Origin of the sequence: Tessaracoccus rhinocerotis (assembly GCF_007197885.1) — a bacterium.
GTDB lineage: Bacteria > Actinomycetota > Actinomycetes > Propionibacteriales > Propionibacteriaceae > Arachnia > Arachnia rhinocerotis.
This window is the reverse complement of sequence record NZ_VKKG01000003.1, coordinates 343000-437366: the sequence shown is the minus strand read 5'-3', so window position 1 is coordinate 437366 and position 94367 is coordinate 343000. Positions and strand designations below refer to the sequence as shown.

Annotated in this window: 85 protein-coding genes, 1 tRNA gene and 1 pseudogene (1 of these 87 running past the window's edge); 40 read left to right on the top strand and 47 right to left on the bottom strand. The window is 68.4% G+C overall.

Annotation, left to right across the window (positions count from 1 at the left end; translation table 11 throughout):
• Positions 1-349: 349 nt before the first annotated feature.
• From wecB to FOJ82_RS10050, 10 genes are all read right to left on the bottom strand, one after another.
• Positions 350-1480: a non-hydrolyzing UDP-N-acetylglucosamine 2-epimerase gene (gene wecB / locus FOJ82_RS10095; RefSeq protein WP_143938341.1), complete on the bottom strand. Its 1131-nt coding sequence runs from the start codon at positions 1478-1480 to the stop codon at positions 350-352.
• A 2-nt stretch (positions 1481-1482) separates the two neighbouring features.
• Positions 1483-2562 carry a polysaccharide biosynthesis C-terminal domain-containing protein gene (locus tag FOJ82_RS10090; RefSeq protein ID WP_143938340.1) on the bottom strand — a complete coding sequence of 360 codons (1080 nt, stop codon included), beginning with the start codon at positions 2560-2562 and terminating at the stop codon, positions 1483-1485.
• Positions 2563-2600: 38 nt separating this feature from the next.
• The gene (locus FOJ82_RS10085; protein ID WP_143938339.1) at positions 2601-3626 is read right to left on the bottom strand and encodes a polysaccharide biosynthesis protein; all 1026 of its coding nucleotides are present in this window, start codon (positions 3624-3626) and stop codon (positions 2601-2603) included.
• A complete protein-coding gene (locus tag FOJ82_RS10080; protein ID WP_143938338.1) occupies positions 3613-4866 on the bottom strand; it encodes a glycosyltransferase family 4 protein in 1254 nt (417 codons plus the stop codon). The genes FOJ82_RS10085 and FOJ82_RS10080 overlap by 14 nt, the downstream gene beginning before the upstream one ends.
• Complete coding sequence (locus FOJ82_RS10075; RefSeq protein WP_143938337.1) at positions 4863-5819, bottom strand: NAD-dependent epimerase/dehydratase family protein; 957 nt, start codon at positions 5817-5819, stop codon at positions 4863-4865. The genes FOJ82_RS10080 and FOJ82_RS10075 overlap by 4 nt, the downstream gene beginning before the upstream one ends.
• Positions 5816-6760 (bottom strand): MraY family glycosyltransferase, encoded by a 945-nt coding sequence (locus FOJ82_RS10070; protein WP_143938336.1) that lies wholly within the window; start codon positions 6758-6760, stop codon positions 5816-5818. Before FOJ82_RS10070 ends, FOJ82_RS10075 begins: the two co-directional genes overlap by 4 nt.
• 97 nt (positions 6761-6857) lie before the next feature.
• On the bottom strand, positions 6858-8690 hold the full coding sequence (locus FOJ82_RS10065) for a polysaccharide biosynthesis protein (protein ID WP_143938335.1): 1833 nt from the start codon (positions 8688-8690) through the stop codon (positions 6858-6860).
• Positions 8691-8948: 258 nt separating this feature from the next.
• Positions 8949-9485: a CBS domain-containing protein gene (locus FOJ82_RS10060; protein ID WP_143938334.1), complete on the bottom strand. Its 537-nt coding sequence runs from the start codon at positions 9483-9485 to the stop codon at positions 8949-8951.
• 371 nt (positions 9486-9856) lie between these two features.
• Positions 9857-10243 carry a PRC-barrel domain containing protein gene (locus FOJ82_RS10055; protein ID WP_143938333.1) on the bottom strand — a complete coding sequence of 129 codons (387 nt, stop codon included), beginning with the start codon at positions 10241-10243 and terminating at the stop codon, positions 9857-9859.
• Between the two features lie 50 nt (positions 10244-10293).
• The gene (locus FOJ82_RS10050) at positions 10294-10710 is read right to left on the bottom strand and encodes a CBS domain-containing protein (protein ID WP_143938332.1); all 417 of its coding nucleotides are present in this window, start codon (positions 10708-10710) and stop codon (positions 10294-10296) included.
• A gap of 268 nt (positions 10711-10978) precedes the next feature.
• On the opposite strand from FOJ82_RS10050, the gene FOJ82_RS10045 reads away from it, so the two are divergent.
• The 7 genes from FOJ82_RS10045 to FOJ82_RS10025 all read left to right on the top strand — a co-directional run bounded on the left by FOJ82_RS10045 (position 10979) and on the right by FOJ82_RS10025 (position 15717).
• Entirely contained in the window at positions 10979-11524 is a 546-nt protein-coding gene (locus FOJ82_RS10045) for a type 2 periplasmic-binding domain-containing protein (protein WP_143938331.1), read from the top strand.
• 5 nt (positions 11525-11529) lie between these two features.
• Positions 11530-12534, top strand: coding sequence for a carbohydrate ABC transporter permease (locus FOJ82_RS10040; RefSeq protein WP_246099840.1), 1005 nt, complete (start codon positions 11530-11532; stop codon positions 12532-12534).
• On the top strand, positions 12531-13001 hold the full coding sequence (locus FOJ82_RS16485; RefSeq protein ID WP_221933097.1) for a carbohydrate ABC transporter permease: 471 nt from the start codon (positions 12531-12533) through the stop codon (positions 12999-13001). Before FOJ82_RS10040 ends, FOJ82_RS16485 begins: the two co-directional genes overlap by 4 nt.
• Positions 13001-13387 carry a carbohydrate ABC transporter permease gene (locus FOJ82_RS16480; RefSeq protein ID WP_221933096.1) on the top strand — a complete coding sequence of 129 codons (387 nt, stop codon included), beginning with the start codon at positions 13001-13003 and terminating at the stop codon, positions 13385-13387. Before FOJ82_RS16485 ends, FOJ82_RS16480 begins: the two co-directional genes overlap by 1 nt.
• A 92-nt stretch (positions 13388-13479) precedes the next feature.
• Entirely contained in the window at positions 13480-13626 is a 147-nt protein-coding gene (locus tag FOJ82_RS16225) for a hypothetical protein (protein ID WP_185975720.1), read from the top strand.
• A gap of 95 nt (positions 13627-13721) precedes the next feature.
• Positions 13722-14966 (top strand): ATP-binding protein, encoded by a 1245-nt coding sequence (locus FOJ82_RS10030; protein ID WP_143938330.1) that lies wholly within the window; start codon positions 13722-13724, stop codon positions 14964-14966.
• Between the two features lie 10 nt (positions 14967-14976).
• Entirely contained in the window at positions 14977-15717 is a 741-nt protein-coding gene (locus tag FOJ82_RS10025; protein ID WP_143938329.1) for a fructosamine kinase family protein, read from the top strand.
• 4 nt (positions 15718-15721) lie between these two features.
• Here the strand turns inward: FOJ82_RS10025 and FOJ82_RS10020 are convergent, their stop codons facing one another.
• From FOJ82_RS10020 to FOJ82_RS10010, 3 genes are all read right to left on the bottom strand, one after another.
• Positions 15722-17404 carry a hypothetical protein gene (locus tag FOJ82_RS10020; protein WP_143938328.1) on the bottom strand — a complete coding sequence of 561 codons (1683 nt, stop codon included), beginning with the start codon at positions 17402-17404 and terminating at the stop codon, positions 15722-15724.
• Positions 17405-17626: 222 nt separating this feature from the next.
• Positions 17627-18562 (bottom strand): diacylglycerol/lipid kinase family protein, encoded by a 936-nt coding sequence (locus FOJ82_RS10015; RefSeq protein WP_143938327.1) that lies wholly within the window; start codon positions 18560-18562, stop codon positions 17627-17629.
• Positions 18563-18680: 118 nt separating this feature from the next.
• Complete coding sequence (locus tag FOJ82_RS10010) at positions 18681-20159, bottom strand: FAD-dependent oxidoreductase (RefSeq protein WP_143938326.1); 1479 nt, start codon at positions 20157-20159, stop codon at positions 18681-18683.
• A gap of 125 nt (positions 20160-20284) precedes the next feature.
• On the opposite strand from FOJ82_RS10010, the gene FOJ82_RS10005 reads away from it, so the two are divergent.
• The 5 genes from FOJ82_RS10005 to FOJ82_RS09985 all read left to right on the top strand — a co-directional run bounded on the left by FOJ82_RS10005 (position 20285) and on the right by FOJ82_RS09985 (position 25956).
• Positions 20285-21472, top strand: coding sequence for a zinc-dependent alcohol dehydrogenase (locus FOJ82_RS10005; RefSeq protein WP_143938325.1), 1188 nt, complete (start codon positions 20285-20287; stop codon positions 21470-21472).
• 58 nt (positions 21473-21530) lie between these two features.
• Positions 21531-22463 carry an SDR family oxidoreductase gene (locus tag FOJ82_RS10000; protein WP_143938324.1) on the top strand — a complete coding sequence of 311 codons (933 nt, stop codon included), beginning with the start codon at positions 21531-21533 and terminating at the stop codon, positions 22461-22463.
• A 309-nt stretch (positions 22464-22772) separates the two neighbouring features.
• Positions 22773-24140, top strand: a complete 1368-nt coding sequence (locus FOJ82_RS09995) for a leucine-rich repeat domain-containing protein (protein WP_143938323.1) — start codon at positions 22773-22775, stop codon at positions 24138-24140.
• A 128-nt stretch (positions 24141-24268) separates the two neighbouring features.
• Positions 24269-24967, top strand: a complete 699-nt coding sequence (locus FOJ82_RS09990; protein ID WP_143938322.1) for a transaldolase family protein — start codon at positions 24269-24271, stop codon at positions 24965-24967.
• A 251-nt stretch (positions 24968-25218) separates the two neighbouring features.
• Positions 25219-25956: a GAF and ANTAR domain-containing protein gene (locus FOJ82_RS09985; RefSeq protein ID WP_143938321.1), complete on the top strand. Its 738-nt coding sequence runs from the start codon at positions 25219-25221 to the stop codon at positions 25954-25956.
• Positions 25957-25958: 2 nt separating this feature from the next.
• Here FOJ82_RS09985 and FOJ82_RS09980 read toward each other — a convergent pair whose 3' ends face one another.
• Positions 25959-27149, bottom strand: a complete 1191-nt coding sequence (locus FOJ82_RS09980; RefSeq protein ID WP_143938320.1) for a glutamate--cysteine ligase — start codon at positions 27147-27149, stop codon at positions 25959-25961.
• A 199-nt stretch (positions 27150-27348) separates the two neighbouring features.
• Here FOJ82_RS09980 and FOJ82_RS09975 point away from each other — a divergent pair, with 199 nt between their 5' ends.
• On the top strand, positions 27349-28443 hold the full coding sequence (locus tag FOJ82_RS09975; protein WP_143938319.1) for a DUF4432 family protein: 1095 nt from the start codon (positions 27349-27351) through the stop codon (positions 28441-28443).
• 19 nt (positions 28444-28462) lie between these two features.
• On the opposite strand, the gene FOJ82_RS09970 is transcribed toward FOJ82_RS09975, so the two are convergent.
• The 13 genes from FOJ82_RS09970 to FOJ82_RS09910 form a co-directional block, all read right to left on the bottom strand.
• On the bottom strand, positions 28463-28822 hold the full coding sequence (locus FOJ82_RS09970) for a sensory rhodopsin transducer (RefSeq protein WP_143938318.1): 360 nt from the start codon (positions 28820-28822) through the stop codon (positions 28463-28465).
• The gene (locus tag FOJ82_RS09965; protein ID WP_143938317.1) at positions 28819-29730 is read right to left on the bottom strand and encodes a polysaccharide deacetylase family protein; all 912 of its coding nucleotides are present in this window, start codon (positions 29728-29730) and stop codon (positions 28819-28821) included. The genes FOJ82_RS09970 and FOJ82_RS09965 overlap by 4 nt, the downstream gene beginning before the upstream one ends.
• A gap of 303 nt (positions 29731-30033) precedes the next feature.
• Positions 30034-31020, bottom strand: coding sequence for a LacI family DNA-binding transcriptional regulator (locus FOJ82_RS09960; RefSeq protein ID WP_143938316.1), 987 nt, complete (start codon positions 31018-31020; stop codon positions 30034-30036).
• 102 nt (positions 31021-31122) lie between these two features.
• Complete coding sequence (locus tag FOJ82_RS09955) at positions 31123-32109, bottom strand: ABC transporter permease (RefSeq protein WP_143938315.1); 987 nt, start codon at positions 32107-32109, stop codon at positions 31123-31125.
• Positions 32106-33653, bottom strand: a complete 1548-nt coding sequence (locus tag FOJ82_RS09950) for a sugar ABC transporter ATP-binding protein (protein WP_143938314.1) — start codon at positions 33651-33653, stop codon at positions 32106-32108. Before FOJ82_RS09950 ends, FOJ82_RS09955 begins: the two co-directional genes overlap by 4 nt.
• A complete protein-coding gene (locus tag FOJ82_RS09945; RefSeq protein WP_143938313.1) occupies positions 33653-35785 on the bottom strand; it encodes a glycoside hydrolase family 20 zincin-like fold domain-containing protein in 2133 nt (710 codons plus the stop codon). Before FOJ82_RS09945 ends, FOJ82_RS09950 begins: the two co-directional genes overlap by 1 nt.
• Positions 35786-35863: 78 nt before the next feature.
• Positions 35864-36949: a sugar ABC transporter substrate-binding protein gene (locus FOJ82_RS09940; RefSeq protein WP_185975719.1), complete on the bottom strand. Its 1086-nt coding sequence runs from the start codon at positions 36947-36949 to the stop codon at positions 35864-35866.
• 193 nt (positions 36950-37142) lie between these two features.
• Entirely contained in the window at positions 37143-38312 is a 1170-nt protein-coding gene (locus FOJ82_RS09935; RefSeq protein WP_143938311.1) for a M24 family metallopeptidase, read from the bottom strand.
• Between the two features lie 468 nt (positions 38313-38780).
• Positions 38781-39401, bottom strand: a complete 621-nt coding sequence (locus tag FOJ82_RS09930; protein WP_143938310.1) for a response regulator — start codon at positions 39399-39401, stop codon at positions 38781-38783.
• Positions 39398-40642: a sensor histidine kinase gene (locus FOJ82_RS09925; RefSeq protein ID WP_246099831.1), complete on the bottom strand. Its 1245-nt coding sequence runs from the start codon at positions 40640-40642 to the stop codon at positions 39398-39400. The genes FOJ82_RS09930 and FOJ82_RS09925 overlap by 4 nt, the downstream gene beginning before the upstream one ends.
• Before the next feature lie 244 nt (positions 40643-40886).
• Complete coding sequence (locus FOJ82_RS09920; protein WP_143938308.1) at positions 40887-41330, bottom strand: DUF2871 domain-containing protein; 444 nt, start codon at positions 41328-41330, stop codon at positions 40887-40889.
• Positions 41331-41374: 44 nt separating this feature from the next.
• Positions 41375-43435: an MMPL family transporter gene (locus FOJ82_RS09915; RefSeq protein WP_221933095.1), complete on the bottom strand. Its 2061-nt coding sequence runs from the start codon at positions 43433-43435 to the stop codon at positions 41375-41377.
• A 129-nt stretch (positions 43436-43564) separates the two neighbouring features.
• A complete protein-coding gene (locus FOJ82_RS09910; protein ID WP_246099838.1) occupies positions 43565-44416 on the bottom strand; it encodes an HAD-IIA family hydrolase in 852 nt (283 codons plus the stop codon).
• A 90-nt stretch (positions 44417-44506) separates the two neighbouring features.
• On the opposite strand from FOJ82_RS09910, the gene FOJ82_RS09905 reads away from it, so the two are divergent.
• The 10 genes and pseudogenes from FOJ82_RS09905 to FOJ82_RS09860 all read left to right on the top strand — a co-directional run bounded on the left by FOJ82_RS09905 (position 44507) and on the right by FOJ82_RS09860 (position 55854).
• Positions 44507-45481 (top strand): class I SAM-dependent methyltransferase, encoded by a 975-nt coding sequence (locus tag FOJ82_RS09905; RefSeq protein ID WP_143938305.1) that lies wholly within the window; start codon positions 44507-44509, stop codon positions 45479-45481.
• Between the two features lie 2 nt (positions 45482-45483).
• Positions 45484-46263 carry an alpha/beta fold hydrolase gene (locus tag FOJ82_RS09900; protein WP_185975718.1) on the top strand — a complete coding sequence of 260 codons (780 nt, stop codon included), beginning with the start codon at positions 45484-45486 and terminating at the stop codon, positions 46261-46263.
• Complete coding sequence (locus FOJ82_RS09895) at positions 46260-47036, top strand: esterase/lipase family protein (RefSeq protein ID WP_143938303.1); 777 nt, start codon at positions 46260-46262, stop codon at positions 47034-47036. Before FOJ82_RS09900 ends, FOJ82_RS09895 begins: the two co-directional genes overlap by 4 nt.
• A gap of 556 nt (positions 47037-47592) precedes the next feature.
• Positions 47593-48461 (top strand): annotated as a pseudogene (locus FOJ82_RS17030) (S1C family serine protease).
• Between the two features lie 160 nt (positions 48462-48621).
• Positions 48622-49485, top strand: a complete 864-nt coding sequence (gene serB, locus FOJ82_RS09885; protein ID WP_246099828.1) for a phosphoserine phosphatase SerB — start codon at positions 48622-48624, stop codon at positions 49483-49485.
• A gap of 73 nt (positions 49486-49558) precedes the next feature.
• The gene (gene scpC, locus FOJ82_RS09880) at positions 49559-51073 is read left to right on the top strand and encodes a succinyl-CoA:acetate CoA-transferase ScpC (protein ID WP_143938302.1); all 1515 of its coding nucleotides are present in this window, start codon (positions 49559-49561) and stop codon (positions 51071-51073) included.
• Positions 51074-51113: 40 nt separating this feature from the next.
• The gene (locus FOJ82_RS09875) at positions 51114-52310 is read left to right on the top strand and encodes a M20 metallopeptidase family protein (RefSeq protein WP_143938301.1); all 1197 of its coding nucleotides are present in this window, start codon (positions 51114-51116) and stop codon (positions 52308-52310) included.
• Positions 52311-52655: 345 nt separating this feature from the next.
• Positions 52656-53549: a carbohydrate ABC transporter permease gene (locus FOJ82_RS09870; RefSeq protein WP_143938300.1), complete on the top strand. Its 894-nt coding sequence runs from the start codon at positions 52656-52658 to the stop codon at positions 53547-53549.
• Position 53550: 1 nt separating this feature from the next.
• Complete coding sequence (locus tag FOJ82_RS09865) at positions 53551-54447, top strand: carbohydrate ABC transporter permease (RefSeq protein WP_246099827.1); 897 nt, start codon at positions 53551-53553, stop codon at positions 54445-54447.
• Positions 54448-54489: 42 nt separating this feature from the next.
• Positions 54490-55854, top strand: coding sequence for an ABC transporter substrate-binding protein (locus tag FOJ82_RS09860; protein ID WP_143938299.1), 1365 nt, complete (start codon positions 54490-54492; stop codon positions 55852-55854).
• Positions 55855-55934: 80 nt separating this feature from the next.
• Here the strand turns inward: FOJ82_RS09860 and FOJ82_RS09855 are convergent, their stop codons facing one another.
• Complete coding sequence (locus tag FOJ82_RS09855) at positions 55935-56390, bottom strand: hypothetical protein (RefSeq protein ID WP_143938298.1); 456 nt, start codon at positions 56388-56390, stop codon at positions 55935-55937.
• Between the two features lie 262 nt (positions 56391-56652).
• Between FOJ82_RS09855 and FOJ82_RS09850 the strand changes: the two genes are divergently transcribed.
• Genes FOJ82_RS09850 through FOJ82_RS09840 form a run of 3 tightly spaced genes read left to right on the top strand, consistent with a single transcriptional unit; the run spans position 56653 to position 59234 of the window.
• Positions 56653-57294 (top strand): hypothetical protein, encoded by a 642-nt coding sequence (locus FOJ82_RS09850; protein ID WP_143938297.1) that lies wholly within the window; start codon positions 56653-56655, stop codon positions 57292-57294.
• A 15-nt stretch (positions 57295-57309) separates the two neighbouring features.
• Positions 57310-57861, top strand: a complete 552-nt coding sequence (locus FOJ82_RS09845) for a type II toxin-antitoxin system PemK/MazF family toxin (protein WP_143938296.1) — start codon at positions 57310-57312, stop codon at positions 57859-57861.
• 32 nt (positions 57862-57893) lie between these two features.
• Positions 57894-59234, top strand: a complete 1341-nt coding sequence (locus FOJ82_RS09840) for a hypothetical protein (RefSeq protein WP_143938295.1) — start codon at positions 57894-57896, stop codon at positions 59232-59234.
• Between the two features lies 1 nt (position 59235).
• Here the strand turns inward: FOJ82_RS09840 and FOJ82_RS16220 are convergent, their stop codons facing one another.
• The 4 genes from FOJ82_RS16220 to FOJ82_RS09820 form a co-directional block, all read right to left on the bottom strand.
• Positions 59236-59808, bottom strand: coding sequence for a hypothetical protein (locus FOJ82_RS16220; RefSeq protein WP_185975717.1), 573 nt, complete (start codon positions 59806-59808; stop codon positions 59236-59238).
• Complete coding sequence (locus tag FOJ82_RS09830; protein ID WP_143938294.1) at positions 59805-60362, bottom strand: hypothetical protein; 558 nt, start codon at positions 60360-60362, stop codon at positions 59805-59807. Before FOJ82_RS09830 ends, FOJ82_RS16220 begins: the two co-directional genes overlap by 4 nt.
• Positions 60359-60967, bottom strand: a complete 609-nt coding sequence (locus tag FOJ82_RS09825; RefSeq protein WP_143938293.1) for a hypothetical protein — start codon at positions 60965-60967, stop codon at positions 60359-60361. The genes FOJ82_RS09830 and FOJ82_RS09825 overlap by 4 nt, the downstream gene beginning before the upstream one ends.
• A gap of 51 nt (positions 60968-61018) precedes the next feature.
• Positions 61019-61092, bottom strand: a tRNA-Gly gene (locus FOJ82_RS09820).
• Positions 61093-61224: 132 nt separating this feature from the next.
• On the opposite strand from FOJ82_RS09820, the gene FOJ82_RS09815 reads away from it, so the two are divergent.
• From FOJ82_RS09815 to FOJ82_RS09800, 4 genes are all read left to right on the top strand, one after another.
• On the top strand, positions 61225-63945 hold the full coding sequence (locus FOJ82_RS09815; RefSeq protein ID WP_143938292.1) for an FAD-binding and (Fe-S)-binding domain-containing protein: 2721 nt from the start codon (positions 61225-61227) through the stop codon (positions 63943-63945).
• Between the two features lie 62 nt (positions 63946-64007).
• Entirely contained in the window at positions 64008-64694 is a 687-nt protein-coding gene (locus FOJ82_RS09810) for a DUF1707 SHOCT-like domain-containing protein (RefSeq protein WP_185975716.1), read from the top strand.
• Positions 64694-65191: a PH domain-containing protein gene (locus tag FOJ82_RS09805; protein ID WP_143938290.1), complete on the top strand. Its 498-nt coding sequence runs from the start codon at positions 64694-64696 to the stop codon at positions 65189-65191. The genes FOJ82_RS09810 and FOJ82_RS09805 overlap by 1 nt, the downstream gene beginning before the upstream one ends.
• Positions 65191-66819, top strand: a complete 1629-nt coding sequence (locus FOJ82_RS09800; RefSeq protein WP_143938289.1) for a PH domain-containing protein — start codon at positions 65191-65193, stop codon at positions 66817-66819. Before FOJ82_RS09805 ends, FOJ82_RS09800 begins: the two co-directional genes overlap by 1 nt.
• A 127-nt stretch (positions 66820-66946) precedes the next feature.
• On the opposite strand, the gene FOJ82_RS09795 is transcribed toward FOJ82_RS09800, so the two are convergent.
• Entirely contained in the window at positions 66947-67852 is a 906-nt protein-coding gene (locus tag FOJ82_RS09795; RefSeq protein WP_143938288.1) for an endonuclease domain-containing protein, read from the bottom strand.
• 181 nt (positions 67853-68033) lie between these two features.
• Between FOJ82_RS09795 and FOJ82_RS09790 the strand changes: the two genes are divergently transcribed.
• Both FOJ82_RS09790 and ppgK read left to right on the top strand, forming a co-directional pair.
• Entirely contained in the window at positions 68034-68477 is a 444-nt protein-coding gene (locus FOJ82_RS09790) for a VOC family protein (protein WP_143938287.1), read from the top strand.
• A gap of 55 nt (positions 68478-68532) precedes the next feature.
• Positions 68533-69408, top strand: coding sequence for a polyphosphate--glucose phosphotransferase (gene ppgK / locus FOJ82_RS09785; protein WP_281279937.1), 876 nt, complete (start codon positions 68533-68535; stop codon positions 69406-69408).
• A 33-nt stretch (positions 69409-69441) separates the two neighbouring features.
• On the opposite strand, the gene FOJ82_RS09780 is transcribed toward ppgK, so the two are convergent.
• Positions 69442-69732, bottom strand: a complete 291-nt coding sequence (locus FOJ82_RS09780; RefSeq protein WP_143938285.1) for a DUF4287 domain-containing protein — start codon at positions 69730-69732, stop codon at positions 69442-69444.
• 66 nt (positions 69733-69798) lie between these two features.
• Positions 69799-71433: an arginine--tRNA ligase gene (gene argS, locus FOJ82_RS09775; RefSeq protein WP_143938284.1), complete on the bottom strand. Its 1635-nt coding sequence runs from the start codon at positions 71431-71433 to the stop codon at positions 69799-69801.
• A 151-nt stretch (positions 71434-71584) separates the two neighbouring features.
• Here argS and pflB point away from each other — a divergent pair, with 151 nt between their 5' ends.
• Positions 71585-73864, top strand: a complete 2280-nt coding sequence (gene pflB, locus FOJ82_RS09770) for a formate C-acetyltransferase (protein WP_425472495.1) — start codon at positions 71585-71587, stop codon at positions 73862-73864.
• On the top strand, positions 73864-74736 hold the full coding sequence (gene pflA, locus FOJ82_RS09765) for a pyruvate formate-lyase-activating protein (protein ID WP_143938282.1): 873 nt from the start codon (positions 73864-73866) through the stop codon (positions 74734-74736). Before pflB ends, pflA begins: the two co-directional genes overlap by 1 nt.
• Positions 74737-74743: 7 nt before the next feature.
• On the opposite strand, the gene FOJ82_RS09760 is transcribed toward pflA, so the two are convergent.
• The gene (locus tag FOJ82_RS09760) at positions 74744-75148 is read right to left on the bottom strand and encodes a hypothetical protein (protein ID WP_143938281.1); all 405 of its coding nucleotides are present in this window, start codon (positions 75146-75148) and stop codon (positions 74744-74746) included.
• A gap of 120 nt (positions 75149-75268) precedes the next feature.
• Between FOJ82_RS09760 and FOJ82_RS09755 the strand changes: the two genes are divergently transcribed.
• The 4 genes from FOJ82_RS09755 to FOJ82_RS09740 all read left to right on the top strand — a co-directional run bounded on the left by FOJ82_RS09755 (position 75269) and on the right by FOJ82_RS09740 (position 78986).
• Entirely contained in the window at positions 75269-76090 is an 822-nt protein-coding gene (locus tag FOJ82_RS09755; RefSeq protein WP_143938280.1) for an aldo/keto reductase, read from the top strand.
• Positions 76091-76324: 234 nt separating this feature from the next.
• On the top strand, positions 76325-77347 hold the full coding sequence (locus FOJ82_RS09750) for a methionine ABC transporter ATP-binding protein (protein ID WP_143938279.1): 1023 nt from the start codon (positions 76325-76327) through the stop codon (positions 77345-77347).
• Positions 77344-78027, top strand: coding sequence for a methionine ABC transporter permease (locus FOJ82_RS09745; RefSeq protein WP_246099826.1), 684 nt, complete (start codon positions 77344-77346; stop codon positions 78025-78027). Before FOJ82_RS09750 ends, FOJ82_RS09745 begins: the two co-directional genes overlap by 4 nt.
• A 92-nt stretch (positions 78028-78119) precedes the next feature.
• On the top strand, positions 78120-78986 hold the full coding sequence (locus FOJ82_RS09740; RefSeq protein ID WP_143938278.1) for a MetQ/NlpA family ABC transporter substrate-binding protein: 867 nt from the start codon (positions 78120-78122) through the stop codon (positions 78984-78986).
• A 389-nt stretch (positions 78987-79375) separates the two neighbouring features.
• On the opposite strand, the gene FOJ82_RS09735 is transcribed toward FOJ82_RS09740, so the two are convergent.
• The 4 genes from FOJ82_RS09735 to FOJ82_RS09720 all read right to left on the bottom strand — a co-directional run bounded on the left by FOJ82_RS09735 (position 79376) and on the right by FOJ82_RS09720 (position 84224).
• On the bottom strand, positions 79376-80122 hold the full coding sequence (locus tag FOJ82_RS09735) for a SanA/YdcF family protein (RefSeq protein ID WP_143938277.1): 747 nt from the start codon (positions 80120-80122) through the stop codon (positions 79376-79378).
• A complete protein-coding gene (gene pgi, locus FOJ82_RS09730; protein WP_143938276.1) occupies positions 80115-81788 on the bottom strand; it encodes a glucose-6-phosphate isomerase in 1674 nt (557 codons plus the stop codon). The genes FOJ82_RS09735 and pgi overlap by 8 nt, the downstream gene beginning before the upstream one ends.
• A 167-nt stretch (positions 81789-81955) precedes the next feature.
• Entirely contained in the window at positions 81956-82864 is a 909-nt protein-coding gene (locus FOJ82_RS09725; protein ID WP_143938275.1) for a type IV toxin-antitoxin system AbiEi family antitoxin domain-containing protein, read from the bottom strand.
• A gap of 238 nt (positions 82865-83102) precedes the next feature.
• Entirely contained in the window at positions 83103-84224 is a 1122-nt protein-coding gene (locus FOJ82_RS09720) for an SH3 domain-containing protein (RefSeq protein WP_143938274.1), read from the bottom strand.
• Between the two features lie 150 nt (positions 84225-84374).
• Between FOJ82_RS09720 and FOJ82_RS09715 the strand changes: the two genes are divergently transcribed.
• Positions 84375-85586: a hypothetical protein gene (locus FOJ82_RS09715; protein ID WP_143938273.1), complete on the top strand. Its 1212-nt coding sequence runs from the start codon at positions 84375-84377 to the stop codon at positions 85584-85586.
• Positions 85587-85589: 3 nt separating this feature from the next.
• On the opposite strand, the gene FOJ82_RS09710 is transcribed toward FOJ82_RS09715, so the two are convergent.
• Positions 85590-86396, bottom strand: a complete 807-nt coding sequence (locus FOJ82_RS09710; RefSeq protein WP_185975715.1) for a beta/alpha barrel domain-containing protein — start codon at positions 86394-86396, stop codon at positions 85590-85592.
• Between the two features lie 116 nt (positions 86397-86512).
• On the opposite strand from FOJ82_RS09710, the gene FOJ82_RS09705 reads away from it, so the two are divergent.
• Entirely contained in the window at positions 86513-87877 is a 1365-nt protein-coding gene (locus FOJ82_RS09705; RefSeq protein ID WP_143938271.1) for an MFS transporter, read from the top strand.
• A 200-nt stretch (positions 87878-88077) separates the two neighbouring features.
• On the opposite strand, the gene FOJ82_RS09700 is transcribed toward FOJ82_RS09705, so the two are convergent.
• The 6 genes from FOJ82_RS09700 to FOJ82_RS09670 form a co-directional block, all read right to left on the bottom strand.
• On the bottom strand, positions 88078-90051 hold the full coding sequence (locus FOJ82_RS09700) for a DUF2207 family protein (protein ID WP_143938270.1): 1974 nt from the start codon (positions 90049-90051) through the stop codon (positions 88078-88080).
• A 101-nt stretch (positions 90052-90152) separates the two neighbouring features.
• Positions 90153-91199, bottom strand: coding sequence for a LacI family DNA-binding transcriptional regulator (locus FOJ82_RS09695; RefSeq protein ID WP_246099825.1), 1047 nt, complete (start codon positions 91197-91199; stop codon positions 90153-90155).
• A 123-nt stretch (positions 91200-91322) separates the two neighbouring features.
• Positions 91323-92081 carry a monovalent cation/H(+) antiporter subunit G gene (mnhG, locus tag FOJ82_RS16215; RefSeq protein WP_185975714.1) on the bottom strand — a complete coding sequence of 253 codons (759 nt, stop codon included), beginning with the start codon at positions 92079-92081 and terminating at the stop codon, positions 91323-91325.
• On the bottom strand, positions 92074-92406 hold the full coding sequence (locus FOJ82_RS09680; protein WP_185975713.1) for a monovalent cation/H+ antiporter complex subunit F: 333 nt from the start codon (positions 92404-92406) through the stop codon (positions 92074-92076). The genes mnhG and FOJ82_RS09680 overlap by 8 nt, the downstream gene beginning before the upstream one ends.
• Positions 92403-93035, bottom strand: a complete 633-nt coding sequence (locus FOJ82_RS09675) for a Na+/H+ antiporter subunit E (protein ID WP_143938268.1) — start codon at positions 93033-93035, stop codon at positions 92403-92405. Before FOJ82_RS09675 ends, FOJ82_RS09680 begins: the two co-directional genes overlap by 4 nt.
• Positions 93032-94367 carry the 3' portion of a Na+/H+ antiporter subunit D gene (locus FOJ82_RS09670; protein WP_143938267.1) on the bottom strand. It continues 305 nt past the right edge of the window, so 1336 of the gene's 1641 nt are visible here — the last part of the coding sequence; the start codon falls outside the window, past its right edge; the stop codon is at positions 93032-93034. Before FOJ82_RS09670 ends, FOJ82_RS09675 begins: the two co-directional genes overlap by 4 nt.

The window sequence follows — 94367 nt, the reverse complement described above, 5'->3', positions numbered from 1 at the left end:
ACGTCGAGGTCTTCCAGATGGGCAGTGTGAGAACTTCCATCATCGGGAGGCCTCGACCCCTACCCGGTCAACGACGCGCCGGACCCACTACACCCCGCTTTGTGATGAGCCGGCAAAGGTGTTCAAATCAGGAACGGTGATCGTGGGCACGACAGGGATCGGTGAGGTAGCGTCAGACATGAGCCTTGTTAGTTGAGAGAAGTGACGTAGACACTCACATCCTCCCAGCGGCAAGGCTCCCCACGTCTACTCGGTCAACAGGCACGGCCCCATTCTCAATTGGGAAGAGCCGGATTAATCATTAAGATTGCACAATCACACCAGACATCCTCGACTACACACTCCGTTTTCACACACGAACCCCAGTACGGACGTTATGATTACTCGCTGTGCTGCGAATATAGTTCACCACACGGCGAGAAGTATCTTTCACGCCATAGTCCTCCGGCGACTCTGAGGCTCCACTCTGCGCGTGCTGCTTAACGACGATACGGACGCTATCCACCACATCTTCAGGCGAGATTCCAGTGACAATGATCCCGCCCGTGTCAAGCGCCTCAGGGCGCTCGATAGCTTCTCGGATCGTGACTGCGGGGAAGCCCAGCAACGTTGATTCCTCTGCTATCGTACCCGAGTCAGAAAGTACGCATCGCGCTGACTTCTGTAGCCGAACATAGTCCGTAAATCTAAGCGGCGGATGCACAATTATCTCCGGGTCCGCCTCTATGCCATACTGCTCCATGCGCTTGCGGGTGCGAGGGTGCGTCGACAGAAGCATCCGGGCACCTTGGTCCCTCGCGACCGCCGCGAGCGATCTCAGCACGCTCCTCAGCCTCACTTCGGAGTCGACGTTCTCCTCCCTATGCACAGAGGCCAAGAGATAATTGCCCTCCATGAGGCCCAGACGACCAACTACTTGGGCCTGGTCGATCTGCTCTGCGTAGTGCTCCAGTACTTCGCGCATCGGCGACCCCATGTGGATGATCTTTGAGGGATGAAGGCCCTCGGCCAGAAGGTTACGTCGGGAGTGCTCTGTATAGACGAGGTTGTAGTCGGACACATGGTCAACGAGATGCCTGTTAATCTCCTCAGGGACATTCGGATCGAAGGAGCGGTTCCCCGCTTCCAGGTGATACACAGGTACCTTCATGCGCCGAGCCATCAGCGCAGAGACACATGAGTTGGTGTCGCCAAGGACAACCATGGCGTCTGGCTTCTCTGCGATAAGAACGCCCTCTGTTCCCTTGAGAACGTCCCCCAGCACCGAGCCCAACGAACTCGTATCGGCCTGAAGGAAGTGATCCGGCCGACGCAAACCGAGGTCCTCAAAGAAGATCTCGTTGAGCTCATAGTCGTAGTTCTGGCCGGTGTGGACCAGGACGTGGTCCGTGTGCTCCTCGAGAGCCGCGATGATCCTGGACAGACGGATGATCTCGGGCCGCGTCCCGACGACCGTCACAACCTTCAGTCTCCCTGCCATGGCTATACGACCTCACTAATGGTGTCTGGTTTGGATGGATCAAACAGATCGTTGGTCCAGAACGAGGTGAACAGGTCCGCCGTTCCGGTGTTCGTGATCCTGTGCGCCCACATGGTGGGCATGTCGACGGCCACGGGGGCGTCGCCGGCGACGGTGAAGTTCAGAACCTCATCGGTGAACAGTTTCCGCAACGAGATCACCGCCTGACCAGCGAGGACGGTGAAGCGCTCAACCTTGCGACGATGGAAGTGGTCCCCCCGGCTGATGCCCGGGACAGTAGTGGAGAAGGCCGATTGACCTGTCCCACCATGGCTCCGCACGACTTCGAAGAACGATCCCCGTGGATCAGCATGACGGGTCAACGTGATCGGGGTCCGTGTCTCGATGGTGTAGGACCGGTAGGTGTTGAAAAGATCTCGATCGAACTCGTCAGCGAGGTCAGGCATCTCACCACGATCATAGACCGAGGCCAGCTCCCGCAGCCTTCCGAGGAGTCCAGAGACGCTCTTAGTCACTTCGAGGTTCCCCTGCTCCTCGGGAGTGGTCGCGCCGGTAAGAAGATCTGCTGCGTTCTGGGCGTGGAGAAGGGTGAGTTCCTTGTCTTGGTCTACCCGAGGCTCGCCTCCCGTACTCAAGATATGACAGAACGTTGCGGTAACGGCGTTGTAGAAGGGACGCCCATGCTCGCCGAAGAGGTTCGGCAGGCGGAGATCCAAGAACTGGGCTCCGACCTCTTGAGAGGCCAACGCCAGGATCTCTCCTGCCCTTGCCTTGGCCTCACCGTATGGGGTGCCGTTTCCTGTCTGGGTGGAGTTGGCATAGACCACGACCGGTGGCGGCTCAGGCGCTCGCCTGAGTGCCTCGGAGACCTGTTCCGCGAACTGGATGTTGCCGGCACTGACCTGATCCGGAGTAGCCCGGTTGACGCCCGCAATGTGAATGAGCCGAGTGGCCCCGTTCAGGGCGCCAACTGCCGTTTCGGCCTCGAACTGCTCCCCAACTGCGATCGCGGTCGTGTCGGTTCCGGTCTCTCGCAGCGCAGCACGGGTATGCCAGCCCAGGAAACCCCCGCGGCCAGTCATTGCAACCGATCCGGTCGGACCGCTGGCTCCTGAGGTAGTCACGTGGCTTGGCCAAGCAGCGCTTGGACCTCCGGGAGCTGCAGGAGCAGTTCCTTGGTGTCTTCAACTGTGAGTTGCCTGGTGTTCGCAGAGGTGTAGTCATCGCTGCGGGAGATCCTCGTCTCTCCCTCCTCGAAGTACAACTCGTACTGGAGCGAACGAGCATCTAACGGGACGCGGAAGTAGTCTCCCTCGTCTGAGGCCTTTACGATCTCCTCGCTGCTCAACAGGGTCTCGTGCATCTTCTCGCCGTGGCGAATGCCGATCACTCGTAGGTCTGGGTCCTCGTCACCCAAGAGGCTCGCGACAGCTCGGGCCAACACCTCCACCGTGGAGGCCGGAGCCTTCTTGATGAAGAGGTCACCAGGCTGCGCGTGGGTGAACGCATGGTCCACGAGATCCACGGAATCTGCCAAGGACATCAAGAAGCGAGTCATCTTCGGCTCGGTCAAGGTAAGAGGCTGACCACTTTGGATCTGCTTGACGAACATGGGGATCACCGAGCCACGTGAGTACATAACGTTTCCGTACCGGGTGATCGACACGGTCATCTCCGACTCCGGGTAGTTCCGGGCGAACGCTTGGGCGGTCTTCTCCATCAGAGCCTTGGACATTCCCATGGCGTTGACGGGGTAGACAGCCTTGTCGGTGCTCAGACAGACGAGCGACCGAACGCCAGCTCTGGCTGCCTCCCTGATGACGTTGTCGCTCCCGGTCACATTGGTGAGAACGGCCTGGTGCGGGAAGAACTCGCACGACGGAACTTGCTTCAGAGCCGCGGCATGGAACACGAAATCAACGTCACGCATCGCCGGCGAGACACTGGCCGCGTCCCTGACATCACCCAAGAAGAAGCGGAGTCGCTCATCCGTGAAACGGCGACGCATGTCATCCTGCTTGGCCTCGTCACGGCTGAGGATGTTTACCTGCCTGACTCCCCTACCCAACAGGTGTCCGGCCATGGTCGACCCAAAGGAGCCAGTCCCACCGGTAATGGCAACTACCGAACCATCAAGCGCCTGCATCCATCATCCCTTCTGTGTCCTTCGAGGCCACGACACTCTGGAGGATGCCCTCCACAGCAGTAACACCGGATTCGCGTGAGAAGCGGCTCACGTACGCACCCCAGGCGCGTCGAGCCATGCCCTTCTGGTCGTCGGCCCCCGTGCGAGCCGCCTGACGGAGGGCCGATTCGAGGGAAGTGACACTCTCCGCGTCAGCGGTGAACCCCAGTTCCTGGTCTTCGACGAACGTCCGCACGTCCCCCTGCACCGTCGTTATGACAGGCAGGGCATGAGCCAGTGAAGCTTGCAGCTTTGACGGGATGGTTCCCCTGAACACCGGCAGATCCCTGAGTGTGACCAGGGCGTAATCAGACCTCTCGTACAGGTCCGCCATCTGCTCGCGGGGTACCCGCCCCTGGAACTCGATGTTCGTGGCGCCAAGCCTCTCTGCTGCTGCTCTAACTTGGGGAAGGGCGACGCCGTCACCAACGATCGTCAGATGCACCCCTGAGTCCCGGGCTGCGTGCACCGCTTCAACCGCTGTTACGAGGTCTTGCATGTCGCCCACGTTGCCACCGTAGATGACGCGAGTGGTACCGCGTCCCGGGTCGGCTCCCTTCAGGAGGCCCTTGGGCTCTTCAGCCGCGCTCTCAACGGCCCAGTTGTAAACAAGATGGGTGCGGTCCGAGGCGGATCCACGTTCGACGAGCGTCTTCACCATGGTGGGGGCTATACCGATCACGGCGGCTGACCGACGATAGAGGCTCACTAGCCACGGATTGAGCAGGGACTCGATCACCTTGGCCGCGAACCCCTTCCTCACCAACGACGAGCCGGTGATGGAGTCCGGCCACAGATCCTGCACGTGGAGCACATAAGGGGCACCGCCCGTCATCCGCCAGAGCCAAGGACCCAGCGAAGGGGTCATCTGCGTCGCATAGACATAGATGACGTCGGCCCCCCGAGCAAAGCTGCGCGTGGTGGCAGCTGACAGGGCGAAGGTCGTATAGTTCAGAATGCGCTTGAAAGCACTCTGCGAATGGTCGATCCACAGGGGAACGCGCATGACTTCGACTCCACCGTCGCTCTCATGGCTTCGCAACTTCTGAGAGTAACCGTCATAGATACGACCCTCAGGGTAATTGGGGTATCCCGTGACCACACGCACGTCGTGCCCCCGGTCCGCGAGGCCGCGCGCAACGGTCGCGGGTATATGGAGTCCCTCAGGGGGGTAGTACTGACTCAGGATCAGAACCTTCATTCGACACTCCCGCTGGCGTTACGGGAGCTCTTCCCGAGAGATACGAGCTCACCCCTGGGACTCTTGAGTTTGCTGCCGACCTGGGGGAACGCTCCGGTCGTCGGCTCCACGACGAGATCCCCAGTGAGCCTCTGCAATGCGGGAGACTGGCCCACAAGCCTGCCGGCAAGATTCAGTAGCGCAATCGGAACCGGGATCTGGAACGTTCGGTACCCCATGCCCTCAGCAAGGGCTCGAATCAGACTTGGGGTGGAGACTGGCTCCGGGTCTGCAACCAGCACCACCGACCCTGGCACGTCATCCGCGCGGATGCTCTCGGTGATCCATGTGATCAGGTTGCCGATCGAAAGCATCGAGCGCGCGTTCCGAACGGCCCCCAAAGGAATCGGAATCCGCGTCTCGATGAGACGCATGAGGCGCTGAACGTTGCCCTTCACGCCGGCCCCGTAGATGACAGTTGGTCGCAGGACGACGACCTCGAGTCGCGTTCCCGCAGCGACCTCGGCGAGGGCCTGCTCGGCTTCGAGCTTGGAAACCCCGTACGGGTCAACCGGCGCTGGGTCGTCGCCCGCCCTGAAGGGGGACCCCTGGGTGACCTCTCCATTCACCTTTATGGAGCTGAGGAACACCAACCGTCGGACACCCTGATCCACGCAGGCCTTCGCCAATCGCCGGGTACCACGAACGTTGATCTCCCGGAAGGCTTCCAACGGCTCATCGGAAGTCTCCTGCATGACATGGACCCGAGCCGCGAGATGCACCACCATCTCGACATCCTCCAGGAGGCCACTCCAGTCGGTTGCCGAGTCGATGCTGGGCACAGTCAGCACTTCGTCGGCCCCTGGCACCTCTACGGGCCGACGCGCAACGGCAATCACCTCGTGATCATGAGCCAACGCCCTCACGAGGTGTCTTCCAACGAACCCCGTGGCGCCAGTTACCAGAATCCTCATGCCTTGGCGCCCTCTCGTGAAGTGAATCGCGCGAGTCGGGGCATGCCAAGGTAAATCGCGACCAGAGCGAGGACGATGACCCATGCGGCCGCAGGGACCGTAACGATCCCGGCCGCGGAAGCCAAGCCGACGGCGCCGGCAGCAAGTGAGAACAGCGCAACAGCAACGGCGATCTTCACGTGGGACTGACCACCATCCACGAGTCGCTGGTACACGTGCCCCCTGTGCGGCTCGAACCAGCGTTCACCCTTCAGAACCCGACGCGCGACAGCTGTCACCGTGTCCGCGAGGTAGATGGATACAGGTGCGACTACAGCGAGCATCGGGGCACCCGACACGACAGCGAGGACTGCGATGCCGGCGATAGCACCGCCAAGGAGGTAGCTCCCGACGTCCCCGAGGAAAACACCCGGTGGCGTGAAGTTCCAAGGAAGGAAAGCCAGGAAGGCGACAGCAACCAGAGCACCGCTTGCAACGAGCCACGGCAACTCGAGGATGAATCCCAGGAAGGCATAGGTCGAGCCCACAACGAAGCCGTGCAGGCCAGAGATCCCATTGATCCCGTCCATGAAGTTTGCAAAGTTCACATAGGCAGCGAAAGCCACGGCCATGGCCGGCAGCCACCACCAGGAACTGCCAAGAACCTGAGTGGCCAGCACCCCGAGGACTGACCCGACGATCAATTGCACACCTGCGCGCACTTTGATGGACACACCCTTGGCGTCCTCCGCCATCCCCAGCACACCAACCGCACAGGCACTCCCGAGTGCCATCAGCACGAGAAGTCTGTCAGGATCCTTGAGGCCGACGGCGGCGATGGAACCTCCAACGAGCAACGCCAACAACTGGGCCGCTCCCCCACCGCGAATCGTTGTCCGGACGTGGGACGACCTTTCGTTCGGAACGTCCACCACCCCTGCGCGCACCAGAAGCTTGTTCATGACAAATGGGCTGCACAGCGCCACTGCGGCGGTCAGAGCCACGGCGAACCAGCCGAGCGGACTCACACGCAGCACCCCATCCGCCCATTGCCCCAAGTCATACAGCCATACTTTCACTATCCGGGGTAGGGGCCCCAGCGGATTCAGCCAAATTCCTGAAGGCAAGCAGCTCGTCGACGGTCACCGTAGTGGGTCGCTGGACTGGCACCGAGGGAGGGCTGAGCGGGGCCACGCGGACTTGGCTGATGAGCGGGTGGACCCTCTGCGCATCGGTCTCGAGGTCGCTGAACAGCACCTCGTGCAGCTTCTCCCCCGGGCGGAGTCCCGTGAAGCTGACCTCGATGTCCTTGCCGGACTCTGCGATCAGGCGCTCGGCGACGTCGACGATCTTGATCGGTTCCCCCATGTCCAGGACCGCCACGTCGCCGGGGTTGCCGATGGCACCCGCCTGCAGCACCAGCTCGCAGGCCTCTGGGATGGTCATGAAGTAGCGCGTGACCTCGGGGTCGGTGACGGTCAAGGGTCCGCCGCGCTCGATCTGGGTGCGGAACGTGTGCAGCACGGAGCCGCGGGACCCCAGGACGTTGCCGAAGCGCACCGACACGTACGGGAGCCCCAGTTCCTGCGCGTGCCAGGCGGTCAGCCGCTCCGCGACGCGTTTGGTGCGTCCCAGCACGCTCGAGGCGTCGGCGGCCTTGTCCGTGGAGATGTTGACGAAGTTGGTCACGCCCACGGCCTGAGCGCAGCGAAGCACGTTGAGGCTGCCCAGCACGTTGGTCTTCCACCCCTCCTCAGGGAACCGCTCCAGCATGGGGAGGTGCTTCAGCGCCGCGGCGTGGAACACGACGTCGGGCCGGTGGGACTCGAACACCTTGGCCAGGGCGGCCTCGTCGCGGATGTCGCACAGGACCATGTCGTCGGTGTCCAGCAGCCCCACGCCGTAGAGGGAGAGCTGGACAGAGTGGAGGGCGGACTCGTCGCGGTCCAGCAGCACCAGCTTGGAGGGACCGAGCTTGTGCACCTGCCTGGCAAGCTCGGAGCCGATGGAGCCGCCTGCCCCAGTGACCAGCACCACCTTGCCGGCCACGTAGTCGGCGATGGACTCCAGGTCAGTGTGGATGGGGCGTCGGCCCAGGAGGTCCTCCACCTTGAACTCGCGCAGCGTGTCCAGCGAGATCCGGCCGCCGATCATCTCCCGCACCGTTGGCACCACCACCAACTCGAGGTCAGCCTCGGCGCAGTCATCCGAGACCCGCTGCAGCAGCTGGGGGTCCGGGTGGGTCATCGCGACGATGACGGTCTGTGCACCGGTGGAGCGGGCGACGTCGGCGAGGTCCGCGCCGGTGCCCAGCACCCGGTGCCTGCCGATCCGCAGGAAGCGCTTGGAGAGGTCGTCGTCGAGGAAGCCGACGATGTTGTAGTGGGGGTCGTCGGCGCGGGCCACCAGCTTGGCCACCTTGTGCCCCGCGTACCCGGCGCCGTAGACGAGGGTGCGGACGTTGCCGTCGACGCGCTGCCACTGGGCGAGGACGAGCGCCCGGAACACCCAGCGGCCTGCGGCCATGATGGTCAGCGCCAGCGGCGGCAGCAGGAAGGCCATGGAGTTCGGGAACGTGTTGGTGCTGAGCACCAGTGCCAGCCCGAAAGGCACGGCGGCTGCGAACACCAAGCCACCCATCGCGGCCGCATCGCTGAAGCTGCCCACCTGGCTGCGGCCGCGGTAGACATGCGTCAGCAGGCCCAGTGCCACCTGGATCGCGATCGCGCCGACGAGGTAGAGCGCCACCCAGCCCCACGGGGCACGTTGAGCGTTCAGGCCGAAGCGGACCAGGATGTAGAACCCCATCGCGGCCATCCAGGACGCGCAGTCCCAGCCGACGAGCAGGATCCGGCGCGCGAAGGACGGCAGCCCAAGTGCTGCCGTGGCCATCCGAGTCCCAACACCCAAAGCCCTTGTGTTCCGTTCCTTCGTGGGGCGCGAGCCCATGTGGTTGTTCCCCCGTGGTAGAGTACTCGATGTTAGGCGACCGAGTGCACCATAGGGTCTGAATGTCTGGAAGAACAAAACGGCGACAGAGTCGACCCGGTCCGTTATTGGCAGCGACCGAGTCCCCCATGTGACCGTGCACACGCGCTCGAATATAGGCCATCCACCTCACGTGGCGCGAAGTGGCTGCCAGTTAACGCATCAGGCCGAAGCGTCAGTGCGCGGCGGGGACGGTGCGGATTTCGCTACAGGCAAATTCTTGGCCGTCGGCAGGGTCCGGACGTTTCCAGGCAGCATCGCCGAGACGACGACTGGCTGCGGAGCCGCGTCCGCCGAGGGGGCCGGCGTCGCAGGTGCCGCGTCGGGGCGGTCGCGAACCGTGCCGAGATCGTCGATGGAGAACACGCCCACGAGACGTCCGTCCTCCACGATCGGGACGGCACCGACGTCGCGCTCACGCATCCGGTCCAGCACGTCGACCAGCGGATCGGTAGGGGACGCGACTAGTGGGTCGCGGGTGCAGATCGCGTCGATGCGCATGTGCCCCGCCCCGTTCTCCGCCATGACCCGTACCGCCAGGTCCTGGGCGGTGATCACTCCGAGTACGTCCTCGCCGTCGAGGACTATCAGGAACTCCGTTTTCCGGTCGCGCATCAGCTTCGCGGCGGCGCGCGCACTTTGCGCCGCCCTGATGGTGACCGGGTTTGCGCTGATGAACTCAGCTACAGCCACACGCATGACATCAACCTCGCTGTAAATGTTGTTGTTGTGGGAATGGGGGTTGAGTTTTTGGAGGTCTCGACACGGGCGCTGGGCGCCCTACTCGACCAGCGGGCGAGGGCCGAGCGCTGGGCGCCCTACTCGACCAGCGAGGCCCGGCCGGATGGTCTCGACACGGGCGCTGGGCGCCCTACTCGACCAACGAGAGAGACACGCCCACTCGACCAACGAGAGAGGCAGGCCCTACTCGACCAGCGGGACGGTGAGAGCCCGCCCGAATGGTCTCGACACGGGCTCCTCGCCCTACTCGACCGACGGGGGCCCCGATTTGGGGATGGGGCTGAGAGGGACCCCATCTCTGGAGCCCCTCTCAGTCTTGGAAGGCTGTGTCAGAGGACGCCTGGACCGCCGAGGCGGTCGCGGTACACGTCCCCGTAGTAAGTGCCCAGCTTGTTGCGGTAGTCGGGGTCGTCGGGGGTGGTGTTCTCCAGTTCAGGGGAGGCCTTGATCTGCTCCTTGGTGAGCGCCACGTAGACCTCCTCGGCCTTGTCGTCCACCCGTTCGATCACGCCGGCGGGGAGGATGACCCTTCGGCCGAAGATCCACGGCCCGGTGTCGACGACGATCTGGGAGTTTCCCGTCTCCTCGTTGGCCTCGTCGACCTTGCCGATGTCGCCGTCGGTGGCGTGGACCTTGTATCCCACCATGCCGGTGGCACCGATGTCGCGGGTGACGGACTCGGGGTAGTTCCACGGATCCCAGTCTGTTGCGTTCATCTCTAACTCCTCCTTCTTGGGGGCCGACCTGTGGTCGGAGTGGGGATGGGTCAGGTGTTTGCGGGCTCGGCGGAGATGTCAGCGAGCGCGGAGGTCGGGTCGTGGTCGACGGCGAGGTCGCCGATGGAGACGATCCCGACCAGCCTGCCGCCCTCGGTCACGGGGACGCGGCGCACCGCATTGTCGCGCATCAGGGTGACGGCCTCGGCCACGTGGGAGTCGGACTCGACGGTCACGACGTCGGGGCTGCACGCCCTGCCGATCTCGTCGTCGCCGCTTCCTCCCTCGGCCAGGCACCGCACGACGATATCCCTGTCCGTGACGATGCCGACCACCGCGTCGCCGTCGACGACGACGAGGTCTCCGATGTCGTGGGCTTTCATCAACTCGGCCGCTTCCCGCACACTCTGGTGCGCCCCGATGGTCCTCGGGTTGGCGGTCATCGAATCTGCAACGGTTGCAGTCATGGATTCCATCCTTTCTGCTCCGGTAGAGACCACCATGGCCCTCCGGTGGTCCACTTTCAAGCGATTGTGCGAATCTCTCGCGGCGAATGGGGCGGCACCGGCGAGTGCCCAATATTCCTATGGTCAGCGCTCTGTGCAGGTGCGCGTGTGGTGGCGCCCACTTGGGGCGGAGAAGATAACCACAAATAGGAGATTCCGGCCCACCTCCGACGTACTGTGACCTCCTACGCGGCTCGACGGCGAGCCGCCAGGGGACGGCAACCAGTACGTGAACGACCAGGTGGGCGCCGCGACGTGGGCCCAGTGGTACATCAACGTGCTGTCCAACACCAAGGACCAGATCGAGGTCAGCGCACAGCCGATCAAGGACGTCGAGGGCAACGCTTTCGCCATGGCCGGCGGCACCGCCTTCGCCATCCCCGCCGGGGCGGCCAACCCGGTGGCGGCCTGCAAGTTCATCACCGCCGTCACCAGCCTCGAGGCCTGGGAGGCCGCCGGCGACGCCCGCGCCGCCACCGTCGAGGAGAACGACTCCATCAACACCGGCCTGTTCACCGGCTCGCCCGCGGCCGACCAGGCGGTCCGCGACGCGCACGTCGTGCCCACCGGCAACGACGGCTTCGACCAGATGATCAACGCCGCCTACGACTCGCTGGCCGACGCCCGCACCGTCGGCTCCTCGCCCGTCGGGCAGCAGATCAACGACGCGTTGAAGAACGCGGTCGGGGTGGCGCTCAGCGGGGAGAAGTCGGTCGAGGACGCCCTGGCCGAGGCGCAGGCGACAGCCATGCGGGAGTGGGAAGGCCTGAGTTGACGACCGTGCGGGGCGCCGGGGCGGCTGCGTCCCGGCGCCCGGCCGTCGCCGCCGAAGCGGTCCGTGAGCTGGACGCAGCGGCGGGGTCCGGCCGTGGGCGCAAGAGCAACCGCAACCGGCGCGAGACGGTCGCCGGGCTGTTGTTCATCAGTCCTTGGATCATCGGGTTCCTGATCTTCACGGTGATCTCGATGAGCTACAGCCTGGTGCTGTCGTTCACCGACTACGACCTGGCCACCAACACCATGGACCCGGTGGGCGGGGAGAACTTCGTGCAGCTCGTCGAGAACCCGCGGGTGCTGATGAGCCTGGGCAACACGTTCACGTTCGCCGTGATGGCCGTGCCGCTCGAGCTGGCGATGGCGCTGCTGATGGCGCTGCTGCTGAACTCGGTGCGGCGCGGCGCGGGCCTGTTCCGGGTGATCTACTACCTGCCCAAGATGACGCCCGCCGTCGCCACCGCGGCGGTGTTCCTGCTGCTGCTCAACGGCAACCAGGGCGCCATCAACAAGTTCCTCGACGCCATCGGCATCCAGGGGCCGCAGTGGTTGCTGGACCCGAACTGGGTGAAGCCGTCGATCGTCATCATGTCCGTGTGGGCGGTGGCCGGGTCCGCGGTCATCCTGCTGGCGGCGCTGCAGGCGGTGCCGGAGGAGCTCTACGAGTCGGCGGCCATCGACGGCGCCGGCCCGCTGCGCCGCTTCACCAAGATCACGCTGCCGATGATCTCGCCGACCATCTTCTTCCTCGTGATCACGCTGACGATCGCGTCGCTGCAGGTCTTCGACCAGGCCTACCTGTTGTTCTACCGCGACGGCGCTGACTCGTCGGCGCCGGAGGCCGCTCTGTTCTACGGCATCTACCTGTACCAACAGGCGTTCCAGCAGTTCAACTTCGGCTTGGCGGCGGCGATGGCGTGGCTGCTGTTCGCGATCATCCTGCTGATCACGCTGGTGCAGTTCCTGGTGGGGCGCCGGTTCGTCCACTACGAGTCCGGGGAGGGATCGTGAACTGGCGGGCGGGTGGAATCGTCAGCGAGGCGCTGCGCTGGGTGGTGCTGCTGGCGCTGGCGGTGGTGTTCATGTACCCGCTGGTGTGGCTGGTCAGCGCCAGCCTGAAGCCGCGCGGCGAGGTCTTCGACAACCAGCTGATCCCCAACACCTTCTCCCCGGGCAACTACGTGGAGGTGTGGGACCAGCTGCCGCTGCTGAACTGGCTGGGCAACTCCATCTTCATCGCGCTGGCCGGGGCGACGCTGATGACGCTGGCGTCGTCGGCGGTGGCGTTCGGGTTCGCCTACTTCCGGTTCCCCGGCCGGGGGATCCTGTTCGGGCTGGTGCTGGCGACGATGATGCTGCCCGGCGCCGTCACCCTGGTGCCGAACTACCTGATCTGGAAGTTCTTCGGGTTCCTCGGCACCAACGTGCCGCTGTGGGGCGGTGTGCGCTGTTCGGGTCGGCGTTCTACATCTTCCTGATGCGGCAGTTCTACATGGGTGTGCCGCGGGAGCTGTTCGAGGCCGCCCGCGTGGACGGGTGCAGCTACTGGGGCCTGTTCTGGCGGATCGCGTTCCCGCTCACCATCCCGAGCGCGATCATCGTGTTCCTGTTCGAGTTCCAGGCGTCGTGGAACAACTTCACCGGTTCCCTGATCTACCTGAACTTCGGCTCGACCGAGAACTACACAGTGCCGCTGGGCATCAACTACGCCATGGCGAAGTACTCACCCACCAACGGCGGGCACGGCGACTACCAGTACGTGATGGTCACCGCACTGGTGGTCACCCTGCCGATGCTGCTGCTGTTCGCGTTCGGTCAGAAGTACTTCATCAAGGGCCTCTCGGCGGGAGGGGTGAAGGGGTAGCGCCCGTCGAGGTCGTGCCATAACTTGGCCGAAACAGCCCCGATGCTGTCAGCCACAGTGGATCATCGGTAGTACCCACACCAGGAGGTGCCATGACCGAGTCCCCCGACCATCCCGTAGGCCCGGAAAGTCCCGTCACTCCCGAGACCTCCGAGGAGCCGGTGGATCCCACGCCGCTCGGCAACCCCGAGCCGCAGGACGACCCCGAGCATCTCGAGCCGCCAGCACCGTCGGACTGACTGTCCCGCGACCGTTCTCAATGGGTCCGAGCAAAGGTAGCGTAACGCTCCGAGTAGAGGTAGCGTAGCGATGCGAGTAGCAGTAGCGTAGCGGCATGTATCTCGCGCGCACCGTCGATCTCGAACTCGACGAGTTGATGGCGGTTGCCCCCGCCGTGGCGCTCGACGGACCAAAAGGTGTCGGCAAGACCGGCACCGCCGCACGTCGCGCAGACGCCTTGTGGTTCCTGGACGATCCGCACCAGCGCGCACTCGCGCAGGCCGATCCCTCCTTCCAGACCGCCACTGCAGGAACCCTCCTGCTCGATGAATGGCAACGCCTGCCCCAAGTCTGGGACACCGTCCGGCGGCACGTGGATCAGGGCGCTCCCCCGGGCAGGTTCCTCCTGACAGGGAGCGCCAGTCCCGTGCAGGGCGTGACCACGCACAGCGGCGCCGGGCGGATTCTCTCCCTGAGGATGCGGCCCATGGCCATCCACGAACGGGGGATCACGGTTCCGACGGTCAGCCTGCAAGCGCTCCTCGATGGCAGCGAGAGCGTGGGCGGCACCTGTTCCTTGGGCCTCCGGGACTACATCGACGCGATCACCTGCAGCGGGTTTCCCGGAGTACTTTCGTCCCCGGAACGCCTTCGGGTGGCCCAGCTCGACTCCTACCTCGCCCGGATCGTCGACCACGACCTGCCGGAACAGGGGTACTCGGTTCGTCGGCCCGAGACGCTTCGTCGCTGGCTGGGGGCGTATGCGGCAGCCTCGTCGACCACCACGTCGTACTCCCGAATCCTGGACATGACAACGGCCGGAGACGGCTCACGACCGGCGAAGACCACGACGATCGCCTACAGGGACCACCTGAGCCAGCTTTGGTTGCTGGACCCGGTGCCGGGCTGGAGCCATTCCCGCAGCCAGTTCACCCAGCTCCAGCAAGCACCCAAGCACCAGCTCGCCGACCCGGCACTGGCTTCACGGCTGCTGAACCTCACGACGGCGGGCCTGCTGGGGCCACGAGGGGCGGGCATGGCGGGCCCGCTCTTCGAGTCGCTCGCCACCCTGTCCGTCCGCGTGGCCGCGCAGCGCAGTCAAGCACGCGTGGGACACCTTCGCACCAACCGCGGGGACAGGGAGATCGACCTGGTCGTTGAGGGCACTGACGGACAAGTGATCGGGATCGAGGTCAGACTGTCCGCCACAGTAGACGACGCCGACGTCAGACACCTGCTCTGGCTGCGCGACCAGTTGCCGGACGACGTCGTCGACCTCGTCGTCCTCACCACGGGGACGTCCGCCTACCGGCGACCCGACGGCGTCGCCGTGGTCCCGCTCGGACTGTTGGGACCCTGAGGGGATGCACATGGAGACGTTCATCAAGCGGGCCGAGCCCGACCGCGAGTGGGCGCTGGCCGTCGAGGCCGCCGGTCTGCGCTGGCTGGCCGCGGCCGACGGCGTCCGCGTGGTCGGGGTGCTCGAGGAGCGTCCCGACGCCCTGGTGCTGGAGCGGCTCCATCCCCGCTCCCCCACCGTCGCGGAGGCCGAGGACTTCGGCCGGGCGCTCGCAGCGACCCACGCCGCCGGGGCGCCCTCCTTCGGCAGCCCGCCGCCCGAGTGCGGGGAGAGCCTGACGATCGGCTCGATGGGCCTGCCGATGCGGCCGCACCGCACCTTCGGGGAGTACGCGGCCCATCAGCTGATCGAACCGTTCGCCAGGACCGCTCCCCTGCCCGACGGCGGCCGCGCGGTGATGTCGGCGCTGGCCGAGCGGCTCGCGGCCGGGGACTTCGACGACGACCGCCCACCCGCCCGCATCCACGGCGACCTGTGGGCCGGCAACGTGATCTGGACCGACGACGGCGCCGTCGTCATCGACCCCGCCGCCCACGGCGGCCACCCCGTCACCGACCTCGCGATGCTCGCCCTGTTCGGCTGCCACCACCTGGGACGGATCCACGCCGCCCACGCCGAGGCCGCGGAGCTGCCGTCGGGCTGGGAGGACCTGATTGAGCTCCACCAGGTGTGGCCGCTGCTGGTGCACGCCAACCTGTTCGGCAGCGGCTACGGGGCGCAGGCCGTCGCCGCGGCCCGCCGCTACGTGTGAGCGGTCAGTTGCCCCGAACCGTCGCGAACAACCCGAGCTGGGACTGCGACGACGCCTTGTGCGAGTAGAGGCTCGTCTCCAGGCCGATGATGCCGACCAGCCGGTTGTTGTCGTCGACCGCCTGCAGCGCCTCGAACACGTGGCCGCCGCCGCGGGCGGGGATGGTGTAGTCCCTGGCCCTCGGCGCCGCCGCCAGGCAGCGGGCCCAGTGCGCCTGCGCGTCGCTGCCCTCTTCGTAGGCGGGGCACAGGCCGTTGCCGTCGGCCACCAGCGCCCCCACCATGTGGTGCCACACCATCTTGCCGTCGGTGGCCAGCGGGCACATGTAGGAGTGCCAGTAGTTGCTGGACGATCCGCGGGTGGCGGGCGGCGTCACGATGCAGCCGCTGCTGCCCCCGGCCTGGGTGTAGTGCTCGAACTGGAACGCCTGCCGCGCCGCCTGCAGGTTCTGCTTGCCGACGCTCTGGAACCACATCGTCTTGTCCGCGCCGCCCGCGCTGTAGGGGAACTGCGACTGGGACACGACGTTCGGGTTCACCGAGCGCGGCGGCTGCCACACCGGCTGGCTGATCTCGGGCACCAGCGAGCGGCCGGCGCCCCGGGGCTGGGTGGAGCCGAGCATGAAGCCGATGGCGTCGACGGCGTTCGGGTGCGCGTGCGCGGTCAGGCGCAGCTCGCTGTAGGACTGGCCGGGCGCCGTCGCGTCGAGGAACGTCTCGGTGACGTGGGTGCCGCGCCAGTAGAGCTTGATGCGGTTGCCCGAGAGCGCCTCGTAGGTGCCGTGCCGCACGGTCGGGGCAGCCAGGAACGAGCGCGCGGTGCGGACGTCGCACGCGCCGGAGCGCAGGGCGGGCAGGCTGAGGGCGCGACGGTCGGTGACGTCCTTGTCACCCTGCAGGCAGCCGGTGGGCAGGTTGGGGATGGAGGCGCGGAACTGGCCGTAGTCACTCTCGACGGCCATGTCGAAGGTGTAGGCCCAGTAGCGCTCCGTGAACGTGCCGAGCTTGCCGCCCGGGTCGAGCTCGATGTTGGAGATCCGGCCGATGCCCCGGGACTGCGATCCGGTGCTGGCTTGGGTGACGAGCGTGCCGAGGGTGAAGTGGCGGCGACCCTTGAGGAACGCCGGCGCCTGCTTCATCGGCGGGGCCGTCGGGAACGCGGCCGCCGAGCCCGGGTGGAAGCGGACGATGTTGTTGAAGATCCACTTCGTGGTCCACTGGTAGCCGCGAGTGCCGTTGCGGTTGGTGTACGACTCGATCACACGCGCCTCGACGTAGGAGCGGCAGCCGTTGCGGCCCGTGGCCGGGGTGTCGCACTCGGTGCGCCACTTGCGCCCGTCGGCCGCCGTCCACGACGCCGTGCCGTTGGGGACGCCGTTGGCGGCGAGCGGGTTGGTACTCCACAGGCTGCGGTCCGACGCGGCATAGGTGAGGTTGTTGAAGACCCAGTCGTTGGCCTGCACGAACCGCCCGCCCACCTGCGAGACCTGGGTGGCCCAGATCTTCGTGGTGCAACGCCTCGTCTGCGAGTACGGCTCGCACTCCGTGTGCCAGCGGCGGCCGTTGACGTCGTGGTAGCCCGGCGTGGTGTAGATGTCCACGTCGGCACTCGCCTGTGGCGCCACGAGCGTCAAAGGCGCCAGCACCAGCGCCACCAGTACCGGGACCAGCAACCGCAGTCTGCGCATTCTCGTTCTCTCCGTGGGGGACGGGTCGTGCGCCGAGCCTAGTGTGGCAGGGGGTGTGGGTGCAGGAGTGATCTCGACACGGGCGCCGGGCGCCCTACTCGATCAACGGGAGCGGGGCAACGCGGCCGCCACCACCCGGCCGGCGGAGTCGCGCACGGTGGCGTCGGCGAGTCCGGGGTGGCCTCGACACGGGCGCCGGGCGCCCTACTCGATCAACGGGAGTCAGCGGACGCGGATGGCTCCCGGCTGGATGTTGATCACCATCTCGGCGGTCTCGCCCAGCTCGTCGCCGTCGATCTCGACCAAACGCGGCTCGACGAGCTCGACCTTGAGGTTCGTCACGCGGCTGTGCGTGGTGCTGGTGCTGCTGTCTGCGGTGGCATCGGGCCTGAGGAGCCGCTTGAGTCCGTTGTCCCACGCCATGTTTCGCAGCGTGTCCAGCCAGCCGCCCAGGCCATCGGCACTCAGGACCAGGACGTCGAGTTCGCCGTCTGACGGATCCGCGTCCGGCATGAGGTTCACACCGCCCACCAACGTGCCGCAGTTTCCGACCAGCAGGGTGTGCGCCTGCTCCTCGACCGGGTCTGACCCGCCAGCGGTGAGGGTCATTCCGATCACCTCGCTGGCCGGGATGGCTCGACCCAGGGACTCGACGTAGGCCAACCAGCCGGCCCTGTCCTTCAGTTCGTCCTTGGTCTCGGAGATCATGTGCGCGTCGATTCCCAGACCTGCCATCACCGCGAACGCGTGCCGCCGCGACTCGCCGTCGACGGTGAGCTCCACCCATCCGATGTCGATCGGCTCCGCCTCGCCCTCGAGAGCGCGGGCGAAGGCGGCGGGCACGTCGTCGATCGGGATGTCGAGGTTTCGGGCGAGGAGGTTGCCGGTCCCGAGCGGGATGATCCCTAGTTCGGCCGACGACTCCACTGCAGCCAGATGCTCGGCCACTGCCCTGACGGTGCCGTCGCCGCCGACCGCGAGCACGACGTCGGCTCCCCCGTCGAGTGCCTGCTGCGTGGCCCCGCGGCCAGGGTCGTCCTCGCTGGTCTCGTACCAGGAGATCCTGAGGTTCGCCGAGTCCGGGAGTGCCGCCTCGAGTTCCTCCCGGGTGATCTTCTTCGACGGATTCCAGACGACACCCACGTGCTGTTCGCGCATCCCGCAGTCCTTTCAACGCCACCGTTCGAGCCCACAGCGCACGAACACCCAAGCTTGTTTCGAACCGAAGGATCCCGGCTCCGATGGACAGACAGTATCGGCTCCCCTGGCCGGGCCGTCAGGTATCGAGGTTCTGCAGCGGCATCGTCGCAGGGCCCTCGAGGACGGCGCCGTCGGGCGCGAACCGCGACCCGTGCAGCGGGCAGTCCCAGCTCTGCTCGGCGTCGTTCCAAGCCACCACTCCGCCCAGGTGCGTGCACACTCCGGAGACGTGGCACGCCTTCCCGCCGGAGGTGGTCGACGCCACCAGCTTGGCCCCCTGCCGACCGACGTCCCCGCCGCCGACCGGCGGGTCAGCCGGGTTTGCCAGGCCCTTCAGCCAGCCGCCGGCCAGGTGGACGGCCACCGAACTGTTGGTCCGCAGCGCCTCGAGCGCGCCGGCTGGCTTGGTGACGCGTCGGCCGAGCGTATCGGCCCACTCCATGTGGCCGCCGAGGATCTGACCGGAGAGGTTCAGCGCAGCGGCGACGGCGTTCGACAGGCCCCACTTGTTGAACCCGGTGGCAAGCCAGATGTGGCCGCCGCCGCGGGGCAGCTTGCCGACGAAGGGGACGCGGTTGAGCGTGCGGTAGTCCTGCGCCGACCACGCGTGCGTACGCTGCGCGCCCGGGAAGTTCCGCTGGGTCCAGTGGGTGAGGTCCTCGACCCGACGGCGTGTGGAGCCGCCCCGTCCGACGATGTGCCCGTTGCCGCCCACGAGCAGCCGCTGGCCGCCCTCGACGTCGGCGAGGCGGAGGCTCCGGCTGGGCTTGTCCACGGACAGGTACATCCCCTGCGGCACCTCCCCCGGAACGCGGAACGCCAGCAGGTACGAGCGCAGGGGCAGCAGCTTGGCGAAGTACCCGCCGCGGTCGAGCACGGGCGTCCCGGTGGCCAGCACCAGGTTGTCGGCGGTGAGCTTGCCGCCGGTGGTCTCGATCCTCACCGGCGAGCTGCTGTCGGCGTCGGTCAGCCGGACGCCCTCGAAGATCATCCCGTCGCGTTCGCGGAGCTCCCGCACCAGGGCCCCGAGCGCCTCCATCGAGTGGATCTGTGCCTGGCCGGTCAGTTCGAGGGCGCCGTGGACTGCGAACGGGAGTTCGGTCTGCGGGGCCCAGCGCGCGCCGAGGCCGGCGATGCGGGCGGCGGCCAGTTCGTCGCGCAGCTGCTGGTGGCCCTCGGGCGTGGTCGCGTAGGTGTAGGCGGTGCGTTCCTGGACGTCGACGCCGTTCTGCTCGAGGAAGTGCCGCAGCCAGGCCTGGCCCTCGCGGTTGGCCTCGACGTAGGCCCGCAGCACGTCGTCGGAGTGGAACCGCCGGATCTCGCTCAGGACGGTGCCCTGCAGGAGGGACACCTTCCCGGTGGTGCCGCCGGTGGTTACGGCGCCGATCCGTCGAGCCTCCAGGACGGCCACGCGTTGCCCCGACCTGGCCAGCAGCACCGCAGTCGTGAGGCCCGTGAGTCCGGCGCCAGCGACGACGGTGTCGTAGTGGTCCCCGGGCGAGAGTTCGTCCGGGGACGCTTCCAACTGATGGGTGTCCTGCCACAGGGATTCCATTCCTCACCATAACCCCGGAACCCGGCCACTGCCGGGGCTTCGCGGAACCTGAATCGCTGCTCCGGGGCAGCTATTCGGTCGGTTGAACCCTCGCCGTGATTGTGTGTCCCCAGGAGGTAACACCGATGAAGGCTGTGACCTGGCAGGGCATAGAGACCGTGACGGTCGAGGACGTGCCCGAGCCCAAGATCAAAGAACCGACCGACGCGATCGTCGAGGTCACCTCGACGGCGATCTGCGGCTCCGACCTGCACCTCTACAAGGTCCTCGCGCCCTTCCTGACGCCCGGCGACATCATCGGGCACGAGTTCATGGGGATCGTGCGGGAGGTCGGCGCCAACGTGACGCACATCTCCCCGGGCGACCGCGTGGTCGTCCCGTTCACCGTCTCCTGCGGCCGCTGCTGGATGTGCGCCCGCGGGCTGTTCGCCCAGTGCGAGACCACGCAGGTCACGTCGCAGGGCAAGGGCGCCACCCTGTTCGGCTACACCCAGCTCTACGGGCAGCTGCCCGGCGGGCAGGCCGAGTTCGTGCGCGTCCCCCACGCAGACTTCGGGCCCGTCAAGGTCCCCCACGAGATGCCCGACCAGCGGTTCCTGTTCCTGTCCGACATCCTGCCCACCGCGTGGCAGGCCGTGAAGTTCGCGGGCCTCGAACCGGGCGGCACCATCGCCGTCCTGGGCCTCGGCCCGGTCGGCCAGCTCGTGGTGACCAGCGCGCTGCGGCAGGGCGCCGGCCGGGTGCTCGCCGTCGACCGCGTGCCCGAACGCCTCGAGCGGGCCCTCAGCCTCGGCGCCGAGACCATCGACCTCGATGACTGCGACGACGTGCCCGCCGCCCTGCACGACCTCACCGCTGGCCGCGGACCCGACTGCGTCGTCGACGCCGTCGGCATGGAGGCGCACGGCAACCCCGTCGCGGGCGCCGTGATCGGCGCGGCCACCCGGCTACCCAAGCCGATCGCCAAGGCCGCCATGGAGCACGCCGGGATCGACCGGCTCGACGCGCTGCACACCGCGCTCGCCTCCGTCCGCCGCGGCGGCACCGTGTCCCTGTCCGGGGTCTACGGCGGCGCCGTCGACCCGATGCCCATGCTCGACATGTTCGACAAGGGCATCACGCTGCGCATGGGCCAGTGCCACGTGCAGCGGTGGACCGACGAGCTGCTCCAGGTGCTGCTCGACCACGACCCGTTCGGCGTCGACGACCTCGTCACCCACCACCTGCCCCTGACCGAGGCACCGCGGGCCTACGACATGTTCCAGAAGAAGACCGACGGCTGCATCAAGGTCGTCCTCCATCCCGACAAGTGAGCCCTTGTCCCACGCTCCCGCCCGGGTAGCGTGGACCAACGAACTGAGGAGGTAGAAAATGACTGACTCAAAGCAGAACGACGACGCGGCCCGGGAAACCACGGACCAGCTCGTCATGCAGCACCCTGCCAAGCGCTACCCGGTGATCGAGCCCCCGAAGCAGGACCAGCCCGAGCCGGGCCTCGACGCCGAACTCACCCCAAAGACCGACCGCGGCGAGTACTCCTACCGCGGCACCGGCAGGCTCGAGGGGCGCAAGGCCCTGATCACCGGCGGAGACTCGGGGATCGGCGCCGCCGTCGCCATCGCCTACGCCCGCGAGGGTGCCGACGTCGCCCTCAACTACCTGCCCGCCGAGGAGGAGGACGCGCAGTGGGTCAAGGGCGTCATCGAGCGCGACGGCCGCAAGTGCGCACTCATCCCCGGTGACCTCGCCGACGCCGCGTTCTGCGCCTCACTGCCGGACAAGGCCGTCGCCGAGCTGGGAGGGCTGGACATCCTGGTCAACAACGCAGGCAAGCAGATCGCGGTGGGCAACCTCGAGGACATCAGCGACGACCAGATCACCGAGACGTTCGACGTCAACATCGTCGCGATGTTCCGCGTCACCAAGGCGGCGCTGAAGCACTTGCCGCCGGGCGCCGCCATCATCAACACCACTTCGATCCAGGCGTACAACCCCTCGCCGACGCTGCTGGACTACGCCGCCACCAAGGCTGCGATCAACAACTTCACCAAGGGCCTGGCCCAGCAGGTGGCCGAGCGCGGCATCCGCGTCAACGCCGTCGCGCCCGGGCCGTTCTGGACGCCCCTGCAGGTCAGCGACGGACAGCCGAAGGACAAGCTGCCCGAGTTCGGCAAGAACACGGCCCTCGGCCGGGCCGGACAGCCGACGGAACTGGCCCCCGCGTACGTGTTCCTGGCCTCGCCGGAGTCGAGCTACGTGCTCGGCGAGACCCTCAACGTCAACGGCGGCACACCGACGCCCTGACCCACTCCCCAAAGCCCCGACGCCCACTGAGATCCCCCGCTCGGTGGGCGTCGGCCCTTTGGTGGCCCCGAGGTGCGAGGAACGAGCCCCGAAGGACCCCGCCCCCGCTGGTCGAGTAGGCCGCGAGGAACGAGCCCCGAAGGACCCCGCCCCCGCTGGTCGAGTAGGCCGCGAGGAACGAGCGGCCGTGTCGAGACCCCTCCCCAGACCCCCTCGGCGTGTAACCCTCCCCCTCCCGGGATCGCCCCGACCCGGGGGTAGTGTCGGCCCCACGCCGACGCTCGCGAGAGCACTTCCCCGGGAGGCCAAATGCGCATCCAGCGCTTCCTGATCGCTGCGCTGACAGCGCTGGTGCTGCTCCCCCTCGCCGTGGCCCCGCAACCGGCTGCCGCGGAGGAGGACCTCTACACCACCGACGGCACGCACCTGGTCAACGGACGCGAGTGGCGCACGCACTGCGAGCCGTACTCCTCCACCCGACGATGCTGGACCGAGATCAAGGCCACCACGATCAAGTACGTCGACGGCCGCTACCAGAGCACCACCGACTGGACCTTCAACAACCTGACCTACGCCGCGTCGCCGCGCTCCCTGTGGCGCAGGAACCCGCTGGGCGCGGACGGCGCCGTGCGCGGCACTGCGCAGTGGACGGGCGACGACGGTCGCCAGTGGCGCACCGAGTGCGACACCGCCAAGACGGGCGGCAACGGCTGCCGCAGCTACACGTTCTCCAGCGTCATCGAGGCCTTCCGGACCCCGCGCGGGGCCACCGCCTACCGCAGCGTGCGCAAGTGGGTGTTCAACAGCATCGTGCGCTTCACGCCGGCGCCGCCGCGCTCGACCGACGAGCTGGACCGCATCGTCGACCCCGCTCTGCGCGGTTGCGTCGCGGAGGCGATGGTGGAGTACGGCAGTCTGGCGGCGATCAAGGCGCTGTGGTGCGACTCGCGCGGCGTCAAGACTCTGCAGGGCATGCCCGCCATGCCAGCGCTGGGGGACCTGAGCCTGATGGACAACGCCCTGACGAGCCTGAAGGGGTTGCCGAGCCTGCCGACGCTCGAGTCGCTGAGCCTCAACGACAACGCGCTGACCACCCTCTCCGGCCTGCCGACGCTGCCGAACCTGACCTGGCTCGACGTCAGCGCCAACGCGCTGACTTCCCTGGTCGGCCTCACCGCGACGCCGGCGCTCGAGGCGCTGGACGCGTGGGCCAACAAGCTCGCCGGCAACCTCGACCTCAACACCCTGCCCCGGACCTTGACCGAGCTCAACCTCTCCCGAAACGCCTACACCGGGGTCACCGGCTCGCTGCCCGCGCTCGACCGACTGCTGCTCGAGGCGAACCGGGTCTCCGACGTCAGGGGCATCATCGCCTCCACCAGGCTCACCACCGTCGACCTCGGCGAGAACGCCGTGGCCGACGCCTCCGGGTTCGCGCGGCTGACCGGGCTGGAGTACCTGAACCTGCACGACAACAGGCTGACCACCGTCGCTGGCCTCACGAAGCTGCCCCGGTTGATGTTCCTGTACCTGCACGGGAACCAGATCCGCAGCGTCGACGGGCTGCAGAACCTGCCGAAGCTGGAGGAGCTCTGGCTGCAGGGCAACCCGGTGAACAATCGCGCGGTGCTGAAGCCACTGCACGACCGCGGCTGCGTGATCGACATCTGGCCGTAGCTCGGGGCCGACGCCAAAGGGCGGCGTTTCCTACGGCGCAAGATCCGGGCTCATCGGTGGATCTGGGCAGGTGCTCGATGTGAGCGGACCCGCCACGCCGGGCGCGAGACCGGTGGTAGAACGAGGTCATGAACGCCACACCATGGGACAACTCGCGTCCAGCACAGGGCAGCGACATCCGCTTCTTCATCGACTCGGCCGACCGCTCCGCCGCCGAGCCGTGGCTGCAGATCGGTATGTTCTCCGGCCTGACCACCAACCCGCAGCTGATGCGCGAGGCGGGTCAGAAGATCTCCGACATCGAGTCGATCTACACGTGGGCACGGGCCGCGGGCGCACGTGAGGTCTGCTTCCAGGCTTGGGGCGAGACCACCGACGAGCAGTATCGCTCCGCGATGGAGATCCGCGAGATCGCTCCCGGAGCGACCATCAAGGTGCCCTGCACCGTCACCGGTGCGCAGACCATCTCACGGCTGCGCGACCAGGACATCCCCGTCCTGCTCACGGCGGTCTACTCCGCCAAGCAGGCCCTGATCGGGTCGGCTCTGGGCGTGAAGTACATCGCTCCCTACTTCAACCGGATGTTCCGCGCAGGCCTCGACGGCACGGAGGAGATCGAGCACATGGTGCGCGCCATCCCCCAGGACGGGTCCGGGCCGATGATCATGGCCGCGTCCATCAAGTCGGCCAAACACCTTGTCACGCTCACCGACATCGGCGTGCGGACCTTCACCGTCTCCCCCAACGTCCTCGACGACCTGTTCACCGACGACCTCACCGCAAAGGCGGTGGCAGACTTCGAGGGCTTCATGCTCGACGTCCGCTGACCGAGGTCGGTCACCTCGCCGCCCCGCTGATACTTCGACCGGGAACTCTTCGCGCGGCACCTTTGAAACAGTTCATTCTGGTTCCCGGTCGCGATATCAGCGGGTTGACAATCCGCCCCGCCCCTTCCCGCTGGTCGAGAAGGGAGCGAAGCGACCATGCCGAGACCCTCCCGGCGTAGGCTCATGGGCTCGGGTGTCACACGGACCTCGAGGTACGCCACTGCGACCCGCGGTGGAGAAGGCAGGGATTGATGCCCAGCGCTGAACATGACAGCACCACTCCCTCGCTCGACGACGTGGCGGCCCAGTTGCAGGACCTCAACGCCCGTCTCCGAGCTGCTGGCGACGAGCCCATGGCCCAGGCCGTAGCCGCGGCTGCGATCGCGATGGTGCCGGGTGCGCGCTGGTGCTCCATCACAGTCCAGGAGAAGGACCGCTTCCGTTCCCTGGTCGCCTCCGACGAACTGGCCAAGCGCGTCGACCAGATCCAGTACGAGGCCCGCACCGGCCCCTGCCTCGAGGCCATCACGAGCGAGCGCATCATCGTCGTCAAGGACCTGCGGGAGGAGACGCGCTGGCCCGGCTACTCGGGGCCCACGGCTGAGCTGGGTGTGCGCAGCATCTACTCCCACCCGCTGCACCTGCTCGACGACGAGCGCTCCACCGCCGGCCTCAACCTCTATTCCGACGAGGTCGGGGCGTTCGACGCGAGCTCGCACCCCATGACAACCGTGCTCGCCACCTACGCCGCCCTTGGCATCTCCACCGTGATCACCCGCGACCGCAGCGAGCAGCTGGAGAAGGCGCTGCGCACCAACCGCGGCATCGCCATGGCGATGGGCGTGCTGATGTCGGCGCACGACGTCGACAGCGAGGACGCCTTCTCGCTCCTGCGGATCGCCAGCCAGAGCACCAACCGGCGCATCTCCGACATCGCCGAAGAGGTCATCGAGACGCGCCGGCTCCCGCTGGAGCGACGCCGCGGCTGACTTCAGGCGCTCAGGCGCCCGAGCGACGACGGCTCGTCCGGCGGCCGCTCACCGTGGGTGAGCCGCAGTGCCGCGGCGACGACGTCGCGCAGTTCCCGGCGGGCGGCGAAGGCCGCGCGTTGGGCGGTGGCGCCACTGCCGGTGTCGACGATGTCTGCCACCACCTGCGTCACGTCGTCCGCGTCGCCGGCGTCGATGAGGTCGGGCATGACGAGGTCCAGCAGCTGCGAGACCACCTCCGGCGCGGGGAGCTGGGCGCCGCCGTGCGGGGTGCCGAGTGTCTCGCCGAGGCCGTGCCGCGCCGCGTGCCACGCCCAGGCGCGCAGCTGCGCGGTGCTCGCCTGCGACGGGGCCTCCCCCAGTGCCCACTGCCGGGCGGCCGTCGCCACGAGCGCCCGGGTCAGCGCCGCGATGCCGGCCGTGTGACGGGCGTCCGGGCAGACGTCGGCGATCCTGACCTCCACCGTCGGGCAGTGGTCTGACAGCCGCGCGTCGAAGTAGAGCATGCCCGTGTCGGTCGCTGCCCCCGCCCGGAGGAGGGCGCGGGTGCGGCAGTCGTAGGCCAGGACAGAGCCCAGCACGTCCGACGGGCCGGCCGTGGGCCAGCGGCTCCAGGACTGGTAGCGGAAACTCGCGAAGTCCGAGTCCTGGCCGTACCAGAACGGCGAGTTGGCGCTGAGCGCGAGCAGTACGTGAAGCCAGGGCCGGATCCGATCCAGCACCTGGACGCCCTCCTGCCGGGAGGCCACCTCCACGTGGACGTGGGTTCCGCAGCTCAACTGCTCGGCAGCGAGGAGCCCGAAGTCGCAGCCGATCTCACGCGCGCGGTCGCCGTGGGTGAGATGCGGCTCCTGCCGCCAGACGGGAGAGGCCAGCGCGACGACGCGGGCCCCGCTCTCCCGAGCGGCGGCATCCGCCAGCGCCCGACCCATGCGGATCGAGTCGAGCTGGGCACCGAACGTCAGCACCGGGGGTCCCGCGACCTCCAGCTGCTCCTGGTGCAGTTCCGGCTCGAGCTCGTGCTGCGACCTCGCCGCCCACCGATCGAGCAGTCCCCGCGCGACTCCCGCCCCGGAGATGTCGCGGGGCCCCATCCGACGGTGCTGCACTGCGATGTCCTCGCCAAGCGGGACCATGGTGAGGCTGTCCGCCTCCACCACGAGAAACTCTTCCTCAACTCCGAAACGCCGCATGCTCCACCTCTTCTGGATGGGACACCAGCGCTGGCATCCCGATGGACCGCGGACGCGCAGACGATGCACGCCCTCGGAAGGGGAGCCAGCTTCTCGACTCGTGACGCACGATTCTACGCGCGATGGGGTCATTCCAAGGGTCCTGGCGGGCCACCGCTAGCATGGAGGCACCCTCAGATCCGGCGAAGGAGCCCCTGAAATGCGCCCTGACTACGTACCCACCTCCGCGGTCCACCTGCACCCCTCGATGTTCTCCGACGCCGAGCGGGTGATCGTGAGCACCAACGACGCCGTCGTCAGCACCTTCCGTTACGACTCCGGAGTCGAGGCCGTTCGCATCACCACGGACCGCGTCGAGGTGGTGGTGCTCCCGTTCCGCGGGCAGCAGGTCTGGCGCTACACCGTCGACGGCGAGCCGCTCACGATGGTCACCCACTTCGAGGAGCCCGCCGCCTCCACCACCTTCGGTGAGACCTACGGCGGCTTCCTGCTGCACTGCGGCCTGACCGGGATCGGGCACCCCTCCGCTGAGGACACCCACGCGCACCACGGCGAGCTGCCGAACGGTCGCTTCGACGAGGCGGAGCTGCTGCTGGGCGACGGCCCGGAGGGCTCGTGGGTGGGCATCACCGGCAGCTTCCGGCACCGCGTGAGCCACGGTATCGACGTAGTGTTCGAGCCGTTCCTCGCCCTCCGCCCCGGCGGCACGGCCCTCGACCTCGACGTCCGCATCAGCAACCAGCGCACCAACCCGTTCCGGTACTCCTACCTCTGCCACGTGAACTGGCCCATCTTCGACGGCGCCCGCCTGGCCCAGACGGTCCCCATGGACGCCGACCACTTCGAGCTCGCACCCGACCCCGGCCAGGACACCGAGACCGCCGAGTACACCGCCCGGATCGAGACCGACCTGGGCGCCGGCGACACCCTCCACGAGTCGCAGCCGGTGGTGCCGGAGTACTGCGCCGTGCTGACGCCCGTCTCCGACGACGACGGCTGGGCCCACTTCCTGCAGGTACGCCCGGACGGGCGCGCCGCGTCGGTCAGCTACGAAACCGAACACCTGCCCCACGCCATCCGCTGGATCTCCAACACCGGGGACGAGCAGGCCGCTGGCTTCTGCCTGCCCTCGACCGCCCACCACCGCGGCTTCCTCGCCGCCGAGCGCGACGGCATGGTGCGCGAGATCCCGGGCATGGGCAGCGTCGAGATGAGCTTCGAGATCGACTTCCTCTCCGACGCCGACTCCGCCCGCCGGCTGGAGCTGATCGAGCAGGTGCTCGCGCTGGACTGACGACGCCGGCTCCCGGCTGCTACTCCCAGTAGCCGGGGGTCGAGTAGAACGCCATGTTGGGTTGGCGGACGTCGAGGCGCCCGTACTGCGCGACGACGCCCACGTCCGAGGACAACCCGATGGCGTACTGCACCTCGAGCGGGATGTCGTGGCCACCCATGTCGGAGAGCACGTTCGTCCGCAGGCAGCGGACCGCCTCCGGCTCAACCTCGACGGTGAACCTGTCCGGTTCCCCCGTGGTCCAGTAGAGGGTGATCTCGACCTTCGCAGGCTGCGGGTTGGGGTTGAGGATGATGACCGACTCGTGGCCCTGGATCTCGCCGTCGCCCGGGGGCGGGAGCTCCGCGTCGGGGAAGAACCAAACCTTGCGACCGGTCATGAGTTCACGCCCCGCTCCTGCAGGAGAGCTGGGACGTCCTTGGACTGCATGAAGACCGCACCTGCGTCCTTCAGGCCCTGGATGAGGATGCGCATCTCCTCGATGGCGGCTGGCCCAGTGTTCTTGGTGATGAACTCCTCGGGGATGACGGTGGCCTCGCCGAAGTTGTAGCTCGGCTCCATCGGCCAGAACTCCCAGGGGTGGATGTAGAAGCACAGGAAGGTGTCGATGCCCTTCTCACCGCAGAACTCGTGGAACGCCAGCGAGCGTTCCAGCATGTACTGCCCGCCCTTGGTGCGGAACAGGGGCCACTGGTCGCGGTCGCGCTCGAGACCCGGATCGTTGGACTCCATGACCATGTCCGCGAAGTTGGGGATCTCGAGGACCTTGGAGTCCCCCTGCTTGGTCCAGTCCTCGGGGTCCGGGTGGTAGGGGGCGAACTGCTCGCGGTAGTAGTACATCGGGTAGGTGAGGTCGGCGACGTAGCCGAGCTCCTCCAGCGCATTGACCACTTCCGTGGATCCCCACAGTCGCGGGCAGCGGAAGGAGACGGGTCGGATCCCGGTGGCCTCCTCGACGAGCTTGGTGTTCAACTCGATCCGCGGGTACACCTCGTGCGGGAGGATCGGCTTGGTGCCGGGCAGGTCGAACAGCGGGTCGCCGACGGTCTCGTGCTGGTAGGAGTGCGAGCCCACCTCATGGCCCCGGTCCAGGCACTCCCTGGCCACCTCCGGGTTGTCGCGGGCAGCCTCGCCGGTGAACAGGAAGGTCGTGGTCACGTCGAGCTCGTCGAACAGGTCCAGCAGCAGCGGCGTACCGCCCCGGAGACCTTCGTAGTAGGGGGTGAAGCTGCCGACGTCAGTCTCCATGTCGATGCCGATTACGACGGTGATTGGGTTCTGGTTCATGGTTCTCACTTTCGGGTCGGGGCGGTGGTCTCGACACGGGCGCCGGGCGCCCTACTCGACCAACGGGGATGGAGTTGTGATCGCGGAGGTCTCGACACGGGCGCCGGGCGCCCTACTCGACCAACGGGGATGGAGTTGTGATCGCGGAGGTCTCGACACGGGCGCCGGGCGCCCTACTCGACCAACGGGGGATGGAGTTGTGATCGCGGAGGTCTCGACACGGGCGCGGGGCGCCCGACTCGACCAACGGTTGCGGGTGTCGGTCGGCGCCCTACTCGACCAACGGGGGTGGGTGTACTTACGTCAGGTGGTCTCGCCCAGTTGGAAGCTCGCGTCGAAGCGGTGCAGCGTGTGCGGGTGCTCGCCGGCGATTCCGGCCTGCAGCAGTTCCCACGCCTTGGCGGCGATCTGGTCCAGCGGTTGCACCATGCTGGTGATCACGGGCCGCATGAAGCCGTAGGCGTCCAGGTGGTCGAAGCAGGCGACGGCGAGGTCGCGCGGGACCTGCATCTCCCGCGACCTGGCCACACGGATGGTGGCGTAGGCCAGCACGTTGTTCTGGGCGATGATCGCGGTGGGAGGGTCGTCGCGATCCAGCAGCGCCGTCGCCTTGGCGTAGCCGTCGGCGTACTGGAAGTTGGTGCGTGCGATCCAGTCGGCAGGCAGTGAGAGGTCGTTGTCCGCCAGGCACTGCTGCATCCCCTCGAGGCGCTCCAGTGCCGACGACTCCCCCGCCGGACCCACCACGGTCGCGATCCGGGTGTGGCCCCGCTCGACGAGGTGCTGGGTCAGCGCGTAGGAGGACTTCACGTTGTCGGCGCCGACGTAGCTGCACTCGGGGTCACCGTGCGGCAGGTTGTCGACGAACACGATCCTGCGCATGGTCGACTCGGGCAGGCCCCGGTAGGCGTCGCTGCCGGAGGTGGCCACCACCAGGCCGTCGACGGTGTGGGAACGCAGCTGGGCCAGGAAGGCCTCCTCGCGCTCGACGTCGTCCCCTATGTCGAAGAGGATGGGCGTGTACCCCTCGACGCTGATCAGTCGGTCTATCTCCTTGAACAGGAGCGCGTAGAACTCGTTGCTGATGTCGGGCACCACCACGCCGAGCGAGTGCGCCGACTGCATCTTCAGCGACTTGGCCATCTGGTTGGGGTGGTACTGGACCTTGTCGACGTAGGCCAGCACCTTCTGCTTGGTGACCTCGCCCACCCGGCCCTTGTTGTTGAGGACGCGGGAGACCGTCGACTCCGCGATCCCCAGTTCCTGGGCGATGTCACGCAGCGTTGTCATGACCCCACCTCCTCCACGGCACGAACGTACCCTCTGGCAAGGGCGGCGACTCCATGTGGGCCCCGGGCGCCCTGATGGACCACCGCGGGTGCGCGCGCACGGTCACTTCCGCTTCGAGTTGACGTCGATCAGGACCACCGTGATGAGGATGGCGCCCTTGACGATCCACTGGAAGTAGGTGTCGATGCTCATCAGCACCATCGCGTTGGAGATGACGCCGGTGAGGAACGCCGCCAGGACGACCCCGAGCACGTTGCCCTTGCCGCCGAACAGGGAGGTGCCGCCCAGGACGACCACGGTCATGACGTCGAACAGCATGGCGTCACCGAGCGTCGCGGAACCGGACATCGTGCGGGCCGTCAGGCCGATGGAACCGATGGTGGCCAGCAGCGAGCACAGCACGAAGGCGAGCACGCCGATGAACTTCACGTTTATGCCGGAGAGGCGGGCGGCCTCCTTGTTGCCGCCGACGGCGAAGAAGCTGCGCCCCAGCTCGGTGTGCATGGTGAACACGTAGCAGAAGACGGTGACGATGATCATGAGGTAGACGGGCACGGGGATCGAGTAGAAGTAGCCCATGCCGAGGTAGTTCAGCCAGCTGGGCAGGCCGCTGATTGGCAGGCCCCGGGAGTACAGGAACGCGATGCCCGTGAGCACGTTCATCGTCACGAGCGTGGCGATGAACGACGGCACGTTGCCGTGGATGACCAGCAGCCCGTTGACCACCCCGATCACGACGGCGGTCACCAGCACCAGGGCGAGCGCCGCCCAGACGGAGAAGCCGGAGTTGGCCACGAACCCGGCCAGCAGCACCGACTGCAGGCCGATGCTCGAGCCGATCGAAAGGTCCAGCTCGGCGGTGAGGATCACGAAGAACTGCCCCAGCGCGACGATCGCCAGGAAGGAGATCTGCCGGGCGATGTTCATCAGGTTGCCCAGTTCCAGGAAGCGGTCGATCGTGATCGCGCAGATCGCGAACAGTGCCAGGAACAGGAACAGGATCATCCACTCGTTCACGAAGGCCCGCAGGCCGCCGGAGAAGCGAGTGGCCTTGGCGGCGTAGGTGGATGTTGCGGTTGCGGTGCTCACTTCTCGGCTCCCAACAGGCTGGTCATGATTTCGGACTGGTTCTTGCGCTCTCCCGCGAACTCGTCGCGGATGCGGCCCTCGTAGAGGACGTAGATGCGGTTCGCGAGGCCGAGGAGTTCCTCGATCTCGGGTGAGACCAGCAGCACTGACTTGCCCCTGGCGGTGAGCGCGGTGATGAGCTTGTAGATCTCGGACTTGGCCCCGACGTCGATGCCGCGGGTGGGCTCGTCCATCAGGAAGATCTCGGTGTCGGCGATCAGCCACTTGGCGATCACGATCTTCTGCTGGTTGCCGCCGGAGAGCTTCGTCGTGGTCTGCCACAGCGAGCTGTAGCGCAGCTGGAGCGTGTCGAGGGTCTCGTAGGACTGCTTCAGTTCGGCGCGGTCGTCCATGAACACGCCCCACTTCCGGAACTTGCGCATCGACGGCAACGTGGTGTTCTTGCGAACGTCCAGGGCGTTGTTCAGGCCGAGCCGCTTGCGCTCGTCGGGGATGAACCCGAGGCCGTTCGCGATCGCCTTTCGCGGCGACGTCATGGACACCCGCCGGCCGTTGACGGAGATGGTGCCGGACTTGATCTTGTAGTCGCCGAAGATGGCACGCAGCAGTTCGGTCTTGCCGGCGCCCACCAGGCCCGCGATCCCGACCACCTCGCCGCGGCGGACGGTGAGGTCGACGTCGGTGAACGCGTCGCTGGTGAGGCCCTCCACCTGCAGCACGACCTCGTCCTGGGGCTCGCTGATCTCGGGGAACACCTGGCTGAGCTGGCGGCCCGCGATGTACTCCACCAGCTCCGGCTTGGTGAGGGTCGCGACGTCGCCGGTCTTCACGTGGCGTCCGTCGCGCAGGACGGTGTAGCGGTCGCAGACCTCGAAGATCTCGTCGAGCCGGTGCGAGACGTAGATGATGCCCTTGCCGTCGGCGCGCAGCAGGTTGACGATGCGGAAGATGTTCTCGACGTCGTTCTCCGGCAGCACCGCGGTGAGCTCGTCCAGGATGATCGTCCGGGCGTCCTGCGAGAGCGCCCGGGCCAACTGGACCAGCTGCTTCTCGGCGGTCCGGAGGTACTTGACCGGGACGTCGAGGTGGATGTCGACGCCCAGGTAGTCGAGGAGTTCCCGGGCCCGTACCCGCTGGGCGCGCCGGTCGATGAACGGGCCCCGCTTCTCGTGGTGGCCCATGTAGATGTTCTCGAGCGCGGTGAGCTCGTCCATGAGCTGGAACTCCTGGTGCACGACGGCGATGCCGAGGTGCTGCGAGGCGCGCGAGTCGTAGCCCCTCGGGATGGGTTCGCCGTTCACGAGGATCTCGCCCCTCGTCAGGGTGTTCTCGCCGGCGATCGCCTTGGCCAGCGTGGACTTGCCGGCGCCGTTCTCGCCGACGAGGGCGTGGCATTCACCGGGCCGCAGGTCGAAGGCGACGTCGTTCAGTGCGACCACGCCGGGGAACTCCATGACGGCTCCCCGAACCTCCACCAGCGGCGCGTCGGCGGTCTCGTCGTCCATGCTGCGCTCCTCTTCTCGGGCGGGTGTGGCAATGCTCATCAGGACTCCTTCTCGGCCAGCCACAGCCAGCCGAGGGCCTCGATGCCGGAGCAGATGATGTCGTCATCCGGGCTCTGGGGGTGTCGGATGTTGTGGATCAGCCGCTTCATCTCGTGGTACGGCATCATGCAGCTCCTGACGCCGGTCCAGCCGACGGGGTTGACGTCGAAGAACATCTCCTTCGCGATGGCGAAGTCCCGCTCGTTGTGGTGCAGGACCTCGTCGAGGAGGGCGTCCTTGCGTGCGGGGTCGGACTCGCGCTCGTAGGCGAGCGCCGCCAGCACCAGGTCGTAGATCACGCGGTTGCGGCGCTCGGCGTTCTCGAGCCGGTCGAAGTGCTTGGACCAGAACCGGAACCGGGGGTGCGCGTCGAGCTCGTCGCGGATCGCACGGATCTCGGCCAGCAACGCGTCGTGGTCGGCGATCGCCTGCCCGATCCGCGGGATGTCGGCGTCGGTCATCTTGTTCGACTGGAACGGGAACGGTGTCGTGTACAGCGGGATCTGGGACTCGTGGATGGTCAGGATGCTGCGCATCACACGCAGCACGCGCGCGCCGAGCTCGTCGCCGAAGGTGGTGGCGCCGACGCGCTCGAAGAACTCGTCCTGGTCCATCCGCGAGCCCCAGCCGTAGTTGCCGTGCGCGAACAGGTGCAGGAACAGTCCGAACCACTCGAAGATGTAGCCGTTGATGCCGTGCACGTCCGCCTCGACGCTGCTGATGTGCTGCTCGATGTCGCGCTCGATCACCTGCACGTTGGGCTCGTCGTCGTAGCGGACCATGTTGGACTCGAACGTCCGGTAGAGCCGCCCCATCGTCGAGGTGATGGAGTTGGACTCGGAGTCCCGGCCCCAGATCCGCTCCTTGCCGAACGCGGCCACCCACTTCTCGAACTCGGTTGGGGGGACGTAGAGGGCGGGCGCCCAGAACAGGACGACGTCGTCGGGCAGCGCGTCGGCGGTGGCCTGCAGCCAGGCCGGGTCCTTCTCCAAGGGTGGCTGGCGGTAGGCGCGGATGCCGATGATGACCTCGGGGTTGACGGCGCGCACCTCCTCGCGGATCCGCATCAGCAGCTCCGTGTTGGCCTGGTGCTTCGCCTCCCCGGGCGACGACGCGTGCCGGCCCCAGCGCTCGGTGCAGCGCTCGCAGTTGCAGAACCAGAAGCCCTCCTCGGACTCCTCGAGGGTGTAGCCGTCGAAGCCGAGCTCGGCGATCCGCCGCATCGAGGCGAGGATGTAGTCCACGGACTCCTCGTCGGACAGGCAGACGGAGTCGAAGTCGTTGAGGAAGTCCGAGCCCTCCGGCGGCACCATCCGCTTCTCCGGGTGCGCGATGCTCCAGCCTCCGTTGTAGGAGTTGAGGCCCACGTAGGCAAGCACCTTCACGCCCATCCGGTGGGCGAGCTCGAGGAACCGCGGCAGGTAGTTGTCCACCACGTTCGGGTGGGAGTAGGCGACGTCGATGAAGCGGCCGTTCTCCTGGTTCCACACCTGCACGGGGATGTTGCTGAAGGTGGTCTCCGGGTACTCGGGGAACTCGAAGGGCCAGTAGCCGTACATCACCATGTTGAGCTGGTTGACCTTCTGGTCCACGCACTGGTGCAGGAACTGCTCCCACTCGTCGAAGCCCCACAGCTGCATGTCGAAGCCGATGCGGCCGTAGCCGGCGTACCAGCTGAAGGTGGGTGCGACCGCGCGCACCGGGATCGAGGGGTGGTCGACGATGCGGCAGGTGGGGATTCGGAACGCACCCGTCCCGCCCGCGGCCTCCTGCTCGGAGATCAGCTGCTTGAGCGTGGTGAGCCCGTTGACCAGGCCGTCGCGGGCCCGGGCGTGCAGAGTTGCGCCCGCGGCGTCGACCTCCAGGACGTAGCCCTGCTCGGCGAACAGGTCCGGCTTCTCGACGTCGGCCGCGCCGCCGTCGCCCTCACGGATGCGCAGCGGGAAGGGATCGGCGCCCGTGTCGTCGGTGAGGATTGCCGGGAAGTTCCAGAATCGCAGGGCCGCGAGTTCGCGCACCTCCTCGGCGGGAACGTCGCCGATGGCCTCGACCTCGGCACGCAGGTGGGTGAAGGAGCGGGTCAGCGTCCCGCCTTCTGTGAGCTGCTTGGGCTCGGGGAGGGTGCGGATCATCTTTGGTCAACCTTCCGGGTCAGTGGGCCGGTTGGGCGGGCGCCGGGGGAACGCCCGCCCAACCAGGATTGGAGGGGCTCAGCCGAGCCAGGTCCAGTTCTGCCAGTCGTACTCGCCGATGTTGTCCGGGGTGATGGCCTCGGGTGCCGGCAGGTCATAGGTCTCGGGCAGTTCCTCGCCTTCGGCCATCGACTTCCACAGTGCGTCCATGGCGGTGTACCCGAGGACCACGGGATCCTGCAGCACCTCGCCGATCCAGGACTCGTTGCCGTCCTGGATGTACTGGAGGACTTCCTTGTCACCGGCGATGCCGATGAACTTCATCTCGCCGTCGCGGCCCGCACCGACGGCGGCGTTGTAGGCGCCGATCACCTCGGCGTCGTTGTGGCCGGCCACGACGTCGATCGTCGCCTCGCGCTGGAGGACGTTCTCCATCAGGCTCTGCGCGGAGTTGCGGTCGGCGGCTCCGGAGTCGCCCTCCTCCAGGATGGTCGCGTTCGGGTAGGCGGCGGTCACGACGTCGCTGAAGCCGTTGAAGCGGTCAGCGCTCACCTGGCCGGACGTGGGGACGGTGATGAACAGCAGTGTCGGATCGTCCTTGCCGAGCGTGTCGAGGTAGTCGACGGCCACCTGGCCGGCGGCCTCGCCGAGCGCGGTCATGTCGTGTCCGACGAAGGTGTTCCAGACGGCGTCGGCCGGGTCGTCGGGCTGCTGCGGGTAGTCACCGACGACGAACTGCGTCCCGGTGCGGCTGTGGAGGTCCACCATCGTGGGGATGATCGCCTTGGCGTCCGTCGGGAAGACGACGATGCCCTTGGCGCCGGCCGAGACGAGGTTCTCCAGGTTCTCGATGTTGGTCTGGATGTCCTGCTGGGAGTCCTCGAACTGGAACTTCACGTTCGCTTCGGGGTGCTCCTCGCCCCATTGCTCCATGCCCTCCTGGGCGCCGAGGAACCAGGCGTACTGCAGGGTGAAGATGCTGCCGCCGATCAGGGTCTCGTCCTCGCCGAAGACGTGGCCCTCGTCGCCGCCGCCCTCGTTCTGGGTGGCCTCGCCACCCCCGGTGGTCTCCGCGGCCAACGGGTCCTCCGTGGCACCCGAGCATCCCACCAGCATCATGGCCGCCGACAGCAGGGCTGCCACTGCTCCTGTCTTGATTCGCATTTTCTTGCTCCATTTCCGGTTGTTCGACATCGGGTCCGGAGGGCTCTCCGGGCCGCGTGGGGCGTCGGCGCAACGGTGCGTCGACGTCTTGAAAGGGGGCGCGGGACTCGTGGGTCGGGGGATCCCCTCGAGTGGCAATCTCAGTACGGATGGGTGGGAGGGGCGCGGCCGACGGCGGCCGCGCCCCTGCGGGTCAGAAGTCGAGCTCGTAGATGTGGCCGATCTGGTCGGCGAGGAAGTCGACGCCGCCTTCGCGGATGACGACGGGCTTCTCCCAGCGGACACCGAAGTCGGAGCCGATCCCGAACGTGTCGACCTGGAAGGTCATGTTCGGCTTCAGCTCGTACTCGGAGGTGGTCTCCATCCAGGGGGCCTCCACCTCGGTCAGGCCCAGGCCGTGGCAGGGCCCGTAGACGTAGGCGTCCTTGCGTCCGGCGTCGAGGAACTTCTGCTCGTAGTCGCGGGCGATCTCGCCGGAGACCCGACCGGCGCGGAGCTCGGCCTCGGTCCACATGTGCATCTCGAGGATGAAGTCGACGATGTCCCTCTTCTCGCCCTCGAGCTTGCCGACGGACACCGGGATGCCCACCGCGGGGCTGTAGCCGTCGACGGCCGCCGAGAGGTTGAGCTGGACGATGTCTCCCTTGGAGATCGTGCGGTAGGAGGAGCGGGAGATGGCGTGCCGGGTGCTGGCCTGGCTGAAGCAGTACTGCGGCAGGCCCTCGTACTCCGCGCCGTTCTCGTACATGGACTTCTGGGCCACGCCGACGAGCTGGAGCTCAGTGATCCCCGGGCGGATGGCGGCGACGACGTCCTTGATGGCCAGGTCGGTGATGCGGCCGGCCTCCTTCAGGCAGGCCACCTCGGCGTCGGACTTGACCGAGCGCAGGGCCACCATGATGTCGCGGGCGTCCACGAGCTCGGCATTCGGGAAGGCCTCCTGGAGCGCCTGCCAGACGACGACGTTGGTGTCGAGCACGGAGGCGACGCCGATTCGCAGGTTGTCACCGGTGACGCCGAGGTGCTTGAAGACGTCGCCGAACTTCGGGAGCTTGAGGTGCGGGTAGGCGGGGTCGGCGGACTCGCGGTACTCCGCCATGGCGAACACGTCGTCGATGTGACCGGTGTCCTTGGCGAAGAGGTCCGACTCGGGCCCGACGAGGAGCGCCCCCTTGCCGTCGGGGTTGAGCAGGACGCCGGCCCGCTCGAAGACGGGCCAGAACCCGCTGAAGTAGCGAGTGTTGGCGTAGTCCGCCTCATTGCCGTTGAGCAGCAGGGCGTCCAGCCCCTGCTGCCGCATCAATTCACCTGCCCGCTTGGCTCGCTCCGCGTACTCATGGGCAGGGATCATTACTCGGTCCATGGTGTTCTCCTTTGACGACCATCCGACGGTTGGCGAACTTCGGCGTCCGCTGCGCAATCGATTGCGCGCCACAAACTCTAGGCAGCCACACGGTGGGATGTCAACGGTCAATCCGAAGTATTTCCCCTAGAGGCAACGATTGCGCATCGGTCGCCCCGGTAACCCCTGCTTGGGCACCCGGCAACGGCGGGGCGCTCGCGCCTGGCGTCACGGCCGCCACGGGGACCACTTGGACTGATGCCGGATCGAACGGGGCGCCCACAATCCCGGTGGAGCGCACGGCTCCGTCTCCGGTGCTGTCTGCTCCACGCACCTCCCCCGCCGGGGCCGCTGGAGCGCACGGCTCCGTCTGCGGTGCTGTCCGCTCCACGCACGTCCAGCCCGGGTGAGGTCAGGTCCTCCGCGGGCGGCCCCTTGGACGCCCCCGACGTCGACGTCGGCGATCGTGACCCGGCTCAGGTGACCATCTCAGATGAGGCCGGTCTCCTGCGCGTGGGCGACGGCTCGGGAACGACTGTCGACCCCGAGCTTCGTGAAGATGTGGTTCAAGTGGCTCTTGACGGTCGCCTCGGTCACGAACAGGGAGCGTGAGATCTCCCGGTTCGTGGCGCCGGTGGCGAGCAGTCTGAGCACCTCAACCTCCCGCGCTGTCAGCTTGGGCAGCGGGTTCCGCATTCCTCGCAGCACGCGGGTGGCCAGATCGGGCGCGAGGACGATGTCCCCCGTCGCCGCACGCCGAATGCCCTCGACGATCATCTCCGGGGCGAGGTCCTTCAACAGGTAGCCGGCAGCGCCGGCCTCGATGGCGCCCAGGATCTCGGCATCCCTGTCGAAGGTTGTGAGGATGAGGACTGCCGGGGCCGGGTCGAGCGCCCGCAGGGCTGCGGTGGTCTCGATGCCGTCGATACCGGAACCCAGACGCAGGTCGCACAGGACCACGTCGGGTCTCAGGTGGGCGGCGAGTTTGATCGCCTCCTCCCCCGTGGCGGCCTCCCCGACGACCTCCAGCGCCTCGTCGGCGTCGATGACCGCACGGAGCCCGCTGCGAACCACGGGGTGGTCGTCGACGACCAGAACGGACGCGGTCATGGATTCTCCTGGCTCGTTCGGTGGATGGGCAGGTGGGCCGAGACGGCGCTGCCCTCGCCGGCCGCGCTCTCGATGTCGAGGCCCCCGCCAAGTTCACGCAGGCGGGAGCGCATGAACCACAGCCCATAGCTGGACGACGCGTCGCCCGCCTGCTCCCACGCCGTGACGTCGAACCCGATCCCATCGTCGACGATGTCCAACCTGACGGAGTCGTCCGCGTCGATGAGGCTCATGTCGATGCGGGTCGCGGATGCGTGCTGCCGGACGTTACCCACCGCGGACTGCGCGGTTCGCAGCAGCGCGACCTCGACGTCGGTCGGCAGGATCGGCAGCGTGTCATCCACGTGGAGTTCAGTTTGGAGTCCGGTCTCCTTGCTGACCCGCTCCAGCATGCGCCGCAGCGCCGAGGCGAGTGCGTCGTCCTCCAACTCGGCCGGCGCAAGGGCGGAGATGATCCTGCGCACATCGGCGAGGCCATCCCCGGCGAGCGCCTCGACCTGACCGAGAGTACGGGCGGCGACGGGGTCACTCGTCCGGGCGGCTTCCGCGTGGGAGACCAGGCGGATGGAGGACAAGGACTGGGCGATCGTGTCATGGATGTCGCGCGAGATTCGGGTGCGTTCGGCGATCGCCCCCGAGTGCCGCTGGGCCAGGGCGAGCTCGTCCTGCAGCTCGGACGTCTCCTCATGGGCCTTGGTGAGGGACGCCACGAGTCGCTCCCGCTCCGCTGCGTCGTGGAGCAACTGGAGGTAGCCGCGGGAGATCCCGAAGGCGAAAACACCACCGATCAACGGCCCGAACACGTCCGCGTAGCTGGATGTCTGGTAGTGCAGGATCGGCGCAGCCACCACGACCCCGAACACGACGCCCGAGAAAGCCAACCCCCACCTCAGCGGCAGGAGGTGCCCGGCCAACAGCCACAGCAGGAACGACAACCAGACGAACTCAGCCGACACCGCGACGGCCGCGGCCCAGACCAGGGCGAAACCGATGAGCCATCCGACGACGCTGCGGCTCGTGGGCGACCTCGACGGCAGGATCACCCCTGCCACGTGCCAAGTGCCGACCGCCACGCCCGCGATGATGGCCGCCGCGGCCTCTGTTCCCATCCCGATCGCACGGACGACCCCGACCGAGGTCAGGGAGGCCGCCATGACGTGCTGGCCGAGCTCCATCGCCCGGACGGTGTTCTGCGCCGATGCACCCCGGGTCTGCCCAGCGTGCGAAAGCGGTGAGCTCACAAGACTCATGCTGTCACACTCCCAGATCCGCGCCGCTCGAGGCGCCTTGGCCACCGCATCCGTACCCACCATGCCTTCCGTTGGCAACGACGTCGACCGGGCGCAGTCAACACCGGCGGAGCGCACGGCTCCGTCTCCGGTGCTGTCCGCTCCACGCACCTCGCCCACCGGGGCCGGTGGAGCGCACGGCTCCGTCTCCGGTGCTGTCCGCTCCACCGGGAGCCCGGCCACCCATCGGATCGGATCAGTGGACCGGAGCGGGTTCCCGGGCCTCGGAGTGCCGCAGGACGGCCCGCCGCAGCGCCAGGAAGAACACGATCATGCCCGCGGTGATGAGCATGTGGCCGAGTCCGGCGATCCCGGCAATCATCTTGTTCGACTCCTCACCCAGGACGGTGAGTGATCCATGCACCATGAGCATCCCGGCGGTCAGGACCACTCCCGCGTTGTACAGGCCGAAGAACCAGTTGAACAGTTTCCGGCTGGCGGAGATGTCGAACACCTTCTCAAGCGCCAGAACGATCAGGAGCACGATGAACCCGAGGGTCAGCAGGTGGGTGTGCGCCAGCCCCAGCTGGGTGAACTCCCCCTCGGGGAACTCGTTGAGCTTGGTGAACTCCCGGTAGAACAGGCCGGAGGCGACGCCCACGAGCATGTAGGCGAACGATGCGTGGAACAGCTTCTTCATATGGGTCTTCTTTCCGCGTTGTGTTGGTTCTTGGGGCGGGAGGCTCAGCGCTCGGCTGCGGCGGGCTCTCGAGAGTCGACGTTCGCATCACCGATGCGCGACCTGAGGCGCCCCGGCCACCAGATGCGGTCGCCTACCAGGCTGAAGACCGCCGGGACGATCACCGTGCGAACCACCAGCGTGTCCACGATCACACCCAGGCCCACGATCAAGCCGAGCTGGCTGAGGGTGACCAGCGGCAGCACGCCCAGCGCGGCGAACACGGCGGCCAGCACAACTCCGGCGCTGGTGATGACGCTGCCGGTGTGGGCCACCGCCTCCACCATCCCGGCGCGGGTGCCCAGGTACTCGGCCTCTGCGCGGGCGCGGTGCACCAGGAAGATCGTGTAGTCGATCCCCAACGCCACCAGGAACAGGAACGCGAGCAGCGGCACCTGCAGGTCCAGTGCGGGCTGGTCGAACAGGATGCGACTGAGGAACGCACCCGCCCCGATCGCGGCGACAGCGCTCGCGACGTTCACCGCGAGCAGCAGCACCGGTGCGACGATCGATCGCAGGAGCAACACCAGGACGACGAAGCACACGGCCAGCACCAGTGGAGCGACTAGCCACAGGTCCTGCTCGCTGCCGACCCGTGCGTCCAAGTCCTCGGCGACGGCGCCACCCACCAGGGCGTCGGCCCCCGCGACGGCGTGCACGGCGTCGCGCAACTGCTGGATCTGCTGCAGGCTCTCCGCGGTGCTCGGGACGTACTCGCTGGTCACCATGACGCGCGTCAGTTCGCCGTCGGCGGTGGCGCCGGTGGGGTGGGCGCGCACGACGCCGTCGACGCCGGTCGCAGCCGCCACCACGTCGTCGGTGTACTCGCCGTTGGTGACGATGAGGATGGGCTGCGCCTCGCCGGGCGGGAAGTGCTCGGAGAGCACCTCGAGGCCGACGGCGGACTCGGACTCCACGCGGAACTTCTCGAGCTGGTCCAGCCCGACCGTCGTCCCGATCAGGCCCATCGCCATGACGCCCAGCAGCGTGAGCGCCGCCAACAGGCTCATCAGGGGTCGACGCACCACGTGCGCGGCGACGGTGCGCCAGCCCCGGCCCTGGCCACCGGTTGCGCCGGGGCGCGGGACGAACGGCCAGAAGACCCTGCGCCCGAACACGGCCAGCAGCGGCGGCAGCGCGAACAGCACGGCCACCAGCGCCACCAGCAGACCCAGCGCGGCCGGGATGCCCAGCCCGCGGGTCATCGGGATCGCTGCCAGGACGAGCGTCAGCAGCGCCACGACCACCGTGACGTTCGACGCCAGGATCGCGGGGACGGTCTTGCGCCACGCCCTGCTCAGCGCGACGCGGTGGTCGGCCTCCCGCAGCAACTCCTCGCGGTAGCGCGAGATCAGCAGCAGCGCGTAGTTCGTGCCGGCGCCGAAGACCAGCACGCTGATGATTCCGGCGTCGAACTCCAGGCCCCAGGCGGAACCGGCGGCGGCGGTCAGCCGACCCGCGAGCCCGTCGGCCAGCGCGACCACCACCAGCGGGATCAGCCACAGCACCGGCGAGCGGTAGGTGACGATCAGAAGGACGGCCACGATCGCGATCGTGACCAGCAGGAGCGTGACGTCGGCCCCCTTGAAGGCCGAGGCGACGTCGGCCCCGAAGACCGGGCCGCCGGTGACGTGCAGCACGAGGTCGGCCGGCGCGCTGGCCGCGATGTCAGCCCGCAACTCCTCGACAATCCGGGCCGTCTCCGTCCCGTCCCCGCCGAGCCTGACCGGGACGACGATGACGGCGGCGGCCCCGTCCTCACTGACCAACGGGCCGTTCGCCTCGGTTCCGGTGGAGGCGCCCAGTACGGGCAGCAGCCCCTCCAGCGACGCGACGTCAGCCTCGCCCAGCGTTGCGGAATCCGCTCGCGAGGCGACCACCAACATCGACTGCGCTTCGGCGTCGGGGAACGTCGCGAGCAGTTCATCGACCCGGTGCGACTCCGAGGCCACCGGGGCATGGGCGGTGCGCTGCGGAGCCTCGACGCCGCTGAACAAACCGAACAGGCTCACCATGGCCACCAGGGCCAGGCCGAGGGCCACCCACGCGCCACGGCGCGAGGTCAACCCGTCAGCGAAACGAATGCGAGCACGAGGATTTGCCATGCCACCAACTCCACCAGCGCCCGCCCCGGGTACACATCGTCGGCAGGGGTGAACCGCGCATCAACCGAATGGTTGACACGGGCGCTGGTCTCAGTCCGACGAGTCGTCGCCCCAGCCGAGCTCGGCCCAGACGGCGGCGGGAACGAGGTGGTCGATGCGCCGCAGCACCCAGGTGGGTCGGTCGGCCTCGGCCGCAGCTGCGACGTCGTCGAGGTCGGAATCGCCCGTGAGCGTCAAGGCCGACGGCATCCCTGCGCGCACGGCCATCTGGATGTCGGTGGACAACCGGTCGCCCACCATCAGGCAGCGGGCCGGGTCGACGTCGAGGCCGCGCAACGCCTGGGTCACCATGCTCGGGTCGGGCTTGCCGACTGTCTGCACGCACTTGGTTCCCGTACACGCCTCGATGGCCGCGACGATGGCCGCACAGTCCGGCTCCCCCCGGCCGCCGGGGAATGGGCAGAACCGGTCCGGGTTGGTGGCCACCAGGATGGCGCGCTCGTGGAACCAGATGGCGTCGAAGGCGATCTGGAGCTTGCGGTAGTCGAAGCCGCGGTCGTAGGAGGCCACGACGACGTCGATCTCCCCCGGGTCCTCGCTGATGGCGATCCCCGCCTCCCGGAGCGCATCGACGAGAGGCTGTTCAGCGATCGGGAACACCACCTCGCCGGGGTGGTTCGCCAGCAGCCATCCGGTCATGGTGGCGACGGTGTTCGCGATGTCTGCGACGTCGGTGGGCAGCCCCAGCCGGGTCAGCTTGTCGGCGTACTGCGACGGCGCCCGAGTGGCGTTGTTGGACAGGAACCGGACCGGGATGCCGCGTCGGCGCAGCTCCGTGACGAGTCGCGCGGCACCGGGCAGGAGTTCGTCGCCCAGGAAGATGGTCGCGTCCAGGTCGAAGAGGTACGCGTCGAAGAACTCCGTCGGCCGTTCCACGGACACCTCCTCGTCGTCGCGAGGCAACGATACTGCCAGCCCCCGCCCGAGCAGCACGTATCCGTGCTGGTTTCGATTCCGTGAGAACATCGTGCAATGGACCAAATCGACGAGCTGATCCTCCGCGAAACCCCAGACCAGGCCTCGGCCATCGCCGTCATCGATGCACCCGGGCTGGTGGAACGTGCGCTGGAGATCGCCGCGGACGTGCGGGTGTGGTGCGACGACGTCCGTGACGCAGAGCTCGTGGACGAGGACCTCCTGGTGGAGCACCCCGAGGACCTGGCCGGCGTCGACCTCGCCTGGGGGCACCTGCCCAAGTCGCTCGCCGCGCTGGACCAGCAGGCCGCGAGTATCCAGGGTGCGCAGGACGTCACCTTCATCACCGGCGGCCGCGTCAAGCACATGAGCAAGTCCATGAACGAGGTCCTCGGCAAGCACTTCACCGCCGTCAACGCCACACGGGGCCACAAGAAGTCACGCGCACTGCGTGCATGGGGCCCGGCCAACCTGCCGACGGACTGGCCCAAGGCACGCCACAACGAGGTGCTCGACCTCACCATCGTCGCCCACGGCTCCACCTTCTCCGGCACCAAGCTCGACGCCGGCACCCGCCTGCTGCTCGACAACCTCGCAGTCGACGGCCCGCGCGTCCTCGACTTCGGCTCAGGCAACGGCGTCATCGCAGCCTTCCTCGCCCGGCTCGGCCTCGAGGTGGAGGCCCGTGACGTCTCCTGGTCCGCCGTCGCCGCGACCCTCGAGACGGCCAAGGCCAACGACGTCGACGTCCACGCCACCTGGGTGGCCGGCATCGACGACTACGCCGACGCCGCCCTCGACGCCATCGTCACCAACCCGCCCTTCCACCAGGGCACCACCAAGGACTCCACCGACACCCTGGACATGTTCCGCGCGGCCCGGCGGGTGCTGCGGCCGGGCGGCCAGTTGTGGTGCGTCTACAACTCGCACCTGCCATACCGCCGGTTCCTGAACGAGCACGTCGGCCCCACCCGCGTCGTCGCGCAGGACCGCGCCTACACCGTCGTGGTCTCGGAGAACCAGGGCAGCTGACCTTGCCGGACCTGCCCGCCACCGAGTTCGCGGACTCGACGATCCGGATCCGCGGCCTCGAGCTGGGGATCCTGGACTCGGACCCCCACGGCGACCCCGCGGCCCGCACCTTCGTGCTGGTGCACGGGCTCGGGGTCTCGTCCCTCTACTACCGCAACCTCGCCGACGAGCTCGCGCCGCACGGTCGGGTCATCGCCGTCGACCTGCCCGGCTTCGGCGGCACCGACAAGCCCGAGAGCGCACTGCGGATCTCCCAGTTCGCGATGGTGCTGGAGGAGACGCTCGAGGAGTTGGGGCTCGCCAACGCGGTGTTGACCGGCCACTCGATGGGCTGCCAGGTGGTCATCGAGACGCTCGCGCGCAAGGCCTCGGCCGCGAGCTCGGCCGTGCTGGTGGGCCCCATCGTCAACTCCGCCGAGCGGCGGCTGCCGGTGGTGCTGCTCCGATTCGTCCAATCGGTCCTGCGTGAGACGCCCGCCTCGGTGGCGCCGTCGATCCTCGGCTGGCTGAGGTGCGGGCCACGGATGTTGCTGGCCACCATCCCGCCGATGCTCGCCTACCGCTCCGAGGAGCGGATCCGCGACGTCGTCGCACCGATCCTGCTCGTGGCCGGTAGCCGTGACCGGCTGGCGCCGTCCCCATGGCTCGAGGAACTGCGGCGGCGGGCCGGTGGCGACGTCAGCGTCGAGGTCGTCGAGGGAGCCTCGCACCAGGTGATGGTCACCCACCCCGGGCTGGTGACAGCCGCGATCCTCCGCCTCGCCGATCGGAGCGACGGGTGACCCGGCGCAGGAGGCGGCTGGCACGGACCAGGGCCGCCGCGGCCGACTGGCTCGTGGCCGGGACAGACCTGGCCGGGGCCCTGTGGCGACGGGTCCGGCCACGCGTACCCGTCGTCGGGGACGGAGACCCCGGCTGCGCCGAGATCCCGGTCGTCATCCTCCCCGGCATCCTCGAGCCCTGGACCTACCTGGCTCCGATGGGCAACTGGTTCGGGGAACTCGGCCACCCGGTCCACTACGTCGAGACCCTCGGCTGGAACCTGGCCGACGTCGCCCGCTCGGCCGAGCGGTGTCGGGACGTGCTCCGGGAGCGAGGCGTCGACGAGGCCGTCATCGTCGCCCACTCCAAGGGCGGCCTGATCGGCAAGGCGGCCATGGCCCTCAGCCGGCAGGCCCACAGCGGGGAAACCGCGTCCGCGAGTCCCGAGGGGCAGTTCGTCGGCATGGTCACGGTGGCCACACCGTTCGGCGGATCCTCGCTGGGCGGGCGGCTGCAACGCCTCCCGGGCGTTCGTCGCACGCCGCTCGGGATGTTCCTGCCGGGCTCCACCCAGCTCGTCTCCCTGGCGATGGAACGGGCCGTCAACGAGCGGATCGTCTCGCTGGCGCCTGCGTGGGACCAGGTGATCCCGGAGGGCTCCCACCTCGAGGGGGCGCTGAACGTGCGCCTCGACGTGCCCGGCCACTTCCGCCCGGTCCGCGACGAGGGCGTCTGGCGCACCATCCACGAGCACATCCACCTGCTGGCCGCCGCTCCACCCACGACAGTCTGACGACTCGTGGTGACCACCGTCCCTCCGGCGGCCCCCGAACCCACAGAACGCGTTCAGCGAGTTCACAGCCGACTCACAGACTCGGCAGGTTAATTGGGGGGCACGCAAGAAGGAGATGACCGACATGACACAAGCAAGCCCAGGCCCACAGTTCCAGCAGTCCTCCAACCAGGGCTGGCCCGGCCCCAACCGGCCGTACGCCGACCAGACCTCCTACCCCACCCCGCACCCCAGCATGCCCACCACCCCGCGTGAGCTGGGCGGCCCGTCGGCGCCGCCCCGCGGTTCGGCCCCCTACGGCGCCGCGCAGGCGTTCTCGACCAAGCCCCGCAAGCGCTCCAGCGTCGCGGGCGTGCTGGCAGCCGCGCTCCTCGTCGTCGGAGGCTCAGGCGCGGTCGGCGCGGCCACGGCGCTCTCCCTGACCGACGACGACCGCGGCGGCACCGTCGTCGAGGCCGGCGCGCCCCAGGTGATCCAGGCCGACCCGTCGAACCCCGACTGGGCGGCCACCGCCGCCGCCGTCGCGGACGCCGTCGTGGCCATCCAGGTCACCGGCATGAGCGGCAACGGCCAAGGCTCGGGCGTGATCCTCGACTCCGCCGGCAACATCGTCACCAACAACCACGTCATCGCCGGCGGCGGCGCGGGCACGGAGATCTCCGTCGTCATCGGCACCAAGGCCTACGAGGCAGAGGTCGTGGGCACCGACCCGTCCACGGACCTGGCCGTCATCCGCCTGGTCGAGCCGCCGTCGGAGCTGCAGACGATCAACTACGCCGACATCTCCGACCTCGCGGTCGGTGACCCGGTGATGGCCGTCGGCAACCCCCTGGGTCTGGCCGACACCGTCACCACCGGCATCGTCTCCGCACTCGACCGCCCCGTGACCACCAGGGCCGTGTCCAACAAGTCAGCAGCTATGGCGACGGCGTCGTGGTCACCCCCGCCATCCAGACCAGCGCGGCCATCAACCCCGGCAACTCCGGCGGTGCGCTGGTGAACGCGGCCGGCGAACTCGTCGGCATCACCAGCTCGATCGCGACGCTGACGTCCGGCTCCAGCGAATCCGGCAACATCGGCATCGGCTTCGCGATCCCGGTCACGCAGGTGGAGTACGTGGTGGACCAGCTGCTGGCCGACGGCACCGCCGAGCACGCCCAGCTCGGCATCAGCGCCGCCGACGTCCGCGACTCCGACCAGCTCGGCGCGGAGGTCGCCGAGGTGGTGCCCGACTCCCCTGCCGAGGAGGCTGGCCTGCGCCCCGGCGACATCATCAACGCCCTCGACGACCGCCCGATCACCGGGTCGGAGTCGCTGGTCGCGCTGATCCGCGCCTCCGAGGTGGGCCAGACGGTGACGCTCAACGTCATCCGGGACGGCTCCGAGACGCAGGTCGAGGCGACGCTGACCGCAGCCGACGCCTGACCACCCGTTGGTCGAGCAGCTGTGACCACCCGTTGGTCGAGTAGCTCGCCCGGCGAGCGTGTCGAGACCTAACCACACAGAACCCAAGGTCTCGACACGGGCGCTGGGCGCCCTACTCGACCATCAGACTGAAGCGCCGGACCCGATAGCCTTGCCAACCATGCAGACCCGCGTCGTATTCGTCTCGCCCACGCCCATCCTCGGCGAGTTGGTGGCCCTCGTCCCCGACCCGGGCGAGCGCTCCACCGTCGAGACCGCCGAGTGGCACTCGATCACCGTCATGTGCGACCACCCCGACCCGTCCGCACTGCGCGCCGAACTCCGCGCCGCGGCGGGCGACGTGGCAGTCGCCGTCATCACCGGCCCGCTCGCGACGCAACCGGCGCGGCTGGTGCTGTGCGACGTCGACTCCACCTTCACCACCACCGAGGCGGTCGACCTCCTCGCGGCCCACGCCGGCAGCGGCCCGCAGGTGGCCGAGATCACCGAGCGTGCGATGCGCGGCGAGCTCGACTTCGAGGCCTCGCTGCGGGCCCGGGTCGCCACCCTCAGGGGGCTCCCCACCACGGTGTTCGACGTCGTGGGCCCGGCCATGACCCTCTCCCCCGGCGCCCTCGAGATGGTGGCCGCGGCGCACGCGATCGGCGCGCTGGTGGGTGTCACCTCGGGCGGATTCACACAGCTCGTGGGCCCGATGGCCGCCGAGGCGGGTCTGGACTTCCACAACGCCAACGTGCTGGAGACCGAGGTGGTCGACGGCGTCGAGGTGCTCACCGGGAACGTGACGGGCACCGTCGTGGACCGGGCGCAGAAGGCCCGCGACCTGGCGAGCTTCGCCGCCGCGCATGGCGTCGACCCGGCACTGACGGTCAGCGTCGGCGACGGCGCGAACGACCTGGACATGCTGGACGCGGCGGCACTCGGGATCGCCTACTGCGCGAAGCCGATCACGGCCGAGCGCGCCGACGTCGCCGTCGCCTTCCCGAGACTGGACGCGATTGTACCCATCGCCCTCCAGCGCTGAATGGGGGGTGCCCTGCAACCCGGTGGCAGTGGCTTTCTATTGTGGGTCCTGAGATCGGATTCCAGGAGGAAGAATGTCGGGTCGCATCCGGAACGAGTCACTGCGTTCCAAGGTCATGACTGCGGGCGAAGCCGCGGCACTGGTGCAGGACGGTTGGACCATCGGGTTCTCCGGCTTCACGGGCGCCGGCTACCCCAAGGAGTTCCCCGGCGCGCTCGCCGCGCGGATCAACGCCGCCCACGACGCCGGTGAACCGTTCCGCGTCAACGTCCTGACCGGAGCCTCCACCGCCCCCGAGCTCGACGGCGCCCTCGCGCGCACCGGCGGCGTCGGCATCCGCGCCCCCTACCAGTCCGACCCGGACATGCGCAGCGCCATCAACGCCGGCGACGCGGACTACCTCGACATCCACCTGTCCCACATGGGCCAGCAGGTGCGGCGCGGCTACTTCGGGCGGCTCAACCTGGCAGTGGTGGAGGTCACCGCGATCACGGAGGACGGCAAGCTGGTGCCGTCGTCGTCGGTGGGCATGAACCGCACCTACCTCGACGAGGCCGACTTCATCGTGCTGGAGGTCAACGAGTGGCAGTCCGAGGAGCTCCTCGGCATGCACGACATCTTCTACGACGTGGGCAACCTGCCGCCGCACCGCGTCCCGCTGCCCATCCGCACCGCGTCGGACCGCATCGGCCAGCCCGTCTTCGACGTCGACCCCGCCAAGGTGGTCGGCATCATCGAGACCAACAGCGCGGACCGCAACACCCCCTTCAAGCCCCTCGACGACGACTCGAAGGCGATCGCCGGCTACCTGCTGGAATTCCTCGGCGACGAGGTGCGCAAGGGCAGGCTGCCGGAGAACCTGCTGCCCCTGCAGTCGGGCGTCGGCAACATCGCGAACGCGGTGCTCGCCGGCCTGGCCGAGGGACCGTTCGAGAACCTCACCTCCTACACCGAGGTGATCCAGGACGGCATGGTGGACCTGCTCGACACCGGCAAGCTGACCGTCGCCTCCGCCACGGCGTTCTCGCTGAGCCCGGAGTACGCGGAGCGGATGAACCGCGAAGCCGCTGACTACCGCAGCAAGATCATCCTGCGGCCCCAGGACGTCTCCAACAACCCCGAGGCGGTGCGCCGGCTGGGCGTGATCGCGTGCAACGGACTGATCGAGGCCGACATCTACGGCAACGTGAATTCCACCCACATCATGGGCTCCAGGATGCAGAACGGGATCGGCGGCTCGGCCGACTTCGCCCGCAACGCCTACCACTCCATCTTCGTGACCCCCTCGACGGCCAAGCGCGGAGCCATCTCGTGCATCGTGCCGATGGTCAGCCACGTGGACCACTCGGAGCACTCGACGTCGATGTTCATTACCGAGCACGGGATCGCCGACCTGCGCGGCCTGTCGCCCCGCAAGCGCTCCAAGGTGATCATCGACAACTGCGCCCACCCAGACTTCCGGGAGCCGCTGCGGGAGTACGTGAAGCTCGCCGAGAAGAAGGCCAACGGCATGCACACCCCGCACGACCTGGCCTCCGCCCTCGGCTGGCACGTCCGCTTCCTCGAGACGGGCACGATGCGCCCCTGACCACGCCGGGCGAGGCGTGATGCTGTGTAAGGATGAGGGCGTGAGCATCCTGGACTTCGCCAAGAGCATCGACGCCGAACTCGTGGCCCTGCGCCGCGAACTGCACCAGATCCCGGAGGTGGGACTGCAACTGCCGCAGACCCAGGCCCGGATCCTGCAGGCGCTGGAGGACCTCCCGCTCGAGATCACGCTGGGCAAGTCCCTCACGAGCGTGGTGGCGGTGCTGCGCGGGGCGATCCCCACCGACGGCAAGCGTCCGGTCGTGCTCCTGCGCGGCGACATGGACGCCCTGCCCGTCGAGGAGGCCACCGGCCTGGAGTACGCCTCCACCAACGGCGCCATGCACGCCTGCGGCCACGACCTGCACATGAGCATCCTCGTCGGCGCCGCCCGCGCCCTCTGTGAGGTGCAGGACCAGCTCGCCGGCGACGTCGTGTTCATGTTCCAGCCGGGCGAGGAGGGCGTCGACGGCTGCCGCTACATGCTCGAGGAGGGGTTGCTCGACGTCGCGGGCCAGCGCCCCGACCACGCCTACGCCATCCACGTGTGGAGCTCGCAGGAGCCGCACGGCACGTTCTCCACCAAGCCCGGCCCCGTGATGGCGTCCTCCGACGTGGCCCGGGTCCGCGTCGTCGGCTCCGGCACCCACGGCTCCACGCCGCACCTGGGCAAGGACCCGGTCCCGGCGCTGGCCGAGATGGTCACCGCCACGAACGCGCTGGTCACGCGTGAGTTCAGCATCCACGACCCGGTGGTGGTCACCACCGGCCTGCTGCAGGCCGGCACCATCGCCAACGTCATCCCGGAGGACGGCCGCCTCGAGGCGACGCTGCGCACGTTCTCCGACGAGGCCCACGCCAAGCTGCTCGAGCGCATCCCCCAACTGTTCGAGGGCATCGCACAGGCACACGGCGTCAAGGCCGAGTACAGCCTGCTGGAGCAGTACCCCGTCACCATCAACGACCCCGACGAGGCGGACCACGTCGCCGCCACCGTCGCCGAGTTGTTCGGCCCCGGACGCCACAACCGCTGGGACAAGCCCCTGGCCGGTGCGGAGGACTTCTCGCGCATCCTGCAGGTGACGCCCGGCTGCTTCATCGGCCTGGCGGCCACTCCTCCGGACGCCGACCCGGACACCGCGCCCTTCAACCACTCCGCCTACGCCCGCTTCGACGACGGCGTGGTGGCCGACGGCGCGGCGCTGCTGGCCGAACTGGCGCGCGGCCGCCTGACATGAGGCCGTGTCGCCGGGCCGGAGGCGCCAGACTCGCTGACGGCCTGGTTTCCGACGATGCAAAAAGTCCGCTCCGAAACGCTTCTGGCCCCTCCTGCGGCGGTCGCGAACCCGACGGGCGTCCAACCTGCAGGCGCCACTGGGAGCGCGAGCGAGCTGACTTGATAACGAATTGGCTGCGATCGTGCCCAATCGGTTGACCGGTAACATCACAGCACGTTAGCCTTTCGTTTCGTAGCCAAACGATTGCTGAATTTACAACGTATACCTGGACCCACAGTGGTGTGAGTCAGGGCCCAACGATCGCTGACACCGAGGCAGCGACCCAGCACCGAGGAGGGGCATGACATGACGAGGCTTCTATATTCCAAACGCCTCGCGCCGTACCTCTTCATCGCACCGTTCCTGCTGACGCTGGTCATCTTCTGGCTCTACCCGGTCGCCCAGTCAGTCGTGATGAGCTTCCAGGAGGTCCTCTACGGCCAGGCCTCATACGTCGGAACCGCGAACTACGAGCGGCTCTGGCGCGACCAGGTCTTCTGGAAGGCGATGTACAACAGCCTCCGGTACATGGTGCTCACGCTCGTGCTGCTGGTCACGATCCCGCTGCTGCTCGCAGTGGCGATCAACACCAGGATCGGCAGCGCCAAGCTGAAGAACTTCTTCAAGGCCTCGCTGTTCGTACCCGCCCTGACGTCCGTCGTTGTCGCCGGCATCATCTTCCGCCTGATGTTCTCCGAGAGCGAGAGCGGCATGATGAACCAGATCGCCGACTTCTTCAGCTTCGGCCCGGTCAGGTGGCTGCGCAACGACCTCACCGGGCTGGCGGCACTGCTGCTCCTGGCGCTGTGGCGCTGGACGGGTGTCAACACCATGTACTTCCTCGCCGGCCTGCAGGCCATCCCCGAGGAGCACTACGAGGCCGCGTCCATCGACGGCGCCAGCGCCCTCCAGAAGTTCCTGTTCGTGACGCTGCCGGGCATCAAGCCCACGATCGTCTACGTCGTCACGATCAGCGTCTACGGCGGCCTGGCGATGTTCCTCGAGAGCTTCATGCTGTACGCCGGCAACTCCTCGCCCAACAACCAGGGCCTCACGATCGTCGGCTACCTCTACCGCAAGGGGATCCAGGAGAACGACTTGGGCTTCGCCTCCGCCGTGGGCGTGGTGCTCCTCGTGGTCGTCCTCGCCATCAACCTCACGCAACTCACGGCTTCCGGCACCTTCAAGAAGGAGGCCTGACATGACCACACAAGTGGCCAAGAACCAACAGCTGCCCGAGGACTCGGAGATCGTGCTCAGGAAGATGCCGCGCCACCGCGTCGCATCGATCGTGCAGGGCGTGTTCCTCCTCGTCATCGCACTCATCTCCCTGGTGCCCATCGCCGCCATCGTCATCGGCACCTTCCAGGACGGTGGGGAGATCATCCGAAACGGCATCTCCTTCGCCGTCGATCCTGCAGACCTGAGCTTCGACAACTACGTGATGCTCTTCACCGACTCGGGGCTCTACTTCCGGTGGTTCTGGAACAGCCTGATCCTGACGGTGGTGCAGGTGGCCGGAACCCTGCTCGTCAGCTCCTTCGTCGCCTACGGTTTCGCGATGTACGACTTCCGGGGCAAGAACCTCGGCTTCATCCTCGTGCTGATCATGATGACGATCCCGTTCGAGATGCTCATGCTCCCCCTCTACGTGCAGGTGAACACGTTCGGCGCCGCGGACCAGTACTGGATCGTGGTGCTGCCCTTCCTGGCGGCGGCCGTCACCATCTTCTTCTTCCGCCAGTACTTCATCGGGATCCCACGCGAGCTCCTCGAGGCCGGCCGCGTCGACGGGGTGTCCGAGTTCGGCATCTTCTTCCGGATCATCGTCCCCATCGCGAAGCCCGCCTTCGCGGCCATGGGAATCCTCAACGGAATGATGGTGTGGAACAACTTCCTGTGGCCGCTGCTCGTGCTGCGCTCGGCCGAGAAGTTCACCCTCCCCATCGGCCTGAACACGTTGCTCACCCCGTACGGGAACAACTACGAACTGCTCATCATCGGCGCCTTCTTCTCGCTGGTCCCGATCCTGCTGCTGTTCCTCGCCTTCCAGAGATTCTTCATCGAAGGCATGACCGCTGGCTCCCTCAAGGGCTAGCCGCAACACCCACCAAGAAACCCACACACAAAGGAGTGGACCATGAGAATCCGAAGGTTGGCAGCCGCAGGCGCTGCACTCGGCCTATCCATCACCGCGCTCGCAGCATGCGGGGGCGAAACAACCACGGGCGAGACATCGCCCGCCGAGGGTGAGGTGGTGACCGGCGCCCCGGCGCCAGAGGATGCCACCAAACTCAGCATGTGGGTCTTCGCTGAGCTCCACGCAGCCGTCTACGACGAGATGGCGATCCAGTGGAACGAGGAGAACCCCGACAAGGCGATCGACCTCGACATCACCGTCTACCCGTACCAGGACATGCACGACAAGCTCCTCCTGGCCGCCAACGCCGGCGAGGGCATGCCCGACCTCGTCGACATCGAGGTCAACAAGTTCTCCAACTTCGTCAAGGGCGACAACCCGCCCCTGGCGGACCTGAGCGCCGCCGCGGAACCCTACATCGACGACGTCGTCCAGGCCCGCCTCGACCTGTACAGCCGAAACGACAAGATCTACGGCTACCCGACGCACGTGGGTGCGTTCGTCGCCTTCTACAACGAGGAACTCCTCGAGGCCGAAGGCATCGACTACACCACGATCAAGACGTGGGACGACTTCAAGGAAGCCGGCGTCAAGTACCACGACGCGACGGGCAAGTCCTTCGGCACCGCCAACACGGGCGTGTGGTTCGTCGAGCCGCTCGTGGTCGCCCAGAACGGTGGACAGGTGTTCGAGGATGACGGCATGGGCGCCGTCGCCGTGAACAGCCCCGAGTCCGTCGAAGCCATGGAGATCCTCGCCGACATGGAGCAGGCAGGCGCCCTCAGCACGATCGCGGGCGGCAGCCCCGACGCGGAGGAGGCCTACGGCGTCATCAACAACGGCGACTTCGCGGCCATCGTCTACCCGGCCTGGTACACCTCCAGGTTCGTCGACTACATGCCCGACCTGGCCGGCAAGATCGCGATCGCCCCGGCCCCGCAGATCGAGGGCTCCGACACCCTGACCATCGGTGGCGGTGGCACCGGTACCGCCGTGTCCGCATCCTCGCCCAACCTCGAACTCGCCACCGAGTTCAATGCCTTCGCGAAGCTCTCGCTGCCCGCCAACGTCGCGGTCTGGGAAGTCCTTGGCTTCGACCCGGTGAACATGTCCGTCTGGGAGGACGAGGCAGTCACCCACAACCCTGACAACAAGTTCAACCAGTACTTCACGACGAACCTGTTCGACGTCCTGAACTCCGTCAAGGACGGCATCGGCCACTTCGAGTCCTTCTCGAACCCGAACCTGCCGGCCGTCGACAACTGGTTCCGCACCGTCACCCTCAATGAGATCTACGAGAATGACGTCCCGGTCCAGGAGGCGCTCGACCAGGCCCAGACCGACCTGGAGAACGAGATCGGCTGACCACCTGCCCCGAGCGGGCCAACAGCCACAACGAAGGGCGGCCGGGATGCGAACTGCATCCCGGCCGCCCCCTTCGTTCCTCAGGCCTTGAAGCGGACCAGGTTGTTGAACACCCACTCCCAGCGCTGCTGGTAGTCGTAGCGGCCGTGGCCCAGCGGCTCAGCCTGGACCACCTTGCTCCAGATGTAGCTGCGGCAACCGTTGCGGCCCGTCGCAGGGGTGTCGCACTCGGTACGCCACGTGCGGCCCTCCGACGACGTCCACGTCCCGGTCACTCCCAGGGGGTTGCCGACCCACGCCTGGCGCGTCATCAGCGGCAGGTAGGTGAGGTTGTTGAAGTGCCAGCCGTGCTTGTGGACGTAGGCGCCGCCTTCGAAGACCACCTGCGTGGCCCAGATGTCGGTGGTGCACCGCATCGTCTGCGAGTACGGCTCGCACTGCGTGAACCACTCACGACCATTCACCGAGTGGTAGCCCGGCGTGGTGTAGAGATCACCCGGAGGCAGGGTGGGTGCCGGCGAGGACGACGGATCCACGGTCGGCTGCGAGCTCGGAGACGGCGACGGCGTCGCGGAAGGAACCTCCGACGGTTCGTCACTAGGGTCTTCCGATTCGCCGACCCGTTTGATGCTCTGGCCATTTCTGGAACTCCGTTGTTGAAGAGCGGGGACTCGTCCGAACCTAGACTGTTAGCGCTGACATTGGACGTGGACCGGCCAGATCGCGCGCTGCGGCTGCGCACTTGTCCGTGTCTCGTTGCCCGAACGACCGGATAGGCTGTCGGCTGCAGGAGGTGACATGACCCAGGACGTACACACGCCACAGCCGGCGGTGCCGCAGCAACAGCCGCCGCCGCTGCAGTCACGGCAGCCGGCGAAGCAGATCGCCACGCTGCCGCCGTTGCAGCACCTGAGCGACGAGGTCCCGCCGAGCCCACGCACCGGCGAACCGCTGCGCCCGGCGCTCGTGCTGATCGCCATGGTCGCGTTCCTTGCTTCGGCGGCAGCCACCGCCGTCACCTACGGCCACCACTGGTGGCTGGCCGTGCATCCGGAGACCTACGCGGGCTCGGCACGGCTCGTGCAATGGGTGGAACCGGAGCCCGGCAAGTGGCTCGCCCTGACCTTGGAGGGCGCTCTGGCCGCCGTCGCCGCGCTGGTCGCGGGCGCGACGGGCGCCGTCGGCTTCCAGGCTTGGAACGGCTGGCGCTGGAGCCGCTGGGCCGGCCCCGTGGCGGTGCTCCTGAGCGGGGCCGTCGCGCTGTTGTTCGCCTGGCCCGGCCTGGTCGCCGTCGGTCTGTCCGTCGTCGGCGCCGTGCTGCTGTTCATGCCTCCGGTCACCGAGTTCTTCCGCCGCTTCGAGGTGCATCGCGGCAAGCGCCCGCCCGCGTACCGGCGTCCGCAGCAGGTCTTCTACGGCCGGCTGCCGCGCTACCGCTGAGTAGACTGCGCTGCCATGGCCCGCAACCAGTTGATCAACGCCGGACTCCGACTTGTCCAGGACATGGTGTCCCGGGCGCTGAAGCAGCAACAGCGCAAGGGTCGCCGCCGCGACGACGACCGACGCGACGAGCGGCGCGAAGACCGTCGCCAGCAGGCCTCCGACGCGTATCCCGGTGACTTCACCGGCCGCCCCGAGATCGTCTACGCCCCGCGCAGGGACGCCGAGGCCGATCCCGGCGAGGTGGTGTGGACCTGGGTCCCCTACGAGGAGGACCCGTCGCAGGGCAAGGACCGCCCCGCGCTGGTCATCGGGCGGGACGGGCAGTGGCTGCTCGTACTGCAGGTCACCTCACAGGACCACGACCGCGACGCCGCACAGGAGGCGTCCGTGGGCAGGTATTGGACCGACATCGGCACCGGCGAGTGGGACAACCACGGTCGCCCCAGCGAGGTGCGCGTGAACCGGATCATCCGGATCGACCCCGACAAGGTGCGACGCATCGGCGCCATCCTCGACGAGGGCACGTTCAACCACGTGCGCCAAGAGGTCCTCAAGCACTACTGAGCCCCGCACCCCCGCCCCCTTAGGATGCTGGCGTGCCCCTGATCCGCGAGTTCCTCGCCCTGACCCGCGCCATGCTCGGGCTCTGGGTGCGTCACCTCCCGCGCATCGGCACCTGGCTGCTGCTGGGGTGGCTGCTCTACTCGGTCTGCCTGCTGAGCTCGGCGCTGGTCGGCACCCGGTGGGCGCCGCTGGGCGCGATCCTGTTCGTGGTCGGCGTCACCTTCAACGTCCTCGGCGTGGTCTTCGCCATCCACGAACTGAAGCCCGGTATCCGCAGCATCCGGCAGATCCGCGAGCGCGGCCGAGGTGAGCTGGAGCACGTTCCGGAGCCGGTGTTCTCCGACGAGCGGCGGGTCGACGTCGCGGTGCTCACGATCGGTCCCGTCCTCGCCGTCTACGCGGTCTGGGGCGTGATCGACGGCATGATCCGCGACGGATTCCTGTGGAACACCGTCATCCGCTCGATGTGGAACGCGACGGAGTGGTCGATCAGCCGCAACCCGGACCGGTTCTGGAGCTACCTCGGGATGGGGGTGGCCGCGCTGGTGGGCCGGATGGTCTGGGCGCGATTGTTCCGCAAGCGTTCCTCACCGTGGTGGCGGGTGCCGGTGATCTTCCTCGAGGGCCTGTGGACCTTCGCCACGTTCTTCATCATCCTGATCGGCGCCGAGCAGGCCGTCATCTGGGTCCGGCAGCGACGGTTCTGGCGCGAGGGGGAGACCGCCTGGTACAGGTTCCTCGAGCAGCTCCCCGAGATCCGGCTCCCGTTCGACATGACCCTCCCCCAGGCCCTGAAGCAGCTCACGATCTGGCTGGACGGGTCCGTGCTGCCCGGGCTGTGGGACGGCATCGCGCTGCCGCTGATGTGGCTGGCGATCGTCGCCATCGTCTTCGGCTGGCGCGAGTTCCGCGCCCGGGACCTACTGGGCCAGCACGTCCGGGCACGCACCGAGCTGCTCGAGGAGGCCCACGGTGACTTCATGGCGACGCTGGGGCGCCTGTTCAACGTCGTCACCGCCGACCTGCGGGACAAGTACCTGCCACTGGTCTACGCGTTCAAGCTGGTCTGGAAGTCCGGCCCCTACGTGCTGGGCTCGTACCTGGTTCTCACGGCGCTGCTGAACTGGGGCGTCGTGGAGTTCCACACCGCCCTGTTCCGCATCTTCGCCGCGGACACCGAGGCCAACATCCTGCGCTCGTTCATCTGGCTCGAGGCGCTGCGGGAAATGGTGGCGCTCTCCCTGCTCACGTGCCTCTACGCCGCCGCCTTCGACCGGGGGCTGGCCGACGCCTCCGGCCTGGTCGACGAGGGCCGGGAGACCGAGTGGGCCGCACCCGAGCCGGGCCGACGGCTCGACCAGCCGCAGGCGTGAGTCACTCGCCGAAGGTCCAGTAACCCCGGTCGTCGGTGTAGTAGGGCTCCACCCGCACGACGAAACCGGCCACCATGGAGCGCGGCACCACGAAGACCTCGTGGGAGACGAAGGTGTCCCCGACGCCGATGCCCTCGCGCTGCTCCCCGTGCTGGCAGTCCGTCCCCTCGGCGCCCGCGAGGCCGATGCCGGTCAGGCCCAGCTCCTCGCCGTCGGCGTTGAAGAGCTTGAACTCGCACCCCATGTTCTCGTCCTGTTCGACCAGCACCTCGACGGTGAACCTGGCCTGGACGTAGTGCATCCCGTCCGGCGGATACTCCGAGCGCGTCGGGTCCCAGGCCGACGGCATGGCGTCGTGGAGCTCCAGGCCGTCGAAACGCAGCCGGAAGCCGTGGTCGGACAGGTCGGCCCATTCGCCGACCGTGCTGTGACCGAGGTGCTCGGGCTCGCGCATCTCCACCAGGAACTGGCCGACGGAGACGGAGAAGACGGCGAACGTGCAGGCCAGCACGGCCAGCGCCGTCCACCAGCGCCAGAGCCCGCGGTCCCGCACCGGCTGCACGGGGGCGCTCATCGTCGCGGCACCACGGTGTTGGCGGGGACCTCGAAGGACCCCACGACGGTGGGCTCGACGACGTCGAAGCGCAGGCGCGGCCACATCGGCTGGATGCCGTCGCGGCGCTGGCCGTGGAAGCTGACGAAGGCCCCGTCGACCTTGTCCTCGGGCACCTCGAACAGGTAGTTGACGGTGGTCGTCTGGCCGACGTGTGCCACGGTGAGGGTGGGGAACGGGTAGGGCGCGATGGCGGCGTAGGTGTAGCCGTCGGGGGTGACGAGTTCCGTGGTCGAGAGCAGCGTCCGGTTGAAGGGGGTCACGCGGGCGCGCATGACCACGAACACGTAGTCGGTGACGAGCCTGGACACCTCGCCGTACGCGTCGGTGTGGGTGAGCTCGTCGGCGAGCCAGAAGCCGCGCTGTTCGACGACGTAGTCCGGATGCGTGCCCACGCCGGACTCGTCGGGCAGGACGTCGTACTCGCTGGGGGTGTACGGCGGCGTCGCGGTGCGCACGAGCCCCACCAGCAGCAGGCTCAAGACGCCCGCGACGATCGCCGAGACCCTCCTCACTGCTCCTCCTCCGGGAGGTGGCGGACCTCAATCGGGACATTCGCGACAACCTCACCCGCCGCCGGCTCCGGAGCGGTCAGGAGGTTCTCCCGGATCTCCTGGTCCAGCACGATCACCCTCGCCGCGAAGTCCTCCGTGGGAGGGTCGGTGATCTCGTTGTACTCGTAGTCGAAGTGGCAGATCGCACCGGTGCTGACCAGCGGGTTGAAGGTGGTGCGCGTGTGGAAGTCGCAGTACGTGGTGCCGAGGACCTCGCCGGTCTCCTCGATCCGGATCAGCACGATCTCGGATGTCAGCTGTGTGGTGTGGCGCTCGGTCTTGTTGGTGACGTTGAGCTTCGCGCTGATCTTCGTCTCCCCCGGCTCGACGTAGGCGTCGATGACCTCGACGTCCCAGAACCGGGTCTCGATGCTCTCGCCCAACTCCGCCTGCGGGCCGAGGTACGGGGTGGCCTTGCCGTCGAAGCCGCCCAGCAGCCATGTCACGCCCACGGCGACGAGCACCAGGGCAGCCAGCCCACCCCAGATGACGAGCCGACGACGCGGGCGCGGCCGGGCCGCAGCTTCCGGCGGGGCCGGGGGTAGGGGCGGGGCGGTGGTCGACACGGCTCACAGATTAGGTGATGGGGGTGTCGCGCGCCCGGTGGCCGGGCGGAGTGGAGCGGGCGACGGGAATCGAACCCGCGTGTCCAGCTTGGGAAGCTGGCGCTCTACCATTGAGCTACGCCCGCGACGGCGTCGTCGACAGCTTAGCCGAACCCGGCCGGACAGCGCGATTCAGCACGCCCAACCAATTGGGGACCGCTATCCTTTACCCAGTGAATGCCAAGTCGCGAGGCCTCGTCCGGACCCGGAGTCCGTTGATGAGACGTGCACAGGCCCACGACGCCTCGCATTTCCTCCTGATCCCCGAGGAGATCGCCACGCCGTCGTCGGCGGGCGACGTCGCACTGCTGTTCGCGGAGGCCCGCCACAACCGTCGACACATCACGTTCCGCTCAGGGGGCACGAGTCTCTCCGGCCAGGCGCAGACCGAAGACCTGCTGGTGGACACGCGCAAGGAGTTCCGCGAGATCGAGGTGCTGGACGACGGCGCCCGTGTGCGCGTCGGCCCGGGCGCGACGCTGCGCCACGTCAACGCCGTGCTCGCCCGGCACGGGCGCAAGCTGGGGCCCGACCCGGCCAGCGAGATCGCCGCGACCATCGGCGGCGTCGTGGCGAACAATTCCAGCGGCATGCTCTGCGGCACCCGCGACAACACCTACGCAACGCTCGAGTCGCTGGTGTTCGTGCTGCCCAGCGGCCGCATCGTGGACACCTCGGACCCGGACGCGGACATCGTCCTGCGGCTCCACGAGCCGACGCTGGTCAACGGGCTGCTGATGCTGCGCCGCCGCATCCGCAGCAACCCGGAGACCGAGGCCGAGGTGCGGCGGCAGTTCGCCATGAAGAACACGATGGGCTACGGCGTCAACGCGCTGCTGGACTTCCACCGCCCCATCGACATCGCCCGCCACCTGCTGATCGGCAGCGAGGGCACCCTCGCCTTCGTCGCCTCCGCGACCTTCAGGACCTTGCCGCTGAAGCAGCACGCCGCCACCGGCCTCGCCGTGTTCCCCAGCCTTGAGTCGGCCACGGAGGCACTCCCCGCCCTGGTCGCGGCGGGTTTCGACGCGATCGAGTTGATGGACGCTACGTCGCTGCGGGTGGCCCAGGAACTGCCGGAGGCCACCGCCGAGCTGCGCGAACTCGAGGTCGTCGACCACACCGCGCTGCTGCTCGAGATGCAGGACGAGGCCGCCGACGCCCTGGCCGGGCGCGTCACCGCCACCACCGACCTGCTTGCCGCCCTGCCCGTGACGAAGCCCGTCGAGCTGACCGGTGACGGGCCCACCCGCGCCGCGCTCTGGAAGATCCGCAAGGGCCTCTACACCACCGTCGCCGGCAACCGCCCGATCGGTGCGGCGGCGCTGCTGGAGGACATCGCCGTGCCCGTGGAGCGGCTGGCCGAGACCTGCCGCCGGCTGACCGCACTTTTCGCCAAGCACGGTTACGAGGCCTCGGTCATCTTCGGGCATGCCCGCGACGGCAACCTCCACTTCATGCTCAACGAGCACTTCGACGACCCGGCCTCGCTGCGCCGCTTCCGCCGGTTCACGCGTGACCTGGTGCGGATGGTGCTGGCAGCCGGCGGCACGCTGAAGGCGGAGCACGGCACCGGTCGCGTGATGGCGCCGTTCGTGCACGAACAGTACGGCGACGAGCTGTTCGAGATCATGCGCGAGATCAAGAGCCTGTTCGACCCGACGAACATGCTCAACCCGGGCGTCCTGATCACCACCGACCGCGCCGCCCACACCCGGCACCTGAAGCTTCAGCCGACGGTGGAGCCCGAGGTGGACACGTGCGTCGAGTGCGGCTACTGCGAACCGGCGTGCCCCTCGCGCGACCTCACCCTCACCCCGCGCCAACGCATCGTGCTGCGCCGTGAACTGGCCGCCAACCCCGACGACGAGGAACTGGCCGAGGCCGTCGCGGAGTCCTACGACTACGCCAACAACCAGACCTGCGCCGTCGACGGCATGTGCGGGGTGAGCTGCCCGCTGGGCATCAACACCGGGGACCTGGTCCGCCGCCTCCGCGAGGAGCAGGCCACCCCCGGCGAGCAGCGCGCCTGGAAGGCGGCCGCGAAGTCCTGGGGGACGGTCACCAAGCTGGGCGGCAAGGCGATGACCACGGCCCGGCACAGCGGCCCGCTCGCGGGGATCGCCACCAAGCTCGGGCGCAGGGCGCTCGGGGCCGACGTCGTGCCCTCCTATGACTCGGGACTCCCCTCCGGCGGCAAGCGGATCCGACGACGCCCCGCGCGCAGGGAGGTGGGTCGCGACGTCGCCGTCGCCGCCTACTTCCCCGCCTGCATCCAGACGATGTTCGGCTCCGAGGGCCAGGGCGTGTACCGCGCCTTCGAGGAGCTGTGCACCCGCGCCGGCGTCCCCGTGCGCCTGATGGACGCCGAGGGACTGTGCTGCGGGACGCCGTGGAAGTCGAAGGGTCTGGTCGAGGGCCTGGTGGTGATGCAGGACAAGGTGCGCTCCCGCCTGACGGAGGAGGCACCCACCACCATCGTGTGCGACGCCTCGAGCTGCACCGAGGGCCTGCGACGGATGGCCGAACGGGTCAAGGACGTCCACGTCGTCGACATCCTCGAGTTCGCGCGCGTCCACCTGCTGCCGCAACTGACCGTGACCGCGCCGATCGACTCGATCGTGCTCCACCCCACCTGCTCCACCAACCAGCTGGGCCTGGACGGCCACATGGTGGCGATCGCCGAGTTCATCAGTCCCGACGTGACGGTCCCGACGGCGTGGGGCTGCTGCGGCTTCGCCGGCGACCGCGGCCTGCTGCACCCGGAGCTGACCGCCTCGGCGACGGCGGCGGAGGCCGAGGAGGTGGGCCGACGCGAGTACGCGGCCTACGCATCGGCGAACCGGACCTGCGAGATCGGGATGACGCGCGCCACCGGCAACGACTACGTGCACGTCGTGGAACTGCTCGCCAGGGCCACGCGTCCGGCGCAACCCTGACCCTTCCCTGAAGTCCCCCGGCCGGCGGGTTGGCGGCCCCGACCACCACCTACACTCGAGGGGTGAACGCCAAGACCTTCTCGCACCTGCGCTGCGCCGACGAGGACCGGGAGCTGGTGGCCCGAGTCCTGAACAACGCCTACGCGGACGGTCGGCTGACGTTCGAGGAGCATGACGAGCGCATCAGCAACGCCTACAACGCCAAGACCTTCGGGGAGCTCGACGACCTCACCATCGACCTCATCCCCGGCGCGCAGCCCGGGCAGTTGCGGGCGCAGCACCAGCCGCTGCCGCAGCCGCCGCAGCCCGCAGGCCTCGCCGCCTACGACCATCCCAACTCCCCCGTGCCCCCACCGCGCATCGGGGCGCCGACGTCGGCCGACACCTTCACCGGCGGCCGCGCCATCCTCTCGAACTACCATCCCGAGAAGGGCCTCGTGATGCCCGCGTACAGCGAGCTGGTCTCGGTGCTGGGCGACGTCCGCGTCGACCTGGTCGACGCCGTCTTCACGCAGCGCGAGATCACCATCCGCGCAACGGCCGTGCTGGGCGAGATCCGCATCCGCATCCCCGCCGGCGTGCGCGTGGTCAGCAACATCACCAACGTCATCGGCGAATACAAGTGCGACGGGGCGATCCCCACCGACGACGGCGTCGTGCTCCGGATCGAGGGCGCCACCATCCTGGGCGACGTCAAGGTGCTCGGCCCGGGCATCAGGAAGGCCCGCAAGTACGATAACTTCGTGTGATGCCCGACTCTGATCCGCTGTTCCGCCCACCGGGCGTCGAGTGGCGGGCGCTCTCGCCGAATTACCTGAAGCTGAAGATGCTGATGATCTTCATCACGTGGCCGATCCTGATCGCTGTGGTGGTGATCCCCCTCGCACTATGGGCACCCGGGCCGACCTGGTGGATCGTCCTCGCGGTGCTGCTGGTGATCTGGCTGTGGCGGATCCTGCGACAGCCGCGTGCGGCCCGACGGTGGGGCTACGCCGAGACCGACGTGGACATCTACATCACCCACGGCCTGGCCTGGCGCCAGCTGACCGGCGTCCCCTACGGCCGCATGCAACTGGTGAACGTGCAGTCCGGACCGATCGAGCGCTCGTTCGACCTTGCCAGCGTGGAGCTGGTGACCTCCTCCACCAGCGGAACGATCACCATCCCCGGTCTCAGCCGGGAGGACGCAGCAGCCCTGCGCGACCGGCTGATGGAGCGGGGAGAGCTCCTGCAGGCCGGGATCTGATGAGCCACGACTCCGAGTCCTGGCCGCCGCCCGCTCCCGACGACTGGGCACCGCCTCAGGCTCCCGAGCACTGGCCGCCGCCGGGCGCGCAGTCCGGCCCACCGCCCGTGACTCCACCGGCGCCCAAGCTTGGCCGGGCCGTCGAGCGGCCGCACCCCCTCACCGGCGTCGCCAAGAGCTGGATCGCGCTGTTCGGCCTGGTGTTCGTGGTGGGGCGCGAGCTGATCGAGAACGGGTTCGAGGCCGTCCGCGACTTCGGTCCCGGCATCTGGATCTTCACCGGTCTGGCCCTGCTGGTGGTGCTGCTCACGGGCATCTGGGGCGTCATCGAGTGGCGCACCACGACGTTCGTCGCGGACGAGGACGAGTTCCGCATCGAGCGCAACTTCCTCTCGCGGGAGTCCAGCCGCATCAGCTACGCAAAGATCCAGGCCGTGGACATCGAGCGCTCGCTCGCGGCCCGGCTGCTCGGGCTGGCGAGCGTGCAGATCGACGTCGGCGGCGCGGGCGGGCAGAAGATCGAGTTCCTGAGCCGGGAGCGCGCCGAATCGCTGCGCGACGAGCTCCTCCGGCGGATGCGCAGCCTCGCCCGGCACACCGACGTCGAGGTCCCTGCGGTCGCCTCCGACCATGCGGTTCCCGGCGGAACCGCGGTCGTGCAGGGCCAGGGGCCGGGCGCGCCCCCGGCCCAGCCGGTGCTGGAACAGGTGATAGCCATGTCCGCGGGCACACTGCTGCTGGGGCTGTTCGTCTCCTCGTTCCTGCCATGGCTGCTCGGCGGGATCGCCTTCCTCGTCGTGATGCTGGTTGTGGGTGAGGGCTTCAGCATCGCCGCCGTCTTCGGCGTGGTGTTCGGTGTCGGCGGCTACCTGTGGTCGCAGATCGTGTCCAACTGGAACTTCACGCTCACGCAGGTCCCCGATGGCCTACACATCCGGCGCGGGCTGTTCACGAAGGTCTCCAAGAGCCTGAAGGCCGACCGCATCCAGGCGGTCTCGGTCCACCAGGACTACCTGCAGCGGCTGACCGGTCTCTACCGGGTGCGGGTGACCGTCCTCGGGTTCAGCGGGGTCGGCGAGGGTGGCGAACGCAGCGACATGGTGCTGCCCTACGGCCGCTGGGAGGACGTGCGCCGGGTGTTGGCCGCGTTCTGGCCCGGCATCAACCTGGACACGATCCCGCTCACCGGGCAACCCGACCGCGCCCGCTGGCTGACGCCGCTGGGCTTCAAACGGCACCTCTGGGGCGTGGACGAGCACACGCTGGTCGCGCACCACGGTTGGCTCGACCACACCATCAGCCTCGTCCCCCACCGCCGGATGCAGTCGATCGGCATCACGCAAGGACCGCTGCAGCGTCGCCTCCGCCTGGCCACGGCCGCCATCCACACCACCGACGGCCCGGTGAACATGGAGGTCTACCACCTGGACGCGCAGGTGGCCCGCGAGTTCTTCGATTCCCAGGTCGAGCGTGCCCGCGTGGCGCGTGAGACACCCGGCGAGCCGAGCTACCTGACGGGATTCGCTCCCCCGGGCGTCGGGGAACCCACCGACTCGGACCCGGGCGAGGACCTTGACGATCGCCACTCCTACGGTCCTCCGGCGGCACCTCCGGGCTCGTCTCGCTGAACCCAGCGGAGGGGCAAGTACCCAAGGCGCTGATTCTGCGACCCGGAACCGATCCCGAAACGATTCACACTTGCTCCTGCGGGTTTCCGGGTCGAAGAATCAGCAGGTTGTCCTCGAGCCTCCTGTCTCAGGCGATGTGCCAGTCCCCGGTGTCGTCCCTTGCCGCACTCATCACCCCCAGCGCGAGTGGGGCGGCCGTCCAATCCGCGGCCAGCACCCGTTGGACGAGGCCCACCATCGAGTCCAGGGTCTCGAAACTGAACCGGACCACTGTCCAACCCGCGGTGACCAGGTCGTTCTGGCGATCGTTGTCGGAAACACGGTCCGCGATGGAGTGGAAGGTCCAGCCGTCCAGTTCCACGATCAGTCGCGCCTCGGGGAACGCGATGTCCGCGAAGTAGACCCTGTCCCCCACCTCGATCCGGTGGTTGGCCTCCCAACCAGTCACCTTCGCTGCTCGCAACAGGACGTGCGCGTCCCGCTCGAGGGGTGACCACGGCTCATCCATGGACTCGGCCATGCGGAGGGCCCGCAGCGGGTTCCCGCGGAGGCGTTTCGGGAAGCAGGCCAGCGCCTCGTTGAGGTGCGCGAGGCTCAGCCCACGCCGCAACGCCTCGAACACGGCATCGCGGTGTCCTGCACCCGCCAGCTGCAACGCGGAGCACTCCGGGGATGCCAGGCGCAGCCCGTCGGCGTTCTCGGCGACGAGCTCGTCGGGCACCGGCTGCGCGGTCGGCCTCAACCAGGCGGTCGCCTTCCGCTTGCTCCTGGAGGACACGCGCACCAGCGGATCCGAGAGCTCCGACCACCAACTCAGCCGGGCGGCGGTGCTCCCCACGAAGATCGCGTCCGGATCCCACTTGCGGGTGGCGGCAACCCGGAGCTCAAAGGTCTCCTCGATGTCGCTCCAGCGGTGGACGCCGGGCAGCATGCGCACCAGGCGCTCGTCGCGCAGCAACCGGTCGATCGTGCCACCGGACCGCGGCAGTTCCCTGCGCACGACAAGCGGATGGCACCTGAGTGGATGTTCCATGCCCACACTCTGGGAATCCGGAGCGGCCGTCGGTCATTGTCCACAGCGGTCACCGCCGGACCCCGCTGAGAACTGCACCCGGAACGGAAATCGAAGCGCGTTTGAAACGCTCCATTTTCGATGCGAGTTCCATTCTCAGCGGGTCAGTCCTGTGACCCGACCTGGCGAGTAGCGTGGCCGCATGGGAACCGAGAACAGCGCCCCTCCCACCATCACCGCCATCACCCTCGGCGTGCGTGACGTCGAGGCGTCGCGCGCCTTCTACGTGGACGGCCTCGGGTTCGAGCTGGTCAACCAGGTGCCGGGCGAGATCGCGTTCGTCCGCAGCGGCCACGGGCAGGTGCTCGCTCTCTGGAACGTCGCCAGCATGCCCGGCGAGTACGGGGACGTCGGCCACGGCCCGCAGGCGCCGCCGATGTCGCTGGGCCACAACACCCCAAGCGCCGAGGAGGTTCGCGTCCTCCACGAGAGGGCCCTGGCCGCGGGCGCGACGTCGATCTCCGAGCCGCAGACCCGCGAATGGGGTGGCACCAGCGCCTGCGTGGCCGACCCGGACGGGTTCCGCTGGGACTTCGTGCACAACCCCAGCTTCTCCGTCGACGACGAGGGCCGAGCATCCATCTGACCCAACGGGGGCTCCGCCGTCGAGCCCGGCTTGATAGAGCGCTCTCTCACGCTCAGTGCGTAGGTGGGATCCCCGCGCGGGAACCGGTCCCGTGCCGCTACGCTTGTCCACCATGAGCATCATTCTTGGCATCGACGTCGGAGGATCGGGCATCAAGGGCGCCCCGGTCGACCTGGAGAAGGGCGACTTCGCAGCCGACCGACTCCGCATCGCCACGCCGGAGAAGTCGACGCCCCAGAACGTCGCCGCCGTCATCGCCGAGATCATCGCCAACTTCTCCGACACCATCGGCGACGCACCGGTGGGCCTCACCATCCCGGCCCCCGTGGTGCACGGCCGGGTGCCGTTCATCGCGAACCTGCACAAGTCCTGGACCGGCCTGGAGGCGGAGAAGTTCTTCGCCGACGAACTCGGACGCCACGTGACCATCGTCAACGACGCCGACGGCGCGGGCTTGGCGGAGGTCAACTTCGGAGCCGCCAAGGGCCACCCCGGCCTGGTGATCCTGACCACCCTGGGCACCGGCATCGGCTCCGCGATGATCTACCGCGGCACGCTCATCCCGAACGCCGAACTCGGCCACCTCGAGATCGACGGCTTCGACGCCGAGAAGCGCGCCGCCTCCTCCATCAAGGAGAAGGAGGGGCTCTCCTACCCGAAGTGGGCCAAGCGCCTCCAGCGCTACTACAGCCACGTCGAGATGCTGTTCTCCCCCGACCTGTTCGTGGTGGGCGGCGGCGTGTCCAAGGACAGCGACCAGTTCCTCCCACTGCTGGAACTGCGCACGCCCATCGTGCCCGCGAAGATGCGCAACCGGGCCGGCATCATCGGCGCCGCACTGGCCGCCCGTGACGCCCTGGCACACCCGGACCCACTGCACGCAGCCGACCTGGAGGCCGCACCGTCGAAGGCGAAGAAGAAGCCCGTCTGAGACGCCCGGGACCGCGGTCCCGCCACGCCCGGCTCAGGCCGGGCGCGAGGCCTTGCCGTCGAGCCAGAGCGTGTCGCTGGCGTCGCTGTGCGAGCCACCCGAGCCGACGTGCTTGGAGTCGATCTTCGTGCCGTTCTTGATCACGTGCACGAGCGCCATGCCGTGGCCGCGCCCGAGGTCGTAGTCGCTCTTGAGCCACTCCAGGATCACGCCCGCCTTGACCGACGGGTCGTCGAACCCCTTCTGCGCAGCGATGTCGACCAACTGTCGAGGTGTGAGTCCCGTCTTGTCCTCGATCGCGTCGAGGTAGGCCTGGAATGACATGTTCGTCCCCCTGTCGGTTCTGGTGCGCAGAACGCTACGCCCCGGCAGGTTCAGACGAACAGCGCCTCACATCCGCTCGAGCGCCTCGATCCCCAGCAGGCCGAGGCCAGTCGCGAGCACCTGTCGGGTGGCGGCGCACAGCGCGAGCCGGGAGGAGCGCACGTCGCCCTCGGACTTCAGCACCGGGCACTGCTCGTAGAACGTGGCCAGGGCGCCGGCGAGGTCGTAGAGGTACCCGCACAGCTTGTGCGGCTGGAGGCTCGTGGCCACCTCGTCGACGATCTCCCCGAAGCGGCTCAGCAGCAGGGCGAGCTGCTGCTCGGCCGGCTCGGCCAGCACCACGACGGCGCCGTACCCGATGTCCTCCGCCTCGGCCTTGCGCATGATCTGGCAGATCCGCGCGTGCGCGTACTGCAGGTACGGACCGGTGTTGCCGGTGGTCTGGACCATGCGCTCGACGTCGAAGACGTAGTCCTTCTGCAGGCCCGATGACAGGTCGGCGTACTTGATGGCGGCCAGCGCGATGGGCGGGGCAGCCACCTCCTCAGCTGCGTCAAGCAGCGAAGACAGGGTCGCGGCCGAGCCGTCGCGCGTCTTGAACGGCTTGCCGTCGTTGCCGAGCACCATGCCGTAGCCGACATGCTGGGCGGTGACGTCGTCGGGCAGGAAGCCGGCCTTGCGGGCCGCCGCGAAGGTCTGCGCGAAGTGGCCGGCCTGGCGGGCGTCGGTGACGTAGATGATCCGGTCGGCGTCGAGCTCCCCGACGCGGCGCCGGATGGCAGCCAGGTCGGTGGTGGCGTAGCCGTAACCCCCGTCGCTCTTGCGCACGATCAGCGGCGCGTCGAAGCCGTCGACGAACACGCACAGCGCCCCGTCGTCGACCACTGCCACGCCGGAGGACTCGAGCTCGGAGACCAGCACGGGCAGGTCGTCGTTGTAGGTGGACTCGCCGGCCAGGTCGTCGTCGGTGAGCAGCACGTGCAGGCGCTCGTAGGCCTCGTTGAATGCGGGCTTCGAGATGTCGACGAGCTGCTGCCAGATCCGCAGTGACTCCTCGTCGCCGCCCTGGAAGACGGCCACGCGGGCCCGGGCGCGCCTGGCGAACTCCTCGTCCTCCCGGAACCTGCTGGCGGCGCGCTTGTACAGGGCGTCGGCCTCGGCGAGGGTGAGCGAGCCGGCGTCGAGGCCCTCGTCGAGGACCTCCTCGATCAGCATGCCGAACTGGGTGCCCCAGTCGCCGATGTGGTTCTGCGGGATGACGGTGTGGCCGAGGGCCGTGAGGACCCGGTTGAAACAGTCACCGATGATGGTGGTGCGCAGGTGGCCGACGTGCATCTGCTTGGCGACGTTGGGCGCGGAGTAGTCGATCACCACACGCTGCGGGTGCGAGGCGCGGTTGAGGCCGTCGTTCGGGTCCTCCAGCAGCGCGCTCACGGCGCGCGCGAGGACCTCGGCGCGGATTCGGAAGTTGATGAACCCGGGACCGGCGATCTCGAGCGGCTCGCAGAGGTCCGCGACGTCGAGGCGCTCGACGATCTCCGCCGCCACCTCGCGGGGCGGACGACCCTCCTGCTTGGCCAGACGCAGCGCGACGTTCGACTGGAAGTGACCGAACTGGGGCTTGGTGGCCGGGCGCATCTCCGGGTCGACGCCCGTGACGTCGCGGACCCGCTGGTCCAGCAGCGCAGGTAGGGATTGCATGCGATGCATTCTTCCACGGGCCGCCGCAATGCTCACATCCGCGCAGCCGAGTGCTACCACACCGGCTCCGCCACGGATAGAGTGCCCCGGGGAAAACTACAGGTGGGCGCGTTGTTACGGTCTCGAAGTACAGATCAAGAAGGAGAGATCCGTGACTTTGACAGTCGGTCAGGAGCAGGCGACTGAAGCAGGGGACGGGACCACCGCCACTGCCTGGCTGGGATTCACCCCGGGCCCATGGCAGGACGCGATCGACGTCCGCGATTTCATCCAGCGCAACTACACCCCCTACACCGGCGACGACTCGTTCCTCGCCGGCCCCACCGAGCGCACCACCCGCGTGTGGCAGGCGATCGTCGACCTCTTCCCGGAGGAGCGGGCCCGCGGCGTCCTCGACGTCGACAACCACACCGTCTCCCGGATCGACGCGTTCGCGCCGGGATACATCTGCCCGGACGACGACGTGGTGGTCGGCCTCCAGACCGACGCGCCGCTGAAGCGCGCGATGATCCCCAACGGTGGTTGGCGGATGGTCGAGACGGCGCTGAAGACCTACGGCTACGAGGTCGACCCGCAGGTGCGCGAGACGTTCACCGTCCACCGCAAGACCCACAACGCCGGCGTCTTCGACGTCTACCCCGAGGCCGTCCGCCGCGCCCGCAGCGCCCACGTGATCACCGGCCTGCCCGACGCCTACGGCCGCGGCCGCATCATCGGCGACTACCGCCGCGTGGCCCTCTACGGCGTCGACCGGCTCATCGCCGACCGCCGCCTCGACAAGCTCGCCCTCGACGGCGACTGGTCCACCGAGTCCGTGATCCGCGACCGCGAGGAGATGGCCGAGCAGATCAGCGCCCTCGAGGAACTCAAGCGGCTGGCAGCGTCCTACGGGTTCGACATCTCCGGCCCCGCCAGCACAGCACGGGAGGCCGTGCAGTGGCTGTACTTCGCCTACCTCGGCGCCGTCCGCGAACAGAACGGCGCGGCGATGAGCCTGGGCCGCACCTCCACCTTCCTCGACGTGTTCATCCAGCGCGACCTCGACGCCGGCCGGATCACGGAGGAGCAGGCGCAGGAGCTGATCGACCAGTTCGTCATCAAGCTGCGAATCGTCCGCTTCCTGCGCACCCCCGAGTACGACGAGATCTTCTCCGGCGACCCGACCTGGGTCACCGAGTCCATCGGCGGCATGGGCAGCGACTGCCGCACGCTGGTGACGCGCAACTCGTTCCGGATGCTGCAGACGCTGCACAACCTCGGCCCCGCGCCCGAGCCCAACATGACGGTGCTGTGGAGCGAGTCGCTCCCCCGCGGCTTCAAGGACTTCTGCGCCCGGACGTCGATCCAGACGTCGTCGGTGCAGTACGAGTCCGACGAGCTGCTGCGCGGAGACCTCGGCGACGACGCGGGCATCGCCTGCTGCGTCTCCGGGATGGCCATCGGCAAGCAGATGCAGTTCTTCGGCGCCCGCGTGAACCTCGCCAAGGCCCTCCTCTACGCCATCAACGGCGGCCGGGACGAGAAGACCGGCCGGCAGGTGGCGCCGCAGTCGACACCGGTCGAGGGCGAGTTCCTCGACTACGACGACGTCATGGCCCGCTTCGACCAGACCCTGGACTGGCTGGCCCAGACCTACGTCAACGCGCTCAACTGCATCCACTACATGCACGACAAGTACGCCTACGAGCGGCTTGAGATGGCGCTGCACGACCCCGAGGTCGTGCGCACCATGGCCTGCGGGATCGCTGGCCTGTCGGTCACCGTGGACTCGCTGTCGGCCATCCGCGACGCCCGGGTGCGGGTGGTCCGGGACGAGTCGGGCCTGGTGGTGGACTACGAGACCATCGGCGAGTTCCCCATGTTCGGCAACGACGACGACCGCGTCGACGAGATCGCGATTGACCTCGTGGGCCGCTTCATGGCCAAGATCCGCCGCCACCCCACCTACCGCGACGCCGTGCACACGCAGTCGGTGCTGACCATCACGTCGAACGTCATGTACGGCAAGTACACCGGCAGCACCCCCGACGGCCGCCGCGCCGGTGAGCCGTTCGCCCCCGGGGCGAACCCGATGAACGGCCGCGACACCCACGGAATGCTGGCCTCGGCGCTGTCGGTGGCGAAGCTGCCGTTCACACAGGCCCGCGACGGCATCTCGCTGACGAACACGATCGTCCCGCAGGGACTGGGCAGGACGCTTCCCGAGCAGGTTTCCGCGCTCGCCGGCATCCTCGACGCCTACATCGGCTCCGACGGCTTCCACATGAACGTCAACGTCCTGAACCGCGACACCCTGTGCGACGCCATGGAGCACCCGGAGAACTACCCGCAGCTGACCATCCGGGTCTCCGGCTACGCGGTGAACTTCGTGCGCCTCACCCGCGAGCAGCAGCTCGACGTGATCTCGCGCACCTTCCACGAGCGCGTTTGATGCTCAGGAGGGTGGACGGCTCCACCGGGGAGTACGCACCCGAGCGGTGCGACGCCACCCCGCGGCTCCTCGGCCGGGGAACCGCGGGGCTGGGGCTGGTCGAGGACGCAGCACACACCGACGAGGTGCGCGGTATCCGCGAGGGCCGGCTGGCCTGGCTGCACTCGTGGGAGCTGGTGACCTCGATGGACGGCCCCGGCAGCCGCATGACGGTCTTCCTGAACGGCTGCCCGCTGCGTTGCCTGTACTGCCACAACCCCGACACGTGGCAGTCGCGGCAGGGCCGGCTGGTGGGTCTGGACGAGCTCGTCGGCCGGCTGCGCCGCTACCGCAAGGTGTTCGCGGCCACCGGTGGCGGACTCACCGTCTCCGGCGGCGAGCCGATGATGCAGCCCGCCTTCGTCCAGAACCTCCTGCGCGCGGCGAAGGAGCTCGGCATCCACACCGCGATGGACACCTCCGGTGCGCTCGGCCGCAAGGTCAACCGCCAGATCATGTCCGACCTCGACCTCGTCCTGCTCGACATCAAGGCCGGCGACGAGGACCGCTACCGCGCCGTCACCGGCGGCGAGCTGGCACCCACCCTGGAGTTCGGGCGCCGGGTGGCCGAGGCCGGCAAGGAGATCTGGGTCAGGTTCGTCGTCGTCCCGGGGCTCACCGACGACGTCGCCCAGGTGGAGCTGGTGGCCGCCCACGCGGCATCGCTGTCCACCGTCTCCCGCGTGGAGGTGCTGCCGTTCCACCAGATGGGTCGCGACAAGTGGGACTCCCTCGGGCTGGACTACCGGCTCGCGGAGACCTCGCCGCCCGAGCCCGCCGTCGTGGAGCGGGTCCGGGAGCAGTTCCGTGCCCACGGTCTGACCACCTACTGAGCCGCCCTCAGCGGCACTCGGCCGCGGCCCTGCGCACCTGGCCGGCGAAGCGCTGCGCCCCCAGGCACCGCAGCTGCAGCACGGCGCCGGGGAGCAACACGTCGATGGTGCCGGCGGCCAGCCCCTGCTTCACCGCGACGTCGACGACGTGCCGCAGGTCGACGTCGACCTCCGTCGGCCCGGCGTGGACCATCTTGTTCAGGGAGTCGGCCTCGAAGTGCAGGCGACGCTCCGTCAGGGTGGCCCGGCCCCCGACCCACGGAACACCGGAGAACCCACGGAACCACTCGAGCACGGCGTCGACGGTGTTCTCGCGTCCGCGCAGGGCCATCACCGCGGCCGGTTCCATCGCCAGCTCGGCCTCCACCACCCGGGCAGTTGCCGTTCGCGAGGCGATCACCTGCTCCGACATGGCCCTCCCATCCCTACAGGTCAATCCTATTGCGGCGGCGCAGTTGGGACACCCGGGCACGAGAACTTGACGCAGGGGGTTGAATGGTGGGCACCGAGCTAGAAGGAGCACCTCACAGACATGCCCAACCCTGAGCTGATCACGATGAACGACGGCCACTCGATCCCGCAGATCGGGCTCGGCGTGTTCCAGATGAGCAACGACGAGGCCCACGCCTCGACCCTCGCCGCCCTCGAGGCCGGCTACCGCCACATCGACACCGCCGCCGGCTACCGCAACGAGCAGGGCGTCGGCGCCGCGATCCGCGAGTCCGGCATCCCACGCGACGAGGTCTTCGTCACCACCAAGCTCCAGAACGGCTCGCACGCCCGCCGCGACGCCCGTGCCGCCATCGAGCAGAGCCTCGAGGCACTCGGCATGGACCACGTCGACCTGTACCTGATCCACTGGCCCCAGCCGTCCCAGGGCCGCTACACCGAGGCGTGGGAGTCGCTCATCGACTTCCGCTCCGAGGGGCTGGTCACCAGCATCGGCGTGTCCAACTTCCTCCCCGACCACCTGGACACCGTCGTCGACGAGACCGGCATCGTCCCCGTGCTGAACCAGATCGAGCTGCACCCGACGTTCCAGCCCCACGACCTGATCAACCACTGCTCCGACCTCGACGTCGTGGTCGAGTCCTGGAGCCCGCTCGGTGCGGCGCAGGACCTGGACCACCCCGAGATCGTGCGGATCGCCGAGTCGATCGGCGCCACCCCTGCCCAGGTGATCATCGCCTGGCACCTGCACCGCGGCTTCGTCGTGATCCCCAAGTCCAGGACGCCCGAGCGCATCGTGAGCAACTTCGCAGCCCTCGACGTCCGGCTGAACTCCGAGCAGCTCGAGCTCATCGACGGGCTCGACACCGGCGTGCGCATCGGCGGCGACCCGGCGGTGCTCTGACGGCTCGGTCTCGACACGCGCCGGCTCCTTCGTCGCGCGGCGCTACTCGACCAACGGATCTCCGCTGGTCCGTGTCGAGACCGACGAGAGCACCGCTGGTCGAGTAGGGAGCGAAGCGACCGTGTCGAGACCGACGTGAACGGTGAACTCCCGGGCCGGGAATTGGAGGATCGGGATCGGCGTTGAGACAATGGGCCGGTTGCGGCCATCCACCACCGGCCGCCGGGAGGCACGTTGATCACGGTTGAGGACCTGTACAAGGTCTACCACCAGGGCAAGCGCGAGGTGCGCGCGCTCGACGGCGTCTCCCTGACCGTGCCGTCGGGTTCGGTCCACGGCATCATCGGCCACTCCGGCGCCGGGAAGTCCACCCTGGTGCGCTGCCTGACGATGCTCGACCGCCCCACCTCGGGGACCATCGAGATCAACGGCGTCAACCTCACATCGGCCCGCTCGAACGCGCTGCGCAAGGCGCGTCGTCGCATCGGCCTGGTGTTCCAGCAGGCCAACCTGTTCGACTCCCGCACCATCGCCGACAACGTCGGCTACCCGCTGGAACTCATCGGCGTCGGCCGGGCGGAGCGCCTCAGGAAGGTCGACGAACTGCTCGGTCTGGTCGGGCTCGGCGACTCCGGCGCCGCCTACCCGGCGCAGCTCTCGGGCGGCATGCGGCAGCGCGTCGGCATCGCGCGCGCACTGGCGTCGGACCCCGACGTGCTGCTGTGCGACGAGCCCACCTCGGCACTCGACCCGCGCACCACCGACGAGATCCTCGAACTGATCTCCTCGCTGCGCGGCCGCGACGGGCTCGCCGTGCTGGTGATCACGCACGAGATGCACGTCGTCAAGAGCATCTGCGACTCGGTCTCCCTGCTCGACGGCGGCCGCATCGTCGAGTCCGGGAGGCTGACCGACGTCGTGCGCCGCCTCGACGGCCGCCTCAGCCAGGCGCTGCTCGGGATCCCACCCCACGTCGACGAGTCAGTGGTCGACGGCGTGCTCGTGGACGTCCTGTCCACCGGAGAGCACGCCACCCGCCCCGTCGTCGCGCACACGTCGTCGGAGGTGGGCGCGCCGCTCAACATCGTCGGCGGCTCCGTCGAGCACCTCGCCGGCACGACGTTCTCCCACCTGCGGATCGCGGTCCCCAGCGGCACCGACCCGCAGCGCGTGATCGACTCGCTCCTGTCGCAGGGCGCAGACGCGCGACTCACGAGCGACCTGGCCGATCCCACCGGGACGGAGGACCTCGCGTGATCGACTACCTGCGCGACCTGTTCACCAACCCGCTGCTCATCAACGGGTTGCCCCCGGCGATCATCGAGACCCTGCAGATGGTGGGCATCTCGAGCCTCGCGACGGTGGTGCTGGGCCTGCCGCTCGGCGTCGTCCTGTTCGTGGTGCAGCCCGGCGGCATGGCCGAGAACCGGATCCTGCACACGATCCTGTCCCCCATCTTCGTCAACATCACGCGCTCGTTCCCCTACGCCATCCTGATGGTCGCGCTGATCCCGTTGACCCGGTTCCTGGTCGGCACCGCCATCGGCCCGATCGCCGCCTCGGTCTCACTCACCATCGCCGCGGTCCCGTTCTTCGCGCGCCTCGTCGAGACGGCGCTGCGCGACATCCACGGCGGCAAGATCGACGCCGCCCACGCCATGGGGTCCAGCCGGATGCAGACCATCACGAAGGTGCTGGTGCCCGAGGCGATGCCCACGCTGGTGGCGGGCATCACCACCACCGTCGTCACCATCGTCGGCTACTCCGCGATGGCCGGCCTCGTCGGCGGCGGCGGCCTCGGCCGGCTCGCCTACAACTACGGCTACCAGCGCTGGGAGGTCGACGTCATGGTCGTGACCGTGATCCTCCTGGTCATCCTCGTCCAGCTCATCCAGTTCGTCGGCGACCGCATCAGCCGGGCCGTCGACCACCGCTAGAACCACCCGGGCCGTCCGGGAACGGCCACCGCCCGGTGGCCACGAAAGATCGGCCAACTCGTCGTTGGCCCCACAAGAGAAGGAAGTACCCCGTGCGCAAGCTCAGCACCCTCATCGCCGCCTCCGTAGCGGCCGCCCTGGCCCTGACGGCCTGCGGCGCAGACGCCGAACCCGAGAACACCGCCGGTGAGACCACCGGCACCGAGACCACGGCCGCCGCGGGCGAGACCTCGCTGGTCAAGGTCGGCGCCAGCCCCCTGCCCCACGCCAAGATCCTCCAGTTCGTCCAGAGCGACCTCGCCGCTGACGCGGGCATCGAGCTCGAGATCGTCGAGTTCGACGACTACGTCCTGCCCAACGAGGCCCTGGCCGGCGGCGACCTGGACGCGAACTACTTCCAGCACCTGCCCTACCTCGAGAACCAGATGACCGAGAAGGGCTACGAGTTCGAGCACGGCGAGGGCGTCCACATCGAGCCCTTCGCGCTGTTCTCGGACCAGCACGACTCCGCCGACTCGATCCCCGAGGGCGGCCGGATCGCCATCACCAACGACCCGTCCAACCAGTACCGCGGCCTCAAGCTGCTCGAGGAGGCCGGCCTGCTGACCGGCATCACCGAGGAGGACGCCGTCCTCACGCTGACCGACGAGAAGAACCCCAAGGGCCTCCAGTTCGAGGAGTCCAACCCCGAGATCGTCGTCCAGCAGCTGACCGACCCGGCCATCGACGCCGCCCTCATCAACGGCAACTTCATCCTCACCGCCGGCCTGAGCACCGACGACGCCATCGCCGTCGAGGCCGTCCAGGGCAACCCGTACGCCAACCTGCTGGTCTGGCGCACGGACAACGAGAACCCCGGCGTCGCCGTCCTCGACGAGCTGCTGCACTCGCAGGAGGTCGCCGACTTCATCAAGCAGGAATGGCCCTCGGGCGACGTCATCCCGGGCGAGGTCGCCTGACCCACCCCCGCTGGTCGTGTCGAAACCCCGCCCGACCCCCCGCTGGTCGAGTAGCCCGCGAGGAACGAGCGGGCGTGTCGAGACCTCACCCGACCTCCGCTGGTCGAGTAGCCCGCGAGGAACGAGCGGGCGTGTCGAGACCTCACACGACCTCCCGCTGGTCCAGTAGCCCGCGAGGAACGAGCGGGCGTGTCGAGACCTCACACGACCTCCCGCTGGTCCAGTAGCCCGCGAGGAACGAGCGGGCGTGTCGAGACCTCACACGACCTCCGCTGGTCGAGTAGCCCGCGAGGAACGAGCGGGCGTGTCGAGACCTCACACGACAGGGCCGCCGCACTCCGGTGCGGCGGCCCTTCGCCGTCTCCCGGGCGGCAGTGTCCGGGATCTCGTCAGTTCCCGGCCACCCCGGCGGCCTCCAGCAGCGTCGGGTCGTAGGGGTCCTGCTGCGGCTCGCGCCGGCTGAACAGGTCCCACTCCATCTTGAGGTTTGCGAGCCACTCGCGCGCCTCACCGCGTAGGTAGACCAGCGGGAACCGCTGCTGGGTGGTGAGGTCGCCCACGCCGACCGCGTCGATGCCCACCTCGTTGCAGATCGTGATGGCCCGGGCCAGGTGGTACTCCTGCGAGACGATCACCATCTGCTCGACGCCGAACACGTCGCGGGCGCGGACACAGGAGTCATAGGTGTCGAATCCGGCCGGGTCCTCCACGACCTGCGCGGCGGGGATGCCGCGATCGACGAGGTACTCGCGCATCACCGTCGTCTGGAAGTTACCGCGAGCGAGGTTGTCTCCGCTGACGAGCACGGCTCGGATCGCGCCGCGCTCGTAGAGCTCCACCGCCAGGTCCAGCCTCGCCGCGAGGAACGCCGATGGCCGACCATCAGGGTGCGCGGCCGCGCCGAGCACCATGGCGATCGGCGTCTCGGGAACGTCATCGACGGTGTGGATCCGGCCCTGCGACCCCTCGGCCACGTGCCCCGCCCCGAAGAGCACGGCCGCCACCAGCGAGGCGCCCGCGACCAGGCTGCCCGCCAGCAGGAACCGCAGCCATCGGCGTGGACGCGGCGCGGGGACGACGATCGGCGCCCCGGCCGTGGCGGCGCCGTTGGGTCGTGCGAGGTCTGCCTCAGGCACGGTTGGCGAGGTACCAGCTCACCAGAGCTTGGGTGGAGGAGTCCTGGTCGGACAGGGCCTCGGCGTCGCCGAACACCGCCGGCGCGATCTCGAGGGCCAGCTTCTTGCCGAGCTCGACGCCCCACTGGTCGAAGGAGTCGATGCCCCAGACCACGCCCTGCACGAACGTGATGTGCTCGTAGAGCGCGATCAACTGTCCCACCACCGCGGGGGTCAGCGCGGGCGCGAGGATCGACGTCGTGGGCCGGTTCCCCTCGAACACGCGGGCCGGGACGATCTCGTCGGCGGTGCCCTCGGCGCGGACCTCCGCCTCGGTCTTGCCGAACGCCAGCGCGGCGGTCTGGGCGAAGAAGTTGGCGAGGAACAGGCCGTGGACGTCGGTCTCGCCGTCCTTGACAGGGTTGGCCGGGTTCGCGACGGCGATGAAGTCCGCCGGGATCAGCCGGGTGCCCTGGTGGATGAGCTGGTAGAAGGCGTGCTGGCCGTTGGTGCCTGGCTCGCCCCAGAAGATCTCACCGGTCTGCGAGGTGACGGGGGTGCCGTCGGAGCGCACGGACTTGCCGTTGGACTCCATCGTCAACTGTTGCAGGTAGGCGGCGAAACGGTGCAGGTACTGCGCGTACGGGAGCACTGCGTGGCTGTGGGCGTCGAAGAAGTTGACGTACCAGATGTTGAGCAGGCCCATGAGGAGCGGAACGTTCGTGCCGGGCGCCTCGGTGCGGAAGTGCTCGTCGACGGCGTGGAAGCCGGCGAGGAAGTCGCGGAAGTTGGCCGGGCCGATGGCGATGGCCACGGGCAGGCCGACTGCGGAGTCCACCGAGTAGCGGCCCCCCACCCAGTTCCAGAACCCGAACGCGTTGACCGGGTCGATCCCGAACTCCTCGACCTTGTCCAGCGCCGTGGACACGGCGACGAAGTGCTTGGCGATGGCGTCCGCCTTGGAGGCGTCGGTGCCGTCGATGGCCCCGTCGTCGGCCAGCGTGCGCAGCAACCAGGAGCGCGCCATCCGCGCGTTGGTCAGCGTCTCGAGGGTGGTGAAGGTCTTGGAGGCGACGATGAACAGCGTCGTCTCGGGATCGAGTCCGCGCGTGGTCTCGGCGACGTCGGCGGGGTCGATGTTGGAGATGAAGCGGCACTCCAGCCCGTCCTGCTTGTACGGGAGCAGGGCCTCGTAGACCATGACCGGGCCGAGGTCGGAGCCGCCGATGCCGATGTTGACGACGGTCTCGATCCGCTTGCCCGTGACGCCCACCCACTCGCCGGAGCGGACCTTGTCCGCGAACTCGTACATGCGATCCAACACCTCGTGCACGTCCGCGACGACGTCCTGGCCGTCGACGGTGAGCTCGGCGTCCTTCGGCAGGCGCAGCGCGGTGTGCAGGACGGCACGGTCCTCGGTGACGTTGATGTGCTCACCCGCGAACATCGCGTCCCGGCGACCCGCGACGTCGACCTGCTCGGCCAGCCGCAGCAGCGCCGCCACGACGTCGTGGTTGATGAGGTTCTTGGAGAGGTCCACGTGCAGGTCGGCCAGCTGGAACGAGAAGTCGGCGGCGCGCTTGGGCTCGGCCGCGAACCAGGCGCGCAGGTCCGGCTCCAGGTTCTGCTTCAGCTGGGCCAGTTCGGCCCAGGCGTCAGTGGTGGTGGCATCTACCGGCTTGGTCATGGAGCCAGCCTAACCAAGCTGCGCACCACCCGTCCGCCCGGGTCCGCCAGCAGCCGCGGCGACGGCGTCGCCGCACGTCGTTGGATGCGCCCCGGCGCGTTCCCACCTGTCCTATTCGTTCTTGCCCGTCCTACAGTGCGGGCAGGAACGGACAAGGCAGGCAAGAACTACCGACGACCCCCGCGGGTCCGCGCGCCAGCGCGCCGGATGCGCGCGCAGAGCTGCTCGCCCTGCCAGGCGAGGCCCCAGTCCCAGCGGGTCAACCCCCAGCCGACGTCCCGGATCGCCTCCTCACGCCGCTTCTCGTCCCGGATCGCACTCTCGGGCGTCTGCCCCGGCTTCAGCAGCGGCCCGTACTTGCCCATGCCGTCGCACTCGCCCACCAGCGCCAAGTCCTCCCAGCAGAAGTCCACCCTCGCCACCCAATTGCCGTCGTCGTCGTAGATGTCGAACTGGAGCACAGGTGCGGGAATCCCGTGGCGCGCGAACTGGACACGACTCACCGACTCAGCCGGCGACTCGGCACGCGCGTCCGCGAACAGCGCCACCCGTCGTGCGCGGGCCAGACCGTGGAGACGCTTGTGCACATCCAGCAAGGTCAGCAGTTCGTCACGCTCCAACCCACCTCGCAACGCGGCATCACAGGCGGCCACTCCCCACTCGAGTTCGACAGAACGAGCCACGTCCATCACCGTCCTGGCCACTGTCGTCACCTTGATCCCCGATACGGTGGTGACCTCGTCGTCGCGCAGTTTCGTGGCCCGGACCCGCAGTCTGCCGGCCGAGTCGCCGTGTCCACCGGTGCGGCGGACGAGGCTCACCTTCTCCAGCGACTTGCGCGGCACTGGCAGACCATGGAGCACGGCGGCCGACTCGTGGCTGACGACGCTGTCCGGATGCACGGCGGGCATCGTCGCGAGGATCAACCTCAGGTGCGCCTGCTCGGGGTCGAGGTCCTGGGCGACGCCGTAGACTCCGCGTCGAATGCGCACGAGGTAACCGCTCCGGACCTTGGCCTCGACCTCGCCCTGGCTCAGACCCGACGCGAGCAGTTCCGTGTAGGTGTGAAGCAGCATGGAAGAACTACACCCCACGACGCGATGGCGCGCATCCCCCGTCGTCGGACCTGTGGATAACTGCACGGATTCCGGCCGGATTCCCGAGGGCTCCACCGACCCGAATGTTCTCGCCCGTCTCGTTCGATCTCGCCGGCGCTACAGGACGGGCAAAGCCGGATACCACGGGCAAGAAGTTGAGCGACGGGTGCGTCACACGCGGACGGGCGGCGGGGAGGCGCGCCCGCGGCGTCGGAGGTCAGCGGACGCTGATGTGCACGTGGTCGTAGTGGTTGGCGCTGGCGGAGCCGCGGTCGGACATCGAGCGCCAGCCGTCGCCGGAGCGCTGCGAGGTCCAGATCTGCTGCGAGTAGATGACCTCGATCACACCCAGCTGACCGGCGTTGGCGCGGGCCCAGCGGGCGATCTCCCAACCCGCCTCGCCGGAGATCATGACGTCGATCGCGCGCCCGGAGGAGTGGTAGCTGCCGCCGCCGGAGCGGTAGCCACCGATGCTGGAGACGTTGGGGAACGCGTTGCACACGGCGTTGCGGACCTGGATGGCGTTGGCGGTCATGCCGGAGGTGGACCCCGAGACCGAACTGCAGGCCGACGTGTTGATGCCCGACGTCGTGGCCTCGGGCTCCTCGTCGTCGAGGTAGGTGCCCTTGACCCAGCCTGCCCCGTCGCCGACGACGACCTGCTGCCAGCCGTCGGCGGTGGTGTCGGTGGCGGTGACGTCGTCGCCCGAGCGCAGGGTGGTGACCACGTCGTGCTGGGTGCCCGGCCCGGTGCGCACGTTCACGCTGGCGGTGGCCCAGACGGTGCCGGTCTGGGCGCCGAGGACGCTCCAGTCCACCTCAGGGGTGGGCTCGGGAGCGGGGGTGGTGCTTTCGACGGGGGGCTCGGAGGGGGTGGCCTCGGCGGTCTCGGCGGGCACCGCTGAAGCGGCGACCGGCGTCTCGGCCGCGGAGGAGGGCGACGGCGTCACCGTGTCGGGGGATGGGGTTGGTGACGCCGTCGCGACTGTGGGGGTGGTGCTGGGCACCACTGAGGGGGAAGGAACGGGCGCGATGCTGGAGACCGCGGTGGGCGACGGGTGGCCCGTGGGCAGGTCCTTGATGGGTTCGCGCTCCCGGCTGCGGCTCACGCCGAGCTCCACCTCGGCCTGGTGCAGCGGGTCCGCGACGCTCGTGCCGGCGTCGACGGGGACGAACGTGAGCACGGTGGACACCGCCAGCACGCCCACCAGGGCGGCTGGGGCGATGGTCCGGCGGACGAACGGCCACAGGGCACCGGCACCGGCGGCACGACGCGGTGAATCACTGTCAAGCGTGATCACCTCGACCTGCTCGGTGGCGGCGCGGCGGGGGCTCGTCACATCTGATCCTTCCTGAGAAACAACCTAAGGAATTCTCAGGTTACGTGGCGATCGCCCCTAAACGCAACCCAGCCATCGCCACGGGGCGTGACCCTGCGTTAAGGTTCTCAGGAATCCAAGGACGGGGGCGCAGAGTTGAAGCACGCGACGGTGCGACGACTGCTGCTGCTCTGCACGGCCGCCGCCGCACTCCTGACCAGCCTCGTCGGTCCCGCCCTGGCCGCCGAGCCGACCCTCCTCACCGCGTCTGCACAGGCCGAGGGCGCCGGCATTGCGATCGCAGGAACCCTGACGAGCAACGGTGAACCGGTGGCCGACGCCACCATCGAGATCGCCGTCGACTCCACCCCCGCGACGTCCACCACGACCGACGGCACCGGCTCGTTCAAGACGACCGCGTCGGCCGACGCCACCGCCGCCCACACCCTCCAGGTGTCCTTCACCGGCAACGGGGACCTGTCACCCAGCACCATCGAGGTCACGTTCACGCCCACCCCGGTCCAGACCAAGGCGGCCACCACACTCTCGGTGTCGGTCGCCGACGCCTCCCTCTACCCCGGCGAACTGCTCGTCATCTCGGGCGCTCTGGAGGCCGAGGGCTCACCCGTGGCCAACGGCGAGATCAACGTGTTCATCAAGGGGCAGGAGCAGGGCGAGTCGCTCGCCTACACCGACGAGGACGGCCGCTTCTCCACCTACGCGGAGGTACCTTCCGACCTGCCCGCGGGCGAGACGGCCCTTCGAGTCGTCCACCCTGGCAACGGCCGCACGCTGGCCAGCGAGAGGACCATCCCACTGGCGATCCAGCAGGCGGACCCCGAACCGACCGGCGAGCCGGCGACGCCCAGCGCCGAGCCGACCCCCGCGGATCCCACGACGACCGCAGCCGCCGGCACGACGACCGAGGCCGCGAGCTCAGCCGTGCCCATGGCCACGGGGGACGCCGCCACGGAGGAAGCCGAGCCGGCCGAGGTGGCCGCCCGGACGAGTCCATTCAGCTGGTTCTGGGTGGGGGCGGTGGTGGCCGGTGGCTGCGCTGTACTGGTCGCCATCGCGCTCCTGATGCGCCGGGCCGCCACGCAGGAGGAGAGGCGCGAGCGCGCGGAGGGCGTCGAGCCGCTCTACCTGTTGGCCGACGACGAGGACGACTCCTACCTCCCGGAGGCCCACGGCTGGGTCACCGAGGAGTTCCTGCTCGACGAGGACTTCCCCGACGAGGACCCGACGGAGACCACGCAGCCCTTCCCCGTGCCGTCGGCATCTGACAGTCCGGTCGCGGAGCGCCAGCCGGACATCTACCGCGACGCGGAGGAGCCGGTCGAGCAGCCGAGGCCGCGCCGGTCCTGGTCGGGCGAGTCCTAGGAGCTACTCCTGCTCGGCGGCGACGGCGTCCGGCCGCTCGGCCACGACGGCGTCAGCGTCCTGGGGCGCGACCGCCTCGGGCGGACCGGCAGCAGCCGCCTTCTCCGCCTCCTGCGCCGCCCGCTCGGCGGCCCTGGCCGCCTCTCGTTCGGCTCGCGCCCGCGCCCGCTCCATCTTGGCTGCGCGCGCCTTGGCCGCCTTCTCCTCCCGGACCTGGACCTGGATGAACGAGCTGCAGCGATCCCTGAGCGCGCCAAGGTCGCCGCCGCTCAGGGCGTCGCCGAGCAGGGTCTGGTCGACGCAGACCGCGGGAGCGCCCGCCTTGAGCCACTCCCCCGCCGCGAAAGCACCCACACCGCCGCGCGGCACCACCCGGTCCGCGAGCGAGAGCGTCTCGAGGTGCTTGGCCATCGCGTGGCCGACGACGTCGGCGGGGAAGAGCATGGCGCCATCGGCCCCGAGCTCGAGCACGCCCCGGACCTCCGTCGGCGTCATCGCCTGCACCCAGACGGGGACGCCGGCCTCCCGCGCGGCCGCGACGGCGTCGGCTTCCGGGAGGTCGACGAACGCGAAGCTGCCGCCGGCGGCGACGAGCCGCGCCAGGTCCTGCGTGGAGCGCACGCCGTGGGCCCCGAAGCGTGCCCGAGCGGCGAAGATCTCGATGGTCTCCCCGAGCGCCTCACTGCCTGCGGCAAGGGCGAAGTTCCGGAAGCCCTCCTGGACCAGGACCTCCACCGCGCCCACGAGTTCGTCGACGTCCACGTCGTCGAGGCACACGACAAGTCCGGTGAGCGGCGCATCAGAAGTCATGGGACCAATCATGCCCGCACCCACACGCTCAAGCACACCGCCCGACCGCTTACGCGGAACGTCCATCTGCGAAGCGCCCCTTTGCAGCGACGGTGCAGCGCCCATACTCTGCAGCCATGTCACGGTTGACGCGCTCCCAGAGGCTTGATCGCCTCCCCTACACCCGCAAGCACAACCGGCTCCTGATGGGCTCCGGGGTCGGCTGGGCCCTGGACGCGATGGACATCGGACTGATCTCGTTCATCATGGCGGCGCTCGCGCAGCAGTGGAACCTCGACAACACGCAGGTCTCGTGGCTGGCGTCGATCGGGTTCGTGGGGATGGCGATCGGAGCCAGCCTCGGCGGCCTCCTGGCCGACCGGTTCGGCCGTCGCCAGGTGTTCGCCCTGACCATGCTGGTCTACGGCGTCGCGACCGGGCTCTCGGCATTCTCCACCGGCCTGGTGGTCCTGATCGTGTTCCGCTTCGTTGTCGGGCTGGGGCTCGGCGCGGAGCTGCCGGTCGCCTCCACCCTTGTCAGCGAGTTCGCGCCGAAGCGGATTCGGGGCCGGGTCGTCGTCGCCCTCGAGTCGTTCTGGGCTGTGGGCTGGCTGGCGGCCGCGACCATCGGGTACTTCCTCGTGCCGACGATCGACGACGGCTGGCGCTGGGCGCTCGCCCTGGGTGCCGTCCCGGCCGCGTGGGCACTCGTGATCCGGTTCGCACTGCCGGAGTCGGTGCGGTTCCTCGAGTCCCGGGACCGCCACGCAGAGGCAGAAGCTGCGGTGCAGGAGTTCGAGGCGGCCGCCGGCACCACCACGCCGGAGGCCCAACGGGCACCGGAGGTCTTCGACGAGGCTCGCCGGGTCACCTACCGGGAACTGTTCGGGCCCCGGTTCCGGCGCACCACCGTCGCACTGTGGCTGACCTGGTTCGGCGTGAACTTCGCCTACTACGGCGCCTTCATCTGGCTTCCGACACTGCTCAGCCAGAACGGCATGACGCTGGTCAAGAGTTTCGAGTTCACACTGTTCATGACGCTGGCACAACTGCCGGGCTATTTCGCCGCAGCGGTCCTCGTCGAGGTCTGGGGGCGACGCGCGACGTTGGCCGCCTTCCTCGGCGGATCCGCCCTCGGGGCCGTGCTGTTCGGGATGGCGCCACAGATCTCCGCCGCGTTGTTCCCCGGCGACGAGTCGGCTGCCTACGCCCTGGCCCTCGGCTTCGGCTGCATGCTGTCCTTCTTCAACCTCGGCGCCTGGGGCGCCCTCTACGCGATCACCCCGGAGGTGTATCCGACGACGGTGCGCGCCTCGGGCTCGGGCGCCGCGACGGCGTTCGGCCGCATCGCGGCACTGGCGGCCCCGCTGCTGGTGCCGGTGCTGCTGGGCCTCAGCGGGCTGCCGGTCCTGTTCGTCATATTCGGCGGGATGTTCGTGATGGCGATGGTGGCCGCGATGTTCCTGCCGGAGTACCGAGGGGAGACGCTGGAGGAAGTTTGAGTCTGGAGTGGAAGATTGACCCACCCATTGGATAGTCTTTCACGTGCCGCGAAAGTGGCAATGAAGCGCTCCCGCCCGACCCCGGCAATCCCCCGTGCCGACCGGGCGGGAGCCCTCTTTTTCCGGCCTGCGGGCACTGCCTTCGGAGCCCGGGATAATGTTCACAATGGCAATGGTTTGTCAATAATACGGGGCGAGATTCACCGCCGACCGCCGCCCCCGCCGCCGGTGCCGCCGCCGGAGAATCCGCCGCCCCTGCTGCCACCTCCGAAGCCGCTCGAACTGCCGCCACCCCATCCACGGCCACTGGAGCGCGAGCTGGTGCTGCTGTCACCCCGCGCGGCGCTGGCCTCGCTGATGGCGCCGCCGATCTCCTTCACCGTCGTGGCGAACCCGCCCTGGCCGATGTCCGGACGCCCGGACCAGAAGCCCGAACGTTCGCGGCGGCGCTGCCGCTGGAGTTCGTTGTAGTCGTCGAAGATCGTCGTGCCCCCGGTGCCGACGGCGAAGGCAGGCAGCGTGGCCGTCGGAGCGTCCGGGAACCTGTCGTACATCTGGCCCAGGACCTGACCCCATGCCTTCTCCTCGCCGAACACGATCGCCCACGGCAGCAGGTCCTCGTAGATCCTGAGCTCGCCGTCGGGACTCCGCGGAGCGCCGACAGGATCCTGCAGCATGCTGATCCGTCCGGACTCGGAGGCCTTGATGAAGCGCTCCAGACCTTCGAGGTGCACCATCACCTCCTTGCCGTGCTTGGTGAGGCCGGCGTGGGTGGGCAGCAGGTGGACGGCCACCAGTAGGAGGACGATCCCCAGGACGCCGCCGCCGATGAACCAACAGCCCAGGTCGCCGAGCCCGAGCCAGAGCTGCAGCATGCCGTAGCCGAGGATGGCGGTGTAACCCAGCCCGAGCAGCCACGGCCCGATCCCGAGACGGCGCCGCAGCGCCAGGTTCTCGAGCTGGGAGTCGCGTTCGTCCTGGGCCTTCCTCAGGTCGGAGAAGTAGCGGTGCCGCCCCAGTGCGATCAGCTTGTCCTCCTCCCCGAACAGCAGCCGCGTGACCCGTCGCAGCCTGTGGGGCATGCCGAGCTTCTCGTCGGCGCGACCGTTCTTCGTCGTCCAGACCAGCCCGATCTCGTTGCCGAGGCGACGCCGGTCGCGGGCGTGCAGCGCCACCCCGCCCACCACCGTGCCATCGGTGTCCGCCTCCGAGTCCACCAGCCTGCCGTAGCCTGCGGTGACCAGCCACGTCAGGTGGGCTGGGGCGCCGCGTTCGGGGCGTCCGAGGAAGTCCGCGCCGTTGACGGGATACAGGTCCTTCGGGGGCGTGAACTGCGTGACGACGCCGTGGCGACCGGTGCGCGTGCGGCCCACCAGGCCGCGCAGCAGCAGCGCGATCGCCAGCGCGACCGCTCCGATGCCCACGAGCCCGGCGATGCCCAGCCAGCCGTGGGACCGGGCCGCGAACGGCGGCACCGGGTCGGCGACCGTGCCGGGCTCGAAGCCGACGGCGATGGTCACGTTCTCCCACGCGTCGACGCCCTCGCGGAGGGTCACGGCCCAGGTGTTGCCCTCGCGCGTCAGGGCGCACGTGTCGGTGGACCCGGCGCGGCCCCGGTAGCAGGCCTGCTCGCCGTTCAAGTGACGGGCGAGGTCGTCGTCGACGGTGAGCTTTGCCCTGAAGCTCTTGAAGCCGTTGGACCACTCGGTGCCGTTGGTGTTGAAGTACAGCTCCTGGTAGCGCTGGTTGCCCACCATCACGGGCGACATCGTGTACGAGATCACGTAGGTCTCGAGCCCGCTGCGGCGCTCGTCCCCGCCGATGGCCAGTTCGATGTCGCTGTTGCGGTAGTTGGTGAACCGCTCGAACTCCACCGGCCTGCCGTCGGGGTCCGTGACCCGGATCTCGGAGTACTCGATCTCCTCCTCGCCATAGGTGGTGACGAGGTTTCGGCTGATGCCGCGCTCGTGGGACAGCACCACCGCGATCGTCTCGGTGACCTCCATCTGCACCTGGTCGTCGACGCGGGAGGCGTGGTACTCGGCGTGGAACCTCTCCATGGGAGCGTAGGTCTCACCGCCCTGTGCCGTGAAGTGCAGGAGGGTCGCGAACCCGCCCATCAGCACCGCCCACCAGATCAGGTAGGCGATCCATTTCCTCCAGAGGTGCAGCACCCGCGACTCCCTCGACTAGGCAACCGGCAACCCTCTCATGATGGCGGGCGCGGGGGTCACCACCAGCTTGGGCGGGACGAGCAGCGGGTCGCGCAGGAGCGTCAGCGGGCCCCGCAGGAGCTGCGCACCACGAGCTCCGGCTGCAGGCGGACGTGCTGGTGCACGTGGGCCGGGTCGCTGGTGTCCTCCAGCAGCAGTTGCGCGGCCCGGTAGCCCATCTCCTGCGTGGGCTGGCGCACGGAGGTGAGGGGGACGATCCAGTCGGCGGCCACGTCGATGTCGTCGTAGCCGATCAGCGCGACGTCTCCCGGAACGGCGATCCCGGCCCGGGACAGGGTGCGGTAGACGCCGAACGCGAGCATGTCGTTGCCGCAGACGATCCCGGTGGGCAGGCCCTCCATGAGCAGTCTGTCCGCTGCCTCCATGCCGGCCTGTATCCCCATGCCGGTCTCGACGTAGGCCTCCACCAGCGACGTCCCCGGGTCGAGACCAGCCGCCTCGAGGGCGGTCCGCATCCCGAGCGCTCGCTGGGACATCTGGCGCAGGTCCCGGGGTCCACCCACGAAACCGAGCCGACGGTGGCCCAGCCCGAGGAGGTGGTCCACGGCCAGTCCGGCGCCGGCGACGTCGTCGACCGCCACGGAGCAGCAGTCATCGACGCCCTCGTGGTCCATCAGGACGACGGGGAGCTTGCCCCGGATCCGGGAGGCCACGTCGTCGTCGCCCGCGGCGGGGACGAGGACCACGCCGCGGACGCGCTGCCCGCCGAGGACGCTGAGGAGTTCGGCCTCCATGTCCCGGTCGTTCTGGGAGTTGGACAGCATCACGACGTGGCCGGTCTCGCGCGCCAGCCGCTCGACCGCGTGCGCCGCCTCCATGAAGAACGGGCTCATCACGTCCAGCACGACCAGGGCGATCACGTTGCTGGTGGCGCCGGTGAGGACGCGCGCTGACTGGTTCGGTACGAAACCGAGTTCGCCGATGGCCCCGAGCACCAGCTCACGCGTGGCGGCAGCGACGCGTTCGGGGTGGTTGAGGACGTTCGAGACCGTCCCGAGCGAGACCCCGGCCCTGGCGGCGACGTCGCTCAGTCGCACCCTCGCAGGCCCGCCCAGCGCGGGGCCGCCGGGTCCAACGTCTCGCGCCACGTGTCCACTCCTCCACCAAGCTCCGCCCGGCGCGTTGCCGGGAACATGACAAAGACTAGTCCGGTTTGAAGCGCTTCAACAGTGCTTCACGGAAGTACTCGGTCCAACTTGCGAGGGACCGGCTCACGAGTCCCGGGAGTGATCCTCGTCGCCGGAGGACTCCAGCAGGTCCTCGGACTCGCTGACGATGAAGTCCTCGAGCTCGTCGTCCTCGTCGTCATCGTCATCGACATCGCCGGCGCTTGGTCCCTCGACGCCTTCCTGGGTGACGTCGCGCGGCGGCCCCTCGGAGTCGTCCAGCGTGACGTCGACGGGGTGGCCCTCGTCGTGCTCGCGCACCTCGGCGACGGCCTCCTCGGTCTCCTGGACCTTCTCGGCATCGGTGTCGACGTGGGCGCTCAGGTCGTCCGGCGGGGTCTCGACGTCCGGGTTGTCCTCCTTGTCCTCGACGGTCTGCTCGTCCTTCGGGGTGAAGTCGTCGAGGCTGAAGTCCATCTCAGGGCCGGGCGGGACGTGCGCCTTGCGCTCGGTGAGCTTGTAGCCGGCGCGGGCGAGGTCGTCGGACAGCTCGTCCAGCACGAGGCCGTCCTGGTCGACCAGCCCCGAGCGGTACGAGGAGCGCGACAGCATCGTGGCGGACACCGGCGAGGTCAGCAGCTGCATCGCCACCATGATCGAGCAGATGGCGAACGCCCACCAGGTGCGCAGCGTCAGGGTGGCGCCGGTCGCCACGAGGATCATCCCGAGGGCCTGCGGTTTGGTGATGGAGTGCATCTTGGAGAGCACGTCGGGGAACCGCACGAGCGCGATCGCCGTGACCAGGCACAGGAACGCGCCCACGAGCAGCGCCAGGGCGCCCAGGAGGTCGAGCCACTCACTCATCGGACTCCTCCAGCTTGAGCAGGGCCTGCTCGGCCTCGTGCCGGCGGGCCAGCATCACGCGGTCGCCCATGAGGCGGGCCATCGAGGCCGCGCCGGTGAACCCCAGGATGCTGAGCAGCAGCAGGATGACCAACAGCCCGTGCTGGCCGGAGTTGACGATCCACAGGGCCACGCCCCCGGTGACGATGGCCACGAGGAGGTCGGAGGCGACGATCCGGTCCAGCGCCGACGGGCCGGCCACCACCCGGCCGATCGCCAGGAGCGCGGCGGCGCCGATCACCAGCGTGGCCAGGACGAGGAGGATGTCGGTGACGAGTCCGATCACTGCTCCGTCTCCCATCTGTCGAAGAAGCTGGGGCGCCGACGACGGCTGGGACGGTTGTGCTGCTTGTCGAAGCGCTCGATCTCCCAGCGGCTGCCGAACGCGCGCAGCACGCGGTGCTCGATCTCGGTGGCCATCTCGCGGATGGACTCGGCGTCGTGCTTCTCGTCCATGTGGATCACGTGCAGGTAGAGGCGCCGCGGCGACGAGACGAGCTCGACCACCACTGTGCCGGGCACCAGCGAGATCATCTCGGCGACGATCACCTGGTACAGGTCGACGTCGGTGAACTGCTCCACCTTGACGATTCCGGGGCGGAGCTTGACCCGCGGGTCCAGGGTCAGCCGCACGAGTCGCCAGGACGAGACCACCAAGTCGTGGAACAGCCCGTAGACCAGCCTGATCGCCCCAAGGATCCGCAGCCTGCCCGGCCAGTAGACCGGCGGCAGCGGGAACTGGGCCTTGATCAACCACGCCAGCGCGATGCCGGAGACGATCCCGAAGGGCGCGAAGTCCCCCCACAGGAAGACCCACACGCCGGCCATCACCAGCACCGACATCGGCACCAGCCTGGGACCGGAGCGCCAGTCGCTCTTGCGGGTGGTCGGCACGTCCTCGGGTCGCTGGATCATCGGTCACCCTCCGGCAGGACGGCGGAGACGTAGGAGTCGTCCTCGAGATGCGACGCCGCCCGGTCCGCGTAGGACATCAACGGACCCGCCACCACGGTCAGCGCCAGACTGAACAGGACCAGCCCGGTCGTGGCCGCGGCCATCAGCGGCGGCATCGGGTTCTTGCGTCGCTCGATCTCGTCAGCCAGGTCCGCCTCGTCCTCCACCACGACCCCCATGGAGGAGGCGGCGACGGCGCGAGCGTGCAGGGCGTCGGCACCCTCTGACGGCGCGCCCTCGGCCGGGGCGTTCCCGCTCCCTGCCTTGGCCTCGGCGCGCTCCTGCGGGGTAACTCCCCAGAAGGCGCGGTTCCACACCTTGACCATCGCCATCAGCGTCAGCAGGCTCGTGGCCACGCCCCCGACCATCACGACCCAGGCCAGCGGCGTTCCCACCTGCGCGCCGGCCACGAGCAGGCCGAGCTTGCCGATGAAGCCGCTCAGGGGCGGGATGCCACCCAGGTTGAACGCGGGCACGAGGAACAGCACGGCGAGGAACGGCGCGGTCTTCATCAGGCCGCCCAGGCCGTCGAGGTGGGTGGTGCCGCCGTGGCGCTCGATCAGTCCGGCGACCAGGAACAGCACCGCCTGGATGGTGATGTGGTGCGCCGTGTAGTAGATGGTCGCAGCCATGCCGGCGTGGTTGGCCAGCCCGATGCCCATCACCATGTAGCCCAGGTGCGAGACCAGTGTGAAGGAGAGCATTCGCTTGATCTCGACCTGCGCAACGGCGCCGAGGATCCCGATCAGCATCGTCAACAACGACGCCACCAGCAGCAGGCCGCTCAGGTCGCTCTCCGGGAAGAGCAGGGTCTGGGTGCGGATGATGGCGTAGACGCCCACCTTGGTGAGCAGGCCGGCGAACACCGCGGTGACCGGCGCGGGCGCCGTCGGGTAGGAGTCCGGCAGCCACGCCGACATCGGGAAGACCGCGGCCTTGATGCCGAAGACCACCAGCAGCATCAGCTGCAGCAGGAGCTGCACCGGGCCCGTCAGGTCACTCAGCCGGACCGAGAGCATCGCCAGGTTCACGGTGCCGGTGGCGCCGTAGATGGCGGCGATTGCCGTCAGGAACAGCGCGGAGCTCAGCAGGCTGACCACGATGTAGGTGGTGCCGGCGCGGATCCGGTCCGCCGTGCCGCCCAGCGTGAGCAGCACGTAGGAGGCGAACAGCAGGATCTCGAAGCCGACGAAGAGGTTGAACAGGTCACCGGCGAGGAAGGCGTTGGCGACGCCGGCGATCAGCAGCAGGAAGGCGGGGTGGAAGATGGAAACCGGGGTCTCGCGGCGCACC

Coding starts and splice junctions, on each gene's coding strand:
- wecB (WP_143938341.1), bottom strand. CDS start 1,480: ATGGCAGGGAGACTGAAGGTTGTGACGGTCGTCGGGACGCGGCCCGAG.
- FOJ82_RS10090 (WP_143938340.1), bottom strand. CDS start 2,562: ATGACTGGCCGCGGGGGTTTCCTGGGCTGGCATACCCGTGCTGCGCTG.
- FOJ82_RS10085 (WP_143938339.1), bottom strand. CDS start 3,626: ATGCAGGCGCTTGATGGTTCGGTAGTTGCCATTACCGGTGGGACTGGC.
- FOJ82_RS10080 (WP_143938338.1), bottom strand. CDS start 4,866: ATGAAGGTTCTGATCCTGAGTCAGTACTACCCCCCTGAGGGACTCCAT.
- FOJ82_RS10075 (WP_143938337.1), bottom strand. CDS start 5,819: ATGAGGATTCTGGTAACTGGCGCCACGGGGTTCGTTGGAAGACACCTC.
- FOJ82_RS10070 (WP_143938336.1), bottom strand. CDS start 6,760: ATGAACAAGCTTCTGGTGCGCGCAGGGGTGGTGGACGTTCCGAACGAA.
- FOJ82_RS10065 (WP_143938335.1), bottom strand. CDS start 8,690: ATGGCCACGGCAGCACTTGGGCTGCCGTCCTTCGCGCGCCGGATCCTG.
- FOJ82_RS10060 (WP_143938334.1), bottom strand. CDS start 9,485: ATGCGTGTGGCTGTAGCTGAGTTCATCAGCGCAAACCCGGTCACCATC.
- FOJ82_RS10055 (WP_143938333.1), bottom strand. CDS start 10,243: ATGAACGCAACAGACTGGGATCCGTGGAACTACCCCGAGTCCGTCACC.
- FOJ82_RS10050 (WP_143938332.1), bottom strand. CDS start 10,710: ATGACTGCAACCGTTGCAGATTCGATGACCGCCAACCCGAGGACCATC.
- FOJ82_RS16480 (WP_221933096.1), top strand. CDS start 13,001: ATGCGGCAGTTCTACATGGGTGTGCCGCGGGAGCTGTTCGAGGCCGCC.
- FOJ82_RS16225 (WP_185975720.1), top strand. CDS start 13,480: ATGACCGAGTCCCCCGACCATCCCGTAGGCCCGGAAAGTCCCGTCACT.
- FOJ82_RS10030 (WP_143938330.1), top strand. CDS start 13,722: ATGTATCTCGCGCGCACCGTCGATCTCGAACTCGACGAGTTGATGGCG.
- FOJ82_RS10025 (WP_143938329.1), top strand. CDS start 14,977: ATGGAGACGTTCATCAAGCGGGCCGAGCCCGACCGCGAGTGGGCGCTG.
- FOJ82_RS10020 (WP_143938328.1), bottom strand. CDS start 17,404: ATGCGCAGACTGCGGTTGCTGGTCCCGGTACTGGTGGCGCTGGTGCTG.
- FOJ82_RS10015 (WP_143938327.1), bottom strand. CDS start 18,562: ATGCGCGAACAGCACGTGGGTGTCGTCTGGAATCCGTCGAAGAAGATC.
- FOJ82_RS10010 (WP_143938326.1), bottom strand. CDS start 20,159: ATGGAATCCCTGTGGCAGGACACCCATCAGTTGGAAGCGTCCCCGGAC.
- FOJ82_RS10005 (WP_143938325.1), top strand. CDS start 20,285: ATGAAGGCTGTGACCTGGCAGGGCATAGAGACCGTGACGGTCGAGGAC.
- FOJ82_RS10000 (WP_143938324.1), top strand. CDS start 21,531: ATGACTGACTCAAAGCAGAACGACGACGCGGCCCGGGAAACCACGGAC.
- FOJ82_RS09995 (WP_143938323.1), top strand. CDS start 22,773: ATGCGCATCCAGCGCTTCCTGATCGCTGCGCTGACAGCGCTGGTGCTG.
- FOJ82_RS09990 (WP_143938322.1), top strand. CDS start 24,269: ATGAACGCCACACCATGGGACAACTCGCGTCCAGCACAGGGCAGCGAC.
- FOJ82_RS09985 (WP_143938321.1), top strand. CDS start 25,219: ATGCCCAGCGCTGAACATGACAGCACCACTCCCTCGCTCGACGACGTG.
- FOJ82_RS09980 (WP_143938320.1), bottom strand. CDS start 27,149: ATGCGGCGTTTCGGAGTTGAGGAAGAGTTTCTCGTGGTGGAGGCGGAC.
- FOJ82_RS09975 (WP_143938319.1), top strand. CDS start 27,349: ATGCGCCCTGACTACGTACCCACCTCCGCGGTCCACCTGCACCCCTCG.
- FOJ82_RS09970 (WP_143938318.1), bottom strand. CDS start 28,822: ATGACCGGTCGCAAGGTTTGGTTCTTCCCCGACGCGGAGCTCCCGCCC.
- FOJ82_RS09965 (WP_143938317.1), bottom strand. CDS start 29,730: ATGAACCAGAACCCAATCACCGTCGTAATCGGCATCGACATGGAGACT.
- FOJ82_RS09960 (WP_143938316.1), bottom strand. CDS start 31,020: ATGACAACGCTGCGTGACATCGCCCAGGAACTGGGGATCGCGGAGTCG.
- FOJ82_RS09950 (WP_143938314.1), bottom strand. CDS start 33,653: ATGAGCATTGCCACACCCGCCCGAGAAGAGGAGCGCAGCATGGACGAC.
- FOJ82_RS09945 (WP_143938313.1), bottom strand. CDS start 35,785: ATGATCCGCACCCTCCCCGAGCCCAAGCAGCTCACAGAAGGCGGGACG.
- FOJ82_RS09940 (WP_185975719.1), bottom strand. CDS start 36,949: ATGCGAATCAAGACAGGAGCAGTGGCAGCCCTGCTGTCGGCGGCCATG.
- FOJ82_RS09935 (WP_143938311.1), bottom strand. CDS start 38,312: ATGGACCGAGTAATGATCCCTGCCCATGAGTACGCGGAGCGAGCCAAG.
- FOJ82_RS09930 (WP_143938310.1), bottom strand. CDS start 39,401: ATGACCGCGTCCGTTCTGGTCGTCGACGACCACCCCGTGGTTCGCAGC.
- FOJ82_RS09920 (WP_143938308.1), bottom strand. CDS start 41,330: ATGAAGAAGCTGTTCCACGCATCGTTCGCCTACATGCTCGTGGGCGTC.
- FOJ82_RS09905 (WP_143938305.1), top strand. CDS start 44,507: ATGGACCAAATCGACGAGCTGATCCTCCGCGAAACCCCAGACCAGGCC.
- serB (WP_246099828.1), top strand. CDS start 48,622: ATGCAGACCCGCGTCGTATTCGTCTCGCCCACGCCCATCCTCGGCGAG.
- scpC (WP_143938302.1), top strand. CDS start 49,559: ATGTCGGGTCGCATCCGGAACGAGTCACTGCGTTCCAAGGTCATGACT.
- FOJ82_RS09870 (WP_143938300.1), top strand. CDS start 52,656: ATGACGAGGCTTCTATATTCCAAACGCCTCGCGCCGTACCTCTTCATC.
- FOJ82_RS09865 (WP_246099827.1), top strand. CDS start 53,551: ATGACCACACAAGTGGCCAAGAACCAACAGCTGCCCGAGGACTCGGAG.
- FOJ82_RS09860 (WP_143938299.1), top strand. CDS start 54,490: ATGAGAATCCGAAGGTTGGCAGCCGCAGGCGCTGCACTCGGCCTATCC.
- FOJ82_RS09850 (WP_143938297.1), top strand. CDS start 56,653: ATGACCCAGGACGTACACACGCCACAGCCGGCGGTGCCGCAGCAACAG.
- FOJ82_RS09845 (WP_143938296.1), top strand. CDS start 57,310: ATGGCCCGCAACCAGTTGATCAACGCCGGACTCCGACTTGTCCAGGAC.
- FOJ82_RS16220 (WP_185975717.1), bottom strand. CDS start 59,808: ATGAGCGCCCCCGTGCAGCCGGTGCGGGACCGCGGGCTCTGGCGCTGG.
- FOJ82_RS09815 (WP_143938292.1), top strand. CDS start 61,225: ATGAGACGTGCACAGGCCCACGACGCCTCGCATTTCCTCCTGATCCCC.
- FOJ82_RS09805 (WP_143938290.1), top strand. CDS start 64,694: ATGCCCGACTCTGATCCGCTGTTCCGCCCACCGGGCGTCGAGTGGCGG.
- FOJ82_RS09800 (WP_143938289.1), top strand. CDS start 65,191: ATGAGCCACGACTCCGAGTCCTGGCCGCCGCCCGCTCCCGACGACTGG.
- FOJ82_RS09795 (WP_143938288.1), bottom strand. CDS start 67,852: ATGGAACATCCACTCAGGTGCCATCCGCTTGTCGTGCGCAGGGAACTG.
- FOJ82_RS09790 (WP_143938287.1), top strand. CDS start 68,034: ATGGGAACCGAGAACAGCGCCCCTCCCACCATCACCGCCATCACCCTC.
- FOJ82_RS09780 (WP_143938285.1), bottom strand. CDS start 69,732: ATGTCATTCCAGGCCTACCTCGACGCGATCGAGGACAAGACGGGACTC.
- argS (WP_143938284.1), bottom strand. CDS start 71,433: ATGCAATCCCTACCTGCGCTGCTGGACCAGCGGGTCCGCGACGTCACG.
- pflA (WP_143938282.1), top strand. CDS start 73,864: ATGCTCAGGAGGGTGGACGGCTCCACCGGGGAGTACGCACCCGAGCGG.
- FOJ82_RS09760 (WP_143938281.1), bottom strand. CDS start 75,148: ATGTCGGAGCAGGTGATCGCCTCGCGAACGGCAACTGCCCGGGTGGTG.
- FOJ82_RS09755 (WP_143938280.1), top strand. CDS start 75,269: ATGCCCAACCCTGAGCTGATCACGATGAACGACGGCCACTCGATCCCG.
- pgi (WP_143938276.1), bottom strand. CDS start 81,788: ATGACCAAGCCGGTAGATGCCACCACCACTGACGCCTGGGCCGAACTG.
- FOJ82_RS09725 (WP_143938275.1), bottom strand. CDS start 82,864: ATGCTGCTTCACACCTACACGGAACTGCTCGCGTCGGGTCTGAGCCAG.
- FOJ82_RS09710 (WP_185975715.1), bottom strand. CDS start 86,396: ATGACTTCTGATGCGCCGCTCACCGGACTTGTCGTGTGCCTCGACGAC.
- FOJ82_RS09705 (WP_143938271.1), top strand. CDS start 86,513: ATGTCACGGTTGACGCGCTCCCAGAGGCTTGATCGCCTCCCCTACACC.
- mnhG (WP_185975714.1), bottom strand. CDS start 92,081: ATGAGTGAGTGGCTCGACCTCCTGGGCGCCCTGGCGCTGCTCGTGGGC.
- FOJ82_RS09675 (WP_143938268.1), bottom strand. CDS start 93,035: ATGATCCAGCGACCCGAGGACGTGCCGACCACCCGCAAGAGCGACTGG.